This is a genomic window from Mycobacterium triplex, from assembly GCF_000689255.1.
GTDB lineage: Bacteria > Actinomycetota > Actinomycetes > Mycobacteriales > Mycobacteriaceae > Mycobacterium > Mycobacterium triplex.
The window spans coordinates 2,319,236-2,410,011 of record NZ_HG964446.1 but is presented as its reverse complement, the minus strand read 5'-3'; the positions used below and the strand labels follow the sequence as shown (position 1 = coordinate 2,410,011).

Annotated in this window: 92 protein-coding genes and 2 pseudogenes (1 of these 94 cut by a window edge); 26 read left to right on the top strand and 68 right to left on the bottom strand. The window is 68.5% G+C overall.

Annotated features, from left to right (window positions below):
- The 4 genes from BN973_RS31645 to rimP all read right to left on the bottom strand — a co-directional run.
- Window positions 1-462, bottom strand: a 462-nt coding sequence (locus BN973_RS31645; protein WP_036468124.1) for a translation initiation factor IF-2 N-terminal domain-containing protein, incomplete at its 3' end; no start/stop codon positions are given.
- A gap of 63 nt (window positions 463-525) precedes the next feature.
- Window positions 526-774 (bottom strand): YlxR family protein, encoded by a 249-nt coding sequence (locus tag BN973_RS11215; RefSeq protein WP_414097590.1) that lies wholly within the window; start codon window positions 772-774, stop codon window positions 526-528.
- A 186-nt stretch (window positions 775-960) separates the two neighbouring features.
- Window positions 961-2,016, bottom strand: coding sequence for a transcription termination factor NusA (gene nusA / locus BN973_RS11210; RefSeq protein ID WP_036468123.1), 1,056 nt, complete (start codon window positions 2,014-2,016; stop codon window positions 961-963).
- Window positions 2,013-2,540: a ribosome maturation factor RimP gene (rimP, locus tag BN973_RS11205; RefSeq protein WP_036468121.1), complete on the bottom strand. Its 528-nt coding sequence runs from the start codon at window positions 2,538-2,540 to the stop codon at window positions 2,013-2,015. The genes nusA and rimP overlap by 4 nt, the downstream gene beginning before the upstream one ends.
- Before the next feature lie 203 nt (window positions 2,541-2,743).
- Between rimP and BN973_RS11200 the strand changes: the two genes are divergently transcribed.
- Together BN973_RS11200 and BN973_RS11195 are read left to right on the top strand one after the other, a co-directional pair.
- The gene (locus tag BN973_RS11200; RefSeq protein WP_084163366.1) at window positions 2,744-3,283 is read left to right on the top strand and encodes a hypothetical protein; all 540 of its coding nucleotides are present in this window, start codon (window positions 2,744-2,746) and stop codon (window positions 3,281-3,283) included.
- On the top strand, window positions 3,280-3,726 hold the full coding sequence (locus BN973_RS11195; protein ID WP_036468119.1) for a ferritin-like domain-containing protein: 447 nt from the start codon (window positions 3,280-3,282) through the stop codon (window positions 3,724-3,726). The genes BN973_RS11200 and BN973_RS11195 overlap by 4 nt, the downstream gene beginning before the upstream one ends.
- Window positions 3,727-3,733: 7 nt before the next feature.
- On the opposite strand, the gene BN973_RS11190 is transcribed toward BN973_RS11195, so the two are convergent.
- The gene (locus BN973_RS11190) at window positions 3,734-5,482 is read right to left on the bottom strand and encodes a proline--tRNA ligase (RefSeq protein ID WP_036468118.1); all 1,749 of its coding nucleotides are present in this window, start codon (window positions 5,480-5,482) and stop codon (window positions 3,734-3,736) included.
- 44 nt (window positions 5,483-5,526) lie between these two features.
- Window positions 5,527-6,099, bottom strand: a complete 573-nt coding sequence (locus BN973_RS11185) for a CGNR zinc finger domain-containing protein (RefSeq protein ID WP_139830274.1) — start codon at window positions 6,097-6,099, stop codon at window positions 5,527-5,529.
- 243 nt (window positions 6,100-6,342) lie between these two features.
- Here BN973_RS11185 and BN973_RS11180 point away from each other — a divergent pair, with 243 nt between their 5' ends.
- From BN973_RS11180 to BN973_RS30450, 4 genes are all read left to right on the top strand, one after another.
- Entirely contained in the window at window positions 6,343-7,203 is an 861-nt protein-coding gene (locus BN973_RS11180) for an SDR family NAD(P)-dependent oxidoreductase (protein WP_036468117.1), read from the top strand.
- Between the two features lie 62 nt (window positions 7,204-7,265).
- Entirely contained in the window at window positions 7,266-7,571 is a 306-nt protein-coding gene (locus tag BN973_RS11175; protein WP_036468116.1) for a hypothetical protein, read from the top strand.
- A gap of 45 nt (window positions 7,572-7,616) precedes the next feature.
- The gene (locus tag BN973_RS11170; RefSeq protein ID WP_036468114.1) at window positions 7,617-8,354 is read left to right on the top strand and encodes a hypothetical protein; all 738 of its coding nucleotides are present in this window, start codon (window positions 7,617-7,619) and stop codon (window positions 8,352-8,354) included.
- Between the two features lie 122 nt (window positions 8,355-8,476).
- Window positions 8,477-9,166: a hypothetical protein gene (locus BN973_RS30450; RefSeq protein WP_198048914.1), complete on the top strand. Its 690-nt coding sequence runs from the start codon at window positions 8,477-8,479 to the stop codon at window positions 9,164-9,166.
- Here the strand turns inward: BN973_RS30450 and BN973_RS11160 are convergent.
- From BN973_RS11160 to mqo, 7 genes are all read right to left on the bottom strand, one after another.
- On the bottom strand, window positions 9,135-10,739 hold the full coding sequence (locus BN973_RS11160) for an MFS transporter (protein WP_036468111.1): 1,605 nt from the start codon (window positions 10,737-10,739) through the stop codon (window positions 9,135-9,137). The two genes, BN973_RS30450 and BN973_RS11160, sit on opposite strands and share 32 nt — an antisense overlap.
- Before the next feature lie 22 nt (window positions 10,740-10,761).
- Window positions 10,762-11,988, bottom strand: coding sequence for a uroporphyrinogen-III C-methyltransferase (cobA, locus tag BN973_RS11155; RefSeq protein ID WP_036468110.1), 1,227 nt, complete (start codon window positions 11,986-11,988; stop codon window positions 10,762-10,764).
- A 9-nt stretch (window positions 11,989-11,997) separates the two neighbouring features.
- The gene (locus BN973_RS11150; RefSeq protein WP_036468108.1) at window positions 11,998-13,383 is read right to left on the bottom strand and encodes a cobyrinate a,c-diamide synthase; all 1,386 of its coding nucleotides are present in this window, start codon (window positions 13,381-13,383) and stop codon (window positions 11,998-12,000) included.
- Window positions 13,380-13,994 carry a cob(I)yrinic acid a,c-diamide adenosyltransferase gene (gene cobO / locus BN973_RS11145; RefSeq protein ID WP_036468107.1) on the bottom strand — a complete coding sequence of 205 codons (615 nt, stop codon included), beginning with the start codon at window positions 13,992-13,994 and terminating at the stop codon, window positions 13,380-13,382. Before cobO ends, BN973_RS11150 begins: the two co-directional genes overlap by 4 nt.
- 29 nt (window positions 13,995-14,023) lie before the next feature.
- Window positions 14,024-15,862 carry a magnesium chelatase subunit D family protein gene (locus tag BN973_RS11140; protein ID WP_036468105.1) on the bottom strand — a complete coding sequence of 613 codons (1,839 nt, stop codon included), beginning with the start codon at window positions 15,860-15,862 and terminating at the stop codon, window positions 14,024-14,026.
- Window positions 15,859-16,329 (bottom strand): GNAT family N-acetyltransferase, encoded by a 471-nt coding sequence (locus BN973_RS11135; protein WP_036472285.1) that lies wholly within the window; start codon window positions 16,327-16,329, stop codon window positions 15,859-15,861. Before BN973_RS11135 ends, BN973_RS11140 begins: the two co-directional genes overlap by 4 nt.
- A 97-nt stretch (window positions 16,330-16,426) precedes the next feature.
- Entirely contained in the window at window positions 16,427-17,863 is a 1,437-nt protein-coding gene (mqo, locus tag BN973_RS11130; RefSeq protein ID WP_051641570.1) for a malate dehydrogenase (quinone), read from the bottom strand.
- A 173-nt stretch (window positions 17,864-18,036) separates the two neighbouring features.
- Between mqo and BN973_RS11125 the strand changes: the two genes are divergently transcribed.
- Together BN973_RS11125 and mtr are read left to right on the top strand one after the other, a co-directional pair.
- Entirely contained in the window at window positions 18,037-19,053 is a 1,017-nt protein-coding gene (locus BN973_RS11125) for an alpha/beta hydrolase (RefSeq protein WP_036468101.1), read from the top strand.
- A gap of 4 nt (window positions 19,054-19,057) precedes the next feature.
- Complete coding sequence (gene mtr / locus BN973_RS11120; RefSeq protein ID WP_036468099.1) at window positions 19,058-20,437, top strand: mycothione reductase; 1,380 nt, start codon at window positions 19,058-19,060, stop codon at window positions 20,435-20,437.
- On the opposite strand, the gene BN973_RS11115 is transcribed toward mtr, so the two are convergent.
- Window positions 20,420-20,923: a Fur family transcriptional regulator gene (locus BN973_RS11115; protein WP_036468098.1), complete on the bottom strand. Its 504-nt coding sequence runs from the start codon at window positions 20,921-20,923 to the stop codon at window positions 20,420-20,422. The genes mtr and BN973_RS11115 overlap by 18 nt on opposite strands.
- Before the next feature lie 105 nt (window positions 20,924-21,028).
- Here BN973_RS11115 and nicT point away from each other — a divergent pair, with 105 nt between their 5' ends.
- The 4 genes from nicT to BN973_RS11095 all read left to right on the top strand — a co-directional run bounded on the left by nicT (window position 21,029) and on the right by BN973_RS11095 (window position 25,132).
- A complete protein-coding gene (nicT, locus tag BN973_RS11110; protein WP_036472284.1) occupies window positions 21,029-22,147 on the top strand; it encodes a Nickel transporter NicT in 1,119 nt (372 codons plus the stop codon).
- Window positions 22,148-22,276: 129 nt separating this feature from the next.
- Entirely contained in the window at window positions 22,277-23,410 is a 1,134-nt protein-coding gene (locus tag BN973_RS11105) for an alkaline phosphatase family protein (protein WP_036468095.1), read from the top strand.
- A gap of 193 nt (window positions 23,411-23,603) precedes the next feature.
- Entirely contained in the window at window positions 23,604-24,053 is a 450-nt protein-coding gene (locus BN973_RS11100) for a hypothetical protein (RefSeq protein ID WP_036472283.1), read from the top strand.
- A gap of 158 nt (window positions 24,054-24,211) precedes the next feature.
- A complete protein-coding gene (locus BN973_RS11095; RefSeq protein WP_036468094.1) occupies window positions 24,212-25,132 on the top strand; it encodes a PPE family protein in 921 nt (306 codons plus the stop codon).
- Here the strand turns inward: BN973_RS11095 and BN973_RS11090 are convergent.
- From BN973_RS11090 to dxr, 10 genes are all read right to left on the bottom strand, one after another.
- A complete protein-coding gene (locus tag BN973_RS11090) occupies window positions 25,129-25,857 on the bottom strand; it encodes a gamma-glutamyl-gamma-aminobutyrate hydrolase family protein (protein ID WP_407067593.1) in 729 nt (242 codons plus the stop codon). The two genes, BN973_RS11095 and BN973_RS11090, sit on opposite strands and share 4 nt — an antisense overlap.
- 105 nt (window positions 25,858-25,962) lie before the next feature.
- Window positions 25,963-26,517, bottom strand: a complete 555-nt coding sequence (locus tag BN973_RS11085) for an alpha/beta hydrolase (protein WP_036468093.1) — start codon at window positions 26,515-26,517, stop codon at window positions 25,963-25,965.
- 77 nt (window positions 26,518-26,594) lie between these two features.
- Window positions 26,595-28,094 carry a cobyric acid synthase gene (locus tag BN973_RS11080; protein WP_036468091.1) on the bottom strand — a complete coding sequence of 500 codons (1,500 nt, stop codon included), beginning with the start codon at window positions 28,092-28,094 and terminating at the stop codon, window positions 26,595-26,597.
- Between the two features lie 4 nt (window positions 28,095-28,098).
- The gene (gene map, locus BN973_RS11075) at window positions 28,099-28,956 is read right to left on the bottom strand and encodes a type I methionyl aminopeptidase (protein WP_036468089.1); all 858 of its coding nucleotides are present in this window, start codon (window positions 28,954-28,956) and stop codon (window positions 28,099-28,101) included.
- A gap of 66 nt (window positions 28,957-29,022) precedes the next feature.
- Window positions 29,023-29,607 (bottom strand): DUF1707 SHOCT-like domain-containing protein, encoded by a 585-nt coding sequence (locus tag BN973_RS11070; protein WP_036468088.1) that lies wholly within the window; start codon window positions 29,605-29,607, stop codon window positions 29,023-29,025.
- Between the two features lie 33 nt (window positions 29,608-29,640).
- Window positions 29,641-31,470 carry a penicillin-binding transpeptidase domain-containing protein gene (locus tag BN973_RS11065; protein ID WP_036468087.1) on the bottom strand — a complete coding sequence of 610 codons (1,830 nt, stop codon included), beginning with the start codon at window positions 31,468-31,470 and terminating at the stop codon, window positions 29,641-29,643.
- Window positions 31,471-31,609: 139 nt separating this feature from the next.
- Window positions 31,610-32,464: a GNAT family N-acetyltransferase gene (locus tag BN973_RS11060; protein WP_036468086.1), complete on the bottom strand. Its 855-nt coding sequence runs from the start codon at window positions 32,462-32,464 to the stop codon at window positions 31,610-31,612.
- Window positions 32,465-32,520: 56 nt separating this feature from the next.
- Window positions 32,521-33,681: a flavodoxin-dependent (E)-4-hydroxy-3-methylbut-2-enyl-diphosphate synthase gene (gene ispG, locus BN973_RS11055; RefSeq protein WP_139830275.1), complete on the bottom strand. Its 1,161-nt coding sequence runs from the start codon at window positions 33,679-33,681 to the stop codon at window positions 32,521-32,523.
- A 20-nt stretch (window positions 33,682-33,701) separates the two neighbouring features.
- On the bottom strand, window positions 33,702-34,916 hold the full coding sequence (locus tag BN973_RS11050; RefSeq protein WP_036468085.1) for a M50 family metallopeptidase: 1,215 nt from the start codon (window positions 34,914-34,916) through the stop codon (window positions 33,702-33,704).
- A gap of 6 nt (window positions 34,917-34,922) precedes the next feature.
- Window positions 34,923-36,110: a 1-deoxy-D-xylulose-5-phosphate reductoisomerase gene (gene dxr / locus BN973_RS11045; protein ID WP_036468084.1), complete on the bottom strand. Its 1,188-nt coding sequence runs from the start codon at window positions 36,108-36,110 to the stop codon at window positions 34,923-34,925.
- Between the two features lie 116 nt (window positions 36,111-36,226).
- Here dxr and BN973_RS11040 point away from each other — a divergent pair, with 116 nt between their 5' ends.
- Window positions 36,227-36,481: a DUF2631 domain-containing protein gene (locus BN973_RS11040; protein WP_036468083.1), complete on the top strand. Its 255-nt coding sequence runs from the start codon at window positions 36,227-36,229 to the stop codon at window positions 36,479-36,481.
- 14 nt (window positions 36,482-36,495) lie between these two features.
- Here the strand turns inward: BN973_RS11040 and BN973_RS11035 are convergent, their stop codons facing one another.
- The 6 genes from BN973_RS11035 to pyrH all read right to left on the bottom strand — a co-directional run bounded on the left by BN973_RS11035 (window position 36,496) and on the right by pyrH (window position 41,384).
- Complete coding sequence (locus BN973_RS11035) at window positions 36,496-37,353, bottom strand: cytochrome c biogenesis CcdA family protein (protein ID WP_036468082.1); 858 nt, start codon at window positions 37,351-37,353, stop codon at window positions 36,496-36,498.
- The gene (locus BN973_RS11030; protein ID WP_036468081.1) at window positions 37,350-37,862 is read right to left on the bottom strand and encodes a protein disulfide oxidoreductase; all 513 of its coding nucleotides are present in this window, start codon (window positions 37,860-37,862) and stop codon (window positions 37,350-37,352) included. The genes BN973_RS11035 and BN973_RS11030 overlap by 4 nt, the downstream gene beginning before the upstream one ends.
- A gap of 56 nt (window positions 37,863-37,918) precedes the next feature.
- Window positions 37,919-39,022: a dual-specificity RNA methyltransferase RlmN gene (gene rlmN / locus BN973_RS11025; RefSeq protein WP_036468080.1), complete on the bottom strand. Its 1,104-nt coding sequence runs from the start codon at window positions 39,020-39,022 to the stop codon at window positions 37,919-37,921.
- Between the two features lie 17 nt (window positions 39,023-39,039).
- Entirely contained in the window at window positions 39,040-39,966 is a 927-nt protein-coding gene (locus tag BN973_RS11020; protein ID WP_036468079.1) for a phosphatidate cytidylyltransferase, read from the bottom strand.
- 21 nt (window positions 39,967-39,987) lie between these two features.
- Entirely contained in the window at window positions 39,988-40,545 is a 558-nt protein-coding gene (gene frr, locus BN973_RS11015; RefSeq protein ID WP_036468078.1) for a ribosome recycling factor, read from the bottom strand.
- A 65-nt stretch (window positions 40,546-40,610) separates the two neighbouring features.
- Entirely contained in the window at window positions 40,611-41,384 is a 774-nt protein-coding gene (gene pyrH / locus BN973_RS11010) for a UMP kinase (RefSeq protein WP_036468077.1), read from the bottom strand.
- A 373-nt stretch (window positions 41,385-41,757) separates the two neighbouring features.
- Here pyrH and mbp1 point away from each other — a divergent pair, with 373 nt between their 5' ends.
- Window positions 41,758-41,997: a microaggregate-binding protein 1 gene (gene mbp1 / locus BN973_RS11005; protein WP_036468076.1), complete on the top strand. Its 240-nt coding sequence runs from the start codon at window positions 41,758-41,760 to the stop codon at window positions 41,995-41,997.
- Between the two features lie 239 nt (window positions 41,998-42,236).
- Entirely contained in the window at window positions 42,237-42,962 is a 726-nt protein-coding gene (locus BN973_RS11000) for a winged helix-turn-helix domain-containing protein (RefSeq protein ID WP_051641215.1), read from the top strand.
- A 30-nt stretch (window positions 42,963-42,992) separates the two neighbouring features.
- Here the strand turns inward: BN973_RS11000 and BN973_RS10995 are convergent, their stop codons facing one another.
- The 3 genes from BN973_RS10995 to BN973_RS10985 all read right to left on the bottom strand — a co-directional run bounded on the left by BN973_RS10995 (window position 42,993) and on the right by BN973_RS10985 (window position 45,412).
- Complete coding sequence (locus BN973_RS10995) at window positions 42,993-43,928, bottom strand: lysophospholipid acyltransferase family protein (protein WP_036468075.1); 936 nt, start codon at window positions 43,926-43,928, stop codon at window positions 42,993-42,995.
- A 144-nt stretch (window positions 43,929-44,072) separates the two neighbouring features.
- Window positions 44,073-44,642, bottom strand: a complete 570-nt coding sequence (locus tag BN973_RS10990) for an MPT63 family protein (RefSeq protein WP_036468074.1) — start codon at window positions 44,640-44,642, stop codon at window positions 44,073-44,075.
- Between the two features lie 296 nt (window positions 44,643-44,938).
- The gene (locus BN973_RS10985; protein WP_036468073.1) at window positions 44,939-45,412 is read right to left on the bottom strand and encodes an MPT63 family protein; all 474 of its coding nucleotides are present in this window, start codon (window positions 45,410-45,412) and stop codon (window positions 44,939-44,941) included.
- 212 nt (window positions 45,413-45,624) lie between these two features.
- On the opposite strand from BN973_RS10985, the gene BN973_RS10980 reads away from it, so the two are divergent.
- Window positions 45,625-46,044, top strand: a complete 420-nt coding sequence (locus BN973_RS10980; RefSeq protein WP_036468072.1) for a MarR family winged helix-turn-helix transcriptional regulator — start codon at window positions 45,625-45,627, stop codon at window positions 46,042-46,044.
- 6 nt (window positions 46,045-46,050) lie between these two features.
- Here BN973_RS10980 and BN973_RS10975 read toward each other — a convergent pair whose 3' ends face one another.
- The 3 genes from BN973_RS10975 to rpsB are packed head-to-tail and all read right to left on the bottom strand — an operon-like array spanning window position 46,051 to window position 49,167.
- Window positions 46,051-47,460: an amidase gene (locus BN973_RS10975; RefSeq protein ID WP_036468070.1), complete on the bottom strand. Its 1,410-nt coding sequence runs from the start codon at window positions 47,458-47,460 to the stop codon at window positions 46,051-46,053.
- A gap of 32 nt (window positions 47,461-47,492) precedes the next feature.
- Complete coding sequence (tsf, locus tag BN973_RS10970) at window positions 47,493-48,320, bottom strand: translation elongation factor Ts (protein ID WP_036468068.1); 828 nt, start codon at window positions 48,318-48,320, stop codon at window positions 47,493-47,495.
- A 1-nt stretch (window position 48,321) separates the two neighbouring features.
- Window positions 48,322-49,167, bottom strand: a complete 846-nt coding sequence (gene rpsB, locus BN973_RS10965) for a 30S ribosomal protein S2 (protein ID WP_036468066.1) — start codon at window positions 49,165-49,167, stop codon at window positions 48,322-48,324.
- A 331-nt stretch (window positions 49,168-49,498) separates the two neighbouring features.
- Here rpsB and BN973_RS10960 point away from each other — a divergent pair.
- Window positions 49,499-49,942: pseudogene (locus BN973_RS10960) on the top strand (murein hydrolase activator EnvC family protein); the annotation flags it as partial.
- Between the two features lie 192 nt (window positions 49,943-50,134).
- On the opposite strand, the gene BN973_RS10955 reads toward BN973_RS10960, so the two are convergent.
- The 3 genes from BN973_RS10955 to BN973_RS10945 are packed head-to-tail and all read right to left on the bottom strand — an operon-like array spanning window position 50,135 to window position 53,118.
- Entirely contained in the window at window positions 50,135-51,031 is an 897-nt protein-coding gene (locus tag BN973_RS10955; protein WP_036468062.1) for a tyrosine recombinase XerC, read from the bottom strand.
- Window positions 51,032-51,064: 33 nt separating this feature from the next.
- Window positions 51,065-52,225 carry a lactate 2-monooxygenase gene (locus BN973_RS10950; protein WP_036468060.1) on the bottom strand — a complete coding sequence of 387 codons (1,161 nt, stop codon included), beginning with the start codon at window positions 52,223-52,225 and terminating at the stop codon, window positions 51,065-51,067.
- Window positions 52,226-52,248: 23 nt separating this feature from the next.
- Window positions 52,249-53,118 carry a siderophore-interacting protein gene (locus BN973_RS10945; RefSeq protein ID WP_036468058.1) on the bottom strand — a complete coding sequence of 290 codons (870 nt, stop codon included), beginning with the start codon at window positions 53,116-53,118 and terminating at the stop codon, window positions 52,249-52,251.
- Between the two features lie 121 nt (window positions 53,119-53,239).
- On the opposite strand from BN973_RS10945, the gene BN973_RS10940 reads away from it, so the two are divergent.
- The gene (locus tag BN973_RS10940) at window positions 53,240-54,055 is read left to right on the top strand and encodes an IclR family transcriptional regulator (RefSeq protein WP_051641569.1); all 816 of its coding nucleotides are present in this window, start codon (window positions 53,240-53,242) and stop codon (window positions 54,053-54,055) included.
- A 1-nt stretch (window position 54,056) separates the two neighbouring features.
- On the opposite strand, the gene BN973_RS10935 is transcribed toward BN973_RS10940, so the two are convergent.
- The 4 genes from BN973_RS10935 to BN973_RS10920 all read right to left on the bottom strand — a co-directional run bounded on the left by BN973_RS10935 (window position 54,057) and on the right by BN973_RS10920 (window position 58,121).
- Window positions 54,057-55,244 (bottom strand): PPE family protein, encoded by a 1,188-nt coding sequence (locus BN973_RS10935; RefSeq protein WP_036468057.1) that lies wholly within the window; start codon window positions 55,242-55,244, stop codon window positions 54,057-54,059.
- A 10-nt stretch (window positions 55,245-55,254) separates the two neighbouring features.
- On the bottom strand, window positions 55,255-55,554 hold the full coding sequence (locus BN973_RS10930; RefSeq protein WP_036468055.1) for a PE family protein: 300 nt from the start codon (window positions 55,552-55,554) through the stop codon (window positions 55,255-55,257).
- A gap of 91 nt (window positions 55,555-55,645) precedes the next feature.
- Window positions 55,646-56,719, bottom strand: a complete 1,074-nt coding sequence (locus tag BN973_RS10925; protein ID WP_084163599.1) for a PPE family protein — start codon at window positions 56,717-56,719, stop codon at window positions 55,646-55,648.
- A gap of 19 nt (window positions 56,720-56,738) precedes the next feature.
- Window positions 56,739-58,121: an MFS transporter gene (locus tag BN973_RS10920; protein ID WP_198048913.1), complete on the bottom strand. Its 1,383-nt coding sequence runs from the start codon at window positions 58,119-58,121 to the stop codon at window positions 56,739-56,741.
- A 156-nt stretch (window positions 58,122-58,277) separates the two neighbouring features.
- Between BN973_RS10920 and BN973_RS10915 the strand changes: the two genes are divergently transcribed.
- Window positions 58,278-59,522 (top strand): CaiB/BaiF CoA transferase family protein, encoded by a 1,245-nt coding sequence (locus BN973_RS10915; protein WP_036468053.1) that lies wholly within the window; start codon window positions 58,278-58,280, stop codon window positions 59,520-59,522.
- Complete coding sequence (locus BN973_RS10910; RefSeq protein WP_036468051.1) at window positions 59,522-60,433, top strand: beta/alpha barrel domain-containing protein; 912 nt, start codon at window positions 59,522-59,524, stop codon at window positions 60,431-60,433. The genes BN973_RS10915 and BN973_RS10910 overlap by 1 nt, the downstream gene beginning before the upstream one ends.
- On the opposite strand, the gene dprA is transcribed toward BN973_RS10910, so the two are convergent.
- The 4 genes from dprA to fdhD form a co-directional block, all read right to left on the bottom strand.
- Window positions 60,426-61,577, bottom strand: coding sequence for a DNA-processing protein DprA (gene dprA / locus BN973_RS10905; RefSeq protein WP_036468049.1), 1,152 nt, complete (start codon window positions 61,575-61,577; stop codon window positions 60,426-60,428). The two genes, BN973_RS10910 and dprA, sit on opposite strands and share 8 nt — an antisense overlap.
- Entirely contained in the window at window positions 61,574-63,085 is a 1,512-nt protein-coding gene (locus BN973_RS10900; protein WP_036468046.1) for a YifB family Mg chelatase-like AAA ATPase, read from the bottom strand. Before BN973_RS10900 ends, dprA begins: the two co-directional genes overlap by 4 nt.
- Window positions 63,085-63,483, bottom strand: coding sequence for a YraN family protein (locus BN973_RS10895; RefSeq protein ID WP_036468044.1), 399 nt, complete (start codon window positions 63,481-63,483; stop codon window positions 63,085-63,087). Before BN973_RS10895 ends, BN973_RS10900 begins: the two co-directional genes overlap by 1 nt.
- 137 nt (window positions 63,484-63,620) lie before the next feature.
- Window positions 63,621-64,439: a formate dehydrogenase accessory sulfurtransferase FdhD gene (gene fdhD, locus BN973_RS10890; RefSeq protein ID WP_036468042.1), complete on the bottom strand. Its 819-nt coding sequence runs from the start codon at window positions 64,437-64,439 to the stop codon at window positions 63,621-63,623.
- Window positions 64,440-64,683: 244 nt separating this feature from the next.
- On the opposite strand from fdhD, the gene BN973_RS10885 reads away from it, so the two are divergent.
- Window positions 64,684-65,448, top strand: a complete 765-nt coding sequence (locus tag BN973_RS10885) for a GAF and ANTAR domain-containing protein (RefSeq protein WP_036468040.1) — start codon at window positions 64,684-64,686, stop codon at window positions 65,446-65,448.
- On the opposite strand, the gene BN973_RS10880 is transcribed toward BN973_RS10885, so the two are convergent.
- The 4 genes and pseudogenes from BN973_RS10880 to rplS all read right to left on the bottom strand — a co-directional run bounded on the left by BN973_RS10880 (window position 65,449) and on the right by rplS (window position 67,910).
- Entirely contained in the window at window positions 65,449-65,754 is a 306-nt protein-coding gene (locus BN973_RS10880) for a DUF2469 domain-containing protein (protein WP_007171389.1), read from the bottom strand. It abuts the gene before it with no gap.
- Window positions 65,751-66,576, bottom strand: a pseudogene (locus tag BN973_RS10875) (ribonuclease HII). Before BN973_RS10875 ends, BN973_RS10880 begins: the two are co-directional and overlap by 4 nt.
- 13 nt (window positions 66,577-66,589) lie before the next feature.
- Window positions 66,590-67,477 carry a signal peptidase I gene (lepB, locus tag BN973_RS10870; protein ID WP_036468036.1) on the bottom strand — a complete coding sequence of 296 codons (888 nt, stop codon included), beginning with the start codon at window positions 67,475-67,477 and terminating at the stop codon, window positions 66,590-66,592.
- Window positions 67,478-67,568: 91 nt separating this feature from the next.
- Entirely contained in the window at window positions 67,569-67,910 is a 342-nt protein-coding gene (rplS, locus tag BN973_RS10865) for a 50S ribosomal protein L19 (RefSeq protein WP_025736278.1), read from the bottom strand.
- Between the two features lie 331 nt (window positions 67,911-68,241).
- On the opposite strand from rplS, the gene BN973_RS10860 reads away from it, so the two are divergent.
- Window positions 68,242-69,216, top strand: coding sequence for a serine hydrolase (locus BN973_RS10860; RefSeq protein ID WP_036468034.1), 975 nt, complete (start codon window positions 68,242-68,244; stop codon window positions 69,214-69,216).
- Here the strand turns inward: BN973_RS10860 and trmD are convergent.
- The 6 genes from trmD to BN973_RS10830 all read right to left on the bottom strand — a co-directional run bounded on the left by trmD (window position 69,213) and on the right by BN973_RS10830 (window position 72,213).
- Window positions 69,213-69,908, bottom strand: coding sequence for a tRNA (guanosine(37)-N1)-methyltransferase TrmD (gene trmD, locus BN973_RS10855; RefSeq protein WP_036468032.1), 696 nt, complete (start codon window positions 69,906-69,908; stop codon window positions 69,213-69,215). The genes BN973_RS10860 and trmD overlap by 4 nt on opposite strands.
- 3 nt (window positions 69,909-69,911) lie before the next feature.
- Window positions 69,912-70,445, bottom strand: a complete 534-nt coding sequence (gene rimM, locus BN973_RS10850; RefSeq protein ID WP_036468030.1) for a ribosome maturation factor RimM — start codon at window positions 70,443-70,445, stop codon at window positions 69,912-69,914.
- A gap of 12 nt (window positions 70,446-70,457) precedes the next feature.
- Window positions 70,458-70,700, bottom strand: a complete 243-nt coding sequence (locus BN973_RS10845; RefSeq protein WP_025736282.1) for an RNA-binding protein — start codon at window positions 70,698-70,700, stop codon at window positions 70,458-70,460.
- A gap of 4 nt (window positions 70,701-70,704) precedes the next feature.
- A complete protein-coding gene (rpsP, locus tag BN973_RS10840) occupies window positions 70,705-71,190 on the bottom strand; it encodes a 30S ribosomal protein S16 (RefSeq protein ID WP_036468028.1) in 486 nt (161 codons plus the stop codon).
- Window positions 71,191-71,401: 211 nt separating this feature from the next.
- Window positions 71,402-71,713, bottom strand: a complete 312-nt coding sequence (locus BN973_RS10835) for a hypothetical protein (RefSeq protein ID WP_232232065.1) — start codon at window positions 71,711-71,713, stop codon at window positions 71,402-71,404.
- 68 nt (window positions 71,714-71,781) lie between these two features.
- A complete protein-coding gene (locus BN973_RS10830; protein ID WP_036468025.1) occupies window positions 71,782-72,213 on the bottom strand; it encodes a nuclear transport factor 2 family protein in 432 nt (143 codons plus the stop codon).
- 204 nt (window positions 72,214-72,417) lie between these two features.
- Between BN973_RS10830 and BN973_RS10825 the strand changes: the two genes are divergently transcribed.
- Both BN973_RS10825 and BN973_RS10820 read left to right on the top strand, forming a co-directional pair.
- Entirely contained in the window at window positions 72,418-72,759 is a 342-nt protein-coding gene (locus BN973_RS10825) for a hypothetical protein (RefSeq protein ID WP_139830277.1), read from the top strand.
- A gap of 43 nt (window positions 72,760-72,802) precedes the next feature.
- Window positions 72,803-73,672, top strand: coding sequence for a D-alanyl-D-alanine carboxypeptidase family protein (locus tag BN973_RS10820; protein WP_036468023.1), 870 nt, complete (start codon window positions 72,803-72,805; stop codon window positions 73,670-73,672).
- Here BN973_RS10820 and BN973_RS10815 read toward each other — a convergent pair.
- The 5 genes from BN973_RS10815 to ffh form a co-directional block, all read right to left on the bottom strand.
- Window positions 73,669-74,271, bottom strand: coding sequence for a TetR/AcrR family transcriptional regulator (locus BN973_RS10815; RefSeq protein ID WP_036468021.1), 603 nt, complete (start codon window positions 74,269-74,271; stop codon window positions 73,669-73,671). The two genes, BN973_RS10820 and BN973_RS10815, sit on opposite strands and share 4 nt — an antisense overlap.
- Before the next feature lie 5 nt (window positions 74,272-74,276).
- Window positions 74,277-76,061, bottom strand: coding sequence for an N-acyl-D-amino-acid deacylase family protein (locus tag BN973_RS10810; protein ID WP_036468019.1), 1,785 nt, complete (start codon window positions 76,059-76,061; stop codon window positions 74,277-74,279).
- A gap of 100 nt (window positions 76,062-76,161) precedes the next feature.
- Window positions 76,162-77,841, bottom strand: a complete 1,680-nt coding sequence (locus BN973_RS10805; RefSeq protein WP_051641212.1) for a serine/threonine-protein kinase — start codon at window positions 77,839-77,841, stop codon at window positions 76,162-76,164.
- A gap of 53 nt (window positions 77,842-77,894) precedes the next feature.
- A complete protein-coding gene (locus BN973_RS10800; protein WP_139830283.1) occupies window positions 77,895-78,965 on the bottom strand; it encodes a metal-dependent hydrolase family protein in 1,071 nt (356 codons plus the stop codon).
- Between the two features lie 13 nt (window positions 78,966-78,978).
- A complete protein-coding gene (gene ffh / locus BN973_RS10795; protein ID WP_036468015.1) occupies window positions 78,979-80,553 on the bottom strand; it encodes a signal recognition particle protein in 1,575 nt (524 codons plus the stop codon).
- A gap of 166 nt (window positions 80,554-80,719) precedes the next feature.
- On the opposite strand from ffh, the gene BN973_RS10790 reads away from it, so the two are divergent.
- Entirely contained in the window at window positions 80,720-81,526 is an 807-nt protein-coding gene (locus tag BN973_RS10790; RefSeq protein ID WP_036468014.1) for an alpha/beta hydrolase, read from the top strand.
- A 146-nt stretch (window positions 81,527-81,672) separates the two neighbouring features.
- Entirely contained in the window at window positions 81,673-83,403 is a 1,731-nt protein-coding gene (locus tag BN973_RS10785) for a DEAD/DEAH box helicase (RefSeq protein WP_036468012.1), read from the top strand.
- 25 nt (window positions 83,404-83,428) lie between these two features.
- On the opposite strand, the gene BN973_RS10780 is transcribed toward BN973_RS10785, so the two are convergent.
- From BN973_RS10780 to smc, 6 genes are all read right to left on the bottom strand, one after another.
- On the bottom strand, window positions 83,429-84,502 hold the full coding sequence (locus BN973_RS10780) for a GGDEF domain-containing protein (RefSeq protein WP_036468010.1): 1,074 nt from the start codon (window positions 84,500-84,502) through the stop codon (window positions 83,429-83,431).
- A gap of 126 nt (window positions 84,503-84,628) precedes the next feature.
- The gene (locus tag BN973_RS10775) at window positions 84,629-87,115 is read right to left on the bottom strand and encodes a [protein-PII] uridylyltransferase (RefSeq protein ID WP_084163365.1); all 2,487 of its coding nucleotides are present in this window, start codon (window positions 87,113-87,115) and stop codon (window positions 84,629-84,631) included.
- Window positions 87,116-87,160: 45 nt separating this feature from the next.
- A complete protein-coding gene (gene glnB, locus BN973_RS10770; protein WP_036468008.1) occupies window positions 87,161-87,499 on the bottom strand; it encodes a nitrogen regulatory protein P-II in 339 nt (112 codons plus the stop codon).
- A 2-nt stretch (window positions 87,500-87,501) separates the two neighbouring features.
- Window positions 87,502-88,908, bottom strand: coding sequence for an ammonium transporter (locus BN973_RS10765; RefSeq protein ID WP_036468006.1), 1,407 nt, complete (start codon window positions 88,906-88,908; stop codon window positions 87,502-87,504).
- Between the two features lie 158 nt (window positions 88,909-89,066).
- Window positions 89,067-90,362 carry a signal recognition particle-docking protein FtsY gene (gene ftsY / locus BN973_RS10760; RefSeq protein WP_036468005.1) on the bottom strand — a complete coding sequence of 432 codons (1,296 nt, stop codon included), beginning with the start codon at window positions 90,360-90,362 and terminating at the stop codon, window positions 89,067-89,069.
- 58 nt (window positions 90,363-90,420) lie between these two features.
- A protein-coding gene (gene smc, locus BN973_RS10755; RefSeq protein WP_036468003.1) for a chromosome segregation protein SMC crosses the window boundary here: on the bottom strand, window positions 90,421-90,776 show its final stretch. Its footprint extends 3,244 nt past the window's final position; the window shows 356 of its 3,600 coding nt (coding positions 3,245-3,600); its start codon lies off the right edge, out of view — the gene reads right to left on this strand; it ends in the stop codon at window positions 90,421-90,423.

Below are 90,776 nucleotides of genomic sequence, written 5' to 3'. Positions count from 1 at the left end.
GGGCGACGGCGGCTGCTGGCCGGGTGCCGGCGCTGTCGGCTGTCCGGGGGACGGCGCCGAGGAACGCGCGGGCGTCGGCGCGGGCCGACTGGGCGCGGGCGTCGGTGCCGCGGGCGTTTCGGTCCGCGCCGCCGGGGCGGGCTTGGCCGCGGGGGCGGCCGGTGTCCCGGTCTCGGCGGGCTTCGCGGGCCCGGTGGCGGCCGCACCGTTGCCGGAGGGCTTTTGAATCGCCTTGTCCAGCGCCTTGTCGAGCGAGCGGTCCGGGCTCTTCGGCGCGCTCTTGGCGGCGGCCGCGGGCTTGCTGCCGCCGAACGACTCGCGCAGCCGTCGGGCAACCGGCGCTTCTACGGTCGACGAGGCGGATTTGACGAATTCGCCCTGTTCATTCAGCCGGGCGAGAACTTCCTTGCTGGTGACACCGAGTTCCTTGGCCAACTCGTGTACGCGGGCCTTACCTGCCACTACATCTCCTGTCTATGAGGCGACAGTCGTGGGCCGCGCCTCGGGTTTAGCTATGACGCATGGTCATCGGGACTTCACGGTGTGCTCATGTTCTTCGCTACCTGTTCTGTTGCCGGGCGAGTCGAGCACCTGTAAGTACTCGACCAACGCGGATGTGTCCGGTGGACGGTCGATGCGCAACGCTTTGGTGAAAGCCCGCCGCCGAATCGCCTCGTGTGCGCACCGCGGTACGGGATGCAGCCACGCACCCCGCCCCGGCAGGCGAGCCGCCGTGTCAACGATCACGGCGTATTCGCCGTTCCCGCTCGACACCGCCACCACTCGGAGCAATTGGACGGCCAACTCTCGCTTCCGGCACCCGACACACGTCCGCACGGGTCCGCCCGTGTGGGTGCGCGCCGAGGCCGAAGGCTCGCGCTGGATCACGGCTCAGTCTAGCGTCACGGAACCGATGGTCAGAACCACCCGCAACCGCACCGTAACCTGCGCGCCGGATCGCTAGTGATCGTGGGCCATCGGGTGGCTGGCGCCGTGTTCCGGCTGGTCGTCCGACTGCGCCGCGGAACCGGCGGGCGAATCGCCGCGGATGTCGATGCGCCACCCGGTCAGCCGGGCGGCCAGCCGCGCGTTCTGCCCCTCCTTGCCGATGGCCAGGGACAACTGGAAGTCCGGCACCACCACACGGGCGGCGCGGGCGGTCTGGTCGATGACCGACACCGAGACCACCTTCGCCGGCGACAAGGCGTTGGCGACGAAGCGGGCCGGGTCCTCGTCGAAGTCGATGATGTCGATCTTCTCGCCGGAGAGCTCGCTCATCACGTTGCGCACCCGCTGGCCCATCGGACCGATGCAGGCACCCTTGGCGTTCAGGCCCGGCACCCGGGACGCGACCGCGATCTTGGAGCGGTGACCCGCCTCGCGCGCCACGGCCACGATCTCCACCGACCCGTCGGCGATCTCGGGGACTTCCAGCGAGAACAACTTGCGGACCAGGTTGGGGTGGGTGCGCGACAAGGTGATCAGCGGCTCACGCGAGCCCCGCGTCACACCGACCACGTAGCAGCGCACCCGGTTGCCGTGCTCGTAACTCTCGCCGGGAACCTGTTCGGCCGCCGGGATGACGCCCTCGGACGCCTTGGTCTCCGAGCCCATCCGCACGACGACCAGACCCCGGGCGTTGGCGCGGCTGTCGCGCTGAATCACGCCGGCGACGATTTCGCCCTCGCGGGTGGAGAACTCGCCGTAGGTGCGCTCGTTCTCGGCGTCGCGGAAACGCTGCAGCATGACCTGTCGTGCGGTGGTCGCCGCGATGCGGCCGAAACCCTCGGGGGTGTCGTCCCACTCGCTGATGACGTTGCCGTCCTCATCGACCTCGCGGGCCATCACCTTCACCACGCCGGTCTTGCGGTCGATCTCGATCCGCGCATCGTTCTGGTGGCCCTGGGTGTGCCGGTAGGCGGTCAGCAACGCCGACTTGATCGTCTCGAGCAACTCGTTGACCGAGATGCCCCGGTCCACCTCGATCGCGTGCAACGCGGCCATGTCGATGTTCATGCTCCGGCCTCCGTTCTCTCACCCGCACCCGCCAATTCCAGCTCGGCTGCCGATGGCGACGAAAACTCAACCTGGACAACAGCTTTCGCGATCTCGGCGAGCGGAATCTCGCGCACCGCCCAGCCGCCGCCGTCGCGGACCACCAGCGCTACCTCGTCGGCGCGGGTCTGACCCACCCGACCGGTCAACTGCGATCCGTCCGTCAACGCCAGCTCGACCTTGCGGCCACGGGCGCGGCGGAAGTGTTTCTCGTTGGTGAGCGGACGGTCCACGCCGGGCGAGGAGACCTCGAGAACATAGCTGTCGCCGATGGTGTCCAGGCCGTCCAGCAAAGCCGACGCCGAACGTGACAGCGTCGCCACGGTGTCCAGGTCCAGAGCGGTGTCGCCATCGGCGATCACGGTGATTCGCGGCGGGCGCACCCGGGAATCGATGACCACGTCTTCGATCTCATAGCCGGCGCGCGCGAACTCGCCACCGAGTAGCTCGATCACCTGCGTCTGCGACGGTAGCCCGGTGGTCACGGCGAGCTCCTCATCTTGAGTTGTCCGGTCATCTGGTTCAAGTCGGCGCCCATCGGACTTCGGGCGGCTTCCGGCGTCCCGGTGGAACGGCTTCACGTTCCGCGAGAACCGGCTACCAACGATACGCCAGGAATCGCGTTTGACGAGGTGATCGCGCAGTCCAAGGTCCTCCGCGGCATGACCGGCTCGCGGCCAATGGCAGGATGTTGGGCGTGCCTAGCGCTGTAGGAGTCACCAATCGGCGGGGTGTGCTCGCCGGGGGTGCCGCGCTCGCCGCGCTCGGGGTGGTCGTCTCCGCCTGTGGCGAATCCCCGCCGAAACCCCCTGCCGTCGAACAACTGCTGGGTCCGTTGGACCAGGCCAGACACGACAGCGCGCTCGCCGGTGCGGCCGCCGCCGCCGTCGGCGTCGCACCGCAGATCGCCGCGGCGCTGTCGGTGGTCGCAAACCAGCGCGCCGCCCATGCCCGCGCGCTGTCCACCGAGATCGCCCGGGCGGCCGGCAAGCTGACCGCTTCGTCGAGCGAGACGACGAGCCCCAGCCCGACGGCCGCGCCGGCGGGGCCGCCGCCGCCACCACCCGCGGTGTCCGACGTCATCAATGCACTGAAGACCTCGGCCGACAACGCGGCTCGCCTGGTGGCCGGCGAGTCGGGCTATCGGGCCGGCCTGCTGGCGTCGATCGCCGCGTCCTGCACGGCTTCGTACCAGGTTGCCCTGGTCCCCGGGGGGCCGTCGATATGACCTCGGGCAAAGACGCCGACAACGCGGCGCTGTCCGATGCGCTGGCCGTCGAGCACTCGACGATCTACGGCTACGGCATCGTGTCCGCGCTGTCGCCACCCAGCGTCAACAACCTGGTGTTGGAGGCGCTGCTGCAGCACCGCCAGCGGCGCGACGACGTGATCGCCATGCTGGCCGCCCGCAAGGTCACCCCGCCGCCCGCCGCCGCCGGGTATCAGTTGCCCCTGCTGGTGGCCAGTCCGGCCGATGCGGCGCGCCTGGCGGTACGGATGGAAGGCGACGGTGCGACGGCGTGGCGCGCGGTCACCGAGCACGCCGAAACCGCCGACGACCGGGCGTTCGCCGCCACGGCGCTGACGCAGAGCGCGGTGATGGGCGCCCGGTGGAGCCGCATCCTGGGCGCGTGGCCGATCACCAGCAGTTTCCCGGGCGGCAACGAGTAGCCCCGGGCTACCCCGTCAGCGCCGCCACGATGTCGGTGGCCAGCGAAACCCCGGTCGCCAACTCGCGGGTCTGTCCGCCGAAGCGGTCGCGCAGCTCCACCACGCCGTCGGCCCAGCCCCGCCCGACCACCACGATCCAGGGCATCCCGAGCAGCTCGGCGTCCTTGAACTTGACCCCGGGCGAGGCGGTGCGGTCATCCAGCAGCACCTCGAGGCCCAACCGGTCCAGGTCGGCGGCCAGCGTGGTGGCTCCGTCGCGTGCCCCGGGGTCCTTGTTGGCGATCACCAGGTGCACGTCGAACGGCGCGATCGAGGCGGGCCAGCGCAGGCCCAGCTCGTCATGGTGTTGCTCGGCGACGACGGCGACCAGCCGCGACACCCCGATGCCGTAGGAGCCCATCGTGAGTCGCACCGGCTTGCCGTCCTCGCCGAGCACGTCGACGGCGAACGCGTCGGTGTACTTGCGCCCCAGCTGGAAGATGTGCCCGATCTCGATGCCGCGCGCCATGACCAGCGGGCCGGCCCCGTCCGGGGACGGGTCGCCTTCGCGCACCTCGGCGGCCTCGATCGTGCCGTCGGCGGTGAAATCGCGTCCGGCCACCAGTCCCACCACATGGCGGCCCGGTTCGTCGGCGCCGGTGATCCAGCTGGTGCCGTCCACCACGCGCGGGTCGACGAGGTAACGAACCTTGTTGTCCCGCAAGGCCTTTGGACCGATATAACCCTTGACCAGGAAGGGGTACTTGACGAAGTCCGCGTCGTCGAGCAACGCGTATTCGGCCGGCTCGAGCGCGGCGCCCAGCCGTTTGTCGTCGACCTCGCGATCACCGGGCACCCCGATGGCCAGCAGCTCCCACTCCCCGCCGGGTTGGCGGACCTTGACCATGACGTTCTTCAGCGTGTCCGCCGCGGTGACAGTGCGGCCCAGGCCGGCGCTGTTGGCCCACTGCACCAGCGTCGCGATGGTCGGCGTGTCACCGGTGTCGTGCACGACCGCGTCGGGCAGCCCGTCGATCGGCCGGACCTCGGGCGCCGCGGTGATGACCGCTTCGACGTTGGCCGCGTATCCGGATTCCACGCACCGGACGAAGGTGTCCTCGCCGATCGGGCTCTCGGCCAGGAACTCTTCGGATGCGCTGCCGCCCATCGCGCCCGATACCGCCGACACGATGACATAGCGAACCCGCAGCCGGTCGAAGATGCGCTGGTAGGCCTCGCGGTGCGCGTGGTAGGCGGCCTTGAGCCCGGCCGCGTCGATGTCGAAGGAATAGGAGTCCTTCATCACGAATTCCCGGGCCCGCAGGATGCCGGCCCGCGGCCGCGCCTCGTCGCGGTACTTGATCTGAATCTGGTACAGCGTCAGCGGGAAGTCCTTGTAGGAGCTGTACTCGCCCTTGACGGCCAGGGTGAAGAACTCTTCGTGGGTGGGGGCGAGCATGTAGTCGTTGCCGCGGCGGTCCTTTACGCGGAACACCCCGTCGCCGTATTCGGTCCAGCGGTTCGTCGTCTCGTACGGCCCGCGCGGCAGCAGCCCGGGGAACAGAATCTCCTGCCCGCCAATCGCATTCATCTCTTCGCGGACGACACGCTCGATGTTGCGCAGCACCCGCAGCCCCAGCGGCAGCCAGCTGTACAGCCCGGGGGCGACCTGCCGGATGTATCCGGCTCGCGCCAGCAGTTTGTGGCTGGGCACTTCGGCGTCGGCGGGGTCGTCGCGCAGGGTGCGCAGGAACAGCTCGGACATCCGGGTGATCACAGCGGGCCAGCCTAGTGCCGCCCGCCAGTGTTGCGCAGGCCGGTTCAGCTCTCGGGGTCGGGGCGGTGACGGCTGCGGTAAGCCCGCATGCCCGCCTGAGACCGGCATTGGGCCCGGCAGAAGGTCCCCGACGAGTTGCGACTCTGGTCGACGAAGCCGTGATGACAGTTACGGCATGCCTTCACCCGGTTCCACGCTCCAGACTGGGACAGCTCGACCACCGCGGCCAGCATCGAACCCAGCGCGCCCGCCAGTCCCGCCTGCGTGGACACCAGCCCCGCTGCATCTCGAGTAATGTTGGCCTGCAATGGATATCGATGCGCTGCTCGGCGCAGTGCAGATTCTGCAGCACTGAGTTCGTCTTCGCCGGCGGCGTCGGCATCGACATGCGTGAGCAGGACCGTCACCAGCGCGTCGCGAATCTCACGTGCCTCGATCACGTCGGCCGGAGTGATCGAGACGGTGCCGTCCGCACCGTAAGCGGCCAACCACTTCCGAAGTCCGGCGGCATCGGAAAGCCTGTCCGGCACTCGACCGCGGTGGTCGTGCGTATTGGCGAAGGCCAGCACCAGCTCGGCCGGATCGGCGCCGGCAGGCGCGCCACCCGAACCCACCACGATGCACCTCCTCCGTTCCCTCTGCGCTCACAGCGCGTTACAGCCTATCCGCCGACGCCGTTTACCCGCCGGCAAGCGCGCGGCACCACCAAAAAGCCACCGGATCCTTACCGGTTACCAGGCCGCCCCCGGATGAGGAGCGGATCGATGAGCAAAGCGCAGTTACTACTCACAGCGTTTTGCCAGTAATTTTTCTTCCCCAACTGTTTGACTTGTTATAGTCGTAGTGATTACGGTAATAACATGACAAACACACCGCATCGCAATTGGTTCATCACTGGCGCCAGCTCCGGCATGGGGTTGGCCCTGACGCAGGCGGCAATACGCCGCGGCGACAACGTCGTCGGGCTGGCCCGCAATACCGAGCCTCTCAAGGAGCTCGTCGCAGAGCACCCACGGCAAGTGCTGGTTCACAGTGCCGACATTCGTGATCAGTCACAGATCGAGGACGCCGTGACGCAAGGGCTGGAAAAGTTCGGCCGGATCGACGTCGTGGTCAACAGCGCCGGTTACGGGCTGTGGGGCGGCGTCGAAGAAGCGACGGACGCCCAGGTACGGGCCGCCTTCGAGACCAACGTCTTCGGCACACTCAATGTGCTGCGGGCGACGCTGCCGTCCCTGCGCGCCCAGCGTTCGGGGCACATCGTCTCGGTGACCGCTTACCGCGGCCAAAGCGCCAGCGCCGGAATGGGTTTGATCTCAGCATTCAACTACGCCAAGGAAGGTTTGTCCGACGGCCTCTACGAAGAACTGAAACCGTTGGGCATCCACGTGACCATGGTGGAGCCCGGCCCGTCGGAAACCGGATTCCGCGGCAATCTCGATCGCGCACCCGAAATCGCCGACTACGACCAGACGGTGCGGGAAGCACTCAAGGCCATTCGTGAACTGCCGCCGGAGCACTTCAACTTGCCCGAGCCGATCGCGACCGCGATTCTGGCCGCCGTCGACGCCGACGAGCCACCGTTGCGGCTGGCCACCGGCAGCGTCGCGGTCAACACCATCCGCAAGACGCTGCAGTCCCGACTGGCCAATCTGGAGGCCTGGGAAGCAGTCAGCGTCGCCGTCGACGGCGACGCCGACCGAGTCTGTCCGCTCGATTAACGCCACTGAACTGGCCCCGTCGGTTCGGCGGGGCCGGTTCACCACCCGGAGGGAAACACGCCGTGATCGAGCTTTTCGTCGAGCACTTCTTCACCGCCGAAGGGCGACAACGGTTTCCGGCATGGATACGCGAGATCGAGGCAATCGCCGGCCGCTATCCCGGCTTCATCGGCATCCGGCAGATGACGCGCCCGGACGAACCGGACCGCTGCTTTTTCCGGATGTCTTTCCGGACACCCCAACAAGCCGAGCGATGGATCACCAGTCCAGACCGGAAGCGTGTGCTGGCACGGATGGAGCCTTTCCAGTCCGGTGACCTTCACGCAACCAGGTGGATTACCGCTGAAACAGCTTCGGCCCCAATCTGACCCAGAACCGCGGGCGCTACCACAACCGAGAGCAAGGAAAATGACATGAGCGATCTGCTCGACTCCGTACTCGCCGCGCACGGTGGCATCGACCGCTGGCGTGAGGTTCGTACCGTTACCACCTCGCTGCGTTCCTGGGGGCAGACGTGGTCACGAAAAGGCCACCCGAACATCTTTTCCCGGTGGAGCACCTTCCAGGCCGCAACCATCAGCCAGTCGATGCGAGTCGACGCCTTCACAGGTGAAGGCCGCCGCGGCTTCTACGGCCCTGACAGCGTGCGGATCGAATCGGCAGACGGAACGATCCTGCAGGAGCGCTCCCACCCTCGTGAAGCATTCAACGGCCACACCCTCGACACACCGTGGGATCACTTGCACTGCCTATATTTCGCCGGCTGCGCGATGTGGACGTACCTCAACTTGCCCTTCCTCGGCGCACGACCGGACGTCGACGCCCAAGAGATCGATCCCTGGATCGCGGAATCCGGGGAGAAGTGGCGTCGGCTGCGGCTGACCTTCCCGTCGCACATCGCCACGCACACCTCGGTGCAAGATCTCTACATCGACGGCAACGGGCTGATAGCGCGCCACGACTACTCGGTCGACGTCATCCCCGCCCCGCTCGCCGCACACTATCTGTTCGACTACACCGAGCACGAGGGCTTTCAATTCCCGTCGCTACGAAAAGTCGTGCCGCTCAACGCCGATAGCCGACCAGGTCCGCTGAGCGTCCCCGAGGCCCTGCTGATCGGCATCGAACTCACCGACTATGCCGTCGGCTGAGTTGGACGGCTGGCGGCAGCCGGTCAAGTCCCGACCGGTGGACGCTCATCGGTGGCCTGATGGTTCAGTTGCATCTCGCACATGCTGGCCTCGCCGTGCCGAGGGCCACGACGGACGTCGATATGGTTCTCCATATCGAGACTGGTGCAATCACCTTCCCAGCCGCGAGGGCGGCTCTTGAAAGCCTTGGTTATCAGATCCAATTACCGGCAGGGAAAGGTAATCCAGTACATCGACTCACTCGCGGGGATGATCGTGTCGACGTGATGGCGGCAGATCGGATTCCCCCAGACCATGTGCCAGAAGTGCACGGCCACAAGCTCTTCCAAGTGCCTGCTGGTACATCCGCGTTACGGAAGACGGTGGACTGCACGATCGAGCGCGAAGAAGAAAGCAGCCTCACATTCAGCCTTCCCGACACGCCTGGCGCATTGGTACTGAAAAGCGCTGCTTACAAGGAGGATTCGCGTGCTCGCGAGCGTCATTTGGATGATGCCGCATTGTTGGCGTGCACCGTCGTCGACGCGTCCCTTGAAGCTGAACGCCTCGGCGGCGGCAGTGACAGGGGGCGGATACAACTGCTGGAGCGAGAGCTTCGAGACGCAAGCCACAAGTCGTGGCAATTGGTTCCCGAAGAGATACGCGCATACGGAAGAGAAGCGTTGGCTGTATTGAGCCGAGATCCCGCGCCTCCTCGACAACCGCGGCGTATGGGCACAACTAAACCCTCTTCATGGGATTGGCGCGCCCTGGCCGCGATTCGAACGGCCCCGCCGGCAGCTACAGCTCGCCGGCGTCGATGGCTTCCTTGACCTCTTGCGCGTGTGCGACCTGTTCCGGGGTGTACCCGATGAACAGGGCGGCAAGGCCGACGATGACGGCCGTGCCGGCCACCCACAGCAGCCCATAGGTGTAGCCGTGGTCGAGCGCCCGCAATTGGGCGTCGTTCATGATCTTCACCGGGCCGGTGGTGCCGCCCAGGTACAGCGTGCGCGAGGTGATGACGGCCTGGATGACGGCCAGCACCAGCGGCCCGCCCAGGCTCTGCAGCATCAGGGTCATCGCCGACACCGGGCCGATCTGGTCGAAACCGACACCCGCGATCGCGGCGAGCGTCAGCGGGACGACGACCATGCCGATGCCGATTCCGCCGACGACGATCGGCAGCACCAGGTTCGGGAAGTACGGCGCGCCGCGGTGCATGAACGCCCAGCCATAGATCATGGCCAGCAGCAGCAGCCACCCGCCGCCGATGGTCAGCACCCGCGGCGAGAACCGCGACACCAGCTGCGAGGAGATACCGAGGCCGATGCCCATCGCGATGACGAACGGGATGAATCCGACGCCGGCGCGCAGCGCGCTGTAGCCCAAGATGTCCTGGACGTACAGGCCGATGCAGACGGTCAGGCTGAACATCACGCCGCCGGCCAACAGGATCGCGGTGAACGTGACCAGCCGGTTGCGGTCGCGGAACAAGCCGAACGGCACGACGGGATTTTCGGCGGTGCGCTCCACGATGGCGAACGCGACGGCGGCGGCCACGGCCACCGCGGCGGAGCCGAGGGTGATCATCGACATCCAGCCATTTTCCGGGCCCATCGAGAACGCGAACACGGCGGCCGTACACGCCAAGGTGGCGAGCATGGCCCCGGCGGCATCGAGCTTCATCCGCTCGCGGTTGGTTTCCCGCAACGCGGTGCGGGCCAGGTAGATCATCACCAGCCCGATCGGCACGTTCACCAGGAACGCCAGCCGCCAGGAGACCTCGGTCAGCGCCCCGCCGACGACCAGGCCCATCACCGAGCCGATCGCGGTCATGGCGGCGAACACCGCGGTGGCCGCGTTGCGCGCCGGGCCCTTGGCGAACGTCGTGGCGACCAGGGCCAGACCGGTCGGCGACGCGATCGCCGAGCCGACACCCTGCAGCAGCCGGGCGATGACCAGCGTTACCTCATCCCAGGCCACGGCGCACAGCACCGAGGAGATGGTGAACAGCGTGACGCCGACGATGAAGGTCCGTTTGCGGCCGATGGTGTCGCCGAGGCGCCCGCCCAGCAGCATCAGCCCGCCGAAGGTCAGCACGTAGGCGGTGATCACCCAGCTACGGCCGGCGTCGGACAGGCTCAGCTCGTTTTGAATCTTAGGAAGCGCGACGATCGCGACGGTGCTGTCCATCGTTGCCAGCAGCTGCATACCGCCGATGGCGATCACGGCCGCGATGAAGCGGCGAGACGGCAGCCAGGTCGGGTAATACCTGCTCGTGCGCGTGGCGGCGGTCCCGGAAGAGGTTTGCGACGGGAGCTCGGTGCGCTCGGGTGCCGGACGATCGGGGCGCGTAGCGGTCCAATTTTGGGCCGCGCGCTCAGTGTCGTTGAGGGCCGTCATAACGGGTTACCTTACAGTAATCTTAAGAATCGTTTAAACGCCGAACGCCACTCAGGCCTACTACGGGCCCGATCACGATGATCGCGGGAGGTCTGATCCCTTCCGCCCGAACCTTCTGCGGCGTGTCGGCAAGTGTGGCCCGCAACGTGTGCTGCGCCGGCGTCGTCCCGTGCTGAACCACCAGAACCGGCGTATCCGCAGGTCGACCGCCCTGCACCAACGCGTCCACGAACAGTTCGATGCGTTCGACGGCCATCAGCAAGACAATCGTCCCGGACAACGCCGCCAGTGCATTCCAATTCACTAACGATTCGGGATGCCCGGGTGCCAGATGGCCGCTGACCACCACGAACTCGTGATTTACCGCCCGATGGGTGACCGGAACACCCGCCAGGGCGGGCACCGCTATGGCACTTGTCACACCGGGGACGACCGTGACGGGAATGCCGGCGTCGGCGCACGCGATGACTTCCTCGTAGCCGCGGGCGAACACGAACGGGTCGCCCCCTTTGAGGCGCACGACGAAGCGTCCGGCCCGGGCCCGCTCGATCATGACGTCGTTGATCGCGTCCTGGGCCATGGCCCGGCCGTACGGGATCTTGGCGGCATCGATGACTTCGACGTGCGGCGCCAGCTCGGCCAGCAATTCGGGCGGGGCCAGCCGGTCGGCGACCACGACGTCGGCCGCCGCCAGCAGCCGGCGGCCGCGCACGGTGATCAGCTCCGGGTCACCTGGCCCGCCGCCGATCAGCGCCACCCCGCCCCGCACGACGTCGGCACTCACCGGGCTTTCCAGGGTGATCAGGCCCTGATGCAGCGCCTCACGGATGGCCGAGCGGATCGCCGCCGACCTGCGGTGCTCGCCGCCGGCCAGCACCCCCACCGACAGCCCGGCGTAATCGAACGACGCCGGGGTCACCGCGGTGCCCTCGATGGCGATGTCGGCGCGCACGCAGAAGATCTGGCGGCTGTCGGCCTCGGCGACGACGGCCTCGTTGACCGCGGCGTCGTTGGTGGCCGCGATCGCGTACCACGCCCCGTCCAGGTCGCCGTCGCGGTATTCGCGCACCGTGAGGGTGATTCCGCTCATCGCCTCGACGGCGGGGGTGGCGCTGCGGGTGATCACCTGTACGTCGGCGCCGCTGGAGATGAGCAGGGGTAGCCGGCGCTGGGCGACCGTGCCTCCGCCGACCACGACGACCTTCTTGCCGGTCAGCCGCAATCCGACGAGGTAGGGGCTCTCGGTCACCCGGCAAGCCTAGTAGTCCACACCCGTGCGCCCCTCCCGCGCCACGGCCGTTGCGACGAAACGCGCCACCGCGCCCGGCGCCGCGGCCGGGTGGGTGTGCAGATACGACGCGTGCACCCCGGCGTGCACGACGCCGTCGCGGATCGGCGCCGCGTCGGCGGCCCGGTAGACCCAGGCGGGCTGGTAGCTCTCGGTGAAGGTGAGCACGGTGCGGTGGAATTCGTGTCCGACCACCCGCGCCCCGGCGGCATACAGCGCCGAATCGACCACCGCGACCGCGTCGCGATACGCCAGCTTCAGCTGCGGGGTGAACCGCGCCGATCCGCCCAGCACCCCGCACATCGGGTATCCGTCGAGTTCGGAAGCCAGGTAGATCAGCCCGGCGCATTCGGCGTGCACCGGCGCACCGACGGCGGCTAACTCGCGAATCTGCTGTCGCACAACTTCATTGGCGGACAGGTCGGCGGTGAACTGCTCGGGGAAACCGCCCGGCAGCAGCACCGCGTCGGTGCCGTCGGGCAACGTGTCGACCAGCGGGTCGAACTCGACCACCTCGGCGCCGGCGGCGCGCAGCAACTCGGCGTGTTCGGCGTAGCCGAAGCTGAAGGCCTTGCCGGCGGCCATCGCGACCGTGGTGCGGCCACCGGCCGTCTCCCCCACCGCGGCAACGGGATCCCACGGCGCGCTGGTGTTCTGGCTTCGCGCGACCGCCATTACCGCGGCGAGGTCGACGTGCCGCGCGATCAGGGCGGTCATCGCCTCGACCGCGAGCCGGGCCCGCCGTCCGTATTCGACCGCGGTGACCAGGCCCAAATACCTTGTCGGCAGCTCCAATTCGGCGGTACGCGGGATGGCGCCCAATACCGGGATGCCGGTGGTCTCGCAGGCCTGGCGCAAGACCTGCTCGTGTCGGGGTGATCCCACCCGGTTGAGGATCACCCCGGCGATCCGGGTTGCGGTATCGAATGTCGAAAAGCCGTGCAGCAGTGCGGCAATGCTGTGGCTCTGGCCCCGCGCGTCGACGACCAGGATCACCGGCGCGCCCACCAGAGCGGCGACGTGCGCGGTCGAGCCCGGCGGCGGGGACGCCGGGTCGGGCCCGATCCGCCCGTCGAACAGCCCCATCACCCCCTCGATCACCGCGATGTCGGCACCGGCGGCGCCGTGCGCATACAGCGGGCCGATCAACGATTCGGTCACCATCACCGGATCGAGATTGCGTCCTGGCCGGCCGGCGGCCAGCCCGTGGTAGCCGGGATCGATGAAGTCCGGGCCCACCTTGAACGGGGCCACCGTATGCCCGGCCCGGCGCAGGGCGCCGATCAAACCCGTTGCGATCGTGGTCTTTCCGCTGCCCGACGCGGGCGCGGCGACGACGACCGCGGGGGCGTTCACCACTCGATGCCCTTCTGGCCCTTGCGTCCGGCATCCATCGGGTGCTTGACCTTGGTCATCTCGGTGACCAGGTCGGCGGCCTCGACCAGTCGCGGCGGGGCGGCGCGTCCGGTGATCACCACATGCTGATGACCGGGGCGGGCGGCCAACACGTCCACCACCTCGTCGACATCGACCCAGCCCCACTTCAGCGGGTAGGTGAACTCGTCGAGCACGTAGAAGTCGTGCCGCTGCTCGGCCAGCCGGCGCGCGATCTCGGCCCAGCCGTCGGCGGCCGCGGCCGCGTGGTCGTCCTCGGTGCCGGCCTTACGCGACCAGGACCAACCGCTGCCCATCTTGTGCCATTCCACCGCTCCCCCGGCACCGTGCTCGTCGTGCAGCCGACCCAGCTGGCGGAAAACGGCTTCCTCTCCCACCTTCCACTTCGCGCTCTTGACGAACTGAAACACCGCGACGTCCAGGCGGGCGTTCCACGCGCGCAACGCCATTCCGAACGCCGCGGTCGACTTGCCCTTGCCGTCGCCGGTGTGCACCGCCAGCAGCGGCAGGTTGCGCCGGGCCCGGGTGCTCAGCCCGTCGTCCGGGACCTGCGGTGGGATTCCCTGTGGCATAAGGGCACGACTCCTCTTGTTGCGGCCGGCTAGGCCGCGCTGCGCACGGCCCGCGTGAGATGGTCGGCGCGCAGTTGCTCCAGCCGGACGGTCGGTGCACCGAGTCGGACGGCCAGTTGCCCGGCCAATCCCAGTCGGACATAGGACGTTTCGCAGTCCACGACCACCGCCGCCGCACCCTCGGCGACCAGTCGGGAGGCGGCGATTCTGCTGCGGCCCAACGGGTCTGGTCCCGCCGTGGCCCGCCCGTCGGTGAGCACCACCACCAGGGGACGGCGTGCCCGGTCGCGCGCCCGCTCCCGGATGATCAGCTCACGCGCGGCCAGCAGACCCTCGGCCAGCGGGGTCTTGCCGCCGGTATCGAATCGGGCCAGCCGGCGGCCGGCGATGTGCGCCGAGGACGTCGGCGGCAGCAACAGTCGCGCGTCGTGGCCGCGGAAGGTGATCACCGCGACCTTGTCGCGCCGTTGATAGGCGTCGCGCAGCAACGACAAGGTGGCACCGCTGACCGCGGCCATCCGGTCGCGGGCGGCCATCGACCCGGACGCGTCGACGACGAAGATCACTAGGTTGCCTTCGCGTCCCTCGCGGACCGCGCGGCGGATGTCGTCGGGTCGCGGGCGCAGTGGACCCGCCCCGGCGCGCTCGGCGGCCGAGAGCAGCGTGGCGAACAGGTGCAGTCCGTGCGCGCCGGGGTCGTCGGCGTCCGCGGCAGCCACCACGCTGCCCGAGCGGTTGCGGGCCCGCGACCGTCGTCCGGGCGCACCTTCGCCGACGCCGGGAACCGTCAACGCCCGGGTGCGAAACGTCTGCGCCGGCGGGGCGCTGGGCCGCGTCTTGGGCTGCTTCGGCTTCGCACCGGAGGTCGACTCCTGTTGCGGGGCAGGGTCATCGGCGGATTGACCACCGCCGGGCGGGTCGGGATCGGGCTCCGGATCGTTGCCCGCCCGCTGCAGCGCCTCGTCCAGCTGCTCGCGGTCGATGCCCGGATCGTCGAACGGGTCGCGGCGGCGCCTGTGCGGCAGCGCCAGTTCCGCCGCCACCCGGATGTCCTGCTCCTCGACACTCGTCGCGCCGCGCCAGGCCGCGTGCGCGACCGCGGTGCGCGCCACCACCAGATCGGCGCGCATCCCGTCGACATCGAACGCCGCACACAGCGCCGCGATGCGCCGTAACTCGTTGTCGCCCAACACAACATCGTCGACCAGCCCGCGGGCCGCGGCGATCCGCCGGGCCAGCTCGGCGTCGTCGGCGGCGTAGCGGTGGGCGAATCCTTCCGGGTCGGCCTCGTACGCCATCCGCCGCCGGATCACCTCGACCCGCACGTCGACGTCACGGGAGGCGTGCACGTCGACCGTCAGCCCGAATCGGTCGAGCAGCTGCGGGCGCAGCTCGCCTTCCTCCGGATTCATCGTGCCGATCAGCACGAACCGGGCCTCATGCGAGTGCGAGATGCCGTCGCGTTCGATGTGTACCCGCCCCATCGCGGCGGCGTCGAGCAGCACGTCGACCAGGTGATCGTGCAGCAGGTTCACCTCGTCGACGTACAGTACGCCGCCGTGGGCACGCGCCAGCAATCCGGGCGAAAAGGCGTGCTCGCCGTCGCGCAGCACCCGCTGCAGATCCAGCGAGCCGATCACCCGGTCTTCGGTTGCGCCGAGCGGCATTTCGACCAGACCGGCCCCGGTGCCGTCACCTCCGGTCGCCGCGGCCAACAGCGCGGCAAGGCCGCGCACGGCCGTCGACTTGGCGGTGCCCTTCTCGCCGCGGATCAGCGCGCCGCCGATTTCCGGGCGCACCGCGCACAGCAGCAGCGCCAGCCGCAACTGGTCGTGGCCGACGATCGCGCTGAACGGGTAGGGCTTCACGGCTTGGCCGCCACGCCGGAACCGGGCCGCAGCATCGGGACGTGCGGAACGCCGTCGTCGAGGAAATCGTCGCCGTCGCGCACGAATCCGTGTTGGGCGTACATGTCGGCCAGATAGGTCTGCGCGTTGATCCGGCACGGATAGTCGCCGACCTCGGCCAGCGCGGCCCGCAGCAGCCGCGTGGTGTGGCCTTGTCCGCGCACGCTGCGTTTGGTGCACAGCCGCCCGATCCGGAACGCCTTCTCGCCGCCGGCGTGCTCTTCCATCAGCCGCAGCGTGCAGATCACCTCGCCGTCCGCCGTTTCCAGCCAGAAGTGCCGGGTCTCGGCGAGCAGGTCGCGCCCGTCCAGTTCCGGATACGGGATGGCCTGCTCGACGACGAACACCTCTACCCGAAGCTTCAGTAGCTCGTAAAGGGTTTGCGCGTCAAGATCTTTGGCCCAGATGCGGCGTAGCGCTTCGGTCATGGGCGCCACTCCTGTTCATCGCTACGCGCTGCATCGTCGACGTCGCACGTCATCGGCGCCGCTCCTCCTAACACTTGGCAACGCTGTCCGGCGCGGTTCAATAGGCGTTCAACTGTAATACCCGGGTGCTCCACGTTCTCACCTCGTCGTAGAGCGCCGGTTCGTCGGACAGCCGGGTCCCCAACGAGGGCACCATCTCCTTGAGCTTGGGCAGCCAGGACTGATAGCGGCCGGCAAAGCAATTGGCCAGCACGTCGAGCATGATCGGCACCGCGGTCGAGGCGCCGGGCGAGCCGCCGAGCAGGCCCGCGATGCTGCCGTCGGCCGAGCCCACGACGGTGGTGCCGAATTCGAGCGCCCCGCCGCTGCCCCTCGCCCGCCGGATCACCTGCACGCGCTGACCGGCCACCGTCAGCTGCCAATCCGAAGTCCGGGCGCTGGGCGCGAATTCGCGCAGCGCCCGCATCCGGTCGCGTTCGGTGAGCCGCAGTTGGCGAAGCAGGTAATTGACCAGCGTCATCTCGGTGATGCCGACCCCCAGCATCGACACGGCGTTGTCCCGCCTGATCGATCGGGGCAAATCGCTGAGGTGGCCATGCTTCAAGAATTTGGGCGACCAGCCGGCGTAGGGCCCGAAGACCAGCCATGACTTGCCGTTGACGAACCGCAAATCCAGATGCAGTGCCCCCAGCGGCGGGGCGCCGGATGCGGGGACGCCGTAGACCTTGGCCCGGTGGCTGGCGGTCAGCGCCGGGTTGTCGGTGCGCAGGAACTTCCCGCCGATCGGGAAGCCGGCGAAGCCCCTGACCTCGTTGATGCCGGACTTCTGCAACAACGGCAGCGCCTCGCCACCGGCGCCGACGAACACGAATTTGGCGTTCAGCCTGTGCTTTTCGCCGGTGCGACGATTGCCGATGTGTAGCGTCCAGCCGCCATCGGCCGCACGGGTCAGGTTGCGGACCTCGTGGCCGAACAGCGCGGAGCCGCCGCCCCGCACGCAGTAGCCGATGAGCTGCTTGGTCAGCGCACCGAAGTCGACGTCGGTGCCGTCGGCGGCCCAGTTCAGCGCGACCGGCTCGGAGAAGTCGCGTTCGGCGGCCATGAACGGCAGCCGGCGGGCGAATTCAGCGGGGTCGTCGACCAATTCCGTGCCGGCGAACAGCGGGTTCCCGGCCAGCGCCCGCTGCCGGCGCCGCAGATAGTCGACCCGCTCCGCGCCGTGCACGAAACTGACGTGCGGGACGGGGTTGAGGAAGCGCCGATCGGTGAGGATGCCGTTCTCCACGGCGTAGGCCCAGAACTGGCGGGTCACCTGGAATTGCTCGTTGATCGTCACCGCCTTGGTGATGTCGATCGAACCCCGGGAGCCGGGGCGCTCCGGTGTGTAGTTCATCTCGCACAGCCCGGCATGCCCGGTACCGGCGTTGTTCCACGGGCTGCTGCTTTCGGCGGCGACGGCATCGAGGCGCTCGACCACGGTGATCGACCAGTCCGGCTCCAGCCGCCGCAGCAGGGCGGCCAGGGTGGCGCTCATGATGCCGGCGCCGACCAGCGCGACGTCGGTGCGCGCCGTTGTGTCTGACACCGAAAATGCCGGTCCTTCCTCGCCGTGGGCGGCCGGTCCTCAGGTTATCCCGACCGGCGCGGCCGAAACGACTTGAACCCGGCTGCCACCAGCAAAAGCGTCCGCCACGCTAAGCTGGCCTGGTGACTGGCTGGGTCCCCGACGTCCTGCCTGGCTACTGGCAGTACACCATCGCATTGGGACCCGATCCCGCCGGCGAGGGCGACATCGTCGCAACCCTGATCCGGCGCGGCCCACAGCCCAGCGGCCCCGAGCACGCGGTGCTGACGGTCCACGGCTACACCGACTACTTCTTCAACACCGCGCTGGCCGATCACTTCGCAAACCGCGGTTTCACCTTCTACGCATTGGACATGCAGAAGTGCGGGCGCTCCCGGCGCGACGGCCAAACCCCGCACTTCATCACCGATCTCGCCCACTACGACACCGAACTCGAACGCGCGCTGGCCGTCATCGGCGAACAGGCCCATGACGTCACGGTCCTGATGTACGGCCATTCCGCCGGCGGGCTGATCGTGCCGCTGTGGCTGGACCGGCTGCGCCGGCGTGACGCGACGGCACACGCCGGCATCGGCGGGTTGGTTCTCAACAGTCCGTTCCTGGATCTGCACGGCCCGGCGGTGCTGCGCCTGGGATTGACCTCGGCGATGATCGCCGGCCTGTCGCGCGTGCGTTCCAAAGCCGTGTTGCGCGGCACCAGCAAGGGCGGTTACGGCACCACCCTGCACCGCGACTACGACGGCGAGTTCGACTACAACCTGGAATGGAAACCGTTGGGCGGCTTCCCCATTACCGCGGGGTGGCTGCACGCCGTGCGCCGCGGCCAGGCCCGGCTGCACCGCGGCCTCGACGTGGGGGTGCCGAACCTGATTCTGCGTTCGGACCACAGCGTGCCCGAAACGGCGGACCCGATGTCGATGCAACGCGGCGACGCGGTTCTCGACGTCACCCAGATCGCCCGCTGGGCCGGCTGCATCGGGAACCGCAGCACCGTCGTTCCGGTCGCCGACGCCAAGCACGACGTGTTCCTCTCCCTGGAGGGGCCGCGCGCGCTCGCCTACCGGGAACTGGATAGCTGGCTGGACGGCTACCTGCGCCCCGCCGACACCGACGCCCCGGCAGCTTTCGGAAAGGGGTGACGGCGTGGAGACCTACGACGTCGCGATCATCGGAACCGGTTCGGGCAACACCATTCTCGATGACCGCTTCGCCGACAAGCGGGTGGCGATCTGCGAACAGGGCACCTTCGGCGGCACCTGCCTCAACGTCGGGTGCATCCCGACGAAGATGTTCGTCTACGCCGCCGAGGTCGCCCAATCGATCCGGGACGCAGGGCGTTTCGGCATCGACGCGCACCTCGACGGGGTGCGCTGGGACGACATCGTCTCGCGGGTGTTCGGACGCATCGATCCGATCGGGGTCGGCGGTGAGGACTATCGCAGCTCCGCACCCAACATCGACGTGTACAAGCAGCACACCCGGTTCGGCCCGGTCCGGGCCGACGGGCGCTACCTGCTGCGCACCGACGCCGGCGACGAGTTCACGGCCGAGCAGGTGGTGATCGCCGCGGGGGCACGGGCGGTGATCCCCCCGGCGATCCTCGAGTGCGGCGCGCACTACTACACCAGCGACACGATCATGCGAATCGCCGAATTCCCAGAGCATCTGGTGATCGTCGGCGGCGGCTTCGTGTCCGCCGAATTCGCCCACATCTTCTCCGCGCTGGGAGCGCGGGTCACGCTGGTGGTCCGCGGCTCCGCCCTGCTGCGGCACTGCGACGACACCCTGTGCAAACGCTTCACCCGTATCGCGTCGAGCAAATGGGAACTGCACACCCACCGCAATGTGGTGAGCGCCGAGAGCCAGGGCTCAGGCGTCGCGGTGCACCTCGACAACGGCCACACCATCAACGCCGACGCCATGCTGGTCGCGACCGGCCGGGTTTCCAACGCCGATCAGCTCGACCTCGAGCAGGCCGGCATCGCCGTCGAGGACGGTCTGGTGGTCGTCGACGAGTACCAAAGAACCACGGCGCGTGGGGTTTTCGCTCTCGGTGACGTCTCCTCGCCGTATCAGCTCAAGCACGTCGCCAATCACGAGGCGCGCGTGGTGCAGCACAACCTGCTGTGCGACTGGGACGACACCGCGGCGATGGCGGTCAGCGACCATCGCTTCGTGCCGTCCGCGGTGTTCACCGATCCGCAGATCTCCTACGTGGGGTTGACCGAAAACGAAGCCATTGCACAGGGTTTCAAAATCTCGGTGAAGGTCCAGGCCTACGGCGACGTCGCCTACGGCTGGGCGATGGAGGACACCACCGGGATCGTCAAACTCATCGGCGAACGCGGCACCGGGCGTCTGCTCGGTGCCCACATCATGGGCCATCAGGCCTCGTCGATCATCCAGCCGTTGATCCAGGCGATGAGCTTCGGGCTGACCGCCCCGGAGATGGCCCGCGGGCAGTACTGGATCCACCCGGCGCTGCCCGAGGTGGTGGAGAACGCGCTATTGGGCCTCGGCTGAGCCTGCACGCCGGGCCGCCGAGTCACCCTGCTGGCACCGCGGGCACAGGCCGCGCAACGTCAGGCCGGCGCGGTCCGACAAGGCGAACGCACTGCCCTCCATCGCGTGCTCGAGTGCCGAACTGAGCTGGCGCGCGGGCACTTCGATGATCGAATCGCACTGCGTGCACACCGCGTGGTGATGCGGGGCGGTCGCCAGCCCGTAGGTCGTGATGCCGCCGTCGAGGGTCAGCGCATGCAACACCGACTGCTCGACCAGGGTGGTCACGGTGCGGTAGATGGTGGCCACGTCGGGTGGTTGGGCGCCGGCGGGCAGGCCGGCCCGCACCCGCCGGTGAATCTCGGCGACGGACAGGTGTCCGTTGACGGGTTCGAGCACCGCCAGCACCTGAATGCGTGAGGTCATCCGCCGCAACCCGCGGGCACGCAGGAAGTCGCCGATGCGCTGGGTGACCGCGGGATCGAGCGCCGACGGATTGGACGTCACCCGTCCAGTGTTGCGCCCGGCATTGCCGATCGCCAGTCCTGGACGTCGACGGCCGTCCTGCAACTCACTTGCATCCAGCTCGTGACCGACCCTAAAGTCGGGGCCGTGGCCACCACCGAGCTCGCCGCGCCGCGCAGCAGGTTAGCCAGGCTGTACGGCTTCCTGACGACGGCGGAGTGGGGGCGCCTGGCAGTCATGCTGGCGGTCATCGTCGCGCTACATCTCATCGGCTGGTTCACCCTGCTCCTGATCGTTGAGCCGGCGCGACTCAGCGTGGGCGGCAAGGCCTTTGGCATTGGTGTCGGGGTGACGGCCTACGCCCTCGGTTTGCGGCACGCCTTCGACGCCGACCACATCGCGGCCATCGACAACACCACCCGCAAGCTGATGGGCGACAAACAGCGGCCCCTTGCGGTCGGGTTCTTCTTCTCGCTGGGCCACTCCACCGTCGTGTTCACGCTGGCGATGCTGCTGGCGATCGGGGCCAAGGCGATCGTCGGGCCGGTCGAGGACGACTCCTCGGCGCTGCATCGCTACACCGGCCTGATCGGCACCGGCGTCTCGGGGGTGTTCCTCTACCTGATCGCCATCCTCAACGTCGTCGTGCTGGTCGGAATCCTGCGGGTGTTTCTGCGGTTGCGCCGCGGCGAATTCGACGAAACCGAGCTGGAACGCCAATTGGACAACCGCGGGTTTCTCAACCGGTTCCTCGGCCGCTTGACGCGGTCGATCACCAGGTCCTGGCACATGTACCCGATCGGCCTGCTGTTCGGGCTGGGCTTCGACACCGCCACCGAGGTAGCCCTGCTGGTGCTGGCCGGCACCAGCGCCGCGGCCGGGCTGCCCTGGTACGCGATCCTGTGTCTGCCGGTGTTGTTCGCCGCCGGCATGTGTCTGCTGGACACCATCGACGGCTCGTTCATGAACTTCGCCTACGGCTGGGCGTTTTCCAATCCGGTGCGCAAGATCTACTACAACATCACGATCACCGGGCTGTCGATCGTCGTCGCGCTGCTGATCGGCAGCCTCGAACTGCTGGACCTGTTCGCCGGCCAGCTGGGGTGGCGGGGCCCGTTCTGGGACTGGCTTTCCGGCCTCGACCTGAACACCGTCGGCTTCGTCATCGTCGGCATCTTCGTGGCTACCTGGGTGGTCGCGCTGCTCGTCTGGCGCTACGGCCGCCTCGAGCAGAGATGGGCCGCGCCCGCCGAGAGCATGCCGTAACTTCACACCTACTTCGCGTCGAGTGTGGGGCCTACGCACCCAGATTCGGCGATTTTGTGCATTAACCCCCACGCTCGGCGCGAGGTCGCGGTTTCTCGCCGAGCGCGGTGCCCGTGCCAGACTGGGGCCATGTCGGCTCCCGCGCTTGGTTCGCTGTGCGACGTGCTCCCCGCGGCGGCCGCACTGCTTGCAGTCCCGGACGCCGTCGACCGGTTGGCGGTCACGGAATCGGTTGCCGAACAGGTTGATCGGGTCGCCGTCGTGTTGGTGGACGGCCTGGGCTGGCACCTGCTGCCGGAATTGGCGAGTAGCACACCGTTGCTCGCCTCGGTCCTGGCCGGCGGCGTCGGACGGTTGACCCAGCTCAGGAGCACCTTCCCGTCGACCACGCCGAGCAGCCTGGTGTCGCTGGGCACCGGCGCGCGGCCGGGCGAGCACGGCATCCTGGGCTTCACCCTCAACGTCCCCGGCACCGAACGGGTGCTCACCCACATCTACTGGCGCGACGACCCGCCATCGGCGCAGTGGCAGCCGCTGCCGACCTGGTTCGAGCGGCTGCGGCGAGGCGGGATCGCCGCGCGGGCGGTACTGCCGGCGCTGTTCATGGGCAGCGGGCTGACGGATGCGGCGTATCGCGGCGCCGACTTTCGCCCCAGCAACCCCGACGACGACTACGCCCAGCAGGTCATCGACGAGCTGCGCGCGGCGCCCGGCCTGGTCTACGCCTACACGGCCGAGCTGGACACCGCCGCGCACTTGTTCGGTATCGGCTCGCCGCACTGGCATGCGGCGGCCGCACGGGTCGACGCGCTGCTGACCCGCCTGGTCGACGCGCTGCCCGCGAACGCGGCCCTGCTGGTGACCGCCGACCACGGCGGTCTCAACGTTCCGCCGCAGGCCCGGATCGACCTGGACACCGACGATCGGCTCGGCGAGGGAATCCGGGTGGTCGCGGGTGAGCCGCGGGTGCGCTACCTGCACACCGCGCCGGGCGCGGCGACCGACGTGCAGGCGACGTGGAGTGAGCTGCTGGACGGCCGGGCCGAGGTGCACAGCCGCGAGCAGGCGGTGGCCTCCGGAATCTTCGGACCGGTCGATCCCGCGCATCTGGCGCGCATCGGCGACGTCGTCGTGATCTGCACCGGCGACACCGCGGTGCTGGCCACCAAGCGCGAGCCTCCGGAAGCCGCTCGGCTCATCGGGTTTCACGGCGGAGCCACCGAGGCCGAAATGGCGATCCCGCTGATCGTCTTCGCCGGGTGAGACCCGCTTCACCCTGGGCGCCTGCGGGAGTTCGGCGTGCGAACTCATCGACGCCCGAACCGACACGAGATAGCCGGTCGCACATAGCAAATCAAAACACCGATTGTCCAAATCGAAATACACAACAGACTCGAATCGACCTCACAGCTGGCACCGACCGATGACCAGGTTCGTCCGGTACAGTCGGGCCACTGTGAACATTCGAGGCGCAGGTCACACTCGGCGGTGGCAGCCGGCGATCGCCGTTGTCGCGGCACTCGGTTTGTTCGCCAGTCTCATCGCCGGTTCTTCGTTGCGGTCCCAATTTTCGGCGGCCACCCTGCCGGAACCCGCGGCCTGGTCGCAGGCGATCCCGAATTCCGGGCACGCGCAGACCAATAGCGAAGCCGCGGCCGCGATCCACCTGCAACATGCCAGTTCATGGGATGTGTCACCGGCCAAAAGGAAGCCGTTCCACAGCATGTGGATGACGCACGACCGCCCGGACGTGTGGCCGCGCTTGGCATCGCACTCGCTGTTGTCCGTGCTGCCGGTTTCGTTTGCCGGCACGGTCTTTCAATCCCGTGAGGTGCACACCAGCGCACCCGCGGCTGAATGCGGCGATCACGAAATATTGGCACTGCTCTGCGTAAGTCGTAGCTGATAGAACAGCACTGCGCCCCGGGCGGGGTTGTGAGTCCTGTTACAACTTTCACAGAAGCGAAGCCCGACGGCCCATCGCGGCGTTCTATTTCGCAGCTATGTCTTGAAGGGAAACCTCATGTTTTCACAGTGCTCGACTGCCCTCGAAGTGAGATAGCAGTGGATTTCGCAGCTCGACCGCCGGAGATCAACTCGGGGCTGATGTTTTCGGGCCCCGGCTCATGGTCGATGATGAACGCCGCCACGACATGGGAGGGTCTGGCGGTGAGCCTGAATAACGCAGCGGCGCAATGTGGTTCGGTGACCTCGAAGCTCAAGCCCGGGACGACGTCCTATCCTGAATGGCTGAATTGCATTGCCGCACAAGCCGAGCGGACGGCCGCTCAGGCCAAGTCGGCCGCCGGCGCCTTCCAGCTGGCGTTGGCGGCGATGGTGCCCCCTGGGGCGATCCAGGCCAACCGCGTGCTGTGCACCTGGCTGGCAAAGACGAACTGTCTGGGCCAATTGAGCCCGGCGATCGCGGACGCCGAGAGCGATTACGACCAGATGTGGGCCCAGGACGTCGACACGATGTACGCCTATGCCCGGGCCTGCGCCGATGCCGCGACGGTGACGCCGTTCGCACCACCGCCGCATTCCGGGCATGGCAGCCGCGAACCGAAGGCGGCACCGGACGTCATTTCGACTGGCCGGCAAGTGATCTCAGCGATTCCCCACGCTCTCGATGCGCTGTGCGCGGCACCACCGACGACGTTCGATGCGTTCCTGTCGCCGGTGACGTCGTCGCTGTCGAAGCTCGGTTCGCTGTGCGCGCCGTCGGATTTCGCGATCAACCACCTGAACTCCCGGAACAAGAGCGCAGCGCTGAAAAGCGCGGCAATCTTGTCGTCCCGCTTGCCGAACCGCAGTCGCGATGCGGTGTCGGGCCTTGCGCGCGCCGCGTCGATCGGGCCACTTTCGGTGCCGCAGAGCTGGATCGCCAAGACGCCACGCCCAGTCCCCCTGCACCGCGGTTGGTGTTACGAGCCAATGCATTTGGTGGCAACCGGTGAGCCGCCGAAGTGGCCGCAGACCCGTTAGCGGCGAGACGCGGTCCGCGTGCTCGACGCGTAGGAGCTCGCGGCATCGACGATCGCCTGGAACAGCCGTAGGTCGTCGAGGAACTGCTCGGGATGCCACTGCACCGAGACCACGAAGTCGTCCCCGGGTACTTCCAGCCCCTCGACGACACCGTCGGCGTCCCAGGCGCTGACGATCAGGCCGTCACCGACCTTGTCCACGGCCTGGTGGTGATAGCACCACGCATCGGCGGTGGGCCCGAGCAGCCCGGCAAGCCTGGTGCCCGCGACCGTGGTGACCGGCAGCTTGGTGAAGCGCCCATAGCCCGCGTGATGCCCGCGGTGTCCGAGCACGTCGGGCAGATGCTGATGCAGCGTCCCGCCGAACGCGACGTTGAGCATCTGGGTGCCGCGGCAGATGCCCAGCACCGGCAGCCCGCGGTCCAGCGCGCCCCGCAACAACGCGAATTCGAACGCGTCACGCATCGTGCGGGGCGCGTCGGTCTTGGGATGCGGTTGCTGGCCGTAGGCGGCCGGGTCGACGTCATACCCCCCGGTGATCACCAACCCGTCCAGGTGGTCGAGCACGCTCTCGGCGATGTCGTGGTCCACCGGCTGCGGCGGCAGCAGCACCGCGATGCCGCCCGCCTTGATGACGCCCTCGAAATAGTTGGCGCCCAGATATCCCGCCGGGATGTCCCACCCGTCGGACTGCACTTGCTCGAGATAACTGGTCAGGCCGATCACCGGCCGACGCATTCCAGAGGCGTTCACGCCCCACGCATCCTTTCCTTGACTGCGCGACCACGTTGTCGCCGAACAACGCCCCTATGACTGCGCGCCGACCCGGTCCTACCAGGTGCTGGTGCGCAAGACGATCTCGGCTGCCAGTTGCGCGGTCGACTCCTGGGCACTGCGCCGTCCGAGCATGTCCACGCTGCGGTAGTCGGCGTAGACGAACCGCTGGCTGTTGCGGGCGACCGTCCGGCCGCCCGGCGTGCTGACCAGCACCGTGGTGCCGATCTCGACCGGCGGGCAGTGGCCGTCGCGAACCACGCCGTTGACGTCGGCCACGCACGGATGACCGCGGTCCACGACGACCAGGCCGACGAATCGGCCCAGCTTGGTCGCCGCGAGTTCCCAGGCGATGTCGCCGCCGGCGCGGTCGCCCACCACCACGGCCCAGCCGACGCCCAGGCCGTCGAGAATGCCGATCACCGACTTCGGGGTCAGCCGCGGGTCCAGGCCGATGACGATGGTGCGCAGCGACGCGGTGTGGAGGCGCTCGCAGACCGCGTCATAGGCGGCCAACTCCCGCTGCTCATCGCCGAGGATGACGACGACGACACCCTTCTCAGGACCGGACACGCGCACCGGGACGGGAAACCCGTCGAGCGTGGTCATCATCGAGGGCACTTACGCACGCTACAGCCAATATTGGCACCGCGCGAGGTTTCTCCCGCCGCCCCCACGAGCCGGCGGACCTACGGCCGCAGCCGGCTTGCGATCTGCGGTCGCGGCGGCGGGCCGTCGAGCAGGCCGACGACGGCGTCGATATCGAGGTGAGACGCCAGCAACTCGGCGGCCACATCCAGCTGCGCGTCGCGTCGCGCCGCGACGTCGGTGTCGTCGGCGACAACGAACTTCGTCCGCCCGGCGGCAGCCGCCACGCGGCTCAGCCACGCCCGCCGGAAGTCGTCGTTGTCCAGCAGGCCGTGCCAATGCGTGCCGAAGACCGCGCCGCGCGCGATGCCGTGGGGCTGCGCATCGACATCGAACCAGGCCGCCTCGCCGCATCGGATGACCTGCCCGTGGTGGATTTCGTAGCCGGCCAGCGGGTGCTGCCAGCGCCGCAACGTCTTGTGCTCGCCGAAGACGATGTCGGCGTCCAGCAGCCCGAGCCCGGCCACTTCGCCGCTGCCGGACTCCACCGTGTCCTGGATACGCCGGCACAGCATCTGCAAACCGCCGCAGATCCCCAGCACCGGCTTGCCGGCCGTTGCGTGCTCGGCGATCGCGGCGGCCAGGCCGCGCTCGCGCAGCCAGTGCAGGTCGGCGACGGTCGCTTTGCTGCCCGGAATCACCACCAGGTCGGCGTCGGCAAGGTCGGCCGGGTCGCTGATCCAGCGCACCCGCACGCCCGGCTCGCAGGCCAGCGCCTCGATGTCGGTCGAGTTGGAGATCCGGGGCAGCCGCACGGCGGCGACCGTCAACCACTCGCCGCCCCGCGGCGGCGCCGGCCGGCCGACGACGGAATGTGCGAGCGCCGACAGCGAGTCCTCGGCGTCCAGCCAGAGTTCGTCGGCGTAGGGCACCACTCCGTAGGTGGGACGGCCGGTCAGCTCGAGAAGTTGGCGCAGCCCGGGTTCCAGCAGCGCGGGGTCGCCGCGGAATTTGTTGACGATGAAGCCCGCGATCAGCGCCTGGTCTCTCGCCTCGAGCACCGCGACGGTGCCGAACAGATGCGCCAGCAAGCCGCCGCGGTCGATGTCGCCGACCAGGACGACCGGCAGGTTCGCGGCCCGGGCCAATCCCATGTTGGCCAAATCCGTGGCGCGCAGGTTGATTTCGGCCGGCGATCCGGCGCCTTCACAGATCACCACATCGAATTCGTCACGCAGCGAAGCCAACTCGTCGGCGACGACTTTCGCGAGCCGGTCGCGATGTTCGAAATAGCCCGCGGCGGTGACGGAGTCGGCGACGCGGCCCCGGATCACCAGCTGTGATGTCCGGTCGCTGCCCGGCTTGAGCAGGATCGGGTTGAACCGCACACTGGGCTCCAGTCCCGCCGCGCGGGCCTGGATCGCCTGAGCCCGGCCGATTTCGCCGCCCTCGACGGTGACCGCGGAATTGTTCGACATGTTCTGCGCCTTGAAGGGCGCGACGCGGACGCCGTCGCGGGCCAGCAACCGGCACAAGCCCGCGACGAGCACCGATTTCCCGGCATCGGAGCTGGTGCCCGCGACCAGCAGAGCGCCGTTCAAGGGTTCACGGCAGGGTGAGGATCTCGGCGCCGGTGTCGGTGACCAGCAGGGTGTGCTCGAACTGCGCGGTCCACTTGCGGTCCTTGGTGACCACGGTCCAGCCGTCGTCCCAGATCTCGTAGTCCAGCGCGCCGAGATTGATCATCGGCTCGATGGTGAACGTCATGCCCGGCTGAATCTCGGTGGTGACCGATGGTTGGTCGTAGTGCAGCACGACCAGTCCGTTGTGGAAGGTGGTGCCGATTCCGTGTCCGGTGAAGTCGCGAACTACGTTGTACCCGAACCGATTCGCGTATGCCTCGATAACACGGCCGACGACGGACAGCGCGCGCCCGGGTTTGACGGCGTTGATCGCCCGCATCGTCGCCTCCCGGGTCCGCTCGACGAGCAGCCGGTGTTCCTCGGACACATCGCCGGCCAAAAACGTCGCATTGGTGTCACCGTGCACGCCGTCGATGTAGGCGGTGACGTCGATGTTGACGATGTCGCCGTCCTCGACCACCGTCGAGTCGGGGATGCCGTGGCAGATCACCTCGTTGAGCGACGTGCAGCACGACTTCGGGTAGCCCTTGTAGCCCAGCGTCGAGGGGTAGGCGCCGTTGTCGACCATGTATTCGTGGGCGATGCGGTCGAGTTGGTCGGTCGTGACGCCGGGGGCGACGGCCTTGCCCGCCTCCTGCAGCGCGGCGGCCGCGATCCGGCCCGCGACGCGCATCTTCTCGATCACCTCGGGTGTCTGCACCCACGGCTCGGTGCCCTCCTTGGCCGTCGGCTTCCAGGCGTACTCGGGGCGCGGGATGCGGTTGGGCACCGGCAGAGTCGGGGACAACACGCCGGGCGAAAGCGCGGTGCGAACAGGCATCCCACTAGCTTAATCGCAGGCCGCGCGCCCACGTCGGCCGTAGCGAGTGCCGCACACTCGAGGCCGTCAGGCTCCGCGGCGACGCAGCAGCGAGCGGCGCGGTCCCCGGATCGTCACCGAACCGCACACCACCCGCCCGGTCAGCACCACATGCGGCCTGCCCTCGCCGGGGGCATCCTTGCGCCGGTCGCGCGCACTGCCACCGTAGACCTCGACATCGTCGATCGAGGCGCTGGCGCCATCGGGTAGCCAGATGTCGACCGAGCCGAACCGGACATCGAGCTCGACAACCACCACCGGCCCGGCGAAACGGGCCTTGGTGAGCTCGAGTTTGACCGATCCCAGCCGGCGTACCAGCGCTAACCGGGTGGGCACCGTCCATTCGCCGTGCCGTCGCAGCGAGCCGGCCCAGCCGCGCAGTTCGACCCGGTCGGCCGCCGAGGTGACGATCGCGCCGGGCCCGGGCAGGTCTCCGACCAGGCCGTCCAGCTCGCCCTGGGTGCGCGCGTAGGACACCCGCGACGAGCGCTGCTCGAACTCGTCGATATCGATCAGCCCGAGCGCAACCGCGTTGTGCAGTCGGCGCATCGTTCCGTTGCGGTCCGCGTCGGACACGCGCAACGTCACCATGTCCCCGCCGGTATCCGTCATGTTCGCAATTTACCGCTGTCGCGGCCCGGCGCTTCAGGCCAGATAACCGGGCGGCATCGACTCGAACATGAATTTGGTCATCCGGACCGCCCACTCCGAGCTGCCACCCCCGACGATCAGCGCCGCGAAGGCCAGATCGCCGCGGTATCCGGCGAACCAGGAGTGCGACCCGCCGGGGAACTCCGCCTCCCCGGTTTTCCCGTAGATCTCGCCGCAGCCGTTGATCTCCTTGGCGGTCCCGTTGGTCACCACCAGCCGCATCATCGGCCGCAGCGCGTCGATCATCTTCGGGCTGATCGGGGTGCTATCGCCCTCGACCGTCGTCGGATGGCCCGCAATCAGTTGCGGCACAGGCGTTTTCCCGGCGGCGACGGTGGCCGCCACCAGGGCCATGCCGAACGGACTGGCCAGCACCCGGCCCTGGCCGAAGCCGTCTTCGGTGCGCTCGGCCAGGTCGACCGTCGGCGGCACCGACCCGGTCACCGTGGTGATGCCGTCGACCGTGTAGTCGAGCCCGATCCCGTACTGGGACGCCGTCTGCGTCAAACCCCGGGGCGGCATCTTGCTGCTCAGCTCGGCAAACGTGGTGTTGCACGAACTGGCGAACGCGCGTGACATCGACACCACGCCGAGGTCGAAGCCGCCGTAGTTCGGCACCGTGCGGTGCCCGATGTCGATATGGCCCGGGCACCCGACCATCGAGTTCGGCGTGGCCATGTCGCGGTCGACGGCCGCGCCGGCGGTGATCATCTTGAACGTCGACCCGGGCGGAAACAGGCCGTTGGTGGCGGGCAGCCCGTCGGCGTCGGCCGCGCCGTTCTGGGCGATCGCGAGGATCTCCCCCGTCGACGGCTTGATCGCGACGATCATCGCCTTGCCGCCCTTGTTGTCCACCGCGCGCTGCGCGGCGTTCTGCACCACCCGGTCCAGGGTGATCGACACCGACGGGGCCGGCGCCCCCTCGACCTCGTGCAGCACCGCGACGTCGACGTTGTTCTGGTTGACGCTGACCACTCGCCAGCCGGCCTGACCGTCGAGTTGGTCGATCACGGCCTTCTTGACTTCGCTGATGACGGCGGGCGCGAAATGCGGGTCGGTCGGCAGCATGTCGGCCTGGGGAGTGACCACGATGCCGGGCAGTCTGCCGATGATGGGAAACACCTTGTCGTTGTCGGCCGGCAGCAGCGTGACGCCCAGGTCCACCTGGTCGGGCGTCGAGCTGGCCCGCTCGGCCAGCAGCTGCGGGTCGGTCAGCGTGTCGTTGAACGGCCGCAGCACGTCGACGATCGAGTGGGTGGTGAAGCTCAGCGACTGCGGCGGTCCGGCTTTGGTGGCGTCCAGCGTGTAGTGGTAGCGGTAGCCCGGCGCCAGCACATCGCTGCCACCGAGTTCGTTCACCGAGGCGCGCCGGGGGGCGTCGGCCCGCAACGCGAAGGTCTGATGCTCGCCCAGCTTGGGATGCAGGCCGCCGGGCGTCCATCGGACCTCCCAGCGCCCCTCGTCGCGGGCCATCTTCAGCTGGCCGTCATAGCTCCACACCCGATTCTTCGGCAGATGCCAGCTGAACCGATAGTTGACCGTGCCGGTGTCCTCGGCGTACTTGGAGCCGAGGATCTGCGCGTCCAGGTGGGTCGCCTGCAACCCGGCCCAGGCCGCGTTGAGCGCTTCGCGGGCGTCGTTGGGGTTGTCGCTGAGTTGGGCGGCCGTCGCGGTGTCACCGACGGCCAGGGCGCGGAAGAACTTCTCCGCGGCGGGGCCCGGACCGTCGGGCCGCGGCGTGCATCCGGACAGCGCGGTGGCGGCGACGAGCAGCAGGGTCCCGGCAGCCGAAACAACTGATACTGATGAGGTTTTTGTGACCATCGTTGCTGATGTTAAGAACTGCGGCCTGGAGTGCGGGGGCGACACACCGAGACCCAACCGTGATGTGGCGCAGTAGGGCTTCCGATATGCCGAATGCCCGGCCGGCCGGGCGCTCGCGAGTGGTGGCCGATAGGTACCGCTAGTCGAGCAGGACGGTGGCGAAGGTGCCGACCTCGGCGAAGCCCACCCGCGCGTAGGCGGCCCGGGCCACCTCGTTGAAATCGTTCACGTACAGGCTGGCGATACGCCCGCTGCCCACGATCACGGCGGCCAGCATCGCGGTGCCCCGCGCCCCGAGCCCCATCCCGCGCCACTCCGGGTGCACCCAAACGCCCTGGATCTGGCCGACCGCGGGCGATTGCGACCCGACCTCGGCCTTGAAGACGACCTGCCCCTGCTCGAACCGGGCCCAGGCCCGCCCGGCCGCGATCAGGCTGGCCACCCGGCGGCGGTAGCCGCGACCGCCGTCGCCGAGCCGCGGGTCGATGCCGACCTCGCCGATGAACATGTCGACCGCGGCCACCAGGTAGGCGTCCAGCTCCTCGGGGCGCACCTGGCGCACCTCGGGATCGAGCTCACACATCGGGTGTTTGGCCAGCGCCATCAGCGGCTGACGTTCGCGCACGTCACGCGCCGGGCCCCAGGCCGTTTCGAGCCTTTCCCACATCGGCAGCACCAGGCTGGCCCGGCCCACCAGCGACGAACAGCGACGGGTCCCGCTCATCGCCTCGTCGGCAAACGCGTTCAGGTCGGCCGGCAGCCCGCGCAGCGGGATCAGGTTGGCACCGGCGAAGCACAGCGACTCGTCCGCGCCGCGGCGGGTCCACAGCTCGCCGCCGATCGCGCCGGGATCGATGCCGTGATCGGCGACCCGAGAGGCGACCATGCAGGACCCGATCGGGTCCTCGTCGAGGACCCGCCACGCCGCGGCCGCGTCGCGCACCACGGACACCCGTCTGTCGCCGACCAGGCGAAACAGGGGTGGAGCCGACATCTGGCGAACTCTCTGTGGTGCGAACTGAAGGGGCCAGTAAGAGAGAACTGGTCTTATCAGCTTACGGTCACAATTGGCGAACCGCTCGCTGTTGCGTCAGGACCGTTACCGGATTCGGAGGCCAACCGCATGGCCTCTTCGATCAGCGTTTCGACGATCTGGGCCTCCGGAACGGTCTTGATCACCTCGCCGCGAACGAATATCTGCCCCTTGCCATTTCCGGAGGCGACACCGAGGTCGGCTTCGCGGGCCTCTCCCGGACCGTTGACGACGCAGCCCATCACGGCGACCCGCAGCGGCACATCGAGCCCGTCCAGTCCCGCGGAGACAGCGTTGGCCAGGGTGTAGACGTCGACCTGGGCGCGACCGCAGGACGGGCACGAGACGATCTCCAGCCCGCGCGGCCGCAGGTTCAGCGACTCGAGAATCTGAATGCCGACCTTGACTTCCTCGACCGGCGGCGCCGACAGGGACACCCGGATGGTGTCGCCGATGCCCCGGCTCAGCAGGGCACCGAAAGCCACCGCCGACTTGATGGTGCCCTGGAAGGCCGGCCCGGCCTCGGTGACGCCCAGATGCAGCGGGTAGTCGCACGCCGCGGCCAGCTGCTCATAGGCGGCGACCATCACGACGGGGTCGTTGTGCTTGACGCTGATCTTGATGTCGGAAAAGCCGTGCTCCTCGAACAGCGAGGCCTCCCACAGCGCCGACTCGACCAGCGCCTCGGGCGTGGCCTTGCCGTAGCGCTCCATGAACCGCTTGTCCAGCGAGCCGGCGTTGACGCCGATGCGGATCGGGATGCCGGCCGCGCCGGCCGCCTTGGCGACCTCGCCGACCCGGCCGTCGAACTCCTTAATGTTGCCCGGATTGACCCGCACCGCAGCACATCCCGCGTCGATCGCGGCGAAGATGTACTTCGGCTGGAAGTGGATGTCGGCGATCACCGGGATCTGGCTGTGCCGGGCGATCTCGGCCAGTGCGTCGGCATCCTCCTGACGCGGGCAGGCCACCCGGACGATGTCGCAGCCGGCGGCCGTCAGCTCGGCGATCTGCTGCAGCGTGGTGTTGACGTCGTGCGTCTTGGTGGTGCACATCGACTGCACCGAAATCGGGGAATCGCTGCCGACCCCGACGTCGCGGACCATCAATTGGCGCGTCTTACGCCGGGGCGCAAGCGTGGGCGCCGGCGGTTCCGGCATGCCCAGGCCGATGTCCACTGTTCGGATTCCTTCGGTTGTTACTGAAAGAGCCTGATCGGGTTGACCAGGTCGGCGGTCACGGTCAACAGCATGTAGCCGACCACGAACACCAAGACCACATAGGTCGCCGGCATCAGTTTGAGGTAGTTCACCGGCGCCGCGGCCACCATGCCGCGGGCCGACCGGATCAGGTTGCGGATCTTCTCGTACACCGCGACGGCGATATGGCCGCCGTCGAACGGCAGCAGCGGCAACAGGTTGATCGCGCCCAGGATCAGGTTCAGCTGCGCCAAAAAGAACCAGAACGCCACCCACAACCCGTGGTCGACGGTGTCGCCGCCGATGATGCTGGCCCCGACGACGCTCATCGGGGTCTGCGGGTCGCGCTGCCCGCCGCCGATCGCGTGCACCAGCGCGCCGACCTTCGTCGGGATCGCGACCAGCGCCTTGCCCACCTCGGCGGTCAGGTCGCCGGTGAACGCGAAGGTGGCGGGGATGGCGCCGAGCACACCGTAGTGCGCGGGCGCGACTTTGACGGCGCCGACGCCCATCGCGCCGACGGTCGAGGCGGCCGGCTTACCGTCCGGCCCGTTGTTCAGGTACCGCTGCGTTTGGGTGATGTCGACGTAGGCGGTGATCGGGGTGCCGTCGCGCTCGACGACGACCGGGACGGTGCCGTGCAGCTTGCGGATCGCGGCGGCCATGTCGTCGAAGGTGGACACCTTGGTGTCGCCGACCTTGACGACGACGTCGCCGGGGCGGATGCCGGCCAGCGCGGCCGGTCCGGGACCCGTGCAATCCCCGATCTTGCCCGGTGCGACTTCCGGTGCGATACAAGCGGTTTCGCCGACGATCGCCTGGGTGGGCGGGTGCAGGTTGGGCAAACCCCAGATCAGCGCGATCACGTAGATCAGGGCCACGCAGATGATGAAGTTCATGCCCGGGCCGGCGAACAGCACCGCGACCCGCTTCCACGTCGTCTGCTTGTACATGGCCCGGTCGGTCTCGTCGGGGGCCAGGTCCTCGACCGGGGTCATCCCGGCGATGTCGCAGAAGCCGCCCAGCGGCACGGCCTTGACGCCGTACTCGGTCTCACCGCGACGGGTCGACCACAGCGTGGGGCCGAAGCCGACGAAATAGCGGCGCACCTTCATGCCGGTGGCACGCGCCACCCACATGTGGCCGCACTCGTGCAGAGCCACCGAGATCAGGATGGCCAGCGCGAAGAGCACAATGCCGATTGCGAACATCATCAGCCGCTAGGACCTCTCTAAGACCATGGTGGCGACCGCGCGCTGCGCTCGCTCCCGCGCCCAGCGCTGCGCGTCTAGTACCTCATCCACGTTAGCCGGTGTTACGGCCCATTGGTCGGCGGCACTCAGCACGTCGGCGATTGTTCTGACGATGGCCGCAAAGCCGATGCGGCCCTCCAGGAAGGCCGCCGCGGCTTCTTCATTGGCGGCGTTGTAGACCGCGGTCATGCAGCCGCCGGTCTCACCGGCGTGCCGGGCCAGCTCGACGGCCGGGAAAACGTCGCTGTCCAGCGGCTCGAATTCCCAGCTAGAGGCGGTGGTGAAGTCGCAATGCGCGGCTGCCCCCGGCACCCGCCGCGGCCAGCCCAGCGCCAGCGAGATGGGCAGCTTCATGTCCGGGGGGCTGGCCTGGGCGATCGTGGAGCCGTCGATGAACGTGACCATTGAATGAACAATCGACTGGGGGTGCACGACGACCTCGATGCGGTCGTAGGGCACGCCGAACAGCAGATGGGTTTCGATGAGCTCGAGGCCCTTGTTCACCAGCGAGGCCGAGTTCAGGGTGTTCATCGGGCCCATCGACCAGGTCGGATGCGCGCCGGCCTGGTCGGGTGTGACGCCCTCGAGGTCGGCGGCGGCCCAGCCGCGAAACGGTCCGCCCGACGCGGTCAGCACCAGCTTGGCGACCTCGTCGGGATCGCCACCGCGCAGGCACTGGGCCAGCGCGGAGTGCTCGGAGTCCACCGGCACGATCTGCCCCGGCCGCGCCGCCGCCAGGACCAGCGGACCGCCGGCGATCAACGATTCCTTGTTGGCCAGCGCCAGCCGGGCGCCCGAGTGCAGGGCCGCCAGGGTGGGCCGCAGGCCCAGCGCCCCGACCAGCGCGTTGAGGACGACGTCGGCCTCGGTCTCCTCGACCAGCCGGGTGACCGCTTCGGGGCCGCAGAAGGCCACGTCTTGCAGCGCCGCGGCGGCGCGCTCGTCGGCGACGGCGATGTTGGTCACCCCGGTCTCGGCGCGCTGACGGGCCAAGATGTCCGGGTTCGACCCGCCGGCCGCCAGCCCGACCACCTCGAAGCGGTCCGGGTTGGCGGCGATGACCTCCAGCGCCTGGGTGCCGATGGAGCCGGTGCTGCCCAACACCAGCACGCGGATGGGGCCGTCGGCGGCCGCTTCGGTCCTCGGGGAACTCACCCACCCATTGTGCCGCCCGGTGGGCGCCGCGGGCCATGGCCGCAGCCGTGCCGACCCGTCGCGGCGTGTGCCAGAATCTGTGATCGAAAAGACGATCCGATCCGAAGGGAATCGCCGTGGCCAGTACCGAGGTGGAGCACTACAACGGCGTCGACCCGGCCGAGGTGCCATCCGCCGCGTGGGGGTGGAGCAAGATCAACGTCCGCACCTGGCACGGCTTCGGCATTTTCGCCGTCCTGTTCCTGCTGGCGATGCTGCGCGGCAATCACGTCGGCCACGTCGAGGACAACTTCCTGATCGGGTTCGCCGTCCTGGCGCTGGTCATCCTGATCCGCGACATGTGGGGCCGCCGGCGCGGCTCGATCCGCTAGCGCTCAGCGGCCGCTCAACGCCGCGCCCGTCGCTGCCAGGCGCTTACCAGCGCGGCGGCCACCAGCGCCAAAAGGGCCACCAGCCACGGCCAGGCGCCGTGTTCGTGCACCCAGCCGGCCAGCAGGCCCTGTAGCCGCCCGGCCGCGACGATCACCGCGTCGCGGGGATCGGCCGCGGTGTTCAACAGCCGCAATTCGTAGCAGCCGTAGTAGCCCACGTACAGCCCGACCAGCACCAGCAGCGCGCCGCCGATCCGATTGACGAACGGCAGGATGCGCCGCAGCCGATCGGCCAGCGCCGAGCTCGCGGTCGCGGCGGCGACGGCGAGCACGCCGACGACCAGGGTCAGGCCCGCGACATAGGCCAGATAGATCGACACGCCCATGACGACCGACCCGCTGCGCAGGCCCGCCGCGGTGACCGCCAGAAACGGCCCGATGGTGCACGACAGCGAGGCGATCGCGTAGCTGATCCCGTAGCCGTACATGCTTGTCAGTCGCGTCGGCGCCCACCGCGGCCCCAGCGCCCGGGGCGTCAGCGCGGTCAGTTCCCGACCCGACAGCAGCCAAATCCCCAGTGCGACAAGCACAATGCCGATCACCACGGTGGCGTAGGGCAGGTACCGCTGCACGGTCGTGGCCGCCGAGATGGTCAACGCGGCGAACACCGCGAACACGGTCAGGAAGCCGAGCGCCATGCCGGTGGTGGCGGCCAGCGCGCGCCCGAGGCCGGCAAGCGGGCCGGGGCGTTCGGTGTCGCGCTGGCCGCGCACCACCAGCAGCAGGTAGGCGGGCAGCATCGCGAACCCGCACGGATTCACCGCGGCCACCAACCCGGCAGCGAACGCCAGGCCGACGAGGCCCTGGTTCACTTCAGCGCGGCAACCCGACCGGCCAGTTCCTGCTGGGACATCGCCGAGGTGGGGTTGTTGACGAACGTGGAGCTGCCGTCCGCCCGGTAGAACACGTACGCCGGCTGCCAGGGCACGTTGTAGCGGGCCCAGATCGAGCCGTCGGCGTCGTTGAGGTTGGTGAAGTTCAGGCCGTACTTGGAGACAAAGCCCTGTTCCGCGCCGACGTCCGAGTGCCCGGCGATACCGACGAAGGTCACGCCCGGGTTGGCGGCGGCCACCTGCGCCACTCCGGGGGCTTCGGCGTTGCAGAACGGGCAGAACGGCGCCCAGAACCACAGCACTGCCGGTTTCCCTTGCAGGCTGGCGCCGTCGAACGGCGCACCGCTCAGCGTGGTTCCGGTGAACTGCAGCCGGTCGTCGGCGGCCTGCGCCCGAGGCGCGGCGGCCGATATCAGGACGGCCGCGACAAGGCCCGTCACGATGGCCGCGGCAAACATCTTGAAGCGCGAAGAAAAGCGAATCGTCATGCCAACCCCCTTTGCTGGACTCCTACCTGACAACACGGCGCAGCCGACCGCCCGGTTCAGCGCCCTTCGGCGGCCAGCTGTCCGCAGGCGGCGCTGATCTCGCGGCCCCGGGTGTCGCGGACCGTGCAGGAGACGCCCTTTGCCCGGACCCGCCGGACGAACTCGCGCTCGGCGTCCTTGGGGCTGGCGTCCCAATCGCTGCCCGGCGTCGGGTTGAGCGGAATCAGGTTCACGTGCACCAGCGGCCCCAGCGCGCCGTGCAGTCGCTTGCCGAGCAGGTCGGCCCGCCAGGGCTGGTCGTTGACGTCGCGAATCAGCGCGTACTCGATCGACACCCGCCGGCCCGTCACCTCGCCGTAGTACCGCGCGGCCTCGAGCGCCTCGCCGATCTTCCAGCGGTTGTTGACCGGAACCAGGGTGTCGCGCAGCTCGTCGTCCGGCGCGTGCAGCGACAACGCCAGCGTCACGCCCAGCCGTTCGTCGGCGAGCTTGCGGATCGCCGGGGCCAGGCCGACCGTCGACACCGTTACCGAGCGGGCCGAGATGCCGAAGCCGTGCGGCGGCGCCTCGGTGATGCGCCGCACCGCGGCCAGCACCCTGGCGTAGTTGGCCAGCGGCTCCCCCATGCCCATGAAGACCACGTTGGACAGCCGGTCACCGAATTCGTCGCGCAGCGTGACCGCGGCGGCGCGCACCTGTTCGGCGATCTCCGCGGTCGACAGGTTGCGCGTCAATCCGCCCTGGCCGGTCGCGCAGAACGGACACGCCATGCCGCAACCGGCCTGCGACGAGATGCACACGGTGTTGCGCTGCGGATAGCGCATCAGGACCGACTCGAAGGTGGTGCCAGCAGGGTCGTTTACGGCCCGCCACAACGTCTTTCGCGTCTGACCGGCGTCGCAGGTGATCTCGGCGGCGACGGTGAGCAGGTTCGGGAACATCGTCTCGGCGATCACGGCGCGCACGGCCGCCGGCAGGTCGGTCATCTGCCGCGGATCGGCGATCAGCCGGCCGTAGTATTGCGCGGCGAGCTGCTTGGCCCGAAACGCCGGCAAGCCGAGTTCCGCGACGGCCGACGCCCGGCCACCCGCGTCGAGGTCGGCGAGGTGCCGCGGCGGCCTTTTCGCGCGTGGTTCTTCGAACACCAGTTGTTGGACCATGACCTGTCCAGTATCGGTCAGCCGGGCAGCAGCGTGAGAACGATCCAGGCCGCGACCGCCGAGGGCAGCACACCGTCGAGCCGATCCATCAAGCCGCCGTGGCCGGGCAGCAGCCGCCCCATGTCCTTGATGCCGAGGTCGCGCTTCACCTGGGACTCGATCAGGTCACCGAGCGTGCAGGTAAGCACCAGCACCACGCCCAGCAACACGCCCACCCACGGCTGTTTGCCGGCCAGGAACGTCGCGGTCAGGGTCGTCGCGGTGATCCCGCACACCAACGAGCCGACGAATCCCTCCCAGGACTTCTTGGGGGAGATCGCCGGGACCATCGGGTGCTTGCCCCACAGCGCCCCGACGGCATACCCGCCGGTGTCGGAAGCGACGACGGTGATCATCAGGCAGAACACCCGTCCCGCGCCGTCGTTCGCGTAGACGAGCATCGCGCCGAACGACGCGAACAACGGCACCCAGGCGGCCAGGAAAATCGTGGCCGAGGCGTCGCGCAGGTAGTTCGACGACGAGCCGGCGGCGGAGTCGCTGCGGCCGGGATCCGGCATGAACAGCCGCCAGATCATGCACACGACGACCATCGCGCCGAAGCCGGCCACCGCGCCCGCGGCGTGGTACGGCCAGGTCAGCCAGATGGTGAGCTGGCCACCGGCCAGCAGCGGGATGACCGGAATGATGTAGCCGGCCTCGCGCAGCCGGCGCACCACCTCGTGGCTGGCGACGAGAATCGCGATGGCGACGATCAGGACCCAGAAACGCGGGGCGAACACCAGCGTCGCGACGAGCAGCCCGCCGATCGCCGCGCCCACGGCGATCGCGGCGGGCAGATCGCGTCCCGCCCGCGACGTCTTGTTCGCCGGTTGCTGCAGCGTGTTTTTGGCGCCCCGCGCGGGCTGGTCGGGCGGGGCGCCAGGGCCGGCGTCGGAGGTTGCCACTGATTCGGTTGCTGAGCGGCCCTAGACCTCCAGCAGCTCGCCTTCTTTGTGCTTGACCAGTTCATCGATCTGGTTGACGTACTGCTGGGTGGTTTTGTCCAAATCCTTCTCGGCGCGTCCGACCTCGTCCTCGCCGGCCTCGCCGTCCTTGCGGATCCGGTGCAGTTCTTCCATCGACTTGCGACGGATGTTGCGCACCGACACCTTCGCGTCTTCGCCCTTGCCCTTGGCCTGCTTGACGAGCTCCCGGCGGCGCTCCTCGGTCAGCTGCGGTACCGCCACCCGGATCAGGGTGCCGTCGTTGCTGGGATTCACCCCGAGGTCGGAGTTGCGAATCGCGGTCTCGATGGCGTGCAGCTGGCTGGCCTCGTACGGCTTGATGACGACCAGCCGCGCCTCCGGGACGTTGATGCTGGCCAGCTGGGTGATCGGCGTGGTCGTGCCGTAGTAGTCGATGACGATCCGGGAGAACATACCCGGATTGGCGCGGCCGGTCCGGATGGTCGACAGGTCGTCACGGGCCACCGACACTGCCTTCTCCATTTTCTCTTCAGCGTCGAAGAGAGCCTCATCTATCATTTGCGCCGCTCCTCCTCATCACGTGCTCTGCGTCGTCGCGAGCGCGGATCATTCGCGTCTTCCCCTCAAGTGGTGACTAGCGTTCCGATCTTCTCACCAGCGACCGCCCGAGCGATATTGCCGTTAGTCAGCAGGTTGAAGACCAGGATCGGCATGCCATTGTCCATACACAGACTGAACGCGGTGGCATCGGCCACCCGCAGCCCCCGGTCGATGACTTCCCGGTGGCTGATTTCGGCGAGCAGCTCGGCGTCGGGGTTCACCCGCGGGTCCTCGGTGAACACGCCGTCGACCGCCTTGGCCATCAGCACCACGTCGGCGCCGATCTCCAGCGCACGCTGCGCCGCGGTGGTGTCGGTGGAGAAGTACGGCAACCCCATGCCGGCGCCGAAGATGACCACGCGGCCCTTCTCCAGGTGCCGCACGGCCCGCAACGGGATGTAGGGCTCGGCCACCTGACCCATCGTGATGGCGGTCTGCACCCGGGTGTCGATGCCCTCTTTCTGCAGGAAGTCCTGCAGCGCAAGGCTGTTCATCACGGTGCCGAGCATGCCCATGTAGTCCGAGCGGGTGCGCTCCATGCCGCGCTGCTGCAGTTGTGCGCCACGGAAGAAGTTGCCGCCGCCGATCACGACGGCGACCTGCACGCCGTCGCGGACCACCTCGGCGATCTGGCGGGCAACCTGGGCCACGACGTCGGGATCCAGCCCGACCTGGCCGCCGCCGAACATCTCACCGCCGAGCTTGAGCACCACCCGCGAATACTTGGCGCGCGGCTGGTTGCCGTCGGGTGAAGAGGTCGGCACGCCGTTGGTGCTGGTGGGCTCGGGCTGTGTCATCAGACTCCTCGCATGACAGTGCCATCCCAGGCTCGATGGCACAATCACCCCACCCGGAACGGCAGTTCATATCCTGCCCCATCGCAGCACAATCTGGCGCCAACGGGGTGGATTATTTGCGCGGCTGGCGAGCCGGGTCGCTGTCGTGGGGCGTCGGCGCAGGTCAGGCTCGGATGCGCCGCGATCGCGACTTTGCTTCCGGCGTCCGATGTTTGAGCTCGAGACGGCCCGGGAACCCGGCCCAACGCGGCGGGGAAATCGCGGTCTTGAGAAGAAGGACCGGAGCGCGCCGTATGACGGAATCGATCGCCAGCCGATCGTAGGAGCGCGTCTGTCGCTCACCTCGCGAACGCCTCTGAGGAGGAGTCAACTCATGTCGGACAAAGAAAACTCTGGACCCGCAGAAGCCGTCAAGGGCGTCGTCGAAGACGTCAAGGGCAAGGTCAAGGAGGCTGCCGGCGCGCTAGCCGGTCGCGACGACCTCACCCGCGAAGGCCAGGCCCAGCAGGACAAGGCGGAGGCCCAGCGCGACGCGGCAAAGAAGGAGGCCGAAGCGGAGGCCGCACGCGGCGCGGCGAAGGTAGCCGAGGAGCGCCAGAAGGCCAACCAATAGCGTGTTCCGAAGGATGGGTCCGGCTCGTATCGACGGGCCGGGCCCATCGACTTTTCGGGGGCCCACACAGGCAAAAACATCTCCACCAACGGCCCACTTCAGCGGCCATTCGCCGGAACGCGAGCAACAAAGAAGGCATAGTTGACCGCTGAATGGGGTACTCAGCGCTGCGCTGGCGGGCACCTCCCTGAGGTGCCGACGCGGTCGGGGGCGGCAACAGACCCTCATGAGGTTTGGAGATGTCTTTGGACGTGCTACTGCTTTCCAATGCCGACGATTTCGCAGCGGCATTACCCACTCTCGGATCGTTGACGCAAACGATTCGTCGCGTCCCGCTCTCCGACCAGCTCGACTGCCATCATGACAGTGCTGACGTGGCGATCATCGACGCGCGCACGGATCTGGCGGCCGCCCGCAGCGTTTGCCGCGGCCTGACCGCCAGCACGCCGGCACTGGCGGTCGTCGCGGTCGTGGCTCCGGCGCACTTCGCGTCGGTGGACGTCGACTGGCGCATCGACGACGTGATGCTGCCCGCCGCCGGCGCCGACGAACTCGAGGCGCGGTTGCGCCTGGCGATCAAGCGACGCCGCAGCGCGGTGGACGGCTACTTGAAGTTCGGCGACCTGGTGCTGCACCCGTCGAGTTTCGCCGGGTCGCTGTGCGGCAAGGATCTCAGCCTGACCGTCACCGAGTTCAGATTGCTGAATTTCCTTGTGCAACATGCCGGTCGGGCATTCAGCCGCACCCGGCTGATGCACGAGGTGTGGGGATACGACTCCAACGGGCGCGTCCGCACCGTCGACGTTCACGTGCGGCGGCTACGCGCAAAGCTTGGGCCGCAACACGAATCGATGATCGACACCGTGCGTGGTGTCGGCTACATGGCGGTGACGCCCCCGCATCCGCAGTGGATCGTCAACGACGCCGTCCCCAGCGTCGACCCCAACGGCCGCGCCCATCACTGACTTACGTTGTTGTTCAAGCACTTTCGATTGTCACGCAAACAGCGGTAGCGCACGCTTGCGCGCCAGCGCGTCCATTCCCTGCTGAATGGCGTCTTCGACCTCCCGGTACTTGCGCTCGACGTAGTCGTCGTCCTCGGCGCGGGCGGGGTCGTGGTCCAGCTCGATCGCCGGCATGAACCGCGTCCTGATCTTGGCCGGCAACGGCAGCTGCGGCAGCGCGGCCGGCGCGATACCCCACGGCAGTGAGACCGCCACCGGAAAAACCTTGAGCCGCAGCAGTCGGTCGAGTCGCAGCGCCTTCGACAGGCGATCACCGCGGATCAGCACCGGCATGGCGTCGGCGCCCCCGACCGTCGCGATCGGAACGATCGGCACGCCGGCACGGATCGCCATCTTCACGAAGCCCTTACGCCCCGCGAGGTTGGCGCGGTCGCGCTCGGTCCACGGGCGCAGCGAATCCACCTCTCCGCCCGGCCATAACGCGACGTCTCGCCCCTCGGCCAGCGCCGTGGCGATGGCGTCCGGGGCGGCGGGAAGCACGCCCATCGAGCGAAAGTAGCGGCCGAACAGCGGGATCGCCATCAACGCGTCGTGCGCGGTGCCGTGCAACGTGCGCTCCGGGCCGAAGCGTCGCCACCATTGCAGGCCGACGGTCCATGCGTCCCAGACGAACGGGGCACCGGAGTGAATGCCGATGAGCAGCGCCGGCGGATCGGGGATGTTCTCCCAGCCGTCGATCTCCATCCGAAACCAATGGTCGACCAACAGATTCCAGGCGAATTTCTGGCGCTGCAGCGTGGTCTCGTCCTGGCCGCGCAGGTCCCATCGGGCGGCACGACGAGCCACCCAGCCGCTCAATCCACCTCGCTGATCGTCGCGCTTGTCCGCCATCGTCGCCCGAGCCTGTTCGGCGTGCTGGTGAGCTTGTTCGCGTACCCGGGCCGGCCTGTGATCTGTGTAACCCATTCCTGCCGGGTACCCCATCGAGCCTCGGGCAATTCGGCCGATCGCCGGCGAAAAGTCTTTTCCGAAACCACTATTGCGCAGACCTCCCCGCGCCACCGGTCCGTGGCGCGGGGAGGGTGTGCGGCAACTAGGCCTCAGTCGGGCTTAGGTGTTCGCGCGTGCGTTGGGCGCCGGGCTCGGCAGCGCACCGGGTGCCGGGGTGGTCGGTGCCGGTGCCACACCGGGCTCCGAGCTGCCCTGCATGTTCGACGTCCAGATCAGGATGTCTTGGGTGCCCTCGTTGTAGGCGACGCCGTTCGGTTGTGCGCCGGTCACATCGAAGTACAGCGTGCCGGTGGACTCGCTGCCCTGCGGGATCGGCGCCGGGTTGAGGCTCCCCGGGGCGCCGACCTTGTCGATCACCCGGTAGTTCTGGCCGTTCGGCCCGCGGGCGATGAAGTCGTTGACCATCGGGGTGACCAGCCCGCCGTCCGAACGAGCGGTGACGTCGGCCTGGTAGAGCGTGCCCTTCGGCGTGTAGCCCGGGATGGTCACGTTGCTGGGCTGCAGGTTGCTCACCGTGTAGTTGGTGATCAGCGGCCCCGCGACGAGCTGCTGGCTGGTGCCGAAGCCCTGGATGTTGGGCGCCGCCGACGCGGTTGCTGCGGTGAATGCGCTGACAGCGGCAATACCAGCGGCTCCGATCACCGATTTCATAGCAGTAGTGAATTTCATGCTAAATACCCCTCAGTTCGATCGTTACGATTTGTTTTCCCCCGCGATGATTCCCTCCGGCACGCGTTATCACCGCACCATTTCCGCATAGCCAAACCCCTTTGACCGCAAACATCAGGGCTTTGAGCTGCGGCAACGCCTTTCGAGATGGCAATCAACGCGCCCCAGAATTCGCATAGACCTCAAAGCCAAGTTCAGCCTCAAATGCCACAGTCGACGATTTCAAGCGCAAAAAAGAAGTTCCCCGCCGTCAAAAAACGCGGGGAACTTCGTTGCGAATTCGCAGATCACACGGCCTAAACGTGCCGCGTCCAGACGAGGAAATCGTCTTCCCGATCGGTGTACACCACACCGATCGGCTTCTGCCCGGTCACGTCGAAGTACAGTTCGCCGGACCTCTGCTGGCCCGGCTCGATCGGACTGGGGTCAAGGCCGTTGGGCACCGGTCCGATGTTCACGACCTTGTAGACCGTGCCGTTGAACGCCCTGGCCGCGAACCGAGAGATCTGTGGCTCGACGGTTCCGGTATTCGCTTTCGCCGTGACGTCGGCCTGGTAGAGCTGCCCGGCGGGCTGGAATCCCGGTATCGTCACGTCGCTCGGCCGCAGGTTACTCACCGTGTAGTCGGTGATCAGGGGGCCGTCGACCGCCTGCTCGGTGGCTCCAAAGCCCTGCACATTGGCGGTAGCGGTCGCGGCCGTGATGATGCTCGCCGCGGCAATCCCTACCGCGCTGAGAGCCGCTGTCGCTGTCATCGTGGCGAATTTCATTGTGACTCCCTGTCTCTCGTGATTCACCCGTAGTCCGGCGATTACCCGTTGACCGGCGGGCGCCAAACGACGCGATCCGGGCGGGTCCGCCGAATTGAGGCGACGTTCAATCGACGGGTGCGCAGCGGTTACTGCTCATTCACCGCCGCGTAATCGCCCTTCGGAGGGCCGGGGGTGCGTCCGGCCCGCGCGGATATGTCAATATCGCTGACATGGCTGCGACCGAAGATGCTCCGCTTGGCTACCTGCTCTACCGCGTGGCAGCCGTGCTGCGACCCGAGGTTTCGGCCGTGCTGAGCCCACTCGGCCTGACACTTCCCGAATTCGTTTGTCTGAGAATACTTTCGATGTCGCCGGGGCTGTCCAGTGCCGAGCTGTCGCGTAGTACCAATGTCACGCCGCAGGCGATGAACACGGTGCTGCGCAGGCTGGAAGAGGTCGGGGCGGTGGAACGGCCGACCTCGGTGTCCTCCGGGCGGGCGCTGCCGGCCAAATTGACCGGTCAAGGGCGCACGCTGCTCAAACGCGCGGAGGCCGCGGTCCGTAACGCCGATGACCGGATCCTGGCCAAGCTGACCGCGACGCAGCAGCGCGAGTTCAAGCGAATGCTGGAAAAACTCGGCTCCGACTGACTCCGGCTATCCATCGGCTTGGATTCGGGCCCACGGCCGCGCCTGTTCGAGTTCGTAGGCCAGTTCCAGCAGCAGCGCGTCCTGCCCCAGGTCGGCGGCGAGCATCATGCCGACCGGCATCCCGTCGGCCGACTGGGCCAACGGCAGCGAGATCGCCGGATCCCCGGTGACATTCTGCAGCGGTGTGAACGCGACCCAGTCGATCAGCCGGTCCATGACCTGCTGGTACTCGGTGGGCGCCAGGTGACCGACCCGCGGGGTCAGATCGGCGAGCGTCGGGGTGAGCAGCGCGTCGTAGGTCTGGTAGAACTCGGCGCTGCGCCGTCGCATGCTGCGCAGCCGCCAGATCACTCCCGGCAGCCGGTGCAGATTGCGGCCGGTGTGGCGCTCCAGGCCCAGCGTCAAGGCGTCCAGCCGGGTGCGGTCGAACGTGTTGCCGAACACGCGGCGCCCGGTGCGCACCTGCATCAGCGCGAGAAATCCCCAGTACAAGATGAAGTCGTCGACGAAGCTGTCCGGCACCGGGTGGTGGTCGATGTGCTCGACGCGGTGCCCCAGCTCTTCGAGCACCCCGGCGGTTTTCAGGGTCAGCTCGCGCAATTGGGGACCGCACTCGCGGCGGACCGAACCGGTGGCCACGGCGATCCGCAACCGTTGCCGGCCGGGTCCGGTTACGTCGCCGATCGGCGCCAGCTTGGCGTTGCGCCAAATGCGTTCGGCTTCCCGGTAGAACGCCGCGGTGTCGCGCACCGAGCGGGTCAGCACGCCGTTGGCCACGATGCCCACCGGCATCCGGCGCAGGTCCGCGTCCAGCGGCAGCCGGCCGCGCGACGGTTTGAGGCCGACAATCCCGTTGCAGGCGGCCGGAATTCGGATCGAGCCACCGCCGTCGTTGGCGTGCGCGATCGGCACCACACCGGCGGCGACGAACGCACCCGAACCCGACGATGAGGCCCCGGCCGTGCGGTCGGTGTCCCAGGGGTTGCGCACCGGCCCCAGCCGGGGATGTTCGGCGGCCGCACTGAAGCCGAACTCCGACATCTGCGTTTTTCCCAGCGACGTCGGCCCGGTGCCCAGATACAGCTGGGTGAACTCGCCGTCGGCGACGGCGTTGCGCGGCGCCCATGCGTCGGCCCCGCGCATCGTCGGCTGTCCGGCGACGTCGACGTTGTCCTTGAGGAACGTCGGGACCCCGCTGAAGAAGGCGCTCGAGGGAGTCGCGGCCGCCCTCGCCCGCGCCTGCTCGAATGCCTTGTACGCCAAGCCGTTCAGAATGGGATTGACGGCCTCGGTGCGGGCGATCGCCGCCTCGACCACCTCGGTCCTGCCGACCCAGCTGGCCCGGATGGCCTCGGACAGGGCGGTCGCGTCGAGATCACCGAGGGCGTCGTCACCGAAAGCGTGCACGCGTCGCATGACAACAGACGCTAGCCGCTCCCGCTGCGCGGTTAAGCCTGACCCACCTCGAAGCGAACAAACCGGGTCACCGTGACGCCGGCCTCGTCGAGCAGAGCCTTGACGGTCTTCTTGTTGTCGGACACCGACGGCTGCTCGAGCAGCACGACGTCCTTGAAGAAGCCGTTCAACCGGCCCTCGACGATCTTGGGCAGCGCCTGCTCCGGCTTGCCTTCTTCTTTCGCGGTCTCCTCGGCGATGCGCCGCTCGCTGGCCACCACGTCCTCGGGCACGTCGGCGCGGGTGAGGTAGCGCGCCTTGAGCGCGGCGATCTGCAACGCCACGGCGTGGGCGGCCTCGGCGCCGTCACCGGTGTACTCGACCAGCACGCCCACGGCCGGCGGCAGGTCCGCGGCCCGCTTGTGCAGGTAGGTCTCGACGGTGCCGTCGAAGAAGGCGGCCCGACGCAGTTCCAGCTTCTCGCCGATCTTGGCGGACAGGTCGGCGACGGCCTGCTCGACGGTAGTTGTCGCCCCTCCCCCAGGAATGACAGCGGCCCGCAGCGCGTCGACGTCGGCGGCCTTGGATTGCGCTGCCGCGGCGACGATCTCGTCGGCCAACTTCTGGAACTCCGCGTTCTTGGCGACGAAGTCGGTCTCGCTGTTCAGCTCGATCAGGGCGCCGTCCTTGGCCGCGACCAGACCTTCGGCCGTGGCGCGCTCGGCGCGCTTGCCGACGTCCTTGGCACCCTTGATCCGGAGTGCCTCGACGGCCTTGTCGAAGTCGCCGTCGCTTTCGGCCAGTGCGTTCTTGCAGTCGAGCATGCCGGCACCGGTGAGCTCACGAAGACGCTTGACGTCGGCAGCGGTGAAGTTCGCCATTTCAGCCTTCCGTGGGAGGTGGTTCGGTTGCAGCTCCAGCGGCGTCGGTGGTGGCTGTGGTGGTCGCGGTCGTAGTAGCAGAGGCCAGCAGCTCCTGCTCCCATTCGGCGAGCGGCTCGGCGGACTCCGCCTCGGGCTTGCCGTCGCCCCGGCCGAGCCCGGCACGCGCCTGCAGACCCTCGGCGACCGCGGAGGCGATCACCTTGGTCAGCAGCGCCGCCGAGCGGATCGCGTCGTCGTTGCCCGGGATCGGGTAGTCGACCTCGTCGGGATCGCAGTTGGTGTCCAGGATCGCGATGACCGGGATACCGAGCTTGCGGGCCTCGCCGACGGCGATGTGCTCCTTGTTGGTGTCGACGACCCAGATCGCCGACGGCACCTTGGCCATGTCGCGGATACCGCCGAGGCTGCGCTCCAGCTTGTTCTTCTCTCGGGTCAGGCCCAGGATCTCTTTCTTGGTGCGGCCCTCGAAGCCACCGGTCTGCTCCATCGCCTCGAGCTCCTTGAGGCGCTGCAGCCGCTTGTGCACCGTGGAGAAGTTGGTGAGCATGCCGCCCAGCCAGCGCTGGTTGACGTACGGCATGCCGACACGGGTGGCCTCGGCGGCGACGGACTCCTGCGCCTGCTTCTTGGTGCCGACGAACAGCACGGTGCCTCCATGGGCGACGGTCTCCTTGACGAACTCGTACGCCTTGTCGATGAAGGTCAGCGTCTGCTGCAGGTCGATGATGTAGATGCCGTTGCGGTCGGTGAAGATGAACCGCTTCATCTTGGGATTCCAGCGACGGGTCTGATGCCCGAAGTGGGTGCCGCTGTCGAGCAGCTGTTTCATGGTCACGACGGCCATGGTGATGCCATTCCTCTATGTCGGTTGTCGCCCGGCATCGGCTGACGCCAGGCCCTGGCGCCTGCTGCGATGCCGGACCCTGTTACGGGACCGCCCGGCATGCGCTGCGTTCTCCTAGTGCAACGGGAGACGCGGGGCAGACGCGCGAAGTCAGCCCGCGAACGAGCTGCGACGAGCAGTTTACACCGACTCAGCTGGTGGTTTTTCCAGCACATGTCCACAGTGCGGCCCGCGTGCACAGTTTGGGGAAACGGGAGTGGCCGTGTCGTCGACGCCACGCTGAACTCATGGGGTGCGGTGGGCGGCGCTGATCGCGAGCTTGGCCCTGATCAGTGCGTTCCCGGCGGCGGCCGACGGCGGCCGGCTGGATTGGCCGCTGCGGCCCGCCCCGGCCGTCGTCCGGGGGTTCGACGCCCCGTCGCCCAACTGGAAGCCCGGGCACCGGGGCGTGGATCTGGCCGGACGCCCCGGGCAGCCGGTGTACGCGGCCGGCGCCGCGACCGTGGTGTTCGCCGGGCTGCTGGCGGGACGGCCGGTGGTGTCGCTGGCCCATCCCGGCGGATTGCACACCAGCTACGAGCCGGTGCGGGCCGTCGTGCGGGTGGGTCAGCAGGTGAGCGCGCAGACGGTGATCGGCGAGTTGGCGGCCGGCCATGACGGGTGCCGGGCCTCGGCGTGCCTGCACTGGGGCGCCATGTGGGGCCCGGCCTCGCGCGCGGATTACGTCGACCCGCTGGGCCTGCTGAAGTCCACCCCGGTCCGGCTCAAGCCGCTCGACGGCTCCTCTTGAGTGTGCTCAGTGGCCTTGGCTGTGCGCCCAGGGCTTTGAGTGTGCATCGTCGGCGTTGAGTGTGCTCCTACGCGGGCCCGCCCCGGCGTGTCGGCGCCGCCGGCGCACACTCAAAGCCCTGGGCGCACAGTCGCCGCCGTCGGCGCACAGTCGCCGTGTTGAGCGGCTGACGCGGCGCTAGGCGCGCGGGTGGGCCTGATCGTGCACCGCCCGCAACCGCGACACCGCGACATGGGTGTAGAGCTGGGTGGTCGCCAAGCTGGAATGCCCCAGCAGCTCCTGGACGACCCGTAGGTCGGCCCCGCCTTCGAGCAGATGCGTGGCCGCGCTGTGCCGCAGCCCGTGCGGCCCCATGTCGGGGGCGCCGTCCACCGCGGCGATCGTCTGGTGCACGACCGTGCGGGCCTGGCGCACGTCGAGCCGGCGGCCCCGCGCGCCCAGCAGCAGCGCCGGCCCGGACTCCGCGGTGGCCAGGGCGGGACGCCCGTCGGCCAGCCAGGCCCGCAGCGCGTCGGCCGCGGGCACGCCGAACGGCGCGGTGCGTTGCTTGTTGCCCTTACCCAACACCCGCACCACCCGGTGACCGGTGTCGACGTCGTCGGTGTCCAGGCCGCACAGCTCGCTCACCCGAATCCCGGTGGCGTACAGCATCTCGACGATCAGCCGGTCTCGCAGGGCCAGCGGATCTCCTTGCTCGGCACCGGATTTCGCGGCGGCCATGGCGTCGCGCGCCTGATCCTGGCGCAGCACCGCCGGAAGCGTGCGGTGCGCCTTGGGCACCTGCAGCCGTACGGCGGGGTCGGCGGTCAGCAGGCCGCGCCGCACCGCCCACGCGGTGAATGCCTTGACCGCCGAGGTGCGGCGGGCCAGCGTCGTGCGCGCGGCCCCGGCGACCGCCGCGCCGGACAGCCAGGTCCGCAGCAGCGGCAGGCTCAGGCCGTCCAGCGCCGTCCCGCGCTCGTCGAGGAAGGCGAACAACGAGCGCAAGTCGCCCAGATACGCGCGACGGGTATGCGCCGACCTGCCGCATTGCAGATTCAGGTACTCGTCGAACTCGTCGAGAATCGCCTGCACTCCCCCACGGTCGCAGGCCTGGCCCGCTGCTCGTTAGCCGACGCGCCGAAGCGTGTCCGGGGTGAGATCTTTGCGCGTCGGATAGCCGTCGACGGCCATGATCAGGTCCGCTTCGGCCAGCAGACTTCGCAGCACGTGCACGATGCCGTCGACGCCGCCGAGTGCCAGACCGTAGGCGTACGGACGGCCGACGCCGACTGCGGTGGCGCCCATCGCCAGCGCCTTGACGATGTCGGCGCCGCTGCGGATCCCCGAGTCGAACAGCACCGGCAGCCCGCCGGCCGCCTCGACCACACCCGGCAGGCAGTCCAGCGCGGGCAGGCCGCCATTGGCCTGCCGGCCGCCGTGGGTGGAGCAGTAGATGCCGTCGACGCCGCCGTCGCGGGCGCGCCGGGCGTCGTCGGGATGGCAGATGCCCTTGACGATCAGTGGCAGGTCGGTCAGCGACCGCAGCCAGGCGAGGTCGTCCCAGGTCAGCGGGTTACCGAAGGTCGTGACCCACTGCAGCACGGTGGCTTGCGGGTCCTCCTCGGGCGGGCGCGCCAGGCTGGCGCGAAAGACCGGGTCGCTGGTGTAGTTGCTCAGGCAGTGCCCCCGCAGCTGGGGGAAGTTGGCCGTGCTCAGGTCGCGCGGGCGCCACCCGGGGATCCAGGTGTCGAGGGTGACGATGATGCCCTTGAAGCCGGCGGCTTCGGCGCGCCGCACCAGGCTGGCGGCCAGGTCGCGATCCTTCGGCGTGTACAGCTGGAAGAACCCGGGCGTCGCACCGAACTCGGCGGCGACGTCTTCCATCGGGTCGGCGGTCAGGGTGGAAACCACCATCGGCACACCGGTCGCCGCGGCCGCGCGTGCGGCGGCCAGGTCGCCGTGGCCGTCTTGAGCGCAGATGCCGATGACCCCGATCGGCGCCATGAACACCGGCGACGGCAAGGTCAGGCCGAACATCTGCACCGAGAGATCGCGCTCGGCGGCACCGACGAACATGCGCGGGATCAGGCCCCAGTGATCGAACGCCTCCCGGTTGGCCCGCTGCGTGCGTTCGTCGCCGGCGCCACCGGCGACGTAGGACCACACCGACGGCGGCATCGCCTGCTCGGCGCGGGCCTCCAACTCCGAGAACGCCATCGGCAGCGCGGGCACCACCCCGGCCAGGCCCTGGAAATAGATTTCGTTCTGGTAAGCGCCGAATGCCATGGTAAGAGAATGCCAGCCGGCCGTCAGGCTGACGAGCTCGCCGACGCCGCCCCGGATTCCAACTGGGCCAGTTCCTTCTTCCACTCCCGGAAGCTCTCTTCGGTGCGGCCGCGCCGCCAGTAGCCGGAGATCGACGACGCCCACTTGCCGTCCACCCCACGCTCTTTGCGGATGAAGGGCCGCAAATTGTGCATGACGGCCTGGGCTTCACCGTGGATGAAGACGTGCACCTGTCCGGGCAGCCACAGCGTGGTGGTGACCGCCTCGATCAGCGGCGCGAAATCGCCGGCGCGATCGTCGGATGCAAGGTCGGCGCGGGCGCCGCGGTAGACCCAGTTCACCTGCATGCCTTCGGGAGCGGTCAACTCGATTTGGTCGTCGGGGCCGGCGACTTCGATGAACGCCTTACCAATTGCGTTGGGCGGCAACGCTTCCAGCGCGTTGGCGATGGCCGGCAGCGCCGACTCGTCACCGGCCAACAGATGCCAATCGGCGGCAGGGTCGGGTGTGTAGGCGCCGCCGGGGCCCATCAGATAGATCACCTGACCGGGCTGAGCCGACGCCGCCCAGGCACCCGCCACGCCGTGCTCGCCGTGCACCACGATGTCCAGCGAGATCTGGCGGGCCGCCGCGTCGACCTTGCGAACGGTGATGGTCCGCACCGACGGCCTTTTCTCGGGCGGCAGCACCGAGAAGCTGTCCTGGGTCAGCGGCTGGGGCAACCCGGCCACGTCGATGTCGTCGGCGACGAATACCAACTTGACGTAGGAGTCGGTGAAGTTGCTCGGCACGAAGGTGTCGAACTGACCGCTGCCCAGCGTCACACGCACCATGTGCGGGGTGATTTGTCGGGTACCGACGACTTCGAAACGTTGAAGTGGTCGACCTGCCACGTGTCCTCCTGTTCCGACCCGGCCCCAGCCGACTATACGAGTCGGGCCGTCGCCGCAGGTCGGCCGCCGCCGCGGTGCGCAAATGCGCCGTTATCCGCGCGGATACCGGGACAATGGAGGCATGAGCGAGGCCGAGGGTCTGGACATTCCGCCATTGGCGCCGGCGCGGACGTTGTCCGCGGGCGTGAAGCCGCTGCTGGTATTGGCGAAGATTCGCGGCATCATGGACGCCTTCACGCTGTCCGAGCCCGAGCTGACGCTCAGTGAGATTCGGGCCCGCACCGGGTATCCGACGTCGACGGTGCAGCGGCTGGTGGCCAATTTGGTGGCCGAGGAGTTCCTCGATCGGGTGGGCGACCGTTTCCGGATCGGGGCCCGGGTGGCGTACTGGGCGGCCCCGGTGACGAGCAGCATGGGCCTGTTGGACGTGGTGACGCCCGCCCTGGAAACGCTGCGCGACGCCAGCGGTGAGACGGCGTGCTTCTTCCGTCGCGAGGGACCCTTTCGGGTGTGTGTCGCACTTGCGGAGACCCGCCACGGGATCCGCCGCGAGATGCACGTCGGGAAAGTCATTCCGCTGTACGTCGGCTCGGCCGGCCGGGTCTTGATGGCCTGGGACGATGAGGCGTTGCAAGAGGTGCTGCGCTCCGAGTTGATCCAGTTCACCCCGGCGACCGTCACCGATCCAGAGCTGTTGCGCGCCAAGGTCGAACAAGCGCGCCGGATGGGCTTCGCGATCACCAGCGGCGAACGCGACGAAGGTGCTACCGGTATCGCGGCCCCGGTGTTCGATTCGCATGGTCAAGTGCTGGGCGCGCTGATGATCAGCGGACCCAGCTTTCGGTTCTCGCACGAGCTGGCCGAACTGTGGGCCGACAACGTCGTCGGCGCTGCCGACCAGGTGACCCGCGCCCTCGGTGGCCGGCTTCCGTATTGAGCTAGCCCGCGAACGGTGGGCGCGCCATCACCGTGAGCTTCAGGCCGTATCTGGGTGTCCGGAGTCCTCCGCCGTCTCCCCCACCGGCGCGTGGCAGGCCACCGATGACGTTTCCGCTTCCCATCCCGGTGTCCGGCGCCTCTCGGATATTGCTGATCGCAGCCGGCGTCGCGGCGTGCTCGGATCCCACCAGGCTGCCGTTCGCCCAGACCGGCGGAACCGACAAGCTCCCGACCGTGCCCGCGCTGCCAAGCCCCGCGGCAACCGCACCGCCGCCACCGACTAGCGCCGGGGTCACGGCGGGCACGGCGGCGGGCACGGCGGCCGCGGCGGCCCCCCCGAGCGCGCCGGTGGATTTCGCGATCGAAACAAAGGTGTTGGCCAGGCCGGCGGAGAAGAAGGGCAGGCCCTCGGTGTTGTAGAACGTGGTGGAGAACGGCGCGTAGAAGGTCATAAGATCACCCAGCCATCCCAGCGGACCCGTGGTCAGCGCGTCCTTCACCGGATCGTCGGCCGGCGCGGCGGCCTGCATACCGGTGGACAGCTTTCCCAACGCCGAGCTGATCTTGCTCATCTGGCTGTGCAACGTGTTTTGCGCCGCACCCGCCGAGGTACCGGTGGCCGCCGTGACCGCGGACTGCTGGCTTCCGGTGCCAGCCGGGTTGGTCATATGGGGTGCCGAGGTGAACGGCTTGACCGCCGAGGTGTTCGCGGATCGGCCCGCATAGGTGTACATGGTGGCCGAGTCGATTGCCCACATCTCCCCGTACTGGGCTTCCAAAGCCGCTATCTGCGCGGTGTTTTGGCCCAGCACGTTGGTGGACAGCAGCCGCGCCAGATTGACACGGTTGGCCGCGATCACCGGCGGCGGCACGATCGCGGTATGCGCCGTTTCGAAGGCCGACGCGGCGGACATGGCCTGACTGGCCGCATGCTCAGCCGCGGCGGCAGTGGTTCGCATCCATTCCACATAGGGGGTGACGGCCTCGGCCATCGATGCCGAGGCCTGCCCTAACCACTCCTCGCTGGACAGCGTGTTCACCACCCTGTCGTAGGCTACGGCAGCCGAATTCAGCTCAGCGGCAAGGGTATTCCACTCAGAAGCCGCCCCCATCATCGACGCCGAGCCCGCACCCGCGTACATCAGCCCCGAGTTGACCTCCGGTGGCAACGCCCCAAAGTCAAGCATCACGAGCCCCTTAACCGGTCGCGATCGCGTTGGCGGCCTCCGTGGCCGCATACGATCCCGAGCTGAGATCCAATGCGCTGACGAACATCTCGTGAATCGCCATCGCCTGTTTACTGACCTGCTGATACAGCTGTCCATGGGCGGTAAACTGCGCCGCGGTCAGTATCGACACGTGGTCTGCGGCAGCGGGAATCACCCCCGTGGTCGGCGCCGCCGCCGCCGCATTCTGGGCCGCAAGCGCAGAGCCGATAGCCCGCAATGCACCAGCCGCCGCCGCCAACGCTTCCGGTTGCGCAGTAACAAAGGACATGTGATCTCCTTACTCAATAACCTCGCGGCTCAATGAGCCTCGAAAAGTCTTCGGTACCGACGGTGTTCGAATTGTGTTCTGGGCCATGGGTTTATCCGGCCGATGGTGGACGAGCCGTAAAGCGGGGGCGGAATCCGTATTCGCGGGGTGGCAAGCCGCCGCGGCCACGTCTGCCGCGGGCCGGCGCCATCGGGGGCAACAGTGTCTCCGGTCGATTCGACGGACCGCCGGCACCCTCGGCGCCGATCGCCCGGATCATGGACTCTTCGGCCACCTCGGGTGCTGTCGCAGACCAGCTCGCCGGCACCGATAGCGAGCCAATCTTGTTAGACGAAGCCAAGTTCGCCGAGATCAGCCCGCCGCCGAGGTTGACCGGCGCCGCGAGGGCGGGCGTCGCGGAGAAGCCAACCGCGGCCCCGGCGGCGACATGCTCGGGCCACAGCACACCCAGCTGCGCGAAAATCAGAGATCCCACATAGATCATCGGCCAGTAGATGACGTCCAAGGGACCGAACAGGAGTCCCTTTATCTGACTGGACAAGGTATTGACGATGTCGGTGAGCGACGTCTGCGACGGTGCACCGGTCCCCGCAGTCGCTGCCGCAGCGACGGCAGCTTGCTGTTGGGCCAGTCCGGCTTGGTCGGTGGTCTGGGTCGGCTCGGTGAACGGGACCAATTGCGATGCGGTTGCGGCGAAGCCGGCATAACCGTTCATGGCGGCGGCGTCCTGCGCCCACATCTCGGCGTAGCCGGCCTCGGTGGCGGCGATCGCCGCGGTGTTCTGGCCGAAAAAGTTGGTCGCGACGAGCATCAGCAACTGCGCTCGGTTCTCGGCGATCACCGGCGGCGGGACCGTCATCGTGAAGGCCGCATCGAAGGCCGACGCGACGGCCTTGGCCTGCGCGCTCGTCTGTTCGGCGAGCGCGGCAGCGGCGCTGAGCCACGAGATGTAGGGCGCGGCGGCGGCCAGCATCGATCTCGACGCCGGGCCGAACCACGACGAACAGGTCAGCTCGGCCGTCACCGACGAATAGCCGGAAGCGCTCGATGCCAGTTCGGCCGCCAGGTAATCCCAGGCCGCGGCCGCGGCCATCATGGGTCCCGGCCCGGCCCCGGCATACATCCGGCCCGAGTTGATCTCCGGCGGTAGCGCCCCGAAATCGATCATCGCCACTCCCGGGCCGTCATAGCGGGTTGATCTCTTCGAGGCTGCGCCGGGACGTGCGCGGCCCCAGCGCGAGGACGGCGGCGATGACGACAGCCAATGCCGTTGCCACCGCGGTGAACATCGCGCCCGCACCGTAGTTGTCCAGGATGGGAATCAGCACGAAAGGCGAAGCACCACTGGACAACCGGGACAACGAGTAGGTCCACCCGACGGCCGTGGCCCGCACGGTGGTCGGGAAGATCTCGGCCTGATACACGTGATAGACGTTGGAGAAGACATTGCTCGTCGCGGTGGTCAAGAAGCCGAACAGAACGATCAGCGGCACCGCCGATTGGGTCGCGAACAACAGACCGAACGCCGCGACGGCCACGATCGAGCCGACCAGCAGGAACTTGCGTTCGAACCTCGCCAACAGCGGGATGGCCGCCAGGGAGCCGATGGGATACCCCACAAACGACAGCGCGCTGAACAGCATCGAGGACGTGACGCCGTAGCCGCGACTGACCAGCACCAGCGCGGCGAGGGTGCCGAACCCGTAGTAGCCGTAGGTCTGAAACAAGTGGAACACCGTCAGCATCACGACCCGGCGGTTGTACGGGGCCCGCCGCAATTGCGTCAGGCCCGATTGAGTGGGCCTCCCGACGCCGGCGCGGTTGGCGTCGGGAGGAGTATCGATCCGCGCCGCAAGCAGATTCGATCCGGCGGCGAAGATGTTCAGGGCCCGCTGCGCCTCGTCGACCCGCCCCGCGGACGCAAGCCAGCGCGGCGACTCGGGCAACCAGCGGTTCAGGAGGAACACGATCACGGCGCCGCCCGCCCCCAGGGCCAGCAGCCAGCGCCACCCCGTGATGCCCAGCGGCGAATGCCCGGTCAGCCACCAGGCCAGAAAGGCGGCGAAGGGCACCGCGAGGAACGAGCAGGTGTAGGCGTAGGAGGCCATCCGGCCGCGCTGCTCTTTGGGTAAGACGTCGGCAAGGTAGGTGTCGGCCACCGGGTACACCGCCCCGATCCCGACACCGGCCAGAAATCGCGCGAGCACCAACAGCGCCGGAGACGGCGCAAATGCACCGGCCAGCGAGAAGGCCGAAAACCAGCTGAGCCCGAGCAGGAACGCCCTCCGGCGACCTATCCGGTCGGCGAGCCGGCCGAAAAATGCTGCGCCGACGAACATTCCGATGAACGACGACGCCAGCACCAATTTGAGCGCGGTGCCGCGCACCCCGAAGTCGTGCTGGAGCGTGGCGCTCAGGGTGCTGGACAGGAAGATCTCGTACATCTCGAAGAACAAGCCGAGCCCCACCGCGACGACGACCTTGCGGTGCACCGCCCCCACCGGCAAGCGATCCAGTTGCTCACCGACAGAATCCGCGGTCACTGCCGTGATCGGTGTTGCGGTCATTCCAGAGCCTCTCGTCGTCGAGAACCCGCCATGCTGACGTCATGTCTACAACGTGGTTTGTCGCTTGCATTGTGAGCCAGGCAACAACATCCGACTGTAGCGGCTCGCATCACGAGATGGAAGAGTCTCTTGCCATATTGTGGGCATCAATGCACGATGTGGGTTACAAGGAGGTCTCCAGTGAACGAAGCCAACGGACCGCTTGACCGGGTACGCGTCCTTGAGCTGGGCAATTACATAGCCGCGCCGACCGCGGGCCGACTGTTGGCGGATTTCGGCGCCGAGGTCATCAAGATCGAGCGCCCGGAAACCGGTGACGAGTTGCGCACCTGGCGGCTGTACTCCGGCACGACGTCGATGCTGTTTCGCACCATCAACCGCAACAAGAAGTCGGTGGTGGTCGACCTCAAGACCGAACGGGGTCAGGCGATCGTGCGCGAGCTGGCCCGCAGCTGCGACGTCGTCCTGGAAAACTTCCGCCCTGGGACCCTGGAACGGTGGGGCATCGGCCCGGCCGAGCTCGCCGCGGAGAACCCCGATCTGATCATCGTGCGGGTGTCGGCCTACGGGCAGACCGGACCGCGGCGGCATCAACCCGGATTCGCCGCGGTCGCCGAGGCGATGGCAGGGCTGCGGGCACTGACCGGCGAACCGGACCGTCCACCGTCACGGATGGGTGTGTCCATCGGCGACTCCATCGCCGGCATCTACGCCGCGTTCGGCGCGTTGGTCGCGTTGCATCAACGCCAAAAGGACCGTGTCGCCGGCAGATCCACCACGGTGATCGACCGGACCGTCGACGTCGCGCTGACCGAAGCCATCTTCTCGGTGATGGAATCGTTGGTCCCGGAGTACGACGCCTATCAGGTCACGCGTGCGCGCACCGGCGGGCGCATGGAAGGCATCGCCCCTTCGAACGCCTACCGGTGCGGCGACGACCGCTGGGTGGTGATTGCCGGCAACGGCGACGGCATCTATCGCCGGTTCATGACGCTGATCGGCCGGCCCGACCTCGCGGAAGACTCGCGCCTGGCCAACAATGCGCAGCGGTGGCAGGCTCGCGACGAGCTCGACGCGGCGATCGGTGAGTGGACCGCCACCATGCCTGCGCGCGAGGCACTTTCGGCGCTCGATGCGGCCGGTGTTCCCGCCGGTCCGATCAACACCGCGGCCGACATCAAGGCCGACGAGCAGTTCCTGGCGCGCGGCATGATCCAACACCTGCCGGTTTCCACCGGCACCGAGATGCTGCCCAGCGTGGCATTCCCGGGCATCGTGCCGCGCATCGGCGGCGCCGCGCGTGCGATCCGCACCCTCGGACCGGATCTCGGTGAGCACACCGAACAAATACTTGGCGCCATGGCGCTTGACCCTCCGAATATCGAGGAGCTGATCGGATGATGACCCCAGTGCGATTGCGCGATGTCACGCTGCGCGACGGCTTGCAGCTGACCGGCAAGTTGCTCGGCACCGACACGAAAGTCGAACTGGCACGGGCATTGCTGGACTCGGGCATCGACGCGCTGGAGATCGGGGCGATGGCGCGCCCCGACAAGGTGCCGCCGATGGCCAACACCCTCGAGGTCATCGCGGCGCTGACTCCCGAAGAGCTGCAACGGTGTTGGGTGTGGACGGCCACCCCGCGCGGCGTCACCCGGGCGATCGAAGCCGGCGCGCGCAACGTCGAATACTGCCTGTCGGTCAGCGACCAGCACAACTACGCCAATGTCGGGCGGACCACCGAGCAGAGCATGGCCGCCTTGCCCGAGGCCGTCGACTTCGCCGCGGTGGCCGGCGCCCGGCTGCAGCTGTCCCTGGCCACCGCATTCACCTGCCCGTACCGCGGGATGGTCGACCCGCAACGTGTCGTCGACTTGGTGAGCGACAGCCGCACGGCGGACATCCCGAGCGTGGTGCTGTGCGACACGCTGGGGCAGGCGACGCCCCAACAGGTGCGAAAGTTGGTCAAGCGGGTGCGCGACGTAACACCCGAGCGCGAGATCGTCTTCCACGGGCACGACACCTGGGGCCTCGGCGTGGCCAACACGCTCGCCGCCATCCAAGTGGGGGCCTCGATGGTCGACGGAGCGCTCGGCGGCCTGGGCGGCTGTCCTTTCGCTCCGGGCGCAAGCGGCAACACCTCGACCGAGGATCTGCTGTTCGCCCTGCAGCCCCCGTGGCTCACTCCCCCGATATTCGCCGGAGTCGTGACGGCGGGTGGGCGGCTGTTGGACGAGCTGGGCGAGGAGAACCGCTCCCGCGCCGCCCAGGGCGCACGGTCCACGGTGGACGCATTCCCCTGGGTTAGCTAGCCGTCGAAGCACGGCGAGCCCGCACGATTCGCCACTGCCCGTTGTCGCGTTCGGCCAACCCGGATACCTCGAGCATCGCCAGCGGTCCCAGCACCTGCTCGGGCATCAGCCCGGAGGCGACGGCGATCTCGTCGACCGTTGCGGCGCCGCGACCGGGCAACGCCTCGTACACCTGACGTTCGGCCACGCCGAGGGCGTCCAGGGCGGTCGCGGGCCGGGGCTCTTCGACGGCGAGTTCGCCGATGCGGCCGACGAGTTCGACGATGTCGTCGGCCCGGGTCACCAGCTCGGCGCCGTTGCGCAGCAGCGCATGACAGCCCGCCGAAGCCGACGAGGTGACGGGTCCGGGCACCGTGGCCACCACCCGGCCCAACGCCAGCGCCCAGGCCGCGGTGTTCGCGGCGCCGCTGCGTAGCCCGGCCTCCACCACCACGACGGCCCCCGCGACCGCGGCGACCAGACGATTGCGGGTCAGGAACCGGTGCCGGGCCGGGCGCAGGCCCGGCGGGTATTCGCTGAACAGCAGGCCGTGCGCGGCGATGCGATGCAGCAGCGCCGAATGCCCGGCCGGATAAGGGATGTCGATCCCGCCGGCCAGCACGGCCACGGTGATCCCGTCGCCCGCCAGCGCCGCGCGGTGGGCCGCACCGTCGATGCCGTAGGCGCCGCCGGAAACCACCGCGACATCGCGCTCGGCCAGCCCCGCGGAAAGGTCGGCGGTCACCTGTTCGCCGTAGGCGGTGGCCGCGCGGGTGCCGACCACCGCGGCGGCGCGCTGCGTCACCTCGTCCAGGCGCACGGGACCCAACGCCCACAACACCAGCGGTGGCGCGCCGCCGGGCCGCGACCCGGCGCCGCCGAAGGCCGAGAACGCGACCAGCGGCCACTCCGGGCAATCGGGGGTGATCAACCGGCCGCCGCGACGGGCGAGCCACTCGAGATCCGCTGCGGCGGAGTCTATTTCCCGCCGGGCCGCGGTGCGCCGCGCCAGCTCGTCGCCGACCAGCCCGCGCCGGACCCGGTCGGCCGCCTCGACCGGGCCCACGGATGCCACCAGGGCGGACAGCGCCGGGCACGGCGGCTCGGCCACGCGCGACAGGTACGCCCAGGCCGGCCAGCTGGGGTCGTCGAACGCCGCGGTCATCGCTGCGCGCCCAACTGCCGGAAGCTCAGCGCGGCGGCCACCTCGTCGAGCCCGGGAGAGTTACGGCCGGCCAGGTCGGCAAGGCTCCACGCGACGCGCAACGTGCGATCGAGCCCGCGAATGCTGAGCAGCCCGCGCTCCACCGCCAGGCGCAGCGGATCCATGGCCTTACCGCCGGGCCGGTACTTTCGCCGCAACAGCGTTCCGCTCACTTCGGCGTTGGTGGTGAAACCGTGCGGCCGCCACCGTGCGGCGGCCGTGTCGCGGGCCTGGGCCACCCGTTGACGCACCTGCGCGGAGGATTCGCCGTCAGCGGCAGCGAACGCGCCGGCCCGCACCGGGTGCATCTGTACCCGCAGATCCACCCGATCCAGCAACGGGCCCGACAGCTTGCCCAGATAGCGCCGTTTGGTCGCGGCCGGGCACATGCAGTCCTGCGGATCGGCCGGCGCGCAGGGGCACAGGTTGGCGGCCAGCACCAGCTGAAACCGGGCCGGGTAGCACGCCACGCCGTCGCGGCGTGCCAGGCGAATGAGCCCGTCTTCCAAGGGTGTTCGCAGTGCTTCCAGCGCGCCGACGCTGATCTCGGCACACTCGTCGAGGAACAGCACGCCGCGGTGCGCCCGGCTGACGGCGCCCGGGCGGGCCATGCCCGAGCCGCCGCCGACGAGGGCGGCGACGCTGGAACTGTGATGTGGCGCCACGAACGGCGGCTGGGTGATCAACGGCGTGTCCGCGGACAGCAGGCCGGCCACCGAGTGAATCGCGGTGACCTCCAGGGCCTCGCTGTCGGTCAGGCTGGGGAGCAACCCCGGAAGCCGTTGCGCGAGCATAGTTTTGCCCACACCCGGCGGCCCGGTCAGCATCAGGTGATGCGCCCCGGCCGCGGCCACCTCGACCGCGAAACGTGCTTGGGCCTGCCCCACCACGTCGGCCAGATCCCCCGCCGGCTCCGGGCCGGTGGCCGCCGCGCTGATCCGCTCGTCCAGCCGGGTCGACCCGCCGAGCCAGCGCTGCAGCTGCCCCAGCGTGCGCGCGCCCCAGACGTCGATCCCGTCGATCAGGCTGGCCTCGGCCAGGTTGTCCACCGGGACAACGACGGCCGGCCAGCCGCCGCGCTTGGCGGCCAGCACCGCGGGCAGCACCCCACGCACCGGCCGGATCCGGCCGTCCAGCGACAGCTCGCCGAGCAGCACCGTCTTCTCCAGCCGCTCCCACGGGTTCTTGCGCTGCGCCGACAACACCGCCGTCGCCAGGGCGATGTCGAACACCGATCCCATCTTCGGCAGCGTCGCCGGGGACAGCGCCAGCGTGAGTCTGGCCGCGGGCCAGTCGTTTCCACAATTGGTGACCGCGGCGCGCACCCGGTCGCGCGACTCCTGCAACGCGGCGTCGGGCAGGCCGACGAGGTGGACCCCCGGCAGCCCCGAGGTGATGTCGGCCTCGATCTCCACAATGTGACCGTCCAGGCCACGCACCGCGACCGAGAACGCGCGTCCCAGCGCCATCAGCCGATTCCCTGCAGATGTGAGATCTCCGGCGCGCGCCTGGAATATCCCGGCCCGAGCCGCACCCCGATCACGTCGATGCGGACCGCGGCCCAGCGGCCGTCCTGAGCGGCCAGCCACAGTCCCGCCAGCCGGCGTAACCGCCTGACCTTGCGGGGGGTGACCGCGTGCGCCAGACCCCCGTAGCCGTCGCCGGTACGGGTCTTGACCTCGACGAACACCAGCGTGCGGGTGGCGTCGTCGGCGGCGATCACGTCGAGTTCGCCGTAGCGGCATCGCCAGTTGCGGTCCACGATGCGCAGCCCCATCCGCGTCAGGTATTCCACGGCGAGGGCCTCACCCATCGCTCCGAGCTCAATGCGGGTCTTGTCGGCCCCGGAGGCCTTTGCGGTCGTCATGCCGCCAAACCTGCCCGCCGGGCCCGACGCGAAACGCCCGGACGGGCGCCGAGGACCCCACCAAAGACGAGTTATCCCCAGTCGGATGTCCATCCACAGCGGCCACCGGAATCGGTCTGCACCGCGGCGGAATTCGGCTAGATCCGATCCGCGCGGGTGTAGACGTTCATCGAGTCCTCGCGCAGGAACGCCACCAGGGTGAGCCCGGATTCCTCGGCCAACGACACCGCCAGCGACGACGGCGCCGACACCGCGGCCAGCACCGGGATCCCCGCCAGGACGGCCTTCTGCGTGATCTCGAACGACGCCCGCCCGCTGACCAGCAGCACCGAACCGGTCAGCGGGACCCGCCCGCGTTCCAGCGCCCAGCCGATGACCTTGTCGACGGCGTTGTGCCTGCCGATGTCCTCGCGCACCACCAGCATCGTGCCGTCGGCGCCGAACAACGCCGCGGCGTGCAGGCCGCCGGTGCTGTCGAAAACCTTTTGCGCACTGCGCAGTTGACCCGGCATCGCCTTGAGCGTGGCGGCCGCGACGGTGACGGGATCGTCGGCCGGGGTGAACCGGCTGATCACCCGGACCGCGTCCAGCGACGCCTTGCCGCACACCCCGCACGAGGACGTGGTGTAGAAGTTGCGGGTGACGCCGAGATCGGGCGGATTCACGCCCGGGGCCAGCGTCACGTCCAGCACGTTGTAGGTGTTGGCGCCGTCCTGGCCGCGGCCGCCGCAGTAACGGATCGTCAGCACGTCGTCGCGGCGCACGATCACGCCTTCGGTGAGCAGAAAGCCTTGCGCAAGTTCGATATCCGAGCCGGGGGTCCGCATCGTCACCGTCACCGGTGTGCCGTTGACGCGGATCTCCAGCGGCTCCTCCACGGCCAGCGTTTCGGGCCGGATGACGGCCTGACCTGCGTTGACGTGCGTTGCGCGCCGGCGCGCGGTTACGTTGCCCACGGCGTCGCTACTTTGGCGCAGCGCTGAAACCTCATTAAGCCAAACTACATTGGCCCGCGACCGGCCGCCCGGGCCGCAACGACGCGGCCCTGACGTGCAGCATTCCGGCACCGGGCGGTTACCTTTGCTTTAGGGTCGACATGGCTCGTCGGATGAGGGGCATGGGGATTTCAGCGGTTAGGGCGTGCGTCGACACGGTGCGGCGAGCGTCGGGCCGGCGATACTGCCGGAGATGAGGCACAGCATGGCAGATGGATCAGCAGGCGACGTGGCGATGCCGGGCGGGGAGAAAGCCGATCCGGCCACGGTCTTCGCGGCGCTGGCCGAAATCATCTATCAGGGCTCGGACGCCAAGGAGATGTACGCGGCCATCTGTGTCGCCGCGACGCTGGCCATCCGCGGCTGTGACCATGCCAGCCTGTTGGTGCTCGAAGGCGATCGCTATGTCACGGTCGGCGCCAGCGACGCGCTGGCCGCGAAAATCGACGAGATGGAACTGGAGGCCGGCGACGGCCCATGCCTGGACGCGATCGAGGAGGAGACGCCGCAGATCGACGCCGACCTGACCACGCCGTCGCACTGGCCGAAGCTGGCGGCCAGGCTGCTCGAGGAGACGCCGGTGCGCGGCGCGATGGGGTTTCGGCTGCAAATCAACAAGCGCAAAGGCGCCGCGCTCAACCTGTTCAGCGACACCCCCAACATGTTCGACGCCGAGGCCGCCGGACGTGCGGCGGTGCTCGCCTCGTTCGCCAGCGTGGCCATCAACGCGGTGGCCAAGGGGGAAGATGCCGCCAGCCTGCGACGGGGGCTGCTCAGCAACCGCGAAATCGGCAAGGCCGTCGGCATGCTGATGCTGCTGCAGGAACTCACCGAGGACGAGGCGTTCGACCTGCTTCGCCAGCACTCGCAGGCCCTGAACATCAAGCTGGCCGACGTCGCGCGGGCGGTCATCGAACGCCGCGGCGGCCTGCCGCCCGACGGCGACCAAGAGCCCGCGCCCGGCACCTGACTATTCGGGGAGCCGCAGCTCGGGCTTCTCGACTTCTTCGATGTTGACGTCTTTGAAGGTCACCACCCGCACCTGCTTGACGAACCGGGCCGGCCGGTACATGTCCCAGACCCAGGCGTCGGACAGGCGGAGCTCGAAGTAGACCTCGCCGTCGGCGTTGCGCGGCACCATCTCGACGCTGTTGGCCAGGTAGAAGCGCCGTTCGGTTTCCACCACGTAGCTGAACTGGCCGACGATGTCCTTGTATTCGCGGTAGAGCGAGAGCTCCATCTCGGTTTCGTACTTTTCGAGATCTTCGGCACTCATCTGCTCAGACGTCCTTTTCCCTGCCCGTTTTCCTGACTCCCCGGTCGCGGCCGCCTGGTCGCCCTGTGAGAAGTCTGCACCCATCTTTCCTCACGGGTGTCCGCCACGCTCGTCCGGAGGGTCCGGTTTGAATTCGGCCACCAGTTGCGTGCGGTCGCCGTCCCCCGATGACGAGGCCACGCGCCGGACGTTGATGAACGAATAGCGGTGCTCGGCACACGGCCCCAGCCGGGTAAGCGCGCTGCTGTGCGCGGCCGTGCAGTAGCCCTTGTGGTCGGCGAAGCCGTAACCGGGATGATCGGCGTCCATCGCAACCATCAGCCGGTCGCGGCTGACCTTCGCCAGCACGCTGGCGGCGGCGATGCAGGCCGCGGCCGCGTCCCCACCGACCACCGGCAACGACGGCATCGGCAGCCCGGGCACGCGGAAGCCGTCGCTCAGCACATATCCGGGGCGCACCGACAGACCCGCCACCGCGCGCCGCATGCCCTCGATGTTGGCGACGTGCACCCCGCGCCGGTCGACTTCGGCCGGCGGAATGAACACCACGTGATAGGCGACCGCGTAGCGGCAGATCAGCGGGAACAGCTTCTCCCGTGCCTTCTCGGTGAGCTTCTTCGAATCATCAAGGGCAGCAAGGCTTTCCAGCCGGTTCGGCCCCAGCACGCAGGCCGCCACCACCAGCGGACCCGCGCAGGCGCCGCGGCCGACCTCGTCCACCCCGGCCACCGGCCCCAGGCCGCTGCGATGCAGCGCGGATTCCAGGGTGCGCAACCCCGTCGACTTGCGGATCACCGTCCGCGGCGGCCACGTCAGGGTCATATCCGAGCCAAGGCTACTGGCCTTGCTGCGGGTTCACCGAACCTACTCCACCCCATCGCGTCGGCGGCCAGACGATGAACCGGGCCTTGCCGATGACGTTGGCCACCGGCACCGTCCCCGACATCGGATCGCCAGTGCACAGAATGCCTTTGAGCGCGTCGGCCGGCGTGCTGGTGCAGTGGGCGCGCGAGTCCGCCGAGTGGGTGCGGTTGTCACCCATCACCCACAACCGCCCGGCCGGGACCGTGACCGGCCCGAATTCGCTACCCAGGCACGGGTATACCGACGGGTCGGCCATCATCGTGGCCGGCTTGAGGTACGGCTCCTTGAGCGGCTTACCGTCGACCGTCAACCCGGTGTCGGCCCGGCACTGCACCGTCTGCCCGCCGGTCGCGATGACCCGTTTCACCAGATCGTTCTCGTCCGGCGGCACGAAGCCGATGAACGACAGCGCGTTCTGGATCCAGCGCAGCGCGGTGTTGGCAGACCGGATCGACTTGTACCCGGTGTTCCAGGACGGCGGTCCCTTGAAGACGATGACGTCGCCGGGATGCGGCGAGCCGAAGCGGTAGGTGAGCTTGTCGACCATGATCCGGTCGCCGACGCAACCCGCGCATCCGTGCAGCGTGGGTTCCATGGACTCGGACGGGATCAGGTACGGACGCGCCACGAACGTCAACATGACGTAGTAGAGGACGATCGCGGTGACCGCCAGGATGGTCAGCTCGCGCAGCGCGGACTTCTTCTTCGGCTCCGGCTCGTCGGCGTCGGACTTGTCGGATTCAGAGCCCGAATCGGGCACGGTCCCGGGCTCGTCGGCGTCCGGGACGCGGGTGGAGATCTTCGGCTCCGACCGACCGGGCTCGGACTGGGGCTCGGGCGACTCCGTGGAATCCGTCACGGGATCAGCGTAGCCAGCGCCGTGCGAGGGTCGTCAAAAGCGTCTCGGAAACCAAACGGGCGCGCCGCAGCGGCCGCCGAGACGCGCGCGGTCAGCGCTTTTCCTTGATCTTGGCCTTCTTGCCGCGAAGTTCGCGCAGGTAGTAGAGCTTGGCCCGGCGGACGTCGCCACGGGTCACCACCTCGATGTGGTCGATGGTCGGCGAGTGCACCGGGAAGGTCCGCTCGACGCCGACGCCGTAGCTCTCCTTGCGCACGGTGAAGGTCTCGCGGATGCCGCCGCCCTGCCGGCGGATCACCACGCCCTTGAACACCTGGATACGCTCCTTGGCGCCCTCGATGACCTTGACGTGCACGTTGATGGTGTCGCCCGGGCTGAAGGCCGGGATGTCGCCGCGCAGCGACGCCTGATCGACGAAGTCCAGCCTGTTCATGTGAGAGACACTTCCTTGAGGTCGCGGCGTGCGGAAACTGCCCGCACGCAGGGGTGGTCGGTAAGCCGATTCGGGCTCTGGGTCGTATCTCGCAGCAGGCGGTAAGCGGCACAGCGCTGGAGACAACTGGTCAATTGTGCCAGACACCCCGCATGCATTGAAAATCACACGTAAACGCTGCGATTCATGCCGCACCCAAGGCGCTGGTGGATGGTACATATGACTGGGGTCAAAACACGCTAGTCACTACCCGAACTCAAAGACGCCCGGGCAGATTGCGGAACGGCCGCCCACATGCAGTTTTACGTCAGAGGACTTGGGAGACGAACAGATGCGTGTACGCCCGCGCACCGCACTCGCCGCCGTCGCGGCGGTGACGCTGGTGCTGGCCGGGTGCGACGAGGCGAGGCTCGCGGTAAAAGCCCAGCTGAAGTCGTCCGGCACGTCCTCGGGCGCGCCGGATCACCAACCGCAACTCATTCAGTTCCTGCTGGAAACCATCGACGCGCCCGGGCCGCCCGCGGCGCCGACGGTGCTGGGCGCGCCGCCCGGCGGCGGATTAGGCGGCTTGCAGGCGCGTATCCAGCAGGCCACCGACCAGGCCGCCGCCAGCGGGGCCACCCTTTCGGTGGGCATCCTGGACCGCAAGACCCATGAGCTGATCTCCAGCGGCAACACCCAGATCGTCGGCACCGCCTCGGTGGCCAAGCTGTTCATCGCCGACGACCTGCTGCTGGCCGAGGCTCGGGGCAAGACCACCCTGTCCCCCGACGACCGGCAGGCACTCGACCTGATGTTGCAGTCGTCCGACGACGGCGCCGCCGAGAAATTCTGGGGTCAGGGCGGCGGCGACAACATCATCACCGCGGTGGCCGACCGCTACGGGCTGTCGTCGACCTTCCCGCCGTCGGACGGGCGCTGGTGGAACACGACGAGCTCGCTGACCGACCTGATCCACTACTACGAGAAGCTGCTCGACGGGTCCGGCGGCCTGTCCGCGGACCGGGCCAAGGTCATCGTCAACGACCTGGCCAAATCCACCCCGACCGGGGTCGACGGGTACCCGCAGCGGTTCGGTATCCCCGACGGTCTGTTCGCCGAACCGGTGGCGGTCAAGCAAGGCTGGATGTGCTGCATCGGCACGGAGTGGATGCATCTGTCGACCGGCGTGGTGGGCCCGGACCGCCGCTACATCGTGGTCGTCGAGTCGCTGCAGTCCTCCGACGACGCGACGGCGCGCGACACGATCACCCAGGCCGTCAAGACGATGTTCCCCAACGGCCGGATCGGGCCCACACCCTTCTAAGGGTCGCCCGGCTGCAGATCGGGGCGACGTTCGCGCGTGCGCCGCAGCGATACCTCCCGGCGCCAGGCCGCGATGCGCGCGTGATCGCCCGACAGCAGTACGTCGGGGACGTCGAGGCCGCGCCAGCTCGGCGGCCGGGTGTAGCTCGGCCCCTCCAACAGACCGCCCAGCACCTCCGAGTGCGAATCCTCGCGATGCGACGCGGGATTGCCCAGTACGCCGGTCAGCAGCCGCAGCACGGACTCGATCATCACGACGGCCGCCGACTCGCCGCCGGGCAGCACGTAGTCGCCGATCGAGACTTCTTCGACCCGCATCCGGCGCGCGGCATCCTCGACGACGCGGTGGTCGATGCCCTCGTAGCGGCCGCAGGCGAACACCAGATGCTTTTCGGTGCTCCAGCGCGCGGCGGTGGGTTGTTTGAACAACCCGCCGGCCGGCGTGGGAACGACCAATAGCGTTTCCTCAGAGCAGATTTCATCCAGCGCCTCGCCCCACACCGGCGCCTTCATCACCATCCCCGGCCCGCCGCCGTAGGGCGCGTCGTCCACCGAGTGGTGTACGTCATGAGTCCACCCGCGCAGGTCGTGCACCCGCAGATCGACCAGCCCCGACGCAATTGCCTTGCCGGGCAACGATTGCCGCAGCGGGTCCAGGTAGGCCGGAAAAATCGTCACGACGTCTATGCGCACCGGCTACCCCAGATCCAGCAGGCCCTCGGGCGGATCGATTTCGACCATCCGGTCGTCCAGCGACACCGACGTGACGATCGCATTCACGAACGGCACCAATACTTCCCGGGTTTGTTCGCCGTCGGTTCGGTGCACCGCCAACAGCTCTCCGGCCGCGGTGTGCAGCACCTCGGCGATGACACCGAGATCCTGTCCCGCCGTGGTCCGGACCCGCAGACCCTCGAGCTGGTGGTCGTAGTAGGTGTCCGGCTCGTCGATCGGCGGCAGGTCGTCGGAGTCCACCACGAACAGGCTGCCGCGCAGCGCGTCGGCGGCGTCGCGGTCGTCCACGCCGGCCAGCCGCACCAGCAGCCGGCCGCCGTGCTCGCGCGCGCCGGCGACCACATAGCTGCGTTCTTCGCCGCGGCCACGGGATGGCTTGGCGCGCAAGGTAATTCCCGATGCGAAGCGATCATCGGGGTCGTCGGTGTGAACTTCCACGACCACCTCGCCGGTGATGCCGTGTGCTTTCACGACGCGCCCGACGAGCAGCTCCATGAGTAAAAAGACCTACTGGTCGGTGTCCACCACGTCGACCCGGATGCCCCGGCCACCGATACCGGCGACCAGCGTGCGCAACGCCGTCGCGGTACGTCCCCCGCGACCGATCACCTTGCCCAGATCCTCGGGGTGGACATGCACCTCGACGGTGCGCCCACGCCGGCTGGTCACCAGGTCCACCCGGACGTCGTCCGGGTTGTCCACGATTCCGCGCACCAGATGTTCGACAGCGTCGACAACGACCGTACTCATCGCGTCAGCTTTCCGTCGGCTGCTCGGCGCCCTCGGCCGGGGCCTCGGCGGTCGGCGCCTCGGCTTCGGCGGGAGCCTCGTCGGCCTTCGCGGCCTTCTTGGCCGGGGTCTTCTTCTTCGGCTTGGCCGCCTCGGTGGTCGGGCCGCCGTCGGCCTCAGCCAGCGCGGCGTTGAACAGCTCCAGCTTGCTGGGCTTGGCCGGGGCGACCCGCAGGCTGCCCTCGGCGCCGGGCAGACCCTTGAACTTCTGCCAGTCGCCGGTGATCTTCAGCAGCTTGACGACGGGTTCGGTCGGCTGGGCGCCCACCGATAGCCAGTACTGGGCCCGCTCCGAGTCGATCTCGATCAGGCTCGGGTCTTCCTTAGGGTGGTAGCGGCCGATCACCTCGATCGAGCGGCCGTCGCGCCGCGTGCGTGCGTCGGCGACGGCGATGCGGTACTGCGGGTTGCGGATCTTGCCAAGCCGAGTGAGCTTGATCTTCACAGCCATGATTAAGCGAATTCTCCTGTGGGTGTCACGCTGCAATTCAGCGACCAGGGCGGGATACCCGGATCCGGTTTTGCCTCGCGTGTGTGACCGCCGAACAAGCGCCCCGGCAACGGGGCGGGTCGCGCGGCGGACAGCCGCCTATTGTGCCAGAACGAGCGCCTTTGGCAGAAATTCGCCCGCCCGCCGGCCCCGCGTCAGTGCGCTGAGGCCGTCAATGGCCGGATCCGCGCGGCTGGTTGGCGAGGAAACACTGCACCCGCAGAGCGGCATCTTTCGGCGCGACACCCATATCCACCAGTCGCCGGGTCACTTCGGCGGAGGGAATACCGGAATCGATATCGTTCGTGATCACGTGAACGCTGGGAAACCAGTCTTCCGCACTGACCCCCGGCGGTGGGGGCTTCGTGTCGCCGCCCAGGCAACTCGCGTAACCGACGACGCCGGTCTCGGCGTGGGCAGACGGCGCCCCCGACAGCACGACCGGGGCGATGGGCAAGGCGGCGGCGGAAATGCCGACCGCCACAGCGACATAGATGGAACGCATGCCTTAAGGTACCCCGGTTACCGCGATCGATCACCGCGTTTGCGGCGTCACATGATCTTTTGGAAAACCTTCGTCTCGACCCGGCGCGACATCCGCCAGCCCTCGGGGGTGCGCACGAACTCGTCGTCATACCAGAGCCCACAGAACATCACCTGGTCTCCCGGTTTGCCGGAGTCACCGGGCAAGACCATCGGGTTGAAGCAGATCACCCGTGAGGAGGCCGTGTCCCCGTCGATCCGAACCGAGAAGTTCCCGAGCATGTGGGCGTACACCGGGAAGCTCGGCAGCACCTCCGACAGCCACTTCTTGACCTCGGGGAAACGGCCCTCGATTCCTCCCAAGGCCGTGTAGTCGATGTACGCGTCTTCGGTGAACACCTTGTCCAAATCGTCGAATCGCCGCTGGTCAATAGCGGTGGAATAGTCCACCATCAGCTGCTGGATCTCCAGACGGTCGGAAATTTCGGCCAGGCTCAACATGCCTCGATTCAACACCCGGGGTGACCGGGACGTCGCGGCGACTCGCCACCACCGCTAGCGTGGGTTCAGTTCCCTTGCGTTCCAGCGTTTTTCGCTACGACAGCGGTCGGCGGGCGGCGGCTTCGTAGTCGATACGGTGACTCATAGGTGTCTCCTCCCTCATTCCCATTCCACGCAAAGCCGGCGAGGAGAATAATCCCAGCTATGAGAGCAGGACTGGCCTGCTTGGCAACGGTCTTGTCGGTTTGGGCCGGGGCGCCTTTGGCGGCGGCCGCTCCCGGGGACTGCGCGCCGGGCAGCTCCTGTCAGCGCTGGTGTCCGGGCGATCCGGATCCGGCGGGCCGGCCCATCCCCTGGGACGCGAACGTCTGCCACGACTTCTACTGGGACTACCAGGGCGTGCACGACACCGGCACCGGCGTCTTCTACTCCTGGTCGTCACTTCCGTTCAAGCACCCGCCGCCGCCGGGGCCGGTGCCCACCCAGACGTCCTACCTGCCGCTGCCCACGCTGCCGTTCTGCCCGGTTCCGCCCTGGTGCCCGTGAGGCAGGCGGCGAGGGCTTGGGCCGGAAGTTAAACTTTGCGGCCATGCGGAAACTCATCGCCGCAGCTGCTGCGCTGCTCACGGTCGCCGGTGTCACCGCTCCCCTGTCCTGGGCCGACGACATGCAGCCGATCGGCTCGATGCCGATTCCCGACGGTCCGGCCCAGACCTGGATCCTGGCCGACCTGGACAGCGGTCAGGTGCTGGCCGGTCGCGACCAGTATGTGGCTCACCCGCCGGCGAGCACGATCAAGGTGCTGCTGGCGCTGGTGGCCCTGGACGAGGTGAACCTGGACTCCACCGTCGTCGCCGACGTCGCCGACACCCAGATCGAATGCAACTGCGTCGGCATCAAACCCGGCCGCGTCTACACCGCCCGCCAGCTGCTCGACGGCCTGCTGCTGGTTTCCGGCAACGATGCCGCGAACACGCTGGCGCATCTGCTGGGCGGCGCCGATGCCACGGTGGCGAAGATGAACGCGAAGGCGGCCTCGCTGGGGGCGACCAGTACCCACGCCGCGACCCCGTCCGGGCTGGACGGGCCCGGCGGCTCCGGCGCCTCGACGGCGCACGACCTGGCCGTCATCTTCCGGGCCGCGATGGCCAACCCGACGTTCGCCCACATCACGGCCGAGCCGTCGGCGATGTTCCCCGGCGACCACGGCGACGAACCGATCACCAACCAAGACGAACTGCTGACCCGCTATCCGGGCGCGATCGGCGGCAAGACCGGGTTCACCAACGCCGCCCGCAAGACCTTCGTCGGTGCCGCCGCCCGCGGTGGACGCCGCTTGGTGGTCGCGATGATGTACGGGATGGTCAAGCCGGGCGGACCGACGTACTGGGATCAGGCCGGCAGCTTGTTCGACTGGGGCTTCGCGCTCAACCCGTCGGCGAGCATCGGTTCACTCTAGCGAGCCTGGTTCGGGACCAGCCCGGTAAACATCTTGGACAGCAACGCAATTCGTTGCTCTTCGATGTCGGGCTCGGGGAAAATCCCGCGCACGATCGCCGCTCCGTCGAAGACGTTGGTCAACAGCGCCACCAACGCCGGGAACGTCTCGGAATCGATGCCCTCGGCGCCCGGCAGGGCGCGGGCCGCGTCGAGGATCTTCGCGGTGTACTGCGCCATCACCTCACGTAGGTGCGCGTTGAGCTTGTCGTCGGTGCGTGCGGCGATCATCAGCTCATAGAGCACCGCGTTCGTCGGCCCCCCGGTGATGTCGCGCAGGATCGTCAGCGCCGCCTCCAGCACCGGCCGGTCGGCCGGAATCTGGGCGACCTGCTTGGTGAACGACTCCACCTGGCGGCGCAACACCTCCGACGCGGTCGCGGCCATGAAGTCGCTCATCGTCTCGAAGTGACGGAACAGCGCCCCCACCGACACTCCGGCCCGCTTGGTGATCACGGCCGCCGACGCGCGGGCATATCCGACCTCGATGATGCTGGCGATGGATGCCTCGAGGAGCCGCCCGACGGTCTCCTCGCGGCGTTGCTGCTGGGTTCGGGCCATCCCGGTCAGACCAGTGCGGCCGAATGCTGGGTGCGCCGGCCGGCCCGCAGGTAGCGGCCCGACTTCACGGTCTGCCCGTATCCCTCGCGGAACTCGCCCGCGCGGAACACCACGGCGCCGCCCACGCCGGTCGCGACGACGGCGTCGTCGTTGCGATTGACCATGCGCCGCAGGCCGCCGTAGAAGGGGACCTCTTCCTCGTGGTAGGCCTCGACCTCGTCGTTCAGGCCGGCCGGGTCGATCACCACGAAGTCGGCCCGGTCGCCTTGGCGCAGGGTTCCGGCGTCGATGCCGAACCAGTCCGCCAGTTCACCGGTGAGCCGGTGCACCGCGCGTTCGGTGGTCATGAACGGCGCACCCGCCCGGTAGGCGTCGCGGGTTCGCTTGAGCAACTTGATTCCGAAGTTGTAGAAGGCCATATTGCGCAGGTGCGCACCGGCGTCCGAGAAGCCCATATGCACGCTTTCCTCGTTGGCCAGCGCGTCGAGCAGCTTGGGCCGGTGGTTGGCCACGATGGTGGTCCATCGCACGTTGCGTTCACCGTTGTCGACCAGCACATCGAGGAACGCGTCGAGCGGGTGCAGGCCGCGCTCGTCGGCGATCGCGCCAAAGCTCTTGCCGATCAACGACTTGTCGGGGCACTCGACGATGACCGCGTCGTGGAAGTCGCGGTGCCACAGCGACGGGCCCAGCTTGATGCGGTCGAACTCTTTGCGGAACTCCCGCCGGTAGGCCTCGTCGGCCAGTAATTCGTTGCGCTGCAGCTGGTCCCGCAGGTGCAGTGCGGCGGTGCCGGCGCCGAACTCCTCGAAGACCGGCAGGTCGATCCCGTCGGAGTACAGCTCGAACGGCACCGGCAGGTGCTGGAACCGCACGCTGGCGCCCAGCAGCTTGTTCGCCAACCGCGTTGCCGGCCCGAACACGTAAACGGCCAGCGGATTCGACTTGGCGTCGGCCGACACCAGCAGGCTCATCCGAACGCCCTTGCGCCGGTTGAAGATCCGGCTGCTGGCCAGGAAGAACAGCACCGCGGTGATCGCGTTGTTGACGTCGGGTGCGCTCTGCAGAATCCGGCCGCGCTTGCGCAGCACCTTGATCAGTTTGCGCCGTTCGCGCCAGGTCGCGAAGGTGGACGGCAGCGCCCGCGAGCGGAAGCGGTCGCCGTCGAGTTTGTCGATCGCGGCGTCCATGCCCGACATGCCGAGCATGCCTGCCTCCAGCGCCTCGTCGAGCAGCGCCGCCATCTTCTCCAGTTCGGCGTCGGTGGGCTTGACGGTGGCGTCGGTGGCCCGATCGAGTCCGAGCACCGTGGCGCGCAAGTCCGAATGACCAAGCAGCGAACCGACATTCGGCCCCAGCGGCAGCGCGTCGATTGCCGCGATGTATTCGGCGGCGGTGCTCCAGGTCCGGTTGGTTTCCAGTGCGCCCAGGACGTACTTGCGCGGCACCGCCTCGACCCGGCTGAACAGGTCGGCGGCGTCTTCGGTGTTGGCGTACACCGTCGACAGCGAGCACATGCCCAGCAGCACGGTGGTGACGCCGTGGCGCACCGACTCGCGCAGGCCCGGGTCCAGCAGCACCTCGGCGTCGTAGTGGGTGTGCACGTCGATGAAGCCGGGCAGGATCCACTTGCCCGCCGCGTCGATCACCTCGGGGCAGCCCGTCTCGTCCAGCGGTGCGCTCGACACCGTGGCCACCACGCCGTCGCGGATACCCAGCGTGCGGGTGTGTGGTGCGCTGCCGGTTCCGTCGAACCACAAGCCGTCGCGGATGATCACGTCGTACGCCATTTCGCCTCCAGGTGTTTCAGCGAACCTATCATAGATAGTGAGCACTCGCAATCTTTTTCCGAGGCACACTAAAGGCGCAGGTCACAGCGCTAGGCAGCGGCTAACGCCCCGGCCTCGGCGGCACCCCGGGGCTGGGCACCGCGGGCGCGGGGGTGAGCAGGCCGGTGGGGTCGGGGACCGAGACGGGGTCCGGCACATAGACGCCGGACGGGGTGTCGGTGGTGCGGACCATCCTCGCGGGAACCCGGACCACCGACCCACGCTGACCACACTCGTCGGTTTGCACGACGAGCTCCATTTCGCCGACGAGGGCGCCCTGCGGGTTGGGCCGCAGCGCCAGGGTCTGCACGGTGGTCTGCGACTTGGTGATCCCGGTTGGCCCCACGCAGGGAAAGGGCACTGTTTCCGGCCGGGCCTGCCACTGGCCGTCGGTGAACTGGAAGATGACCGGGCGAGCGTCGACGTTGCCCGGCTGGGTGTGGTCGTTGTTGTCCAGCAGCACCGCGGCGGCCGAGCAGTACGACGGCGTGCACGACGAGCGCAGCGCCCACCACGTGGTGACGTCCGGCGGTTGCGGGCTCGGCGTGTAGTCGAAGGTCTCCTTGGACCGCTCGGCGTCCAGGCGATACGTGCCGTCCAGCGGGGTTGGCGGACCGGACGCGGTGGTGGGCGGCGGCACCGCGGCCACAGCGGGTGCGCTGGTCGGGGCGCTTGCCGCGCGCGCCGCGGTCGACTCCATCTTTCGCCCGGTGAAGATGCCGAAGGCGAACAGCCCGATCAGCGCCACGATCGCCACGGCGCCGACCACGATCTTGCGGGGCCGGCGCCGCGTCGGCAGGCTGACCCGCGCCTGCGCCTCGGCGGCCGGTTGCCCGGTCGATGCGTCGTCGTCCGGGGGCCAGTCGTAGGCCGGGTAATCCAGCACCAGCACGCCCTCGGGACTGCGGTCTTTCGCCCTGACCACCGCGTCGGCCGCGTCGGCGAACTCTCGGCAACTGGCGAAGCGGTCGACGGGCCGTTTGGCGAGCGCCCGCGCGAACACCCGATCCAGCTGGGCCAGTTCCGGACGCTGGTCGCTGAGTTTGCGCGGCGCAGCGGTCAGCAACTCGCGCAGCGCGGCGGACGGACTGAGGTATTCGGTCGGCGGCGCGCCCGTCAGCAGGTGAAAGGCCGTCGCCGCCAACGCATATTGATCCGCACGCCGATCGACATCGGCGCCCATCAACTGCTCGGGCGCGGCGTAGCCCACCGTGCCGACCGGGACATGCGATCCGACCACGCCGGAGTGCTCGCCCAGCGAGCGGGCCACGCCGAAGTCCGACAACAGAATCCGTTGCTCGCTGGTCAGCAGGATGTTGGCCGGTTTGACGTCGCGGTGCAGCAGCCCGCGCTGGTGGGCGTAGTCCAGCGCGTCGGCCACCGCGGCGACGATCGCGAGCACCTCGCCGACGGGCCACACCGCCGGAAATCGGTCCTTGAGCAGCTGCGCGGCGCTGCTGCCCGCCACGTAGTCCATCGCGATCCACAGCTGCCCGTCGAAGTCGCCGCGGTCGTGTACCGCCACGATGTGCTGGTGATGCAGGCCGGTCACCATCGGGGTCTCGGACAGAAAGTTTCGGCGGAATTGCCGGTCCGACGACAGCGCCGGGGACAGAACCTTCAGCGCCTGCCAGCGCGCGGAACGGGGATCCTGAACAAGGTAGACATCACCAGTCACCCCGGACCCGAGCCGTCGAGCGACGGTATAACCGGCACAAACCGCGCCGCTGGCCAACGCCATCGCGTCATTCTATCCGTCGTCGCGACGCCCCGCTGATCATGCGTGCTGACGGTTCAGGGCCGAAACATGTTGCCGCCCAGGATCACCAGGTCGGGTCGGCTCAGCACACCGGGACCCTGCCGCGGGTCTTGGGTGTAGCACACCAAATCCGCCGGCGCCCCGTGGTCCAGGCCGGGCCGGCCCAGCCAGCGCCGGGCATCCCAGCACGCGGCGCCCAGCGCGTCGGTGGCGCTCATCCCGACCTTCGTCAGGGCTTCGACCTCGTCGACGATGCGGCCGTGGGCGATCATCGTGCCGGCATCGCTTCCCGCGTACATCGGCACGCCGGCATCCACCGCCGCCGCGATCCGCTCGGGGCAGCGCGCGTACAGATCGCGCATGTGCGCGGCGTAGGTCGGGTAGCGCTTTGCGGCGTCGGCGATGCCCGGGAAGTTGTCGAAGATGTTGATCAGGGTGGGGACCAACACGGTGCCGTGTTCGAGCATCAGCGCGATCGTCTCGTCGGTGAGCCCGGTGCCGTGCTCGATGCAGTCGATCCCGGCCTTGATCAGCCCGGGCATGGCCTCGTCGCTGAAGACGTGGGCGGTGACCCGGGCGCCGTGCGCGTGCGCGGTGTCGATCGCGGCCTTGAGCACGTCGTCGGACCAGAGCGGGGCGAGATCGCCGACGCTGCGGTCGATCCAATCGCCGACCAGCTTGATCCAGCCGTCGCCGCGCCGGGCTTCGACGGCCACCGCGTCCGGCAGCTGCGATTCGTCGTCCAGCTCTGTCGCGAAGTTCGGCGAGTAGCGCTTGGGCCGGGCCAGGTGCTTTCCGGCGCGGATGATGCGGGGCAGGTCGTCGCGGTCGTCGAGGCTGCGGGTGTCGGTCGGCGAGCCGCAGTCGCGCAGCAGCAGGGCGCCGACGTCGCGCTCGGTCTCGGCCTGCACGATCGCCTCGTCGAGCGGGATCTCGCCGTGATCGCCGAGCCCGACGTGACAGTGCGCGTCCACCAGCCCGGGCAGGACCCATCCGCCATCGAAGACGGTGTCGGCCCCGGCGACCCGTTCGGTGCTGATGTGACCGTCGACGATCCACAGTTCGACCGGGGCCTCGTCGGGCAGTCCCCGGCCGCGCACGTGCATGGGCACCGCGCGGCTACTTTCTTCCCGGGTTGCCTGGGAACTTGAGCTTGGACAGATCGAAGTCGGCCAGGCCGGGCGGCAGCTCGTTGAGACCCTCGGGCATCTGGGACAGATCGGGGAACCCCGGCGGCATTCCTGCCATGCCCGGCATGCCGGCGCCGAGCGGGTTGCGGGCCTTCGGCGGCGTCGGACCGCGGCCCCCCTTCTTGCCCTTCTTGCCTTTGGCGCCCTTGCCTTTTCGGTTGACGGATTTGCGGCCCATGCCCGGGATGCCCATGCCGCCCAGCATCGACGACATCATCTTGCGGGCCTCGAAGAACCGGTCCACCAGCTGGTTGACCTCGGACACCGCCACGCCCGAACCGTTGGCGATGCGCAGCCGCCGCGAAGCGTTGATGATCTTCGGGTCGGCGCGCTCCTGCGGCGTCATGCCGCGGATGATGGCCTGCAGCCGGTCGAGCTGACGGTCGTCGACCTCGGCCAGCGCATCCTTCATCTGCCCGGCGCCGGGCAACATGCCCAGCAGGTTGCCGATCGGTCCCATCTTGCGGATCGCCAGCATCTGCTCGAGGAAGTCCTCGAGGGTCAGCTCGCCGGAACCGATCTTGGCGGCGGCGGCCTCGGCCTGCTCGGCGTCGAAGACCTGCTCGGCCTGTTCGATCAGGCTGAGCACGTCGCCCATGCCCAGGATGCGGCTGGCCATCCGGTCCGGGTGGAAGACGTCGAAGTCCTCCAGCTTCTCGCCGGTGGACGCGAAAAGGATTGGCACGCCGGTGACCTCGCGGACCGACAGCGCGGCACCACCGCGCGCGTCGCCGTCGAGCTTGGTCAACACCACGCCGGTGAAGCCGACGCCCTCCCGGAACGCCTCAGCGGTGGTGACCGCGTCCTGACCGATCATCGCGTCGAGCACGAAGATCACTTCGTCGGGATCGACGGCGTCGCGGATCGCCGCGGCCTGGCTCATCAGCTCGTCGTCGATACCCAGCCGTCCGGCGGTGTCGACGATCACGACGTCGTGGTGCTTGGCGCGCGCCTCGGCGAGTCCGGCGGCGGCGACGGCGACCGGGTCGCCCGGCCCGGACTCCGCAGACGCGCCCGGATGCGGCGCGAAGACCGGCACCCCGGCCCGCTCGCCGACCACCTGCAGCTGGTTCACCGCGGCGGGACGCTGCAGGTCGCAGGCCACCAGCAGCGGCGTGTGCCCCTGGCCGCGCAGCCAGGCGGCCAACTTCCCGGCGAGCGTCGTTTTACCGGAACCCTGCAGACCGGCGAGCATCACCACGGTCGGCGGGGTCTTCGCGAACGCCAGCTGGCGGGTCTGGCCGCCGAGGATGCCGATGAGTTCTTCGTTGACGATCTTGACGACCTGCTGCGCCGGGTTCAGCGCACCGGACACCTCCGCGCCGCGGGCGCGCTCCTTGATCCGGCCGACGAACGCCCGCACGACGGGCAGTGATACGTCGGCTTCCAGCAGCGCGAGCCGAATCTCGCGAGTGGTGGCATCGATGTCGGCGTCGGTCAGTCGACCCTTGCCGCGCAGCCCGGTCAGGGCACCGGTCAACCGGTCGGACAGCGATTCAAACACCCCAACAGGCTACTGGAGGGGCGTTGGCCGATGTCGGCGCGCTGGCCGCGCCCACACGCAAAGACCCAGCGAGCGTGAAGCTAACTTCACGCTCGGCGCGCGGCGCGTTGACCGCCAGGCGGGAACGACTATTGACGGGGCCGCCGCGGCCAGCAAATGTCAGCTGATGCTCGAAGTAATCGACAAGGGGTCGTGCAGCCGGGACCATCCGGTGCCGTTGCTCTTCGTACACGGCGGCTGGCACGGCGCGTGGTGCTGGGACGACGGATTCCTGGACTACTTCGCCGGCGCCGGCTACCGCGCGGTGGCGATCAGCCTGCGCGGCCACGGCCGTAGCCCCACGGCCAAGCCCTTGCCCAAGGTGTCCGTCGCCGACTACCTCGACGATGTCCGATCGGTCGCCGACGAGCTGGGCGGCCGGCCGGTGCTGATCGGCCATTCCCTGGGCGGGTTCGTGGTTCAGCGCTACCTCGAACAGCACAGCGCCCCGGCCGCGGTGCTGCTGGGCTCGGTCCCGCCGGCGGGCGTGCTCAGCTTGGCGATACGGGTGTGGCGTCGCCGGCCGTCGATGACCATGGAGGCGTGGAGTGACCCCACGCTGCTGCGATTCCTGGCCACCCCCGAGCTGACCCGCGAGTACCTCTTCTGCGCCGACACGCCCGAGGCGATCGTCGAATCCTGCCGGCAACGCGCCGGGGCGGAGAGTGTGCGCGCCGCCATGACCGATCCGCTGGTTCGCCGCGTCCGGACCCGGCGGGTGCGCACGCCGATGCTGGTCCTCGGCGCGCGCTACGACGGCTTCGTCAGCGTGGACGAGGTGCGCGCCACGGCGCGCGCCTATGCGACCGAGCCGGAGTTCTTCGCGATGGGCCACAACATGATGCTCGAGCCCGGCTGGGCCGACGTCGCCGAACGCATCCACCGGTGGCTGCAGACCCGCGACCTGGCGAGCAGCGCGCGACTTTCTGGATAACCTGGCTCGAGTCGTTCCAGCGCCGAAAAGCGTTGCCATGCTACATTTCACACCCGCCGTCACGCCGGTTAGCATCGCGGGCCGGGACCTAAGACTTGTCGAGGAGTGCGCGCTGCGAACCGCGCGCCGGAGGGGAGTTTGTGTCGATGCAGCCGGTCAGCGCCGCCGACGCGAGCGTTGGAGTCGACACGCGACCGCTGCGAGGCTGGCAGCGCCGCGCGCTGGTGAAGTACCTGACCGCCGAGCCGCGCGACTTCCTCGCCGTGGCCACCCCCGGATCCGGGAAGACGACGTTCGCGCTGCGGGTGATCGCCGAACTGCTGGGCAGCCGCACCGTCGAGCAGATCACCGTCGTGGTGCCCACCGAGCACCTCAAGGTGCAGTGGGCGCAGGCGGCGCTGCGGTACGGCATCTTCCTGGACCCGAAGTTCTCCAACACCGGCGCGGCGACCTCGCCGGAGTATCACGGCGTGATGGTCACCTACGCCCAGGTCGCGTCGCATCCGACGCTGCACCGGGTGCGCACCGAGCAGCGCAAGACGCTCGTCGTCTTCGACGAGATCCATCACGGCGGTGACGCGAAGACCTGGGGCGACGCCATTCGCGAAGCCTTTTCCGACGCGACCCGCCGACTTGCCTTGACGGGCACCCCCTTTCGCAGCGACGACAGCCCCATCCCGTTCGTCACCTACGAGTCGGGCGCCGACGGGGTACGCCGTTCGCAGGCCGACCACACCTACGGCTATGCCGAGGCACTCGCCGACGGCGTGGTGCGCCCGGTGGTGTTCCTGGCCTACTCCGGGCAGGCCCGCTGGCGCGACAGCGCCGGCGAGGAACACGAGGCGCGCCTCGGCGAGCCGCTGTCCGCCGAGCAGACCGCGCGGGCGTGGCGCACCGCGCTGGATCCCGCCGGCGAATGGATGCCCGCGGTGATCACCGCCGCGGATCAGCGGCTGCGTCAGCTGCGCACGCATGTGCCCGACGCCGGCGGCATGATCATCGCGTCGGATCAGGCCGCGGCCCGCGCGTACGCCAAGCTGCTGGCCGAGCTGACCGGCGAGGCGCCGACGCTGGTCCTCTCCGACGATCCCGGATCGTCGCAACGGATCTCCGAATTCGCCGAGAGCACCTCGCGCTGGCTGGTCGCGGTGCGGATGGTCTCCGAAGGGGTCGACGTTCCCCGGCTCTCGGTCGGGATCTACGCCACCAGCGCGTCGACCCCGCTGTTCTTCGCCCAGGCCATCGGGCGCTTCGTCCGGTCGCGCCGCCCGGGTGAGACTGCGAGCATCTTCGTGCCGTCGGTGCCCAACCTGCTGCTGCTGGCCAGCGAGCTGGAGGCACAGCGCAATCACGTCCTGGGCGAACCGCACCGCGAATCCCTCGACGATCCGTTGCTGGCCGATCCGGCCGTTGCGGAACAGAACGAAAAGACGGACCTGGAAAAGGGTTTCGTCTCACTGGGCGCCGACGCCGAATTGGATCAGGTGATCTTCGACGGGTCCTCGTTCGGCACGGCCGCCCCGGCCGGAAGCGACGAGGAAGCCGACTACCTGGGCATCCCGGGACTGCTGGACGCCAGCCAGATGCGGGCGCTGCTGCACCGTCGCCAGGACGAGCAGCTGCAGAAGCGGGCCGCGTCTGGACAGTCGGTACCGGCGCCGTCGGCGCCGGGCACCATGCACGGTCAGCTGCGCGAGCTGCGCCGCGAGCTCAACAGCCTGGTGTCGGTCGCCCATCACCGCACCGGCAAGCCGCACGGCTGGATCCACAACGAACTGCGCCGGCGCTGCGGCGGGCCGCCGATCGCCGCCGCGACCCGCGATCAGCTCAAGGACCGCATTGTGGCGCTGCGGCAACTGAATTCGGAACTCGCGTAGCCAACGCGCCGCGGCCGCCCCGACTTCATGACTGCTGATGACTGTGGTGTCGGGCCTGGTTTCCGCCGAGCTTTTTCGCCTCATACATCGCGGCGTCGGCACGGGCGACCACCTGCCGATACGCCTCTTCGGCGTCGTTGCTGCCGACGCCGGACAGCGCCAGGGTCGCGATTCCGACGCTGGCGGTCACCGGCAGCGGCGTCGCGGCCACCGCCTCGCATAGCCGGCTGCCCCACGCGGGCGGGCGTTCGGTGTGCACGGTGTCGGCGACCAGAAATTCCTCTCCACCGACCCGCCCGATGAGCGCGGTGTGTTTGCAAGCGGCGGTCAGTGCGTGCGCCACCATTACCAGCGCCGCGTCGCCGGCCGCGTGACCCTGCGTGTCGTTGATGTTTTTGAAGCGATCCAGATCGACCATGGCCACCGCGAGGTAGGCGTGGTCGGCATTGGTGAGAATCCGGCCGAGGACGGCCCGCTCGCAGGCTCTGCGGTTGAACAGGCCGGTCAGCGGATCGCGGTCGGTACGCAGCAAATCGACGGTCAGCGCGCGCACGACGACCTGGATGGCAAAGGGCACCAGGACGTTGAGCTCGAGCACCAGAAAGTAGCAGTGAATGGCGAGCACCCCCTGGCCAGCCGCTGCCATCCGCACGACTTCGATGGCGCCGACCGTGCCCGCCAGCCAGAAATTCACCGCCATGTACCCGGCAGTGTGGAAAAAGGCGAAATAGCCCCCCGGAAGCGCCAACGCTACGCACCCCATCAACGCCAGCAGCGGGTTGGGCTGAGCCAGACTGCCGGCGGCAAAGCACAAACTCCAGGTCATCGCGATGAAGACCGACTGGCGGCGGGTGGGCCAGCCAGACAGCCACATGGCGGCAATGCCCAGTCCCAGCACGGCGATCACCACGTCGAGCAGCAAAGCGCTCGGCCGGTACGGCGCGGGACTCCACAGCACATCGATCGGGGTCAGCGCGAGGGACGCGGAAACTCCCGCGAAGATCCACCGCAGACTCATGCCGAGCCCGCGGGATTGCAGGTAGCCGGTCAGCCAGTTGAAATGGTCAGGCTGTCGCCACCACGCCGCGAGCCACCCCATCGCCTCACCTTTCGAAAAGCCGAGCACCCTCGAACAATGGGGACCCGAGCGCGAAAGAGTTGATGAGATTTAACACGATTACCTGCGTCAGCGGGCCGTGTTGGCATCCCCGCGTGAGGGTGCGGACTAATCCCCGACCAGTTCGGCAAGCACCTCGACCGTCGGGCCGCCCAATACCGCCAGCAGATGTTGCTCGATCGCGGTTCGCGCCTGGTGCTTGGCGTCTAGTGCTCCCGGGGAGACCGACACGGACACGCAGAACACATCGGCGGCCGTCGATCCGAATGTGTTGACCTTGGCCCAGGCGATGTCGGCTCCCGCACGTTCGAGCGCCTGAGCCAGCAACGCCAGTAGCCCGATCCGGTCCATGGCGCGGACTTCGACGATGAGGTGCCCGGGCGCGGCGGCGTCGAGCCACAGGATGCGCGGCGGGGCGGTCGAACGGGTCAACGGCGCCCCCGCCTGGATTTCCCCGGTCCGGGCCATCGCCGAGTTGGCGGCCTCGGTGTCGCGCTTCTCCAACGCGCCAAGGACGTCGACGTCGCCGCCCAGCGCCCCGACGAACTGCTGACGCAGCAGGCCCGCCTCGGGCGGCGAACCGAACAGCGGAGACACCACGAACTCGGCGATCGCGACACCCTCGTGGGTGTTGACCGTCGCGGAGTGGATCCGCAGCGAGTTCATCGCCAGCACCGCCGCGGCCTTCGACACCAGGCCCCGCTCGTCCGGTGCGACCATCACCGCGTGCAGGCGTTCGCGCTCCCCCGGCTTGATCTCGACGTGTACACCGTGATCGGCTGCCAATGAAAAATAGTGTGGCGCAGTCGGTTCCGCCTCCGGAAGGGGCTCGCCCACCATCGCCAGGCGGCAGCGGCGCACCAGGTCTTCCATCAGCGAGGCCTTCCAGTCGCTCCACACACCGGGCCCGGTGGCCTTCGAGTCGGCCTCCGCGAGCGCGTGCAGCAGCTCGAGCAGTTGCAGGTCCCCGCCCAGCGCCTCCGACACGGACTCAATGGTTTTCGGGTCGTTGAGGTCGCTGCGAGTGGCCGCGATCGGCAGCAGCAGGTGGTGGCGGACCATGCCCGCGAGTGTCTCGATGTCCCGGGGCGCCAGCCCCAGCCGCTCGCCGATGGGCGCCACCAATTCGGCCCCGAACACGCAGTGATCCACTCCGCGGCCCTTGCCGATGTCGTGCAGCAGCGCGCCGAGGGCGAGCAGATCCGATCGGGCGACGCGCGTCGTCAGCGGCGCCGCGTTGACGGCGGTCTCGACGATATGACGGTCCACCGTCCACACGTGGGAAACATCGCGCGGCGGCAGGTCGCGAACCGCGTCCCATTCGGGAAACAGCTTGCTCCACAAGCCGGTTCGGTCCAGCGCCTCGATCGTGTTCACCATCGGGGGCCCCGCCAGCAGCACCACCAGCAAGTCGTCCAACGCCTCGCGGGGCCACGGTGTCGGCAAGTCGGGGACGCTGGCGGCCAGCCGGCTCAGCGTCGCCGCCCCGATGGGCAGGCCGGTGTCGGCGGAGGCGGCAGCCACCCGCAACACCAGCCCGGCATCGGTCGCCGGTTGCGCGTCGCGGGCCAGCACGATTTCGCCGTCGTATTCGACCACGCCCTCGTCCAGCGGCCGACGCTTCGGGCGCCGCACCAACGCGGTGAAGCCGCGGCGCGGCAGGGCGTTCTGCGCGGTGCGCAGTCCGGTCTCGGCGTGATACGCAATGGTGCGACCGGCGTCGGAAAGCATGCGCGCCAGGCTGAATCGGTCACCGGTGTGCAGGGCCGCGCTGATCTCGTCGGCGAACTGGGCCAGCAGTTGATCGCGTCCGCGGCCAGACACCCGATGCAGTTCGGTGCGGACGTCGAGCAGGGTCAGATACGCGTCGTCGAGTGAGCCGCCCGGGACCTCCGGGCGGCTCATGCCGTGTCGGTCGATCAGTTGGGCAACGCCCAGCGCGTCGAGCAATTGGACGTCGCGCAGGCCGCCGCGGCCCGATTTCAGGTCCGGCTCGGCGCGTTGCGCGATCCGGCCGCAGCGCAGCCAGCGCGCGTTGGTCATCTCCACCAGCTCGTCCATTCGCGAGCGAATCGCGGTGCGCCACTGCTTTCTTGCGCCGGCGATCAACTCGTCGGACAGTGCCGGATCGCCGGCGATGTGGCGAGCGTCCAACAGGCCCAGGGCGGCGATCATGTCGCCGTTGGCGACGCCCAGCGTGCCGGACACGGTGCGCACGCTGTGGTCGAGCCGGACGTTGGCGTCCCACAGCGGATACCACAGCCCGTCGGCGACCCGCTGCAGCACGCCGTCGGAGACGTTGTCGTGCAACAACATCAAGTCGAGATCGGAATAGGGCAGCAGCTCGCGCCGGCCCAGGCCGCCGACCCCGACGAGCGCGAAGCCACTGGTTTCGGTGATGCCGAGCTCGGTGGACTTGACCGTCAGCCACGACTCGTGAAGTTCGAGCCAGGCGTGCCGCAGTTCGGCCGCGTGCAGGGTGCTGCCCTCAGACAGCAGCGTACGCCGCGCAGCAGCTAGATCGCTTGCCCCAGAAGCGATTTCTGCTTGCGCGGCGTCCGCTGAAGAATCCCGGTCGGGCTCGTTCGGTCTCATAACCTCCGGGCCCGCCAAGGCTGGGTCGTCAACGTGCGGCGAGCGTCATATCGCATCGGTCCCGCGTTCACCGGTACGCACTCGCACAATGGTCTCGACGGGACTGACCCAGACCTTGCCGTCACCGATCTTGCCAGTACGGGCCGCCCGCACGATGCTGTCGACGACCTTGTCGACGATGGAATCGTCGACAACGACCTCGATCCGAACCTTCGGCACGAAATCGACCGAGTATTCAGCACCGCGGTAAACCTCGGTGTGCCCCTTCTGGCGGCCGTAACCCTGGACCTCGCTGACGGTCAGCCCCACGACACCCGCATCCTCGAGGCTGGTCTTCACGTCGTCGAGGGTGAACGGCTTCACGATCGCGGTGATCAGCTTCATGATTATTCCGCCTCCACTTTCTCGGCCACTGCCACGTCCAGTCCGTTAGAGCTGTCCGGCAGGGTGGCACGGGGAAGAACCGACGACGTGGGCACGGCGAAATCGTATCCGCTCTCCGCGTGCTCGGCCTCATCGATGCCGGAAGCTTCCGCCTCGGGATTCAGCCGTATCCCGATCGTGTACTTCAGGATCAACGCCAGGATAGTCGTCACGATGAAGGAGTAGGCCAGCACACTGAACGCGCCGACCGCCTGCTTTTCCAGCTGATCCCAGCCGCCACCGTAGAACAGGCCCTTGGACACGCCGGCCACGCCGTTGATCGCCACGCTCTCCGGCGCGGCCAGCAGGCCGACCAGCAGCGTGCCGGCCAAACCGCCGACCAGGTGGACACCGACCACGTCCAGCGAGTCGTCGAAGCCGAGCTTGAACTTCAGCCCGACCGCCAGCGCGCACACCACGCCGGCCACCAGGCCGACGATCAGCGCACCCAGGGCGTTCACCGACGAGCAGGACGGGGTGATCGCGACCAGCCCGGCCACGATGCCCGACGCCGCCCCCAGCGTCGTGGCGTGTCCGTCGCGGATGCGCTCGGTGAGCAGCCAGGCCAGCATCGCCGCGGCCGTCGCGATCGTGGTGGTCATGAAGGTCGACCCGGCGGCGCCGTTGGAGCTGGTCGCCGACCCGGCGTTGAAGCCGTACCAGCCGAACCACAGCAGGCCCGCGCCGAGCATCACGAACGGCAGGTTGTGCGGGCGGAACAGCGTGGTGGGCCAGCCTTTGCGCTTGCCCAGCACCAGGGCCAGCGCCAGACCCGCCGCACCGGAGTTGATATGGACCGCGGTCCCACCGGCGAAGTCGATCGCGTGCAGCTTGTTGGCGATCCAGCCACCCTTCTCGGCGGCGAAGCCGTCGAACGCGAAGACCCAGTGCGCGACCGGGAAGTAGACCAGCGTCGCCCACAGGCCGGAGAACACCAGCCAGGCGCTGAACTTCAGCCGGTCGGAGACCGCGCCCGAGATCAGCGCGACGGTGATGATCGCGAACATCAGCTGGAAGGCCACGAACACCGTCGCCGGCAAGGTGCCGGCCAGCGGAATGTCGGTCGCGGCAACGCCCTTGGTCGCGTCGGCGGCCACGGCGTTGCCGCCGATCAGGCCCTTCAGCCCCCAGTATTCGGTGGGGTCGCCGATGAAATTGCCCGTGTCGGTGCCGAACGAGACCGAATAGCCGTACAGCACCCACAGCACCGTCACCACGCCCATGGCGCTGATGCTCATCATCAACATGTTGAGCACGCTTCTGGCGCGCACCATACCGCCATAGAAGAACGCCAAACCTGGCGTCATCAACAACACCAGCGCTGAACTCGCCAGCATCCAGGCGGTATCGCCGGTATTGGGCTGGCCCATTACTGGGAAACTCACTCGCTATCACCTCCGGTCGGCCCTGCACCGGTCATCGGACATGTGCCTGATGACCTGTCTGTGAACCTTGCGCAATGGTTGTTTCCGAGATGGGGCCGCCGTGTTTCGGCGTCATTAACGAAACGGCCGCTGTGTAAGGGGTTTCAGCCGAGCAGGGCGTCCACGAATGCGGCCGTCTCGAACGGCGCCAGATCGTCGGGGCCTTCACCGAGTCCGACCAGTTTCACCGGCACGCCGAGTTCTTGCTGCACCCGGAAAACGATGCCGCCCTTGGCCGTTCCGTCCAGCTTGGTCAGCACCGCACCGGTGATGTGGACGACCTCGGCGAACACCTTGGCCTGGGCCAGACCGTTCTGCCCGATCGTGGCGTCGAGGACCAACAACACCTCGTCGACCGCGGCACGCCGGGTCACCACCCGTTTGACCTTGTCCAGCTCGTCCATCAGGCCCACCTTGGTGTGCAGCCGTCCCGCGGTGTCGATCAGCACCACGTCGGCGCCGGCCTCGATGCCCTTGTCGACGGCGTCGAAGGCCACCGCCGCCGGATCCGAGCCCTCGGGTCCGCGCACCACGTCGGCACCCACTCGCGACGCCCAGGTCTGCAGCTGGTCGGCGGCCGCGGCCCGGAAGGTGTCGGCGGCGCCCAGCACCACACGCCGGCCGTCGGCCACCAGCACCCGCGCCAGCTTGCCGACGGTCGTGGTTTTGCCGGTGCCGTTGACGCCGACGACCAGCAGCACCGACGGGTGGTCGTCGTGCGGCAACGCGCGGATCGAGCGATCCATCTCGGGTTTCAGCTCTTTGATCAGCACATCGCGCAGCACCGCCCGCGCGTCGGCTTCGGTGCGGACATTGCCGCCGGCCAGCCGGCTGCGCAGCTGCGAGACCACCGATTCGGTGACGACCGGGCCCAGGTCGGCGACCAGCAGGGTGTCCTCGACGTCCTGCCAGGAGTCTTCGTCCAGGTCGCCGCCGCCGATCAGGCCCAGCATGCTGCGCCCCAGCGCGTTCTGCGATCGGGCCAGCCGGCCGCGCAGCCGTTCCAGCCGGCCCTCGGTCGGGGCGATCTCGTCGAGCTCGGGCGCGGGGGCTGGCTCGGCCGCCGGCGGCGGGGCTTGCGGTTCCGGGGCCGGCGGGGCTTCGGGTTCGGGCAGCTCGACGTCGGCGATGGTGCGCCGGGGCGCGTCGCGCGGGATGGTCGCGTCGTCTCCGACCGCGGGCAACCCGGTGGTGTCGATCGTCGGCGTTGCGCTTTGGCTGAAGGTGATGCCCGACGACGCGGTGTAGCGCCCGCCCTTGTCGAGTGCGCCCGGCTCGGGCCGGGTCAGGCTGATCCGCCGACGGCGGTACCGGGTCAGCCCTCCGACCAGCGCAGCGATGACAACCAGGGCAGCTAGAACGCTTAGGACGGCGATGGCGATCCAAAGACCTTGCGACACGCTGACATTGTTTCAGGGCCGCGCGGGCGAACTCACGGCGGCAGCGCCGCCCGCCGGTCTACGAAGAAGCCGTGGCGAGCTGGGCGACCTCTTGCCCACGCATCCGCTGGGAGATCACCGCGGTGATGCCGTCGCCCTGCATGGTGACGCCGTACAGCGCGTCGGCGACCTCCATCGTCGGCTTCTGGTGGGTGATGATCAGCAGCTGCGAGCGGGCCCGCAGCAGCTCGAACAGCGAGATCAGCCGGCGCAGGTTGGTGTCGTCGAGCGCGGCCTCGACCTCGTCCATGATGTAGAACGGCGACGGGCGGGCGCGGAAGATCGCCACCAGCATCGCGACGGCGGTCAGCGCCTTCTCGCCGCCGGACAGCAACGACAGCCGGGTGATCTTCTTGCCGGGCGGACGCGCCTCCA

Excerpts from the sequence above, each read along its gene's own strand:
- nusA (WP_036468123.1), bottom strand. The coding sequence starts at position 2,016 with ATGAACATCGACATGGCCGCGTTGCACGCGATCGAGGTGGACCGGGGC.
- BN973_RS11200 (WP_084163366.1), top strand. The coding sequence starts at position 2,744 with ATGTTGGGCGTGCCTAGCGCTGTAGGAGTCACCAATCGGCGGGGTGTG.
- BN973_RS11195 (WP_036468119.1), top strand. The coding sequence starts at position 3,280 with ATGACCTCGGGCAAAGACGCCGACAACGCGGCGCTGTCCGATGCGCTG.
- BN973_RS11180 (WP_036468117.1), top strand. The coding sequence starts at position 6,343 with ATGACAAACACACCGCATCGCAATTGGTTCATCACTGGCGCCAGCTCC.
- BN973_RS11170 (WP_036468114.1), top strand. The coding sequence starts at position 7,617 with ATGAGCGATCTGCTCGACTCCGTACTCGCCGCGCACGGTGGCATCGAC.
- BN973_RS30450 (WP_198048914.1), top strand. The coding sequence starts at position 8,477 with ATGGTTCTCCATATCGAGACTGGTGCAATCACCTTCCCAGCCGCGAGG.
- BN973_RS11160 (WP_036468111.1), bottom strand. The coding sequence starts at position 10,739 with ATGACGGCCCTCAACGACACTGAGCGCGCGGCCCAAAATTGGACCGCT.
- cobO (WP_036468107.1), bottom strand. The coding sequence starts at position 13,994 with ATGCCACAGGGAATCCCACCGCAGGTCCCGGACGACGGGCTGAGCACC.
- BN973_RS11135 (WP_036472285.1), bottom strand. The coding sequence starts at position 16,329 with ATGACCGAAGCGCTACGCCGCATCTGGGCCAAAGATCTTGACGCGCAA.
- mqo (WP_051641570.1), bottom strand. The coding sequence starts at position 17,863 with ATGAGCGCCACCCTGGCCGCCCTGCTGCGGCGGCTGGAGCCGGACTGG.
- BN973_RS11105 (WP_036468095.1), top strand. The coding sequence starts at position 22,277 with ATGTCGGCTCCCGCGCTTGGTTCGCTGTGCGACGTGCTCCCCGCGGCG.
- BN973_RS11085 (WP_036468093.1), bottom strand. The coding sequence starts at position 26,517 with ATGATGACCACGCTCGACGGGTTTCCCGTCCCGGTGCGCGTGTCCGGT.
- map (WP_036468089.1), bottom strand. The coding sequence starts at position 28,956 with ATGCCTGTTCGCACCGCGCTTTCGCCCGGCGTGTTGTCCCCGACTCTG.
- BN973_RS11070 (WP_036468088.1), bottom strand. The coding sequence starts at position 29,607 with ATGACGGATACCGGCGGGGACATGGTGACGTTGCGCGTGTCCGACGCG.
- BN973_RS11065 (WP_036468087.1), bottom strand. The coding sequence starts at position 31,470 with ATGGTCACAAAAACCTCATCAGTATCAGTTGTTTCGGCTGCCGGGACC.
- BN973_RS11060 (WP_036468086.1), bottom strand. The coding sequence starts at position 32,464 with ATGTCGGCTCCACCCCTGTTTCGCCTGGTCGGCGACAGACGGGTGTCC.
- BN973_RS11050 (WP_036468085.1), bottom strand. The coding sequence starts at position 34,916 with ATGATGTTCGCAATCGGCATTGTGCTCTTCGCGCTGGCCATCCTGATC.
- BN973_RS11030 (WP_036468081.1), bottom strand. The coding sequence starts at position 37,862 with ATGACGATTCGCTTTTCTTCGCGCTTCAAGATGTTTGCCGCGGCCATC.
- rlmN (WP_036468080.1), bottom strand. The coding sequence starts at position 39,022 with ATGGTCCAACAACTGGTGTTCGAAGAACCACGCGCGAAAAGGCCGCCG.
- frr (WP_036468078.1), bottom strand. The coding sequence starts at position 40,545 with ATGATAGATGAGGCTCTCTTCGACGCTGAAGAGAAAATGGAGAAGGCA.
- pyrH (WP_036468077.1), bottom strand. The coding sequence starts at position 41,384 with ATGACACAGCCCGAGCCCACCAGCACCAACGGCGTGCCGACCTCTTCA.
- mbp1 (WP_036468076.1), top strand. The coding sequence starts at position 41,758 with ATGTCGGACAAAGAAAACTCTGGACCCGCAGAAGCCGTCAAGGGCGTC.
- BN973_RS11000 (WP_051641215.1), top strand. The coding sequence starts at position 42,237 with ATGTCTTTGGACGTGCTACTGCTTTCCAATGCCGACGATTTCGCAGCG.
- BN973_RS10995 (WP_036468075.1), bottom strand. The coding sequence starts at position 43,928 with ATGGGTTACACAGATCACAGGCCGGCCCGGGTACGCGAACAAGCTCAC.
- BN973_RS10990 (WP_036468074.1), bottom strand. The coding sequence starts at position 44,642 with ATGAAATTCACTACTGCTATGAAATCGGTGATCGGAGCCGCTGGTATT.
- BN973_RS10985 (WP_036468073.1), bottom strand. The coding sequence starts at position 45,412 with ATGAAATTCGCCACGATGACAGCGACAGCGGCTCTCAGCGCGGTAGGG.
- BN973_RS10980 (WP_036468072.1), top strand. The coding sequence starts at position 45,625 with ATGGCTGCGACCGAAGATGCTCCGCTTGGCTACCTGCTCTACCGCGTG.
- BN973_RS10975 (WP_036468070.1), bottom strand. The coding sequence starts at position 47,460 with ATGCGACGCGTGCACGCTTTCGGTGACGACGCCCTCGGTGATCTCGAC.
- tsf (WP_036468068.1), bottom strand. The coding sequence starts at position 48,320 with ATGGCGAACTTCACCGCTGCCGACGTCAAGCGTCTTCGTGAGCTCACC.
- rpsB (WP_036468066.1), bottom strand. The coding sequence starts at position 49,167 with ATGGCCGTCGTGACCATGAAACAGCTGCTCGACAGCGGCACCCACTTC.
- BN973_RS10950 (WP_036468060.1), bottom strand. The coding sequence starts at position 52,225 with ATGGCATTCGGCGCTTACCAGAACGAAATCTATTTCCAGGGCCTGGCC.
- BN973_RS10940 (WP_051641569.1), top strand. The coding sequence starts at position 53,240 with ATGAGCGAGGCCGAGGGTCTGGACATTCCGCCATTGGCGCCGGCGCGG.
- BN973_RS10935 (WP_036468057.1), bottom strand. The coding sequence starts at position 55,244 with ATGCTTGACTTTGGGGCGTTGCCACCGGAGGTCAACTCGGGGCTGATG.
- BN973_RS10930 (WP_036468055.1), bottom strand. The coding sequence starts at position 55,554 with ATGTCCTTTGTTACTGCGCAACCGGAAGCGTTGGCGGCGGCGGCTGGT.
- BN973_RS10920 (WP_198048913.1), bottom strand. The coding sequence starts at position 58,121 with ATGACCGCAACACCGATCACGGCAGTGACCGCGGATTCTGTCGGTGAG.
- BN973_RS10915 (WP_036468053.1), top strand. The coding sequence starts at position 58,278 with ATGTGGGTTACAAGGAGGTCTCCAGTGAACGAAGCCAACGGACCGCTT.
- BN973_RS10910 (WP_036468051.1), top strand. The coding sequence starts at position 59,522 with ATGACCCCAGTGCGATTGCGCGATGTCACGCTGCGCGACGGCTTGCAG.
- dprA (WP_036468049.1), bottom strand. The coding sequence starts at position 61,577 with ATGACCGCGGCGTTCGACGACCCCAGCTGGCCGGCCTGGGCGTACCTG.
- BN973_RS10900 (WP_036468046.1), bottom strand. The coding sequence starts at position 63,085 with ATGGCGCTGGGACGCGCGTTCTCGGTCGCGGTGCGTGGCCTGGACGGT.
- BN973_RS10895 (WP_036468044.1), bottom strand. The coding sequence starts at position 63,483 with ATGACGACCGCAAAGGCCTCCGGGGCCGACAAGACCCGCATTGAGCTC.
- BN973_RS10885 (WP_036468040.1), top strand. The coding sequence starts at position 64,684 with ATGGCAGATGGATCAGCAGGCGACGTGGCGATGCCGGGCGGGGAGAAA.
- BN973_RS10880 (WP_007171389.1), bottom strand. The coding sequence starts at position 65,754 with ATGAGTGCCGAAGATCTCGAAAAGTACGAAACCGAGATGGAGCTCTCG.
- rplS (WP_025736278.1), bottom strand. The coding sequence starts at position 67,910 with ATGAACAGGCTGGACTTCGTCGATCAGGCGTCGCTGCGCGGCGACATC.
- BN973_RS10860 (WP_036468034.1), top strand. The coding sequence starts at position 68,242 with ATGCGTGTACGCCCGCGCACCGCACTCGCCGCCGTCGCGGCGGTGACG.
- rimM (WP_036468030.1), bottom strand. The coding sequence starts at position 70,445 with ATGGAGCTGCTCGTCGGGCGCGTCGTGAAAGCACACGGCATCACCGGC.
- BN973_RS10845 (WP_025736282.1), bottom strand. The coding sequence starts at position 70,700 with ATGAGTACGGTCGTTGTCGACGCTGTCGAACATCTGGTGCGCGGAATC.
- rpsP (WP_036468028.1), bottom strand. The coding sequence starts at position 71,190 with ATGGCTGTGAAGATCAAGCTCACTCGGCTTGGCAAGATCCGCAACCCG.
- BN973_RS10830 (WP_036468025.1), bottom strand. The coding sequence starts at position 72,213 with ATGTTGAGCCTGGCCGAAATTTCCGACCGTCTGGAGATCCAGCAGCTG.
- BN973_RS10825 (WP_139830277.1), top strand. The coding sequence starts at position 72,418 with ATGAGAGCAGGACTGGCCTGCTTGGCAACGGTCTTGTCGGTTTGGGCC.
- BN973_RS10820 (WP_036468023.1), top strand. The coding sequence starts at position 72,803 with ATGCGGAAACTCATCGCCGCAGCTGCTGCGCTGCTCACGGTCGCCGGT.
- BN973_RS10815 (WP_036468021.1), bottom strand. The coding sequence starts at position 74,271 with ATGGCCCGAACCCAGCAGCAACGCCGCGAGGAGACCGTCGGGCGGCTC.
- BN973_RS10810 (WP_036468019.1), bottom strand. The coding sequence starts at position 76,061 with ATGGCGTACGACGTGATCATCCGCGACGGCTTGTGGTTCGACGGAACC.
- BN973_RS10805 (WP_051641212.1), bottom strand. The coding sequence starts at position 77,841 with ATGGCGTTGGCCAGCGGCGCGGTTTGTGCCGGTTATACCGTCGCTCGA.
- BN973_RS10800 (WP_139830283.1), bottom strand. The coding sequence starts at position 78,965 with ATGCACGTGCGCGGCCGGGGACTGCCCGACGAGGCCCCGGTCGAACTG.
- BN973_RS10790 (WP_036468014.1), top strand. The coding sequence starts at position 80,720 with ATGCTCGAAGTAATCGACAAGGGGTCGTGCAGCCGGGACCATCCGGTG.
- BN973_RS10785 (WP_036468012.1), top strand. The coding sequence starts at position 81,673 with ATGCAGCCGGTCAGCGCCGCCGACGCGAGCGTTGGAGTCGACACGCGA.
- BN973_RS10780 (WP_036468010.1), bottom strand. The coding sequence starts at position 84,502 with ATGGGGTGGCTCGCGGCGTGGTGGCGACAGCCTGACCATTTCAACTGG.
- BN973_RS10775 (WP_084163365.1), bottom strand. The coding sequence starts at position 87,115 with ATGAGACCGAACGAGCCCGACCGGGATTCTTCAGCGGACGCCGCGCAA.
- glnB (WP_036468008.1), bottom strand. The coding sequence starts at position 87,499 with ATGAAGCTGATCACCGCGATCGTGAAGCCGTTCACCCTCGACGACGTG.
- BN973_RS10765 (WP_036468006.1), bottom strand. The coding sequence starts at position 88,908 with ATGGGCCAGCCCAATACCGGCGATACCGCCTGGATGCTGGCGAGTTCA.